General features: G+C 63.6%; 112 protein-coding genes, 1 tRNA gene, 1 other RNA gene, 1 pseudogene and 1 riboswitch (1 of these 116 running past the window's edge). Of the genes and pseudogenes, 36 read left to right on the top strand and 79 right to left on the bottom strand.

Annotation, left to right across the window (positions count from 1 at the left end):
• On the bottom strand, positions 1–757 hold the 5' portion of the coding sequence (locus FJW04_RS04525; protein WP_140616657.1) for an amino acid ABC transporter substrate-binding protein. 17 nt of this gene lie to the left of the window's left edge; the window shows 757 of its 774 coding nt (coding positions 1–757); its start codon is at positions 755–757; the stop codon falls past the left edge of the window.
• A gap of 301 nt (positions 758–1,058) precedes the next feature.
• Between FJW04_RS04525 and FJW04_RS04520 the strand changes: the two genes are divergently transcribed.
• On the top strand, positions 1,059–1,922 hold the full coding sequence (locus tag FJW04_RS04520) for an RNA polymerase factor sigma-32 (RefSeq protein ID WP_015315297.1): 864 nt from the start codon (positions 1,059–1,061) through the stop codon (positions 1,920–1,922).
• A 16-nt stretch (positions 1,923–1,938) separates the two neighbouring features.
• Here FJW04_RS04520 and FJW04_RS04515 read toward each other — a convergent pair whose 3' ends face one another.
• From FJW04_RS04515 to thiB, 4 genes are all read right to left on the bottom strand, one after another.
• Positions 1,939–3,408, bottom strand: a complete 1,470-nt coding sequence (locus tag FJW04_RS04515) for a M48 family metalloprotease (RefSeq protein WP_023784820.1) — start codon at positions 3,406–3,408, stop codon at positions 1,939–1,941.
• Between the two features lie 229 nt (positions 3,409–3,637).
• Positions 3,638–4,414, bottom strand: a complete 777-nt coding sequence (gene thiQ / locus FJW04_RS04510) for a thiamine ABC transporter ATP-binding protein (protein WP_140712623.1) — start codon at positions 4,412–4,414, stop codon at positions 3,638–3,640.
• Positions 4,407–6,035 carry a thiamine/thiamine pyrophosphate ABC transporter permease gene (gene thiP, locus FJW04_RS04505; RefSeq protein ID WP_140712621.1) on the bottom strand — a complete coding sequence of 543 codons (1,629 nt, stop codon included), beginning with the start codon at positions 6,033–6,035 and terminating at the stop codon, positions 4,407–4,409. Before thiP ends, thiQ begins: the two co-directional genes overlap by 8 nt.
• Before the next feature lie 68 nt (positions 6,036–6,103).
• A complete protein-coding gene (thiB, locus tag FJW04_RS04500; protein WP_140712619.1) occupies positions 6,104–7,102 on the bottom strand; it encodes a thiamine ABC transporter substrate binding subunit in 999 nt (332 codons plus the stop codon).
• A 43-nt stretch (positions 7,103–7,145) separates the two neighbouring features.
• Positions 7,146–7,260, bottom strand: a riboswitch (TPP riboswitch).
• An 86-nt stretch (positions 7,261–7,346) separates the two neighbouring features.
• Between thiB and FJW04_RS04495 the strand changes: the two genes are divergently transcribed.
• From FJW04_RS04495 to FJW04_RS04480, 4 genes are all read left to right on the top strand, one after another.
• Positions 7,347–8,006: a thiamine diphosphokinase gene (locus FJW04_RS04495; protein WP_140712617.1), complete on the top strand. Its 660-nt coding sequence runs from the start codon at positions 7,347–7,349 to the stop codon at positions 8,004–8,006.
• A gap of 1 nt (position 8,007) precedes the next feature.
• Positions 8,008–9,828, top strand: coding sequence for an ABC-F family ATP-binding cassette domain-containing protein (locus FJW04_RS04490; protein ID WP_140712615.1), 1,821 nt, complete (start codon positions 8,008–8,010; stop codon positions 9,826–9,828).
• Between the two features lie 151 nt (positions 9,829–9,979).
• Entirely contained in the window at positions 9,980–10,222 is a 243-nt protein-coding gene (locus FJW04_RS04485) for a type II toxin-antitoxin system CcdA family antitoxin (protein WP_140712613.1), read from the top strand.
• On the top strand, positions 10,222–10,521 hold the full coding sequence (locus tag FJW04_RS04480; RefSeq protein WP_140712611.1) for a CcdB family protein: 300 nt from the start codon (positions 10,222–10,224) through the stop codon (positions 10,519–10,521). The genes FJW04_RS04485 and FJW04_RS04480 overlap by 1 nt, the downstream gene beginning before the upstream one ends.
• Positions 10,522–10,548: 27 nt before the next feature.
• Here FJW04_RS04480 and FJW04_RS04475 read toward each other — a convergent pair whose 3' ends face one another.
• Positions 10,549–12,306 (bottom strand): hypothetical protein, encoded by a 1,758-nt coding sequence (locus FJW04_RS04475; protein WP_140712609.1) that lies wholly within the window; start codon positions 12,304–12,306, stop codon positions 10,549–10,551.
• Positions 12,307–12,383: 77 nt separating this feature from the next.
• Positions 12,384–13,682, bottom strand: coding sequence for an adenylosuccinate synthase (locus FJW04_RS04470; RefSeq protein ID WP_015315287.1), 1,299 nt, complete (start codon positions 13,680–13,682; stop codon positions 12,384–12,386).
• A gap of 211 nt (positions 13,683–13,893) precedes the next feature.
• Between FJW04_RS04470 and FJW04_RS04465 the strand changes: the two genes are divergently transcribed.
• On the top strand, positions 13,894–14,790 hold the full coding sequence (locus FJW04_RS04465; RefSeq protein ID WP_140712607.1) for a DMT family transporter: 897 nt from the start codon (positions 13,894–13,896) through the stop codon (positions 14,788–14,790).
• A 14-nt stretch (positions 14,791–14,804) separates the two neighbouring features.
• On the opposite strand, the gene FJW04_RS04460 is transcribed toward FJW04_RS04465, so the two are convergent.
• The 8 genes from FJW04_RS04460 to glmM all read right to left on the bottom strand — a co-directional run bounded on the left by FJW04_RS04460 (position 14,805) and on the right by glmM (position 25,454).
• Positions 14,805–16,016, bottom strand: coding sequence for a cytochrome c (locus tag FJW04_RS04460; protein ID WP_140712605.1), 1,212 nt, complete (start codon positions 16,014–16,016; stop codon positions 14,805–14,807).
• Positions 16,013–17,779 (bottom strand): GMC family oxidoreductase, encoded by a 1,767-nt coding sequence (locus FJW04_RS04455; protein WP_015315284.1) that lies wholly within the window; start codon positions 17,777–17,779, stop codon positions 16,013–16,015. The genes FJW04_RS04460 and FJW04_RS04455 overlap by 4 nt, the downstream gene beginning before the upstream one ends.
• A 2-nt stretch (positions 17,780–17,781) precedes the next feature.
• Complete coding sequence (locus tag FJW04_RS04450; protein ID WP_348641958.1) at positions 17,782–18,477, bottom strand: gluconate 2-dehydrogenase subunit 3 family protein; 696 nt, start codon at positions 18,475–18,477, stop codon at positions 17,782–17,784.
• A gap of 424 nt (positions 18,478–18,901) precedes the next feature.
• On the bottom strand, positions 18,902–20,503 hold the full coding sequence (gene serA, locus FJW04_RS04445) for a phosphoglycerate dehydrogenase (RefSeq protein WP_015315282.1): 1,602 nt from the start codon (positions 20,501–20,503) through the stop codon (positions 18,902–18,904).
• A 65-nt stretch (positions 20,504–20,568) separates the two neighbouring features.
• Positions 20,569–21,744: a phosphoserine transaminase gene (locus FJW04_RS04440; RefSeq protein WP_140712603.1), complete on the bottom strand. Its 1,176-nt coding sequence runs from the start codon at positions 21,742–21,744 to the stop codon at positions 20,569–20,571.
• A gap of 257 nt (positions 21,745–22,001) precedes the next feature.
• The gene (locus FJW04_RS04435; protein ID WP_140712601.1) at positions 22,002–22,778 is read right to left on the bottom strand and encodes an outer membrane beta-barrel protein; all 777 of its coding nucleotides are present in this window, start codon (positions 22,776–22,778) and stop codon (positions 22,002–22,004) included.
• A 208-nt stretch (positions 22,779–22,986) separates the two neighbouring features.
• Positions 22,987–23,847, bottom strand: a complete 861-nt coding sequence (locus FJW04_RS04430) for an outer membrane protein (protein WP_015315279.1) — start codon at positions 23,845–23,847, stop codon at positions 22,987–22,989.
• 251 nt (positions 23,848–24,098) lie between these two features.
• Positions 24,099–25,454, bottom strand: coding sequence for a phosphoglucosamine mutase (glmM, locus tag FJW04_RS04425; RefSeq protein WP_015315278.1), 1,356 nt, complete (start codon positions 25,452–25,454; stop codon positions 24,099–24,101).
• A 367-nt stretch (positions 25,455–25,821) separates the two neighbouring features.
• Here glmM and FJW04_RS04420 point away from each other — a divergent pair, with 367 nt between their 5' ends.
• Together FJW04_RS04420 and FJW04_RS04415 are read left to right on the top strand one after the other, a co-directional pair.
• Complete coding sequence (locus FJW04_RS04420; protein WP_015315277.1) at positions 25,822–26,679, top strand: hypothetical protein; 858 nt, start codon at positions 25,822–25,824, stop codon at positions 26,677–26,679.
• Between the two features lie 295 nt (positions 26,680–26,974).
• A complete protein-coding gene (locus tag FJW04_RS04415; RefSeq protein WP_140712599.1) occupies positions 26,975–27,433 on the top strand; it encodes a hypothetical protein in 459 nt (152 codons plus the stop codon).
• Between the two features lie 277 nt (positions 27,434–27,710).
• Here FJW04_RS04415 and ftsH read toward each other — a convergent pair whose 3' ends face one another.
• The 10 genes from ftsH to ybgC all read right to left on the bottom strand — a co-directional run bounded on the left by ftsH (position 27,711) and on the right by ybgC (position 38,110).
• On the bottom strand, positions 27,711–29,639 hold the full coding sequence (gene ftsH, locus FJW04_RS04410; protein ID WP_015315275.1) for an ATP-dependent zinc metalloprotease FtsH: 1,929 nt from the start codon (positions 29,637–29,639) through the stop codon (positions 27,711–27,713).
• Positions 29,640–29,761: 122 nt separating this feature from the next.
• The gene (gene tilS, locus FJW04_RS04405) at positions 29,762–31,129 is read right to left on the bottom strand and encodes a tRNA lysidine(34) synthetase TilS (RefSeq protein ID WP_140713263.1); all 1,368 of its coding nucleotides are present in this window, start codon (positions 31,127–31,129) and stop codon (positions 29,762–29,764) included.
• A 58-nt stretch (positions 31,130–31,187) separates the two neighbouring features.
• The gene (gene ybgF / locus FJW04_RS04400; protein ID WP_140712597.1) at positions 31,188–32,282 is read right to left on the bottom strand and encodes a tol-pal system protein YbgF; all 1,095 of its coding nucleotides are present in this window, start codon (positions 32,280–32,282) and stop codon (positions 31,188–31,190) included.
• A gap of 212 nt (positions 32,283–32,494) precedes the next feature.
• A complete protein-coding gene (pal, locus tag FJW04_RS04395) occupies positions 32,495–33,001 on the bottom strand; it encodes a peptidoglycan-associated lipoprotein Pal (protein WP_015315272.1) in 507 nt (168 codons plus the stop codon).
• Between the two features lie 258 nt (positions 33,002–33,259).
• A complete protein-coding gene (locus tag FJW04_RS04390) occupies positions 33,260–33,637 on the bottom strand; it encodes a four helix bundle protein (RefSeq protein ID WP_140712595.1) in 378 nt (125 codons plus the stop codon).
• Positions 33,638–33,669: 32 nt separating this feature from the next.
• Positions 33,670–34,980 carry a Tol-Pal system beta propeller repeat protein TolB gene (tolB, locus tag FJW04_RS04385; protein ID WP_140712593.1) on the bottom strand — a complete coding sequence of 437 codons (1,311 nt, stop codon included), beginning with the start codon at positions 34,978–34,980 and terminating at the stop codon, positions 33,670–33,672.
• A 39-nt stretch (positions 34,981–35,019) separates the two neighbouring features.
• Positions 35,020–36,177: a TonB family protein gene (locus FJW04_RS04380; RefSeq protein WP_140712591.1), complete on the bottom strand. Its 1,158-nt coding sequence runs from the start codon at positions 36,175–36,177 to the stop codon at positions 35,020–35,022.
• Between the two features lie 7 nt (positions 36,178–36,184).
• The gene (tolR, locus tag FJW04_RS04375) at positions 36,185–36,640 is read right to left on the bottom strand and encodes a protein TolR (protein ID WP_140712589.1); all 456 of its coding nucleotides are present in this window, start codon (positions 36,638–36,640) and stop codon (positions 36,185–36,187) included.
• A gap of 9 nt (positions 36,641–36,649) precedes the next feature.
• The gene (tolQ, locus tag FJW04_RS04370; protein WP_015315267.1) at positions 36,650–37,360 is read right to left on the bottom strand and encodes a protein TolQ; all 711 of its coding nucleotides are present in this window, start codon (positions 37,358–37,360) and stop codon (positions 36,650–36,652) included.
• 270 nt (positions 37,361–37,630) lie between these two features.
• On the bottom strand, positions 37,631–38,110 hold the full coding sequence (ybgC, locus tag FJW04_RS04365; RefSeq protein ID WP_140712587.1) for a tol-pal system-associated acyl-CoA thioesterase: 480 nt from the start codon (positions 38,108–38,110) through the stop codon (positions 37,631–37,633).
• 54 nt (positions 38,111–38,164) lie between these two features.
• Between ybgC and FJW04_RS04360 the strand changes: the two genes are divergently transcribed.
• Positions 38,165–39,415, top strand: a complete 1,251-nt coding sequence (locus FJW04_RS04360) for a cellulase family glycosylhydrolase (RefSeq protein ID WP_140712585.1) — start codon at positions 38,165–38,167, stop codon at positions 39,413–39,415.
• Between the two features lie 25 nt (positions 39,416–39,440).
• Here FJW04_RS04360 and FJW04_RS04355 read toward each other — a convergent pair whose 3' ends face one another.
• The 8 genes from FJW04_RS04355 to FJW04_RS04320 form a co-directional block, all read right to left on the bottom strand.
• Positions 39,441–40,337: a metallophosphoesterase gene (locus FJW04_RS04355; RefSeq protein ID WP_140616637.1), complete on the bottom strand. Its 897-nt coding sequence runs from the start codon at positions 40,335–40,337 to the stop codon at positions 39,441–39,443.
• A 212-nt stretch (positions 40,338–40,549) separates the two neighbouring features.
• Positions 40,550–41,587: a Holliday junction branch migration DNA helicase RuvB gene (gene ruvB / locus FJW04_RS04350; RefSeq protein ID WP_015315263.1), complete on the bottom strand. Its 1,038-nt coding sequence runs from the start codon at positions 41,585–41,587 to the stop codon at positions 40,550–40,552.
• A 43-nt stretch (positions 41,588–41,630) separates the two neighbouring features.
• On the bottom strand, positions 41,631–42,251 hold the full coding sequence (gene ruvA, locus FJW04_RS04345) for a Holliday junction branch migration protein RuvA (protein ID WP_015315262.1): 621 nt from the start codon (positions 42,249–42,251) through the stop codon (positions 41,631–41,633).
• A 28-nt stretch (positions 42,252–42,279) separates the two neighbouring features.
• Complete coding sequence (locus FJW04_RS04340; RefSeq protein ID WP_140616636.1) at positions 42,280–42,699, bottom strand: type II toxin-antitoxin system VapC family toxin; 420 nt, start codon at positions 42,697–42,699, stop codon at positions 42,280–42,282.
• A complete protein-coding gene (locus FJW04_RS04335; protein ID WP_015315260.1) occupies positions 42,677–42,946 on the bottom strand; it encodes an AbrB/MazE/SpoVT family DNA-binding domain-containing protein in 270 nt (89 codons plus the stop codon). The genes FJW04_RS04340 and FJW04_RS04335 overlap by 23 nt, the downstream gene beginning before the upstream one ends.
• Before the next feature lie 55 nt (positions 42,947–43,001).
• Positions 43,002–43,511, bottom strand: a complete 510-nt coding sequence (gene ruvC, locus FJW04_RS04330) for a crossover junction endodeoxyribonuclease RuvC (RefSeq protein ID WP_140662639.1) — start codon at positions 43,509–43,511, stop codon at positions 43,002–43,004.
• A gap of 88 nt (positions 43,512–43,599) precedes the next feature.
• Complete coding sequence (locus FJW04_RS04325) at positions 43,600–44,133, bottom strand: DUF1465 family protein (RefSeq protein WP_015315258.1); 534 nt, start codon at positions 44,131–44,133, stop codon at positions 43,600–43,602.
• Positions 44,134–44,517: 384 nt separating this feature from the next.
• Complete coding sequence (locus FJW04_RS04320) at positions 44,518–44,898, bottom strand: hypothetical protein (protein ID WP_023771684.1); 381 nt, start codon at positions 44,896–44,898, stop codon at positions 44,518–44,520.
• 325 nt (positions 44,899–45,223) lie between these two features.
• Here FJW04_RS04320 and FJW04_RS04315 point away from each other — a divergent pair, with 325 nt between their 5' ends.
• Entirely contained in the window at positions 45,224–45,775 is a 552-nt protein-coding gene (locus FJW04_RS04315; RefSeq protein ID WP_140712583.1) for a DUF2269 family protein, read from the top strand.
• A gap of 13 nt (positions 45,776–45,788) precedes the next feature.
• Here the strand turns inward: FJW04_RS04315 and FJW04_RS04310 are convergent, their stop codons facing one another.
• The 3 genes from FJW04_RS04310 to FJW04_RS04300 form a co-directional block, all read right to left on the bottom strand.
• A complete protein-coding gene (locus FJW04_RS04310; protein ID WP_015315255.1) occupies positions 45,789–46,559 on the bottom strand; it encodes a sulfite exporter TauE/SafE family protein in 771 nt (256 codons plus the stop codon).
• Between the two features lie 105 nt (positions 46,560–46,664).
• On the bottom strand, positions 46,665–47,393 hold the full coding sequence (locus FJW04_RS04305) for a class I SAM-dependent methyltransferase (RefSeq protein WP_140712581.1): 729 nt from the start codon (positions 47,391–47,393) through the stop codon (positions 46,665–46,667).
• A 91-nt stretch (positions 47,394–47,484) separates the two neighbouring features.
• Entirely contained in the window at positions 47,485–47,937 is a 453-nt protein-coding gene (locus FJW04_RS04300) for an Lrp/AsnC family transcriptional regulator (RefSeq protein ID WP_140712579.1), read from the bottom strand.
• A gap of 132 nt (positions 47,938–48,069) precedes the next feature.
• Between FJW04_RS04300 and FJW04_RS04295 the strand changes: the two genes are divergently transcribed.
• From FJW04_RS04295 to FJW04_RS04255, 9 genes and pseudogenes are all read left to right on the top strand, one after another.
• Complete coding sequence (locus FJW04_RS04295) at positions 48,070–48,975, top strand: DMT family transporter (RefSeq protein ID WP_140712577.1); 906 nt, start codon at positions 48,070–48,072, stop codon at positions 48,973–48,975.
• Positions 48,976–49,107: 132 nt separating this feature from the next.
• On the top strand, positions 49,108–49,755 hold the full coding sequence (locus tag FJW04_RS04290) for a thiamine phosphate synthase (protein WP_140712575.1): 648 nt from the start codon (positions 49,108–49,110) through the stop codon (positions 49,753–49,755).
• A 1-nt stretch (position 49,756) separates the two neighbouring features.
• Positions 49,757–50,797: a tetratricopeptide repeat protein gene (locus FJW04_RS04285; protein ID WP_181172881.1), complete on the top strand. Its 1,041-nt coding sequence runs from the start codon at positions 49,757–49,759 to the stop codon at positions 50,795–50,797.
• Positions 50,798–50,951: 154 nt separating this feature from the next.
• Positions 50,952–51,518 (top strand): elongation factor P, encoded by a 567-nt coding sequence (gene efp / locus FJW04_RS04280; RefSeq protein ID WP_015315249.1) that lies wholly within the window; start codon positions 50,952–50,954, stop codon positions 51,516–51,518.
• 89 nt (positions 51,519–51,607) lie between these two features.
• The gene (locus tag FJW04_RS04275; RefSeq protein WP_140616630.1) at positions 51,608–52,408 is read left to right on the top strand and encodes an inositol monophosphatase family protein; all 801 of its coding nucleotides are present in this window, start codon (positions 51,608–51,610) and stop codon (positions 52,406–52,408) included.
• 135 nt (positions 52,409–52,543) lie between these two features.
• Positions 52,544–53,229: pseudogene (locus FJW04_RS04270) on the top strand (hemolysin III family protein).
• A 120-nt stretch (positions 53,230–53,349) separates the two neighbouring features.
• Positions 53,350–54,375 (top strand): MotA/TolQ/ExbB proton channel family protein, encoded by a 1,026-nt coding sequence (locus tag FJW04_RS04265; RefSeq protein ID WP_041163650.1) that lies wholly within the window; start codon positions 53,350–53,352, stop codon positions 54,373–54,375.
• A gap of 1 nt (position 54,376) precedes the next feature.
• Entirely contained in the window at positions 54,377–55,408 is a 1,032-nt protein-coding gene (locus FJW04_RS04260; protein WP_109664719.1) for a peptidoglycan -binding protein, read from the top strand.
• 251 nt (positions 55,409–55,659) lie between these two features.
• On the top strand, positions 55,660–56,085 hold the full coding sequence (locus FJW04_RS04255; RefSeq protein WP_015315244.1) for a hypothetical protein: 426 nt from the start codon (positions 55,660–55,662) through the stop codon (positions 56,083–56,085).
• A 103-nt stretch (positions 56,086–56,188) separates the two neighbouring features.
• On the opposite strand, the gene FJW04_RS04250 is transcribed toward FJW04_RS04255, so the two are convergent.
• Positions 56,189–56,542 carry a DUF1304 domain-containing protein gene (locus FJW04_RS04250; protein WP_015315243.1) on the bottom strand — a complete coding sequence of 118 codons (354 nt, stop codon included), beginning with the start codon at positions 56,540–56,542 and terminating at the stop codon, positions 56,189–56,191.
• 142 nt (positions 56,543–56,684) lie between these two features.
• Between FJW04_RS04250 and FJW04_RS04245 the strand changes: the two genes are divergently transcribed.
• The gene (locus FJW04_RS04245; protein ID WP_140712573.1) at positions 56,685–58,169 is read left to right on the top strand and encodes a carboxypeptidase M32; all 1,485 of its coding nucleotides are present in this window, start codon (positions 56,685–56,687) and stop codon (positions 58,167–58,169) included.
• A gap of 50 nt (positions 58,170–58,219) precedes the next feature.
• Here FJW04_RS04245 and FJW04_RS04240 read toward each other — a convergent pair whose 3' ends face one another.
• Positions 58,220–60,019: an ABC transporter transmembrane domain-containing protein gene (locus FJW04_RS04240; RefSeq protein ID WP_140712571.1), complete on the bottom strand. Its 1,800-nt coding sequence runs from the start codon at positions 60,017–60,019 to the stop codon at positions 58,220–58,222.
• Between the two features lie 205 nt (positions 60,020–60,224).
• On the opposite strand from FJW04_RS04240, the gene rpmE reads away from it, so the two are divergent.
• Positions 60,225–60,446 (top strand): 50S ribosomal protein L31, encoded by a 222-nt coding sequence (rpmE, locus tag FJW04_RS04235; protein WP_010912060.1) that lies wholly within the window; start codon positions 60,225–60,227, stop codon positions 60,444–60,446.
• 82 nt (positions 60,447–60,528) lie between these two features.
• Here rpmE and FJW04_RS04230 read toward each other — a convergent pair whose 3' ends face one another.
• Positions 60,529–61,158: a TetR/AcrR family transcriptional regulator gene (locus FJW04_RS04230; protein ID WP_140712569.1), complete on the bottom strand. Its 630-nt coding sequence runs from the start codon at positions 61,156–61,158 to the stop codon at positions 60,529–60,531.
• 146 nt (positions 61,159–61,304) lie between these two features.
• Here FJW04_RS04230 and FJW04_RS04225 point away from each other — a divergent pair, with 146 nt between their 5' ends.
• Positions 61,305–61,781, top strand: a complete 477-nt coding sequence (locus FJW04_RS04225; RefSeq protein ID WP_015315239.1) for a DUF1772 domain-containing protein — start codon at positions 61,305–61,307, stop codon at positions 61,779–61,781.
• Positions 61,782–61,811: 30 nt separating this feature from the next.
• Here the strand turns inward: FJW04_RS04225 and FJW04_RS04220 are convergent, their stop codons facing one another.
• From FJW04_RS04220 to FJW04_RS04210, 3 genes are all read right to left on the bottom strand, one after another.
• Entirely contained in the window at positions 61,812–62,132 is a 321-nt protein-coding gene (locus FJW04_RS04220) for a SelT/SelW/SelH family protein (protein WP_015315238.1), read from the bottom strand.
• 16 nt (positions 62,133–62,148) lie between these two features.
• Positions 62,149–62,898, bottom strand: a complete 750-nt coding sequence (locus FJW04_RS04215; RefSeq protein ID WP_015315237.1) for a YebC/PmpR family DNA-binding transcriptional regulator — start codon at positions 62,896–62,898, stop codon at positions 62,149–62,151.
• A 220-nt stretch (positions 62,899–63,118) separates the two neighbouring features.
• A complete protein-coding gene (locus FJW04_RS04210; RefSeq protein ID WP_140712567.1) occupies positions 63,119–63,442 on the bottom strand; it encodes a helix-turn-helix domain-containing protein in 324 nt (107 codons plus the stop codon).
• Between the two features lie 51 nt (positions 63,443–63,493).
• Here FJW04_RS04210 and FJW04_RS04205 point away from each other — a divergent pair, with 51 nt between their 5' ends.
• From FJW04_RS04205 to FJW04_RS04195, 3 genes are read left to right on the top strand one after another with little or no spacing between them, the layout of a single operon-like run.
• The gene (locus FJW04_RS04205) at positions 63,494–63,976 is read left to right on the top strand and encodes an SRPBCC domain-containing protein (RefSeq protein ID WP_140712565.1); all 483 of its coding nucleotides are present in this window, start codon (positions 63,494–63,496) and stop codon (positions 63,974–63,976) included.
• A gap of 16 nt (positions 63,977–63,992) precedes the next feature.
• The gene (locus FJW04_RS04200) at positions 63,993–64,355 is read left to right on the top strand and encodes a glyoxalase/bleomycin resistance/dioxygenase family protein (protein WP_015315234.1); all 363 of its coding nucleotides are present in this window, start codon (positions 63,993–63,995) and stop codon (positions 64,353–64,355) included.
• A gap of 24 nt (positions 64,356–64,379) precedes the next feature.
• Positions 64,380–64,847 carry an SRPBCC family protein gene (locus FJW04_RS04195; RefSeq protein ID WP_140712563.1) on the top strand — a complete coding sequence of 156 codons (468 nt, stop codon included), beginning with the start codon at positions 64,380–64,382 and terminating at the stop codon, positions 64,845–64,847.
• A 21-nt stretch (positions 64,848–64,868) separates the two neighbouring features.
• Here the strand turns inward: FJW04_RS04195 and FJW04_RS04190 are convergent, their stop codons facing one another.
• The 4 genes from FJW04_RS04190 to ssrS form a co-directional block, all read right to left on the bottom strand.
• Positions 64,869–65,636, bottom strand: coding sequence for a TerC family protein (locus FJW04_RS04190; protein WP_140712561.1), 768 nt, complete (start codon positions 65,634–65,636; stop codon positions 64,869–64,871).
• 68 nt (positions 65,637–65,704) lie between these two features.
• Entirely contained in the window at positions 65,705–66,529 is an 825-nt protein-coding gene (locus FJW04_RS04185; protein ID WP_140712559.1) for a YmdB family metallophosphoesterase, read from the bottom strand.
• Positions 66,530–66,592: 63 nt separating this feature from the next.
• Positions 66,593–67,180: a 5-formyltetrahydrofolate cyclo-ligase gene (locus tag FJW04_RS04180; protein ID WP_140713261.1), complete on the bottom strand. Its 588-nt coding sequence runs from the start codon at positions 67,178–67,180 to the stop codon at positions 66,593–66,595.
• Positions 67,181–67,276: 96 nt separating this feature from the next.
• A non-coding RNA gene (gene ssrS / locus FJW04_RS04175) (6S RNA) lies at positions 67,277–67,432 on the bottom strand.
• 136 nt (positions 67,433–67,568) lie between these two features.
• Here ssrS and FJW04_RS04170 point away from each other — a divergent pair.
• The 4 genes from FJW04_RS04170 to msrB all read left to right on the top strand — a co-directional run bounded on the left by FJW04_RS04170 (position 67,569) and on the right by msrB (position 70,650).
• Positions 67,569–68,408, top strand: a complete 840-nt coding sequence (locus FJW04_RS04170; RefSeq protein WP_140712557.1) for a MoxR family ATPase — start codon at positions 67,569–67,571, stop codon at positions 68,406–68,408.
• A 90-nt stretch (positions 68,409–68,498) separates the two neighbouring features.
• Positions 68,499–68,945 carry a GNAT family N-acetyltransferase gene (locus FJW04_RS04165; protein ID WP_140712555.1) on the top strand — a complete coding sequence of 149 codons (447 nt, stop codon included), beginning with the start codon at positions 68,499–68,501 and terminating at the stop codon, positions 68,943–68,945.
• 6 nt (positions 68,946–68,951) lie between these two features.
• Complete coding sequence (locus tag FJW04_RS04160; RefSeq protein ID WP_140712553.1) at positions 68,952–70,142, top strand: VWA domain-containing protein; 1,191 nt, start codon at positions 68,952–68,954, stop codon at positions 70,140–70,142.
• Between the two features lie 103 nt (positions 70,143–70,245).
• Positions 70,246–70,650 carry a peptide-methionine (R)-S-oxide reductase MsrB gene (gene msrB / locus FJW04_RS04155; RefSeq protein ID WP_015315226.1) on the top strand — a complete coding sequence of 135 codons (405 nt, stop codon included), beginning with the start codon at positions 70,246–70,248 and terminating at the stop codon, positions 70,648–70,650.
• Positions 70,651–70,713: 63 nt separating this feature from the next.
• Here the strand turns inward: msrB and FJW04_RS04150 are convergent, their stop codons facing one another.
• From FJW04_RS04150 to FJW04_RS04090, 13 genes are all read right to left on the bottom strand, one after another.
• Positions 70,714–71,013 carry a hypothetical protein gene (locus tag FJW04_RS04150; RefSeq protein WP_140616614.1) on the bottom strand — a complete coding sequence of 100 codons (300 nt, stop codon included), beginning with the start codon at positions 71,011–71,013 and terminating at the stop codon, positions 70,714–70,716.
• Positions 71,014–71,454, bottom strand: a complete 441-nt coding sequence (locus FJW04_RS04145) for a hypothetical protein (protein WP_140616613.1) — start codon at positions 71,452–71,454, stop codon at positions 71,014–71,016. It abuts the gene before it with no gap.
• Positions 71,455–71,503: 49 nt separating this feature from the next.
• Entirely contained in the window at positions 71,504–71,764 is a 261-nt protein-coding gene (locus FJW04_RS04140; protein ID WP_015315223.1) for a DUF2312 domain-containing protein, read from the bottom strand.
• 159 nt (positions 71,765–71,923) lie between these two features.
• Positions 71,924–75,382 carry a pyruvate carboxylase gene (gene pyc / locus FJW04_RS04135; RefSeq protein WP_140712551.1) on the bottom strand — a complete coding sequence of 1,153 codons (3,459 nt, stop codon included), beginning with the start codon at positions 75,380–75,382 and terminating at the stop codon, positions 71,924–71,926.
• A 285-nt stretch (positions 75,383–75,667) separates the two neighbouring features.
• A complete protein-coding gene (locus FJW04_RS04130) occupies positions 75,668–76,786 on the bottom strand; it encodes a branched-chain amino acid ABC transporter substrate-binding protein (protein ID WP_015315221.1) in 1,119 nt (372 codons plus the stop codon).
• A 137-nt stretch (positions 76,787–76,923) separates the two neighbouring features.
• Positions 76,924–77,271 carry a DUF6867 family protein gene (locus tag FJW04_RS04125; protein WP_013892487.1) on the bottom strand — a complete coding sequence of 116 codons (348 nt, stop codon included), beginning with the start codon at positions 77,269–77,271 and terminating at the stop codon, positions 76,924–76,926.
• 16 nt (positions 77,272–77,287) lie between these two features.
• Complete coding sequence (locus tag FJW04_RS04120) at positions 77,288–78,016, bottom strand: ABC transporter ATP-binding protein (protein ID WP_015315220.1); 729 nt, start codon at positions 78,014–78,016, stop codon at positions 77,288–77,290.
• Positions 78,016–79,497 carry an ATP-binding cassette domain-containing protein gene (locus FJW04_RS04115; protein WP_140712549.1) on the bottom strand — a complete coding sequence of 494 codons (1,482 nt, stop codon included), beginning with the start codon at positions 79,495–79,497 and terminating at the stop codon, positions 78,016–78,018. The genes FJW04_RS04120 and FJW04_RS04115 overlap by 1 nt, the downstream gene beginning before the upstream one ends.
• Positions 79,497–81,092, bottom strand: a complete 1,596-nt coding sequence (livM, locus tag FJW04_RS04110; protein WP_140712547.1) for a high-affinity branched-chain amino acid ABC transporter permease LivM — start codon at positions 81,090–81,092, stop codon at positions 79,497–79,499. Before livM ends, FJW04_RS04115 begins: the two co-directional genes overlap by 1 nt.
• Positions 81,093–81,096: 4 nt before the next feature.
• Positions 81,097–81,999, bottom strand: a complete 903-nt coding sequence (locus tag FJW04_RS04105; protein ID WP_015315217.1) for a branched-chain amino acid ABC transporter permease — start codon at positions 81,997–81,999, stop codon at positions 81,097–81,099.
• A gap of 335 nt (positions 82,000–82,334) precedes the next feature.
• Positions 82,335–83,336 carry a 4-hydroxyproline epimerase gene (locus FJW04_RS04100; RefSeq protein WP_140712545.1) on the bottom strand — a complete coding sequence of 334 codons (1,002 nt, stop codon included), beginning with the start codon at positions 83,334–83,336 and terminating at the stop codon, positions 82,335–82,337.
• Positions 83,337–83,351: 15 nt separating this feature from the next.
• Positions 83,352–84,689 (bottom strand): FAD-dependent oxidoreductase, encoded by a 1,338-nt coding sequence (locus FJW04_RS04095; protein ID WP_181172880.1) that lies wholly within the window; start codon positions 84,687–84,689, stop codon positions 83,352–83,354.
• 19 nt (positions 84,690–84,708) lie between these two features.
• Complete coding sequence (locus FJW04_RS04090) at positions 84,709–85,602, bottom strand: dihydrodipicolinate synthase family protein (RefSeq protein WP_140712543.1); 894 nt, start codon at positions 85,600–85,602, stop codon at positions 84,709–84,711.
• A 69-nt stretch (positions 85,603–85,671) separates the two neighbouring features.
• On the opposite strand from FJW04_RS04090, the gene FJW04_RS04085 reads away from it, so the two are divergent.
• Entirely contained in the window at positions 85,672–86,364 is a 693-nt protein-coding gene (locus FJW04_RS04085) for a GntR family transcriptional regulator (RefSeq protein ID WP_051041241.1), read from the top strand.
• Positions 86,365–86,389: 25 nt separating this feature from the next.
• Here the strand turns inward: FJW04_RS04085 and FJW04_RS04080 are convergent, their stop codons facing one another.
• Positions 86,390–86,695 (bottom strand): hypothetical protein, encoded by a 306-nt coding sequence (locus tag FJW04_RS04080; RefSeq protein WP_015315212.1) that lies wholly within the window; start codon positions 86,693–86,695, stop codon positions 86,390–86,392.
• 236 nt (positions 86,696–86,931) lie between these two features.
• A complete protein-coding gene (locus FJW04_RS04075) occupies positions 86,932–88,428 on the bottom strand; it encodes a CoA-acylating methylmalonate-semialdehyde dehydrogenase (RefSeq protein WP_027141740.1) in 1,497 nt (498 codons plus the stop codon).
• Positions 88,429–88,586: 158 nt separating this feature from the next.
• On the opposite strand from FJW04_RS04075, the gene FJW04_RS04070 reads away from it, so the two are divergent.
• From FJW04_RS04070 to FJW04_RS04060, 3 genes are all read left to right on the top strand, one after another.
• On the top strand, positions 88,587–89,468 hold the full coding sequence (locus FJW04_RS04070; RefSeq protein ID WP_140712541.1) for a LysR family transcriptional regulator: 882 nt from the start codon (positions 88,587–88,589) through the stop codon (positions 89,466–89,468).
• Between the two features lie 190 nt (positions 89,469–89,658).
• Positions 89,659–90,102 carry a hypothetical protein gene (locus tag FJW04_RS04065; RefSeq protein WP_140712539.1) on the top strand — a complete coding sequence of 148 codons (444 nt, stop codon included), beginning with the start codon at positions 89,659–89,661 and terminating at the stop codon, positions 90,100–90,102.
• Positions 90,099–92,243, top strand: coding sequence for a phosphatidylserine/phosphatidylglycerophosphate/cardiolipin synthase family protein (locus FJW04_RS04060; RefSeq protein ID WP_140712537.1), 2,145 nt, complete (start codon positions 90,099–90,101; stop codon positions 92,241–92,243). Before FJW04_RS04065 ends, FJW04_RS04060 begins: the two co-directional genes overlap by 4 nt.
• A 60-nt stretch (positions 92,244–92,303) precedes the next feature.
• On the opposite strand, the gene FJW04_RS04055 is transcribed toward FJW04_RS04060, so the two are convergent.
• From FJW04_RS04055 to rsfS, 10 genes are all read right to left on the bottom strand, one after another.
• Positions 92,304–93,560 carry a D-amino acid dehydrogenase gene (locus FJW04_RS04055; RefSeq protein WP_140713257.1) on the bottom strand — a complete coding sequence of 419 codons (1,257 nt, stop codon included), beginning with the start codon at positions 93,558–93,560 and terminating at the stop codon, positions 92,304–92,306.
• 121 nt (positions 93,561–93,681) lie between these two features.
• A complete protein-coding gene (locus FJW04_RS04050) occupies positions 93,682–94,224 on the bottom strand; it encodes a nucleoside-diphosphate kinase (protein WP_140712535.1) in 543 nt (180 codons plus the stop codon).
• Between the two features lie 14 nt (positions 94,225–94,238).
• Positions 94,239–94,661 carry a nucleoside diphosphate kinase regulator gene (rnk, locus tag FJW04_RS04045; RefSeq protein WP_140616603.1) on the bottom strand — a complete coding sequence of 141 codons (423 nt, stop codon included), beginning with the start codon at positions 94,659–94,661 and terminating at the stop codon, positions 94,239–94,241.
• Positions 94,662–94,937: 276 nt separating this feature from the next.
• Entirely contained in the window at positions 94,938–96,077 is a 1,140-nt protein-coding gene (gene alr, locus FJW04_RS04040; protein ID WP_140712533.1) for an alanine racemase, read from the bottom strand.
• Between the two features lie 97 nt (positions 96,078–96,174).
• Positions 96,175–96,696 carry an RNA pyrophosphohydrolase gene (locus tag FJW04_RS04035; RefSeq protein WP_015315203.1) on the bottom strand — a complete coding sequence of 174 codons (522 nt, stop codon included), beginning with the start codon at positions 96,694–96,696 and terminating at the stop codon, positions 96,175–96,177.
• Between the two features lie 36 nt (positions 96,697–96,732).
• Positions 96,733–97,914: a divergent polysaccharide deacetylase family protein gene (locus FJW04_RS04030; RefSeq protein ID WP_140712531.1), complete on the bottom strand. Its 1,182-nt coding sequence runs from the start codon at positions 97,912–97,914 to the stop codon at positions 96,733–96,735.
• 182 nt (positions 97,915–98,096) lie between these two features.
• Entirely contained in the window at positions 98,097–99,428 is a 1,332-nt protein-coding gene (locus FJW04_RS04025; RefSeq protein ID WP_015315201.1) for a S41 family peptidase, read from the bottom strand.
• A 1-nt stretch (position 99,429) separates the two neighbouring features.
• Positions 99,430–100,779 (bottom strand): murein hydrolase activator EnvC, encoded by a 1,350-nt coding sequence (locus FJW04_RS04020; protein ID WP_140712529.1) that lies wholly within the window; start codon positions 100,777–100,779, stop codon positions 99,430–99,432.
• A 157-nt stretch (positions 100,780–100,936) separates the two neighbouring features.
• Complete coding sequence (gene rlmH, locus FJW04_RS04015; protein ID WP_140712527.1) at positions 100,937–101,419, bottom strand: 23S rRNA (pseudouridine(1915)-N(3))-methyltransferase RlmH; 483 nt, start codon at positions 101,417–101,419, stop codon at positions 100,937–100,939.
• A gap of 28 nt (positions 101,420–101,447) precedes the next feature.
• Entirely contained in the window at positions 101,448–101,825 is a 378-nt protein-coding gene (gene rsfS, locus FJW04_RS04010; protein ID WP_015315198.1) for a ribosome silencing factor, read from the bottom strand.
• Positions 101,826–102,067: 242 nt separating this feature from the next.
• On the opposite strand from rsfS, the gene FJW04_RS04005 reads away from it, so the two are divergent.
• Positions 102,068–102,919 carry a mechanosensitive ion channel domain-containing protein gene (locus FJW04_RS04005; RefSeq protein ID WP_140712525.1) on the top strand — a complete coding sequence of 284 codons (852 nt, stop codon included), beginning with the start codon at positions 102,068–102,070 and terminating at the stop codon, positions 102,917–102,919.
• A 2-nt stretch (positions 102,920–102,921) separates the two neighbouring features.
• Here the strand turns inward: FJW04_RS04005 and FJW04_RS04000 are convergent, their stop codons facing one another.
• The 5 genes from FJW04_RS04000 to obgE form a co-directional block, all read right to left on the bottom strand.
• Positions 102,922–104,220 (bottom strand): MFS transporter, encoded by a 1,299-nt coding sequence (locus tag FJW04_RS04000; protein ID WP_140712523.1) that lies wholly within the window; start codon positions 104,218–104,220, stop codon positions 102,922–102,924.
• 71 nt (positions 104,221–104,291) lie between these two features.
• Positions 104,292–104,924 (bottom strand): nicotinate-nucleotide adenylyltransferase, encoded by a 633-nt coding sequence (locus tag FJW04_RS03995; RefSeq protein WP_246673716.1) that lies wholly within the window; start codon positions 104,922–104,924, stop codon positions 104,292–104,294.
• Between the two features lie 27 nt (positions 104,925–104,951).
• A complete protein-coding gene (locus tag FJW04_RS03990) occupies positions 104,952–106,238 on the bottom strand; it encodes a glutamate-5-semialdehyde dehydrogenase (protein ID WP_140712521.1) in 1,287 nt (428 codons plus the stop codon).
• A 3-nt stretch (positions 106,239–106,241) separates the two neighbouring features.
• The gene (proB, locus tag FJW04_RS03985) at positions 106,242–107,378 is read right to left on the bottom strand and encodes a glutamate 5-kinase (protein ID WP_140712519.1); all 1,137 of its coding nucleotides are present in this window, start codon (positions 107,376–107,378) and stop codon (positions 106,242–106,244) included.
• A gap of 4 nt (positions 107,379–107,382) precedes the next feature.
• Entirely contained in the window at positions 107,383–108,414 is a 1,032-nt protein-coding gene (obgE, locus tag FJW04_RS03980; protein ID WP_140712517.1) for a GTPase ObgE, read from the bottom strand.
• Between the two features lie 132 nt (positions 108,415–108,546).
• On the opposite strand from obgE, the gene FJW04_RS03975 reads away from it, so the two are divergent.
• On the top strand, positions 108,547–109,416 hold the full coding sequence (locus FJW04_RS03975; protein ID WP_140712515.1) for an endonuclease/exonuclease/phosphatase family protein: 870 nt from the start codon (positions 108,547–108,549) through the stop codon (positions 109,414–109,416).
• A gap of 99 nt (positions 109,417–109,515) precedes the next feature.
• Here FJW04_RS03975 and FJW04_RS03970 read toward each other — a convergent pair whose 3' ends face one another.
• The 3 genes from FJW04_RS03970 to FJW04_RS03960 form a co-directional block, all read right to left on the bottom strand.
• Positions 109,516–110,103: a GNAT family protein gene (locus FJW04_RS03970; protein WP_140712513.1), complete on the bottom strand. Its 588-nt coding sequence runs from the start codon at positions 110,101–110,103 to the stop codon at positions 109,516–109,518.
• Positions 110,104–110,221: 118 nt separating this feature from the next.
• Complete coding sequence (gene rpmA / locus FJW04_RS03965) at positions 110,222–110,491, bottom strand: 50S ribosomal protein L27 (protein WP_015315190.1); 270 nt, start codon at positions 110,489–110,491, stop codon at positions 110,222–110,224.
• A gap of 100 nt (positions 110,492–110,591) precedes the next feature.
• Entirely contained in the window at positions 110,592–111,263 is a 672-nt protein-coding gene (locus tag FJW04_RS03960) for a 50S ribosomal protein L21 (RefSeq protein ID WP_015315189.1), read from the bottom strand.
• Positions 111,264–111,589: 326 nt separating this feature from the next.
• Between FJW04_RS03960 and FJW04_RS03955 the strand changes: the two genes are divergently transcribed.
• Positions 111,590–111,679 (top strand) — tRNA-Ser (locus FJW04_RS03955).
• Positions 111,680–111,764: the final 85 nt, after the last annotated feature.

Here is a 111,764-nt window from a genome sequence, read left to right as displayed (position 1 = left end):
GGCCGAAATAGGTGTTGGCGATCTTCTGGTAGGTGCCGTCCGCCTTGATGTCGGCCAGCGCCTTGTTGATGGCCGCGACCAGCTCCGGATCGCCCTTGCGCACGATGACGCCGGAGTAATCGGCATTCTCTTCCTGGGCGGCGATCTTCACATTGGCGTCGGGCTTGTGCTTCTTGAAGTCTAGGAACGACAGGCTGTCATTGATGGTAGCGTCCGCACGGCCGGTCAAAAGCAGCTGGATCGACTGGTCGAAGCCGTCGGTGCCGACCAGTTCGGCGCCATTGGACTCGGCCAGCTTGCCGAAATTGGATGTCAGCGACTGCGCCGACTTCTTGCCCTTGAGGTCGGCGAAGGTTTTGATGTCGGTGTTGTCGCCGCGCACGATCAGCACTGCCTTGGACGCGATATAGGGATCGGAAAAGTCGTACTTGGCCTTGCGGGCGTCGGTGATGCCGACTTCGTTGATGACGGCATCATAACGGTTGACATCGAGGCCGGCGATCAGCCCGTCCCACTTGCCTTCGAGGAACTCAGCCTTGACGCCGAGCTTATCGGCGATCGCCTTGGCGATCTCGACATCGAAGCCAACCAGCGCGCCGGAAGCGTCATGGTAGGTGAAGGGAGCGTAGGTGCCCTCCGTACCGACCTTGATGATTCCGGCCTGCTTGATCTGGTCGAGATTGGCGCCGGCGTGGCCCGATGCGACGGCCAGGGCCTGCAACGTTCCGGCGATGATGAGTGACTTGAGCCATTTCATTTTTCTGTGATCCCGTCCTTGGCCGGTAACCCGGCATGTTGTGAGGGCTGGAAAATGACAGATGCAGGTCGAAAAAATAAGGAATGAAATTTCAAAGAGAGCGTCTTCCAGAAATCAAATTCTCCGGAAGGAATTCATTCGCAGGCTCGGAAGTTGCAGGCAGCTGCGCGGACGCTAGCGCTCGCCCTGCCCGCACCGGCGGAACCTTTCTCGCGCATGACAGTTTTGGCTGTTGTAGGGCACGCCGCCGTCATTTCAAGCCGGTGTCTGCCATTTGCCTCGCCGAGCCACGGAGCGCCTTATGATGGAAGACACGGCAGGACGGATCATGGTCCGCGCGGCAATGAAGGCACCCTATCTCGAGCGCGAGGAGGAGCATCGGCTGGCATTGCTCTGGAAGGAAGACAACGACCAGAACGCGCTGCACAGCATCACCGTCGCCCACATGCGGCTGGTTATTTCCATGGCCTCGAAATTCCGCCATTACGGGCTGCCGCTCGGCGATCTGGTTCAGGAAGGCCATGTCGGACTGCTCGAGGCCGCCGCCCGTTTCGAACCGGAGCGCGAGGTGCGTTTCTCGACCTACGCGACGTGGTGGATCCGCGCCTCGATGCAGGACTACATCCTGCGCAACTGGTCGATCGTGCGTGGTGGCACCAGTTCGGCGCAAAAGGCCCTGTTCTTCAATCTCAGACGCTTGCGTGCGCGTCTCGCGAACGGCGCCGAGCCGCTCTCCAACACAAATCTCTACCGCGAGGTTTCGGTTGCGCTTGGTGTATCCGAGGCTGATGTGGCGATGATGGATTCACGGCTGTCGGCTCCGGATTCTTCGCTGAACGTGCCGCTGGCCGACGACGCGGGCGGCACCGAGCGGATGGATTTCCTGGTCTCCGACGATCCCTTGCCGGACGAAATTGTCGGCGACAAGATCGATGTCGCGCGCCGCTCGCTTTGGCTGAAGGAAGCGCTTCACGCGCTCAACGCGCGCGAACTCAGGATCATCGAGGAACGCCGGCTGAATGACGAGGGGGCCACGCTCGAGGCGCTCGGCGAGACTCTCGGCATCTCCAAGGAACGTGTCCGCCAGATCGAGGCGCGCGCCATGGAAAAGCTCAAGGTCGCGCTGGTGAAGCAGAATCCGGAATTCATGGCGACCGCCGCCTGATCTCCCGCTCGGGCTTTTATTTGTCGGTGACGATCTTGACCTTGTCGCCGGCCGAAACCGCGGCCCCCGGCGACAGCGCATTGAGCACGCGGAACAGGTCGAGCTTGCGGTCGACGCCAACCATCTGCGCGGCAAGCGACCCCATGGTCTGTCCCGGCTGCACGGTGAGCACACGAATATGCAGTGGCTTCAGTGCCGCCTTCTCGGCGGGGCTGAGGATGCGGAAGGAGCCGCTGACCGAGCGCGCCACCGTTTCAAGCGAGGTGCTGGCCGAGGGGGCCGCGGTCAGCAATCGGTAGACCTGGCCGCCGGCGCGGATCACAGCGATATCGAACTGCCAGCCTTCGGCGCCTGCATGGGCGGTCGCCGCCTCATTGCCGTTGATGGTTTCCTGCTTGACGGTGCTGTCGTCGAGCCCGGCCACCCAGCCGCTTCTGATATAGTCGGTCAGGGCGCGGTTCTTGTCGATCGAAACGCCGTCGAAGCGGATCGCTATGTCGCCGGGACCGGTCGCCGTCACGGCCGCCGCCGAATTGTCGATGATGAAACCGTCCGGCACCGTGAACGACACGCCCAAGCCTGGATGCAGGAAGGTTTCGCCGCGCACATAGCCTTCTTCCGGCGTGTCGCCGTAAAGCAGGCCGTCTATGCCGGCGAGGAAGGAATCGCGGTCGCGTGTACCGAAACCGGGCGCACCGAACTGGCGGGCGTGCCGCTGTGCCAAATCGATGCGTTGCGGCGTGTTCGGGTGCGTCGCCAGGAAGTCGAGGCTGGCGTCGGTGGCGCCGCTGATCGAGCGGAAATCGGTATAGGCCGACATCGATTGCAGGAAGCGGCCGGCGGCATAGGGATCGTAGCCGGCTTCGCCGATCGACTTGATACCGATGGCGTCAGCCTCAAGCTCCTGGTTGCGCGAGAACTGCGCCAGCCTGAGCTTGCCGCGGATAAGTGCAGCCTTGGCGGTCGGGCTGTCGCCAAGCACATCGGAGACGACCTTGGTCGCCAGACCTTCCTCGGCCTCCAACTGCTGGCGCTGCAGCCCATGATTGGCGGTGACGTGGCCCATCTCATGCGCGATGACGGCGGCGAGCTCGGACGAATCATTGGCCAGCGCCAAGAGGCCGCGCGTTATGTAGAGATAGCCGCCCGGCAGCGCGAAGGCGTTGACGTTGGGCGAATTGAGGATGGTGATGCGATAGGTCTGGGTTGGGTTCGCCGACACCACGGTCAGATTGCCGACCACCTTGGCGACCATGCGTTCGAGCTTGGGATCGGAATATTCGCCGCCATAGGTCGCCAGGATGCGCGGATGCTGCGCCTTGGCGAGCTCCGCGAGCTTGTTGTTGGCGGCGACATTGTCGACCGTGATCGGCTTGTCGGATGGCTGGAAGCCTGATTCCTGGACTTCCGGAGGCGTGAACATCTGGCAGCTTGCCAGCGCCACGGCAAAGCCGGCTAGCGCCAGAAAGCGCGCCAGCGGGTTCATTCGTAGCCTGTCAACGCCGATCGCCAGAACGGCTTCCTTTCAGGTCCCTGCGCATGACCACATGCGCAAAACAAACTGCTACAGTATCCGTCACGCGCCCCTCGGAGCATGCGGCGGAAGCTGTAGGCAAATCACGGCCTGTGCCGGACCGGTATCGAGCGGACCTAGCCACACTACTCCAGTCATGGCAAGCAAGCGCCACATCGCATCGGGCCGGTTTGAGCGTAAATTATGTCCGCTTCCGGGCAATATCTCGTGATAAGGAATCCCCGGCACCGGCTCCGATATAGCGCCGGAATGCCTCCGGACCAGCCCCGGCAAAGAAATCATCCGCCGTGCCGATAGCGGCGACCGCGCCGTTCTCGATAAACACCAGCCTCTGACCGATGCGGCGCGCATCTTGTGGCTGATGCGTGACGAAGAGCACCGTCATTCCACGCTCGGCATGCAGGCCGGCAACCAGGTCGAGCATATCGTCTCGCAAGGCGGGCCCAAGCGAAGCGAAGGGCTCGTCGAGCAGCAGCACCGGGCGATCACGCACCAGCACGCGAGCCAGGGCGACGCGCTGGCGCTCACCGCCGGAAAGTTCGCGCGGCAGCCGCTTCTCCTTGCCGGCAAGGCCGGTGCGCGCAAGCGCATCGGCGATCGCAGCGCGATCGGCTTCGGCCAGCCGCAACGATGGCGAACGGCCGAGCCCGACATTCTGCTCGACGGAAAGATGCGCGAAAAGGTTGTTTTCCTGAAAAACCATCGACACTGGCCGCGTCGCCGGTGGCGCGGTGCTGACATCGGCCCCGCCGATCAGCACACGACCGGATCGCGGCGGCTCGAACCCGGCCACCAGATTGAGCAGCGTCGACTTTCCGGAGCCGCTCGGCCCCATGATGGCGGTGATTTGCCCCGCCGTGAACTCGGCATCGAAGGCGAACAACGCCTCGCCATAGCTGAACGAAACCTTGTCCAGCCGCACCGAAACCCCTTTGCCGCCAGCCGCCCCGTCAGACATTGCGGGCCGTCTCCTTTCCCAGCCGGTCCGCTGCCAGCACCAATGCCATGCAGACAAGGCCGAGCAGCAGCGCCAAGCCAGCAGCGTCCTCGGTTCGGTAGCTGCCCATGCGCGCCAGGAGAAGGTAGGGCAAGGTCTGCACGGAATCACTGCCGAACAGGGCGATGACGCCGAGATCGCCGAGCGACAGTGCCATGGCGAAGGCAAAAGCGGTGGCGAGCGGGCGCCGCAACGTCGGCCAGTCAACCAGCCACAGTCTTGACCAGCCGGAAATTCCGAGCTGCGCGCAGAGCCGCTCGTGCCGCTCGCTTGCCGCGTCATAGGCGGGACGGATGGCGCGCAGCGCAAAAGGCATCGCCATGACAGCGTTGACGGTGACGACCATGAGCGGGGCGATGGCAAAGACATCGCCGACATGGCGCAGCAACAGGAACCAGCCGGCGCCGACGACGATCGGCGGCACGACCAGGACAAACCCGGCGCCCGTATCGGTGGCATGTTCGAGCAGTGTCCTTGACCCGAAGCGGCGGTTCGACGCCAGCGCCCTGCGCGCCATGGTCAATGCCAGCGAAAGCATCACCGAAAGCAAGGCCGAAAGGAAAGCGAGCACGGCACTGGTCAGCGTCGCCTGACGGACAGTGGCCTCGCCGGCAAGCCGGCCGAGGTCGGCGCCAAGTCCGGCCGCCACGGTCGCCACCATCGGACCGGCAACGAAGAGCAAGGCCAACACGATGAGCGTCGCGTTCAGCCAGGCTTCGGTCCTGTTGACGGAGAGGTAGCGGCGCGGCGCGACCGGCAGGTTGACGTCGCCGACGACGTCGGCTCCGAGTCGGGTCAACGCCAGCACCACGATGAAGGTCAAGGCGATCTGCAGCATTGTCAGCGCGACAGCCCTCGCGGGATCGAAATCGAAGCGCAATGCCTGATAGATGCCGACTTCGAGCGTCGTCGCGGCCGGCCCGCCGCCGAGCGTCAGCACGATGGTGAAGGATGTGATGCACAGCATGAAGACAAGTCCGGCGACACCGGGCAGCGCGGCACGCAGCGTCGGCCACTCGATCAGCCGGAATGCCGGCGGCGCCCCCATGCCGAGCTGGCTCGCCAGCCGCCACTGGTCGGAGGGAATGGTCTGCAGCGCCTCGAGGAGCAGACGTGTGGCCAGCGGCAGGTTGAAGAAGACATGGGCGACGAGAATGCCGGACAGGCCATAGATGCCCGGCCAACCCTGGCCGCCGACGACGCTGAGAAAGCCGGAGAAATAGCCGGCGCGGCCATAGAGCGCCAGGATGCCGAGCGCCGCGACGATCGCCGGCAGCGCCAGCGGCACGGCGAAGAGCTGCAGGATGAAGGCACGGCCGAAAAACCGTGGATGCCGCGACAGCGCCCGCGCCACGAGCAGGGCCGGCCCGACCGAGAGCAGCGTCGACAGGGCCGCCTGCCAGAGCGTGAAGCGCACGACCCGGAACAGGTAGGGACCGAACGCAGCCCAAGCGCCGGAAAAATCGCGAGCGCCTTCGACAAGCAGCCCCGCAAACGCGCCGCCGATCAAAATGGCGATGGCGGCGAGCCCTATCACGCCAGCTGTGATGCGGGGATCAGAGCGGGTTTGCACACCGCACATCAACGATTGGGTGAAGCTTAGGGAGCGTCGCCGTAGAGCGTTCATCTCACGAGATTAGCCCACAAAACCTACTTGCTCATAACCGCCAGCCATTCATCGACCCAGGCCTTGCGGTTGGCCGCCACCTCCTCCGGGCTGAACAGCAAGGTTTTGGTCGGCTTGACCAGTTTGTCGAAGGCGGGGTTGAGCGGCTTGTTGGTCTTGCCGGCCGGGAACATCCAGTTGGTCTCGGGGATGGCGTCCTGGAATTTCGGCCCGGTCATGAAGGCCATGAACTTTTCCGCCAGCGGATTCTTGGCGCCGGTTGTGGTGATGCCCGCGACCTCGATCTGCAGATATTCGCCTTCCTCGAACGAGGCCGCCTGATAGCGCTCGGTGTTCTCGGCGACCATGTGGTAGGCCGGCGAGGTGGTGTAGGACAGCACCATCGGTGCCTCGCCCTTGGTGAACAGGCCATAGGCTTCGCTCCAGCCCGGCGTCACGGTCAGCACCTTGGTCTTGAGCTTGGCCCAGGCCTCCGGCGCCTTGTCGCCATAGACCGACTTCATCCACAACAGCAGGCCAAGACCGGGCGTCGATGTGCGCGGGTCCTGGATGACGATCTTGTCGTCGGCGCTACCCTCGACCAAATCCTTCAGGCTTTTCGGCGGCGATTTCAGCTTCTGGGTATCGTAGACGACGGCGAAGTAGCCGTAATCGAACGGGACAAAAGTGTCGTCGGTCCAGCCGCCCGGCACGTTGACGTTCGTTATTGCGCCACGTGGCGCGAACAGGCCCGAGGCCTTGGCATCGGCGGTGAGATTTGTGTCCAGACCGAGCACGATGTCGGCCTTGGTCGAAGCGCCTTCCAGCTTGACGCGGTTGAGCAGCGCCACGCCATCGGCGACCGAGACGAACTCGAGATCGCAGCCGCATTCTGCCTCGAATTCCTTCTTCACCACGGGACCTGGACCCCAGTCGGCGGTGAAGCTCTCATAGGTGTAGACGGTCAGCTTGTCCTTGGCCAAGGCCGGCCCGGACAGGGTCACTGCCGTGGCGGCGACCAGAGAATATAAAAACGCGCGCATCGGCGCCTCCTTCGTTTGCGTTGAAAGGAATTGAGGCGTCGGAGTGTCCGAAACGTCTAATCCCTCCGCCGGTACAAACCGGATCAGGTTCAGCGGGTTGGCGAGACTGCCTCTCAGCCGGCCCGCGAAATTCGCGTCCGGCACCCCGTTAGAGCGTTTCGACACATAGGCCGGGCCGATGACCCGCGCAAGTGGGACTTTGCCGCCTTCCGTTTCCCGTGCCGGGCTGGTAAGGCGACGGGATATGAGCACCTTCACCATCCTGCTTGGCGGCGACCTCATCCGCACGCCTCGGCTCGACCGCCAGGTCGACGGCTCGCGCGTCATCGCCGCCGACGCCGGCATCGGCCATGCGCGGATGCTGGGCCTCGTGCCGGAACTGTGGGTGGGTGATTTCGACTCGGTCCCGGCTGATCTGCCCGCCGACCTCGCTGCCGTGCCGCGGCAAACCTTCCCGGCGGAAAAGGACAAGACCGACGGAGAACTGGCGATCGCGGCCGCACTGGAGCGCGGGGCGACCCGCCTTGTGCTGGCGGGCGCCTTCGGCGGCAAGCGCGCCGACCACGCCTTCCTGCATCTGGCGCTTGGCCTGCGGCTGGCCGAGGCCGGAATGGATGTGCTTCTGACCAGCGGCGCCCAGGAAGGTGTTCCCTTGCTGCCCGGCGGGGCCGGCTTCGATTATGCCGACGGCACGCTGTTCTCGATTCTCGGCTTCTCCGAACTCTCCGGCCTGACCGTCACCGGCGCCAAATGGCCGCTCGACAAGGTCGAGGTGGCGTTCGGTTCGTCGCTGACCATTTCCAACGAGGTCAAGTTCGGCAAGACCGGGGGCCGCCTCGACATCGCGCTCGGCCATGGCCGCGCGCTGCTGCTCGCCCATCCTTATCCATTGCCCGAAAGCTGACATGGCCCCGCCTCTTCTCAATCTCGACGGGATAAGACTGACCTTCGGCGGCGCGCCGCTGCTCGACGGCGCCGCCTTGACCGCTTCGGCCGGCGACAAGATCGCGCTGGTCGGCCGCAACGGGTCCGGCAAGTCGACGCTGCTCAAGATCGCCGCCGGCCTGATCGAACCACAGGACGGCGAGGTGTTCCGCCAGCCCTCGGCGACGGTGCGGTATCTGCCGCAAATGCCCGACATGGACGGCTTTGCCACCGTGCGCGCCTATGTCGAGGCCGGGCTCGGGCCCGCCGACGATCCCTACCGCGCCAGCTATCTGATGGAGCATCTCGGCCTGTCGGGCGAAGAACGGCCTGGCGACCTGTCCGGCGGAGAGGCCAGGCGCGCCGCGCTTGCCCGCGTCATGGCGCCGGAGCCCGACATCCTGCTTCTTGATGAGCCGACTAACCATCTTGATTTATCTGTCATCGAATGGCTGGAAGAAGAGCTCGTCCGGACCTCCTCGGCGCTCATCGTCATCTCGCATGACCGCCGCTTCCTCGAGCGCGTATCGCGCGCCACAGTCTGGCTCGATCGCGGCCGGACGCGCAGGCTGGACAAGGGCTTTGGCCATTTCGAGGAATGGCGCGACCTGGTGCTGGAAGAGGAAGAGCGCGAGCAGCACAAGCTCGGCCGCCAGATCGTGCGCGAGGAGCACTGGCTGCGCTACGGGGTGACGGCGCGGCGCAAGCGCAACATGCGGCGCCTGGGCGAGTTGCAGACCATGCGCCAGCGTTTTCGCGGCCATCGCGGCGCCGAAGGCACCGCGATAATGGTGGCAAGCGACGCCGCCGAATCCGGCAAGCTGGTGATCGAGGCCAAGAACATCGAGAAGAGCTTTGGCGACCTCACCGTCGTCAAGGGGTTCTCGACCCGCATCCAGCGCGGCGACCGCGTCGGCCTTGTCGGGCCGAACGGCGCCGGCAAGACGACACTTCTGAAGATGCTGACCGGCGAATTGGCGCCGGACGCGGGTTCGATACGGCTTGGCACCAATCTGGAGATCGCCACGCTCGACCAGAAGCGCGAGGCGGTCGACCCGCAAGAGACGCTGGCGCAATATCTGACCGACGGGCGCGGCGAGAACCTCGTCATCAATGGCGAGCAGCGCCATGTCGTGTCCTATATGAAGGATTTCCTGTTCAAGCCGGAACAGGCCCGCACGCCGGTGCGCGAGCTGTCCGGCGGCGAACGGGCGCGGCTGATCCTGGCGCGCGTGCTGGCACGGCCAGCAAACCTCCTGGTTCTCGATGAGCCGACCAATGATCTCGACATGGAGACGCTGGAACTGCTGCAGGAACTGGTCGCCGGTTTTGCCGGCACCGTCATCCTGGTCAGCCACGACCGCGATTTCCTCGACCGCACAGTCACCAGCATCATCGCGCCGGACGGCGGCGGCCGCTGGGTCGAATATGCCGGCGGCTATTCCGACATGCTGGCGCAGCGCGGCGGCACCAGGCTTGACGACCGCAAGGCGCGCGCCAAGGCGGAAGCCGGCGATGCGCCGGCACCGGGCAAGAGCGATCCGGCGGCGCCAAAAGGGCCGGCGAAGAAATTGTCGTTCAAGCAGAAGTTCGCGCTGGAGTCCCTACCCAAGAAGATCGAGGCAGTGACCGCGTCGATCTCGCGGCTGGAGAACAACATCGCCGACCCGGCCTATTACGAACGCGACCCGGCCTCGTTCCAGAAGACGATCGCCGCCCTCGACAAGGAGCGTGCGACGCTGGCCGCGCTCGAGGAAGAATGGCTGGAACTGGAGATGCTGCGCGAGGAGATGGAAGGGTGAAGAGCGGTCGGCCGTAGGCCGATCGATTGACAACGATTTGTCGACTGAAGCGACGAGCGCCCGGAGCCATAGTGGGGCGCTCCTTGCTGCGCCTGAGCATTGCCTCCACATCGCAATGCTCATACATTATGCGCATGTTGCGGAGGCCATTATGCGTAAGATTGCCTTGAATGCGATCCGTCAGCCAGCAACTCTGTCGATCGACTCGAACCTCATGCGGGAAGCCAAGGGGCTTAACGTGAATGTCTCGCGCGCTGCGGAAGCCGGCATCGCGGAGGCGGTGGCAGCTGAAAAGGCGCGGCTGTGGAAGCTTGAGAACCGTACCACGATGGATACGTGGAACGACTACATCGACAAGAACGGCATCCCGTTGGAACAGTATCGGCAGTTCTGATGCCCCGCTATGATGTCTTCGCCGGTCGCGTTGAAGACAACTATTTGCTCGACGTCCAATCCGACCTGCTCGACAATTTCAAGACGCGGATTGTCGTTCCGCTTCTGCCGGTCGCAACGGTGCCGCCGCCAATGCGAAAGCTTCATCCGATCTTCGAGATCAATGGACGGAAGCTGGTCATGGCGACACACCTGATCGCCACCGTTCCCGCAAGCGAATTGGTTGAAAGTCGGCTGAACCTGGCGAAGCATCACGATGACATCGTTGCCGCGCTCGACATGCTGTTCCAAGGATTCTGAACGGAGGCGACCGTCACGCCGCCCGTCTCAACCCGCCGTCTTGGCCTGCCAGGCCTTGATCGCCTCGTCGAACACCTTCTCGCCGGGAATGCCCTTTTCCATGGTCAGCAGTGCCCGCCGTCCGGTCTTGTAGACGACCGGCACGTCGATCCAGTCCTGGCCGCGCAACAGGGTCATGTTGGCGTCTTCGTCGGCCTTGGTGTCGTTGAGCGCGACGAGGAAGAAGCCGTCGGCGATCTTGGCCGGGATGCCGATCAGCGGGCTGCCGGCGTCCTGTTCCGAACTCTTCATGGCAACGCGCAATATATTGTCGACGCCGCCGCCCTCGAACCCGTCTGGGGTCAGGAAGATCATCTCGATGATATGGCTGGCCGGCAGGGTCTGGTCGGTATTGCGACGGATGGTCATGCGCAACTGGATGTCCTTGCCGGGAATGGTCGCCTCGGCACGGATCGCCGGCTCGGGCGGCAGGTCGCCGCCGGGCGATTCCTGCACCAGCGACCAAACGATGCTGCCGGGCTCGGCTGAACCCTGCGCGGTGCTGGTGCGCTCCTCATAGAAGATCGCCTTCTGGCCGACCGGAACCGAGGTTGGCGCCACGGCCGGAGCCGGTGCCGCCGGCGGCGTTGCGGCTGCCGGTGCGGGCGGCGGCGTGGCGGCGGCATCGGCCGGGGCCGCGGGCACGGTTCCGTTGGTGGGCGGTGTCGCGGGCGGGGTGCCCGCTGCGGGCGTGGGCGCGGCTGGCGCGCCTGCCGCGGGCGTACCGGCAGCAGGCGTATTGGCAGCCGGCGTATTGGCAGCCGGCGCGGGAACCGCCGGCGCTGCCGTGGCCGGCGCATTCGTTGCCGTTGGCGGTGTGGTCAGCGCGGCGACGGATTCGCCCTCGCCTACGCCGCTTTGCCCACCGGCTGGGCCGGGGTCGGTTTCGCCGCCTTCAGGCGTCAGCCGCTGCGTGAATTTCGTGCCTTCCGCGCCGGTCGCGGGCGCCGGCGGCGTGGCCGCGGCATCGCTCGCCGGCTTGGCCGGCGTCGTTTTCACCGGTTCGGTCTTGGCAACAACCTTGCTGCCGTCCAGGCCCAGCATGTTGCCGAAGGCAGCCTTGTTCAGCCAGATGCCGTAGCCGCCGCCGGCAACGACCAGCAGTGCGATGACGGCGGCGATCAGGCCGCCATAGCTGCGCTTGCGTTCGGCCGGGCGCAAACGCTCGAAAGTGTCGGTGGACGCCGGCGCTTCGTCATCGGCAAAGACGTCGTCCTGGTCGTCGTCCCGATCCGCGTCCATCCCCGGCAAGGTCTTCTCGGAAAAGTCCGGAGCGGGCTGCACCGGCGTCGGCCTTTGCCAGCCTGGCTCGACCTTGGCGGCCGGAGCAGGCCGGTAGGGCTCGGCATTGGCAACGGGCTGCGCCGGCTTGTACGGCTCCGGACTGGCCGCGGCAGGAGCGGGCCGATACGGAGACGGAGCGGGAGCCGGTTCGGCCTTGACCGGCTGCTTGACGTGGTTCGACTGGTTCTTGTTACGGTCGATGGAGGAAAAGATGTGCTCCAGTTCCGCAAGCGGATCGGTCTCCGGTACGCTCTTGACATAGTCCCGCTCGACGCCGGCGATGGCGTCGTCCAGCGCGCGTTTCTGTTTGTCTATGGCCTCGGAAGCCAGCGGCGGCGAATATTCCGCCAGCTTCTTCGCCAGCATGGCGCGCACGCTGTTATAGATGCGCGTACGCTTCTCAGGCGTCTCGTCGCCGTGCTTCTCGAACGCGTTTTTCAGAACAGCAACGAAATCTGCCATGCTTCAGTCGACCTGTATTTTTTGCCTCCGCGCCGGCCCCCGCAAATCAGCCGCGATGCCCGGAAAGGCTTCAGAAACTAGTCTTGAAACGGATCAGTCACAAGTATCGTGTCGTCCCGTTCCGGGCTGGTGGAGAGGAGCGCGACCGGCGCGCCGATCAACTCCTCTATGTATCGGACATATTTGACGGCCTGGGCCGGAAGGTCGTTCCAGCTGCGTGCGCCGGCGGTGGTGCCCTTCCAGCCTTCCAAGGTCTCGTAGATGGGTTCCACGCGAGCCTGGGCGCCCTGGCTTGCCGGCAGATAGTCGATCGTCTCGCCGTCCAGCCTGTAGCCGGTGCAGACCTTGATCTCATCCAACCCGTCGAGCACGTCGAGCTTGGTCAGCGCGATGCCTTTGATGCCGTTGACGGCAACCGCCTGGCGCACCAGCACCGCATCGAACCAGCCGCAGCGGCGCTTGCGCCCGGTGACGACACCGAATTCATGGCCGCGCGTGCCGAGGAATTCGCCGATCTCGTTCTTCTGCTCGGTCGGGAACGGACCTTCGCCGACACGCGTCGTGTAGGCCTTTGTGATGCCGAGAACATAGCCGATGGCGCCCGGGCCGACGCCGGAGCCGGCGGCGGCCTGGCCGGCGACCGTGTTGGACGAGGTGACGAACGGATAGGTGCCGTGGTCGATGTCGAGCAGCGTGCCTTGCGCGCCCTCGAACAGGATGCGCTCGCCGGCGCGGCGCTTGTCGTCGAGCACCTTCCAGACGCGGTCCATGTAGGGCAGGATGTCGTTCGCGACCGAGGTCAATTCCTGCATGATCGCATCATGCGTGACTTCGTCATGGCCGAGCCCGCGACGCAGCGCATTGTGGTGCGTCAGCAGCCTGTCGACCTTCAGGGGCAAAGTTTCCAAATCCGCCAGATCCATCACCCGCACCGCGCGCCGGCCCACCTTGTCCTCGTAGGCGGGGCCGATCCCGCGTCGGGTCGTGCCAATCTTTGTTCCGGAATTCGAAGCGGCATCCTCGCGAAACCCGTCCAGCTCCCGGTGTACGGACAGGATAAGCGCCGTGTTTTCGGCTATTTTCAGGCGATCCGGCGTCACGTCCACGCCCTGGCCTTTCAGTTTCTGCACCTCGGCGACGAAAGCATGCGGATCGAAGACCACGCCATTGCCGATGATGGACAGCTTGCCTTCCCGCACGACGCCCGAAGGCAGCAGCGACAGCTTGTAGACCTTGCCGTCGACGACCAGCGTGTGGCCGGCATTGTGGCCGCCCTGGAAACGCACCACGACATCGGCGCGCTCCGACAGCCAGTCGACGATCTTGCCCTTGCCTTCGTCGCCCCACTGCGAGCCGACGACCACCACATTGGCCATGTTTCTTTTCCCTTGAGACGCCGCCGCGCGGCTTGGATATGGTTCGAAACGACAGGCCTCTATAGCGTCAAGACCTCGCGAGTGCGACCTTTCTTTGCCGCCGAAAATGCCCTGAGGCACAACAATTTTCGGCTTTGACATCATTTACTTGGGCTGATCGGGGCAATAGGCCGGCAAACACCGCGGCCCATCCCGCGGCCGGAAGCCAGCGATGCATCGAAACGCCTACATGTTCCTGCTGCTCACCACCTTGCTGTGGGGCGGCAATTCGGTGGCCGGCAAGCTGGCGGTCGGCCACGTCTCGCCGATGACGCTGGTCTTCCTGCGCTGGATGCTGGCCGTGGCGATCCTGCTGCCGATCGGCTGGCGCACGATCCAGGAGGATTGGCCCGTCGTGCGCCGGCACTGGCTCGTGCTGGCGGCGCTTGGCGCCAGCGGCTTCACCCTGTTCAACACCATCTTCTACACCGCCCTCAACTACACCACGGCGATCAATGTCTCGATCGAACAGGCGGCGATGCCGATCCTGATCATGACAGCCAATTTCGTTTTCTTCCGCCTTCGCGTGAACTGGGCGCAGATCGCCGGCGTGGTGCTGACCATCTTGGGCGTCATCCTGACCGCCTGCCATGGTGATCCGCGCCGGCTGCTGACGCTGGAGCTCAATTTCGGCGACGCCATCATGCTCGTCGCGGTCGTTCTCTACAGCAGCTATTCGGTCGGGTTACGGCTGAAGCCGGCGATGCGCTGGCAAAGCCTGATGCTGGCCATGTCGTTCGCCGCGCTCATCACCTCACTGCCCTTCTTCCTGTGGGAAGCCGCCGTCGGCAAGGTGATCGTGCCCGACGCCCGCGGCTGGGCGGTCATCGTCTACACGGCGATCGGCGCTTCGGTCATCTCGCAGATAACCTATATCAGGGGCAACGAACTGATCGGCGCCAATCGCGCCGGCCTGTTCATCAATCTGGTGCCGATCTTCGGCACGCTGCTTTCGGTGCTGATCGTCGGCGAGACCTTCCAGCTCTATCAGGCGCTGGCGCTGGTCCTCGTTCTGGGCGGCATCGGGCTCGCCGAATACAGCGGCCGCAAGATGGCGTCTGGCTTCTGAGGTCGCGCCTAAAATTACTGCACCAATTCTTTGCGCACCGCCGCGATATCGTCCGACGAGACCGCCGGAGCGGAATTGCCCCAGCTGCCGCGCACATAGGTCAGCACGTCGGCGATTTCCTGGTCCTTCAGCCGCCATGCCAATGAGGGCATCGAAGGCGTCGTCGGCGCGCCGGCCGTGTGCACGGCCTGGCTTCCGGCGAGAACGATGCGGGCCAGGGTCTCGGGATTGCCCTGCGCGACGATCGAGTTGCCGACAAGCGCCGGGAAAAGCGCTCCGGCCCCGGCGCCATCGCCGCCATGGCAGGCCGAGCAATTGTCATGATAGATCGCCGCGCCCGCCACCATCCGCGCCTCGTCGGGCTTGGGCGCCTGCGCATTGCCGGTGTCCGGCCCCAGGCTCTTGAGATAGACGGCCACGGCCTTGAGGTCGGGTTCCGTCATTTTGGAGGTCGAGTTCTCGATCGCCTCGGCCATCGGACCGGATGCGATCGAATGCGCGTTGACGCCGGTCCTGAGGTAGGCGACCACATCTTCTTGCGACCATTTGCCCAGGCCGGATTGAGCATTGTTGGTGATGTCGGGGGCAAACCAGCCTTGCAGCGAGGCGCCTTGCAGGAAGCCGCTGTCTTGGTCCGCTCCAAGGAACGATTTGGGCGTGTGGCAGGTGCCGCAGTGCCCGGCGCCCTGGACGATATAGGCGCCGCGGTTCCATTCCGCCGATTTGGAGGGGTCGGCCTGGAAGCTTGCCTCGCTGAAGTTGAGGAGGTTCCAGCCCCACATCGCCAGCCGGATGTTCAGCGGGAACGGCAGCTGGTTGGCTTCGACCTTGTTCGAGACCGGGTCGACCGTGGTCATGTAGGCCCACAGGTCGGAAATGTCCTGCTCGTTCATCCTGGTATAGGCGGGGTAAGGCATGGCGGGATAGAGCCGCACGCCATTGTGGCCGACGCCGGTCTTCATCATGTTGCGGAAATCGCCCTCGGACCAATTGCCGATGCCCGTCTCGTGGTCGGGCGTGATGTTGGGCGGCACCAGTGCGCCGAAAGGCGTTTCGAGCGGCAGGCCGCCGGCCAGCGGCTTGCCGCCCGGCCTGGTATGACAGCCCGCGCAATCGCCGAGCACGGCCTGATACTGGCCATGGATGATCTGGTCGGCCTGGTCGGCGGCGAGCGCCGGCGTGATCGCCAGCACGGCGGCGCCGGCGGCGGCGGCGAGCGTCCTCATGCCTGCACCAAGGGGGCGCCGGGATTGCGCAAATAGTGATTGCGGATGCCGTCGGCGGCGCGGTAGGCGAGCGCGCCGACCGTTCCCGTCGGATTCTTGCCGGCATTCTGCGGAAAGGCCGAGGCGCCGATGACGAAGACGTTGGGCACATCCCAGCTTTGCAGGAAGCTGTTGACCGCACTCTTCCTAGGGTCCGTTCCCATGATGGCGCCGCCCGTATTATGGGTGCTTTGATAAGGGACGCTGTCCCAGCCCTTCTTGCGGCGGCCGACATTGTACTGCTTGCCCCCAAGCGTCTTGGCGATCTCCTCCATCCGGTCGCAGAGATAATTCGACATTCGGATATCATTGTCGGGAAAATCGAAGGTCATGCGCATGAGCGGCCGGCCGAAGCGATCCTTGTAGGTCGGATCGAGGTCGAGGTAGTTGGTGCGCGTCGCATAGCTGCTGCCCTGCGAGGAGAAGCCAAGCGTGCTTTTGTAGCCCGCGACGGTCGCCTTCTTCCAGGCGCTACCCCATTTCGGCGTGCCAGGCAGCGTCGGCCTCGTCCCGATCGGACGTCCATTGGTGGGAATGCAGTTGATGCCCGCGCCGCCGACGAAATCGAGGCCGCCATGGTCGAAGGCGTCGCCATTATAGTCGTCGATCGTCTGTCCGAGCGCGCCCGCGGCGATGAACGGGTTGAAGTTCTTGTCGTCGAAGAACACCTGCACGCCGGCATTGGTCTGGTAGCAATAATTGCGCCCGACGGTGCCCTCGCCGGTAGCGGGATCGTAGATCTTGCCGATGCCCGACAGCATCATCAGCCGGGCATTGTGCAGGCCGTAGGCGCACAGAAGCACGAGATCGGCCGGCTGGAAGAATTCCTGCCCCGACGTATCGACGTAAGTGACACCTCGCGCGGACTTGCCGCCGGCGGCGAGATCGACATGCAGCACCTCGCTGTCGGTCCGCACCTCGAAATTGGCCTTCTTCATCAGCACGGGAAGGATGGTGGTCTGGGCGCTGGATTTGGAGTAGTTGGCGCAGCCGAACCGCTCGCAGAATCCGCAGTAGGTGCACTGCCCCATGGTGATGCCGAGCGGATTGACATAGGTCCGCGACATGTTGGCGGACGGTGTCGGGAACGGGTGCAGTCCCATGGACCTGCCGGCATTGGCGAACAGGGTCGGCGCGTAGGTCATCTCCATTGGCGGATTTGGGTAATCCCGGGACCTCGGATCCTCGAACGGGTTGCCACCTTCCTGTATCTGCCCCTTGATATTGCCGGCCTTGCCCGAGATTCCCGCCAGATATTCGAACTGGTCGTAATACGGCTCCATCTCGGCGCCGGTCACGCCCCAGTCCTCGACCTGGAGATCGGCGATCCGCGCCGCGCCATACTTCTTGGTCAGGTTGGTCTTGATCTGGAAGTCGGAGTCCCAGAACCGCCAGGTGTGGCCGTTCCAATGGACGCCTGCGCCGCCGACGCCGTTGCCGGGCAGGAACGAGCCGAAATCGCGCATCGGCAGCGCCGTCTGCGAAGGGTCGTTGCGCATCGTCATGGTTTCGACGGCTGGCTGCAGGAACAGGTCGCGCCGCACGCTGTAGCGCAACTCGTCCTGCGCATAGCCGATGTTGAAATCGGTCGCCGTGTCGCGCCAGGGACCACGCTCGATGGCCAGCACGTCCAGGCCTTGATCGGTCAGTTCATGCGCAAGGATGGACCCCGTCCAGCCGAGGCCGACGATCACAACGTCCTTGCGGGGCAGTATCGTCGTCATGGTCAGCTCCTTTTCACGAGCCATTCCGGGCTGCCCTCGATCGAGACGGGCGGCCGCGGATAGGGCTGATTATGCTTGCTGACGTGATCCCGGTAGTCATAGCGCGCGCCGGGGAAACCAAGCATGCGCCACGACACCATGTCCTTGTTGCCGCCATAGACCGGATCGGCAAAGAACCCTTCCATCGTGTTCTGCAGCAGAAGTCCGAAGAAGCCGGCAGCCTTGACTCCATTGGGCAAGTCGACCTTTCCAGCTTCCATCGCGGCCAGGAACGTATCCTGATCGGCCGGCTGGAGTTCGGCGAATGTCTTGCCATCGCGCTGCTTCAGGAAAGCGTCGATGGCGGCGAGGCCGGAGCGGTAGCGCTGGGCAGGGTTTGCCTCGCCCTGGTAGCCCTGCGTGGGCAATCCCGGCAGAAACGGTCCTTTTGTGTAGAGCCGGCTCGACGTTCCGAACGCGCCCGTCAACTGACGGTCTATATAGACGGCGCAGCCGGCCTCCTTGCCGCCCATCGACAGATCGTCGGCGGGGATGATGCGGTCGACGATAGCCTCGACCAGCGCGGCCTCCTGCGGCGTGAAGAACTGCCAGCCGCCGGACACCACCTGCATTGGAGGATCGGAAGACAGCGGCGCCCAGGGCAGCGAGCCGGACAAGGATCGGGCAAAACCTGCCGATGTTGCCGTCACTGTAAACATCGCAGCCGAAGACAGAAAAAGACGCCGGCTCAGTCGGACAGTATTGCGATGATCCATCGAAGGCACCCCGACAGCAACAGAAGCGCGCCGGATGTTGCGCGCAAAATTATGACCAACTCAGTTAAGTTTAGATCGCATCCATCAATTGACCGCAGCGTGCGGAAAGAAACCGGGATCGTCAAGCAGATCACAAAATCGTTAGATTGGGCCAGACCTTATGCTTATCTACATCCGCTAATGTACTGACGGCTAAAAAGGATATCTTGCAGCAGCTTGACGCAAGGACGCCGTTGGCGCGACGCCTGCGGCGGCGCCCGCAACGACGCAAACCGTCGGGCGGCGCCAGCGGTCGTGGAAACGCCCCGCATGCATGCCGGCAAACGGGCGTCTGATGTATGGCTTGTCACCTCAGAGGGTGTGGGGGCTAGATCCCGCCCACGTCGAACCGCAGCCGCTTTGCCGAATCGATCGACTTGTGGCCGCGCACCTGCTCCAGCACCTTCTCGGGGAACGGGGCGTCGAGATAGAGCAGTGCGATAGCGTCACCGCCCGGCCGGTTGCGGCCAAGCTGGAAGTTGGCGATGTTGACGTCGTTCTCGCCGCAGACAGTGCCGAGCAGGCCAATAATGCCGGGCGCATCGGCATTGGTCGTATACAGCATGTGCTGGCCGACCTCGGCGTCGAGATTGATGCCCTTGATCTGAATGAAGCGCGGCTTGCCGTCCGAAAAGCAGGTACCGGCGATCGAGCGCGTCATGTGCTCGGTCTTGACGGTCAGCTTGATGTAACCGTCGAAGACGCCCGATTTGTCGCGCTTGACTTCGGCGACGATGATGCCGCGCTCCTTCACCATGATCGGCGCCGACACCATGTTGACGTCGGCGACCTGCGGCCGGATCAGTCCGGCCAGGGCGGCACTGATCAGCGCCCGCGTGTTCATCGTCGCGGTCGAGCCGTCGAACAGGATCTCGACCTCGCTGATCGGATCCTCGGTGACCTGGCCGACAAAGGCGCCCAACACTTCGGCGAGCTTGACGAACGGCTTCAGCCGCGGCGCCTCTTCCGCCGTGATCGAGGGCATGTTGATGGCGTTGGAGACCGCGCCCTTGATCAGGTAGTCGGCCATCTGCTCGGCGACCTGCAGCGCGACATTCTCCTGCGCTTCCGCCGTCGAGGCGCCAAGGTGTGGTGTCGCCACCACGTTCTCCATGCCGAACAGCGCATTCTGCTCCGCCGGTTCGACCTCGAACACATCGATGCCGGCGCCTGCCACCTTGCCGCTCTTCAGCGCCGCGACCAGGTCGGCCTCGACCACCAGCCCGCCGCGCGCGCAGTTGATGATGCGCACGCCATTCTTCATCTTGGCGATCGCCGCCGCATCGATGATGTTGCGGGTCTTGTCGGTCAACGGCGTGTGCAGCGTGATGAAGTCGGCGCGGGCGAAGAGTTCGTCCAGTTCCACCTTGTCGACGCCGAGCTCCTCGGCGCGCTTGTCCGACAGGAACGGATCAAAGGCGACGACGTGCATCTTCAGCCCGACGCCGCGTGTGGCGACGATCGAACCGATATTGCCGCAGCCGATGACGCCCAGCGTCTTGCCGGTGATCTCGACGCCCATGAAGCGGTTCTTCTCCCATTTGCCGGCATGGGTCGAAGCGTTGGCTTCCGGGATCTGGCGGGCGAGCGCGAAGATCATCGCCACGGCGTGTTCGGCCGTCGTGATCGAATTGCCGAAGGGCGTGTTCATCACGATGATACCCTTGCGGCTTGCCGCCGGGATATCGACATTGTCGACACCGATGCCGGCGCGACCGACAACCTTGAGATTGGTAGCCGCGTTGATCAGCTTCTCGGTGACCTTGGTCGCCGAACGGATGGCGAGACCGTCATACTTGCCGATCACTTCGAGCAGCTTTTCCTTGTCCTTGCCGAGGTCGGGCAGATAGTCGACCTCGACGCCGCGATCCTTGAAGATCTGCACGGCGGTGGGAGAGAGTTTGTCAGAGACGAGAACGCGGGGCGCCATGGCGGCCTCCTTGAAAATGAAATTGATCCGGGAACGGACGGCCCTCGGGGCCGCCACGGAAACTCTCAGGCGGCCGCTTTGAGCGACGCCTTCTGGCTGGCAAAGGCCCAGCCGAGCCAAGGCAGCAGCGCTTCGAGATCGGAGGTCTCGACGGTTGCGCCGCACCAGATGCGCAATCCCGGCGGGGCATCGCGATAAGAACCGATGTCGTAGGCGACGCCTTCGTTGTCGAGCGTCGAGACGAGGCCCTTGGCAAACGCCGCCTGTCCATCAGCGTCGAGCGCCGCGATATCGGCGTCGGTGAAGGACAGACAGACCGACGTGTTCGAGCGTGTCGCCGGGGCCACCGCAAGATGGCCGAGCCAGGATGATCTTTCCACGAACCGGTCGAGCACGGCGGCATTGGCATCCGCCCTGGCAATCAGCGCATCGAGGCCGCCGACCGACTTAGCCCAGTTCAACGCGTCGAGATAATCCTCGACGCAAAGCATCGACGGCGTGTTGATGGTTTCGCCCTTGAAAATGCCCTCGATCAGCTTGCCGCCCGAGGTCAGGCGGAAGATTTTCGGCAGCGGCCATGAAGGCTTGTAGCTCTCCAGCCGCGCTACGGCACGCGGCGACAGGATCAGCATGCCATGCGCACCCTCGCCGCCCAGCACCTTCTGCCAGGAGAAGGTCACGACATCGAGCTTCTCGAAGTCGAGCCTTTGCGCGAAGGCCGCTGAAGTAGCGTCGCAAATGGTCAGGCCCTTGCGATCGGCGGGAATGAAGTCACCGTCCGGCACGCGCACGCCCGAGGTCGTGCCGTTCCAAGTGAAGACCACGTCGCGATCGAAATCGATCTTGGTCAGATCAGGCAGCGCGCCATAACCGGCCTCGATCTTTCTGATATCGGCGAGTTTCAGCTGCTTGACCACGTCGGTGACCCAGCCGGAGCCGAAGCTTTCCCAGGCGACCATGTCGACGCCGCGCTCGCCGAGAAGAGACCACAGCGCCATCTCGACGGCACCTGTGTCGGAAGCCGGCACGATGCCGATGCGGTAATCGGCAGGAACCTGGAGGATTTCGCGGGTCAGCGCGATCGCCTGTTCGAGCTTGGTCTTGCCGATCTTGGCGCGGTGGGAACGGCCGAGCGCGGCAGCTTTCAGCGCCTCGACCGACCAGCCGGGACGTTTTGCGCAGGGACCAGAGGAAAAATTGGGATTTGCCGGACGGAGTCCGGGCTTCGTAAGCGTCGTCATCGTGGTCTATCCTTCCAGATAGTGGCCCCTCGTTGGGGAGGGGTGGCCCACGGACGGCGATATGCGTTCAGGCTTCGGGCGTCAAGAGGAAAGTTTTTGTCGCTGCCGGGATACCGGATGCATATCGCCCAAAAGTGCGCGGCGGTTTTGGGGCTACGACATGCATCAAACAGGAAAGCGCCGCGATCAGGATCGCGTGACTTCAAATGCAAACGGCGGACCCGAGAGATCCGCCGTCAAGAGCTGGTGTGCCCAGTCTACCAGAGATCGTAGCGCAGCCCGAGCTTGATCTGGTGATTGCTGATCCCTTTCTCGACCGGAAAGGAAGTCAGGCTCGCGGCGGTCGCGTATTCGACGCTAGGCGCGGAAAAATACTGATAGCCGAGATCTACGGAAACATTCTTGGACACTTGATACGCAAGACCGGCATTCAACGTATAGGCGAGGGAATACTGCGTCTTGCTGTCATCAAGCGTGAAATCGTTGGCGGGGGTGGCCTCGTCGGCATAGCTGGCGGAGAGGCTGCGTTTGCTCACGACGACGCCGACACCCGCACCGACATACGGTGTGATTCCAACATAGGTGCCAAGGTCAACATAGCCATTGAGTATGCCTGAGAACGCATAGTTCTTCAGGTTTCCCGATCCCACGATCGACGTTCCAGCCGGTGCGGCAGCAGTATCGTCATAGCCGAAGCTTGCCTTGTTACCCGGCAAATAGCCGAAGTTGAGATCGGCGCGGAGGTAATCGTTGAAATGATATCCGAAGCCGACGCTCGCAAAAATTGCATCTTCGCTCTCGCTAAAGTTTTCGTTGTTGATCGCCGACGGGAAGGTGAAGTCCCCATTCTTGAAACTCTTCTGCGCCAGGTAGGAAACATCGCCGCGCAGGTACCAGCCGGAGCCGACCTCGACCGGCACATAATCCGGCGCCTGGTCGACATAGATCGGCGGATCGTAGTCGGCGGCGATTGCAGGCGCCAGCGGCAACAGCAGTGCGGCAAGCGCCAGCGCCATACGCGATATTGATATCATGGTCCCCGGCTCCCGAATTCGGCGCCGTCAAACAAGCAACGGCGGCCAACGTTTCATGAGCCATTGTTAACCATAGTGGTTAAGTGCCGGTTAAGGCTAACAGAGGGTTAGCGAATTGATTTCGAACGGGCTGACCTCGGCTCATCTCAAACGAAAACCGCCCGGCTGATGCCGGGCGGTCGACGAATTCCTGGAAACTTCGAAGCGATTACTTGGTGTAGATCGGCTCGGGCTCCGGCTGATAGGCCACCACCGGCGCGGCGCAACCGTTGTTGCCGCCGAACTGGTAACGCAGACCGCCGCGCACCTCGTGGGTGTTGAAGCCGTGATCGAAGCCCGGCCCGGCGCCCGGCGTGGCGCCGGCTGGACCATACTCGAACATGCGACCGCCTTGAATATGGGAGAAACGGTAACCAGCATCGAGGATGACTTTGTCGGTCAAGCAGTAGGAGGCGCCGGCCATTACCGCGTACGCGAAGCGCCAGCTGGATGTTCCGGGGTTGGACTCGGTTGCGCCCGGGGTCGGGTCGTAGACAGTATCCCATTTGACGCGCGCTCCGCCGATACCGGCGCCGACATAGGGCGTGATGCCGTGCCAGGTGCCGATATCGACATAGGCATTTGCCAGAAGCAGCAAGGCGCTCATCTTCGACGACTCGACCGAGACCGTGGTGAGATCCGAGGTGCCGCCGTTGAAGTTCGACTTGAACCAGTAGTCGGCGGTCAGGTCGGTGCGGAAGTGTTCATTGATCTTGTAGCCGACGCCGCCGCCAAGCGAGAAGCCGCCCTTGAGCTTGCCATAGTCGAAGGACTTGCTCCCGGCGACCCCGACAGGAGGCCCGCACGGGCAAGGCGCGGCGCCGTAGGTGATGTAGTCGATGTCACCGACCTTCGACTTGTGATAGTCGAGGTCGCCACGGATATACCAGCCGCCGACATCGACCGGTTGCTCATAGACCGGCGGCGGCGCTTCTTCGACTTGCGGCTCGGGCAGGTCAGCTGCGAACACCGGCCAGGCCAAGCCCGCGAACAGCAGCGCGAACAGGGCCTTTCTTGCTGTATTGAACATGCTTGTCACCCCTAGAAACCTCGGAACGGCGATCGCGTCCGAATAAGATTGGCTTTCAGGCGTGGATAATGAATTGCAAAAGTTAAAAGGCGTTTAACCCTGTCGATTAACCACGAATCTCCAGAATCCCGGAGATCTGGCAAGGATTTCGACAGAAAGAGACCGATCCTTTGCGAACAAAAAAGCCCGCCGGAGGGGCGGGCTTCGATGCAATGAAGGCGGCGGCGTGACGCCTTCGAGGCTGGCGGGGATCAGGCGGCGCTGCTGCGGGTTTCCGAGATGACCCCGACGATGTCGTTGACGACGGCCTCGACCAGTTGCGGATCGTCGCCCTCGGCCATCACACGGATCAGCGGCTCGGTGCCGGATGGACGGATGACCAGCCGCCCGGCCTTGCCGAGACGATGGCGGGCGTCCTCGATCGCGGCCTTGACCGGGGCTTCCTCCAACGGTTTCCCGCCGGCGATGCGAACGTTCTTCAGCAATTGTGGCACCGGCTCGAACTTCTTCGACAGTTCGCTGACCGGGCGGCCTTGCCGCTTGATGCAGGCCAGCACCTGCAGTGCCGAGACCAGCCCGTCACCTGTGGTCGAGAAGTCGGACAGCACGATGTGGCCCGACTGCTCACCGCCGACATTGAGCCCATGCGCGCGCATATGCTCCACGACATAGCGGTCACCGACCTTGGTGCGGTGCAATTGCAGCTTCATGTCGCCGAGAAAGCGCTCGAGGCCGAGATTGGACATGACCGTCGAAACGACGCCACCGCCAGCCAGCCGCCCGCTCTGGTGCCAGGACTCGGCAATCAGCGCCATGATCTGGTCGCCGTCGACGATGGCGCCGTTCTCGTCGACGATGACGACCCGGTCTGCATCGCCATCAAGCGCGATGCCGATGTCGGCGCGCACTTCGTGCACCTTTTTCTGCAGATCGGCGGGATGGGTCGAGCCGCATTCCTTGTTGATGTTGAAGCCATTGGGTTCGACATTGATGGCCACGACTTCGGCGCCCAGTTCCCACAGCGCCTCGGGCGCCACCTTGTAGGCCGCGCCATTGGCACAGTCGACGACGATCCGCAGACCCGAAAGCGACATCGAGCGCGGCAAGGTGCGCTTGGCGAATTCGATGTAACGGTCATGCACGCCGTCGACGCGCTTGGCGCGGCCAAGCCCGTCGGAATCGGCGAGCGCCAGTTCGATATCCTTGTCGAGCATGCTCTCGATGCGCTCTTCGATCTCGTCGGACAGCTTGTAGCCGTCTGGGCCGAACAGCTTGATGCCGTTGTCGTAGTAGGGATTGTGAGAGGCCGAGATCATGACGCCAATGTCGGCGCGCAGCGAGCGCACCAGCATGGCAACCGCCGGGGTCGGGATCGGGCCGAGCAGAAACACGTCCATGCCGGCGGCGCAAAGGCCGGCCACCATCGCGTTTTCGATCATATAGCCGGACAGCCTGGTGTCCTTGCCGAGCACGACACGATGGCGATGGCTGCCGCGCTGGAACGAAAGGCCGGCGGCCATGCCGACCCGCATGGCGATTTCCGCGGTCATCGGAAACTTGTTGGCGCGCCCGCGAATGCCGTCCGTGCCGAAGTAATTCCCTGCCATGCCAGTCAGTTTCCTTGGTTGTCCTTAGCCGGCACGTCATGCCACAATTGGCCGTCGCGCCTCGATCACATTGTGTGATTATATGTTACCAATCCTTAGAAAATCATTGTTGTGCGTTGCACACAACATGGCCGCAGCCTAGCACGGAGACGCTGTGGCGTCACATATACCAGCTTTGCCAGCCATTCGGCGCGGATACATCCCGAGAATTCTTGCCTCGGCGGCAGTCAGGCCGAATGATTTCATCACCTTGTCGTTAGAAAGCGATTTCGGCGATATATAAGCCGCCTGGCATCTGGCGCAACCGACCGTTGAGCGTTATTGATTCGCTGGGACGTATAATGGGCTGCAGCCACGGAGAAACGCTATGCTCATCCACCGAATTGCTACTCTGACCGGCCTTGCGGTCGCGACGTTGTTCCTGGCCGCGCCAGCCAACGCGCTGACGATGGCCGAGTGCAGCACGAAGTACAACGCCGCCAAGGACGCTGGGACACTTGCCGGGGCGACCTGGAACCAGTTCCGCAAGGCACAGTGCGGCACTGACGCCGCCGCCACCACCGACACCAAGGCGGCCACGACCAAGGCTGCTGAAACCAAGCCGGCCGAAGCCAAGCCGGCCAAGACCACCAAGGCCGCCGCAGCGGCCAGCGACAGCACGGCCAAGGGCCTGACCGCCAAGGAATGCAGCACCAAGTACCAGGCGGCCAAGGCCGCCGGCACATTGAACGGCATGAAGTGGAACGACTTCCGCAAGGCCGAATGCGCCGCTGGCGCATCCGCCGCCGCCGACACCGTCAAGCCGGCGACCACCAAGGCTGCGACCACGACGGCCGCAGCTTCTGGCAAGGGCCTGAGCATGGCCGAATGCAGCACCAAGTACCAGGCTGCCAAGACGGCGAACACGCTGAAGGGCATGAAGTGGAACGACTTCCGCAAGGCCGAATGCGGCGCCAGTGCCTCGGATGACGACAGCGTGCCCGCTCCAAGCGAGGCGAGCTACACCAAGGAACCCGCAAAGCCGACGACGGTTGCCCCCAAGGGCGTCACCTTCCCGTCCGCGATCTCGGCGAAATATGCCAGCGAGACCCCCGGAAAAGGCCGCATGCATACCTGCCTTGACCAGTACTATGTCCTCAAGGACGCCAACGCACTCGGCGGTCTGAAGTGGATCCAGAAGGGCGGCGGCTTCTACAGCCTCTGCAATGCCAAGCTGAAGGGCTGAGCCGCGCATAGCATCCCCCCCGGGATCGATGGGGCATGACGGTGAATTGAATTAGATGAAATCTGGCAAGGCCAGGCAAAGGCCCGCGATGCATCTGCTTCGCGGGCCTTTTGTTGCGCACGAAGACGCCAGGGTCTTGCTCGCGTCTGCATATCGCGGAAGCTGCCTGCATCATCAATTCGCTTACACTCTCGCCGCGAGGCTGATTGGTAACTCATGAAAATTCTGATTGAACATATCAGGAACAAACAGTATACAAAAGACGTCTGAACTTGTCATCAACCAGGAGGATCTTATGCCCAGTTTAAAATTGGCGGTATTGGCTGTGACGGCATTGGTTGCTTGCGGCGTCGCCCCTGCAAGCGCATTGACGATGAAGGAATGTGGGGAGACCTATCGGACAGCCAAGGAGAGCGGCACTCTGAATGGCATGGACTGGGCCGCTTTCCGCAAGGAGAAATGCGCGACGTCGGCTGCGGAGAGTGTCAGCGCGGATAAGGTCGAAACCGCACCGCAGCCGAAAAAGGAAACCAGCGCGGCACTTGCCCCCACCGTAGCGCCAGCGGACGTAACATTCCCGACCACCCTCGCCGCCGAGTTCGAGACCGAAAAGCCCGCGAAGGCACGGATGAAGACCTGCCTGCAGGGTTACCATGGCAACAAGGAGGCAGGTACGTTGAACGGCCTTCGCTGGATCCAGAAGGGCGGTGGTTATTACAGCCTGTGCAATGCGCGGCTGAAAGCTGAATCATAAAAAGCGATAACGGCGGAAAGCGGTTCACCGTTTTTCCCGCAGACGTGGCCGTTATCCTCAGGCTGTCCCGAGGATCTGCTGTCGGGCGACATCTGGACCTCGGGCTAGCCCGAGGTTGACGTTCCAAATGTACGTCCGGCCAGCCTCCTGATGCGATGTCGCCCAAAGGTGGTTTGGGGGCGACGACATACTTAGAAGCAAAGACTTAAAGCGCGTCGGGGATAGCGTCAAAGAACAGAGCGGTTCTGCGTTCCGTGAAACGGTGAACCGCTCTGGTCTAGCTTGACGGCTGTGGCTCCATGCCGCCTTCGGGCTCGGGACCCTTCTTGCGGCGGCCGCCGGACTTCGGCACGGCCGAGCCACGGCTCGGCGGCGTGTCGTCGCCGAGGTCGCGCGAGGGCTTGTTGCCCGCGATCAGCTGCTTGATCTCCTCGCCCGACAGCGTCTCGTATTCGAGCAGGCCCTGCGCCAGCGCGATCCATTCCTTCTTCTTCTTGGTCAGCACCGACTTCGCCGTCGAATAGGCCTCGTCGATCAGGCGGCGCACTTCGCCGTCGATGATCTGCGCGGTCTCTTCCGAGATGTTCTGCGTGCGCGCCACCGAATGGCCGAGGAACACTTCCTCCTGGTTGTCGCCATAAGCGACATGGCCGAGCTTGTCGGAGAAGCCCCAGCGCGTGACCATGGCGCGCGCCAGCTTGGTCGCCTGCTCGATGTCGGAGGAAGCACCGGACGTGATGTTCTCCTTCCCGAACTTGAACTCCTCGGCAACGCGGCCGCCCATCATGATGGCGAGGCGCGAGACCATGTATTTGTAGCTCATGGAATAGCGGTCGCCTTCCGGCAACTGCATGACCATGCCGAGCGCGCGGCCGCGCGGGATGATGGTCGCCTTGTGCAGCGGATCGGCCGACGGCACGTTGAGCGCCAGGATGGCGTGTCCGGCCTCGTGATAGGCGGTCAGTTCCTTCTCGGCCTGGGTCATGGCCGACGAGCGGCGCTCGGCGCCCATCATGATCTTGTCCTTGGCGTCCTCGAACTCGGCCATGGTAACGAGGCGCTTGTTGCGCCGCGCCGCCATCAGCGCGGATTCGTTGACCAGGTTCATCAGGTCGGCGCCGGAGAAGCCGGGCGTACCACGAGCGACGACCTTGAGGTCGACATTGGGCGCCAGCGGCACGTTGCGCACATGCACCTTGAGGATCTTCTCGCGGCCGACGATGTCTGGGTTCGGCACCACCACCTGGCGGTCGAAACGGCCTGGACGCAGCAACGCCGGATCGAGCACGTCGGGCCGGTTGGTGGCGGCGATCAGGATGATGCTTTCGTTGGACTCGAAGCCGTCCATCTCGACCAGCAGCTGGTTCAGCGTCTGCTCGCGCTCGTCATTGCCACCACCGAGGCCGGCACCGCGATGGCGGCCGACGGCGTCGATTTCGTCGATGAAGATGATGCAGGGCGCATTCTTCTTGGCCTGGTCGAACATGTCGCGGACACGGGACGCGCCGACGCCGACGAACATCTCGACGAAATCCGAACCCGAAATGGTAAAGAACGGCACGTTGGCTTCACCGGCGACCGAACGGGCAAGCAGCGTCTTGCCGGTGCCGGGAGGGCCGACCAGCAGCACGCCGCGCGGAATCTTGCCGCCGAGGCGCTGGAACTTCTGCGGATCGCGCAGGAATTCGACGATCTCTTCGAGGTCTTCCTTGGCCTCGTCGACGCCGGCGACGTCCTGGAAGGTGACGCGGCCATGCGCCTCGGTAAGCAGCTTGGCCTTCGACTTGCCGAAGCCCATGGCGCGCCCGGAGCCGGACTGCATCTGGCGCATGAAGAATATCCACACGCCGAGGATCAGGATCATCGGCAGCCACGAGATCAGATAGCCGAACAGCGAATTGGAGCCGTCGGTCTCGGGCCGCGCATTGATGGTGACGTTCTTGTCCTGCAGCCGCGAGACCAGCTGGGGATCGCCGGGCGAATAGGTCTGGAAGCCGCTGGAATTGTCGGTGTAGTTGCCGGTGATGCGGGCGCCCGCGATGGTCACCGTCTTGACCCGGCCGGCCGCGACATCCTGCAGGAACTGCGAATAAGGCACATCGCTCGAAGCCCCGCGCGTCTGCGGCGTCTGGAACAGATTGAAGAGGGCGATGAGCAGGACCGCTATGATCGCCCAGAGCGCGAGGTTGCGATAGTTCGGATTCATCAATTGTCCCGTTGGCGTCCGCGAGCGGACAGCATCATGAGAGGAAACTTGGGCCTAACATAGGGAGAGCGTACCCCCTTGCCAAGCAGAACAGCATGTCTGGGTTAAGCTTTCGCCCAGCATCAACCGGCACCGTGGCCACGCAATGGCAAGGCGGGAAGCGGTGCCGCGCCGATCAACCCGGCGACGGCGCGCGCCGGGGCCAGGTCGAAAGACGGCAGGAAGCGGGCAAAGGGAGCAACGACCGGCGAGGCCGCGAACCCTTGCGATGCCGGCCAATCAGGCTCCGGACCCACCTTCTCGGCGGCTTGCAGCCAGCCTGGTTCCGTCGCCAATGCCGCACGCAGCAGGCTTGGCGGGGTTTCGTCCCGGCCTACAGCCAGCCGCTTCGCCGCCATTGCCCCGAATGGCGCGATCAACAATGCGCCGCCGGCGTCGTTCAATGTGATTTGGCGGCGCCCATCCCAGATGGCGCCGTCGATCGTTGCCGCCGCCGCCGGCAAATCGCGCATCTCCCGACGCAGGAAGATGCCGGCGCGCCGGAAGTCGACCACTGTCCGCGACAATGTGGCGCAAAGAAATCCGGCTTTCAGCCGGGCGAACAACGCCTCGCCGCGAGCCTGGTCCGGCAGGAAGGCAATCCCGCCCGACGTCGCCAGGAGAACGCGCAGTGCGTATACGGCCGCCCGATCGCCGCCGGCGCCGAGCAGGGCCGGATCGAGCCGGATGAGGCCCGCCGCCGGCTGGCTGGCAAAGCGCTCGATCAGACGGGCGGCCTCACCGCCAAGCCGCGTCCGGTCGCCGGCCTGCCGCGCGGCCAACGCCAGCGCGTCGTTCATGCGCTGCGCGCCGGCCTCCCCGGCAAGGGCTGCGCGCATGCGCGGCCGCTCGAAAGCTTCATCGGCATTGGTCGGGTCCTCGGCCCAACCGACCTGTTGGCGCCGCAGGAAATCGCGCAGCGCATGGCGCCGCACGCCGAGAAGCGGTCGCACGATCCAGTCGCGCCAGCCATGCAGGGTGGCGGGCGCCATGCCGGCGAGGCCCCGCCCCTCGTCGCGGATCGCATCGTTGCGATCGCGCCGCATCAGCACCGTCTCGGCCTGGTCGTCCGCTGTATGTCCGGTCACGATCAGGCCGACGCCTTCCGCCCGGGCGGCGCTGGCCAGCAGCCGGTAGCGCGCCTCGCGCGCCGCCGCCGGCAGGCCGGTCGACGGCTTGGCGCCGGACCAGGCCAGGATGCGGTGGGCGATGCCGCGTTCCGCGCAAAGCTTCGCCACGGTCCGCGCCTCATCGGCCGAACCCTGTCGCAACCCGTGGTCGATCGTGACCGCGAGCAGCTTCGCGGACGGTGCGGTTTTGTCGAGGTGCTGTTTGAGAAGGAGAAGGAGCGCAGTCGAATCGCTGCCCCCGGATACGGCCGCGACGGCGCCGTTGGAAAAATCGATATGCGAAAAGAGTCCGGTCGAAAGATCAGGCCCGGTATCGAGCATCAATCCATGTCGCCAAAAAGCGGTCCCGGTTTTGGGACTACGAGACCCCCAGAAAAAATCAGCACGCAGCCAGGGCCTTCTCCTGCTTGACGCGTTCCTTGAGTGTGCTGGAAATATCGGGATAGCGCTTGCCGACCTCGCTGAAGGTGGCGCAGGCAACATCGTGCTGCTTGAGACCGACCAGCGACACGCCCAGCTTCAACAGCATGTCGGGCGCCTTCTTGGCTTTGGGATAATCCTTGCTGGCGGCGAGGAAGACTTCCGCCGCATCGCGATATTTCTGCTGGCCAAGCAGCGATTCCCCCAGCCAGTAATGCGCGTCCGCCGCCTTGGCGTCCTTGGGGAAGCGCGAAATATGATCGCGGAAACCCTGTTCGGCGGTGCCGTAGTCACCCGACAGGATGAACTGGTAGGAGTTGCGATAGAGCTCTTCGGGATTGTTGGTCGCGGGCAGCGCGGCGACCACCGTGCCGCCGGACTTGCCGGCCTTGGCCGGCGCGCTGGCGGCTGGTGCCGTGTCCTGTGCCGGCGCGGTTGCCTGCGTGCTGCCGCCGGCATCGATCACATTGCCGTTCTTGTCGACAGTGATGGACCCAAAGGTCTTTTCGGGCGCTCCCTTGCCGGGGATCACCTTGCCGGGGTCACCGTCGGGTGACTCGACGATGACGTCCTCGACTGTCTTGCCGCCTGTGGATTGATCGCCGCCGGGCGCGGCGCCGGCATCGGCCGGCGCCTGGGTTGCCGGGGCCGAGGCCACGTCGGTGTTGGTCCCGGTGGTGGCATCTGATTTCTTCTGCGCCGGCGGTTGTCCACCTTGCGAGCCGCCTTCAAGCTGCTGGAAGCGGAACTCGTTGTCTTCCTGCTGTTTGCGGATCTGCTCCTGCATCTGCAGGATCTGGAAATTGAGTTCCTCGACCTTGCCGGTCAGCTGCCGCATTTGGTCCTCGAGCCCGGTCACGCCGGCGCCGCTCGACTGGGCAAGCTGGACCTGATCTTGCTTTTTCTTCTCGCCGAAAAGGCTGGGCAACTCGAGTGTCGGCAGATGGAAGGAAAAGCCGGTATCGGCTGATTGCCCTGTACCGCTCGCCGAAGCGGTTACGCCTGATAGGAGCAGCAGCGCCAGCGTGCCGCTCAGAACCGATCTCAAATGCATGTGTCTCTCGCCGTCCAATCGTTAGCTTGTTCGCGCCTTCCAATCGATGTGAGACCAGCCAAGCGCCCTCGGCTCATAGCAGGGCGCGAGACTTCGGCCAAATTTTGTTTCGGGTGTCAGGACATGAAAAAGGCGGCCCGAGGACCGCCTTTCGCAAAGAGGTGTTGTATTTTTGCCATCTGTGCCGTGCGCGCCTTTCGGCGCGCGACGCCTCAGGAACCAGCGCCGCTGAGCGTGGTGACGGCGCGGCGATTCTGCGACCAGCAGGAGATGTCGTCGCATACGGCGACCGGACGTTCCTTGCCGTAGGAAATCGTCTTGAGACGGCTCGCCGAAACGCCCTTGGAAACCAGGAAGTCGCGCGTGGCGGCGGCACGGCGGGCACCGAGCGCCAGATTGTATTCGCGCGTGCCGCGTTCGTCGGCATGGCCTTCGACGACGATGGCATACTGCTTGTACTGGTTCAGCCACTGTGCCTGGCGCGACAGCGTCGTCTGTGCGTCGGCGCGGATCGAGGTCGAGTCCGTATCGAAGAAGATACGGTCGCCGATGTTGACGGTGAAGTCCTGTGCCGAGCCGGGTGTTGCGGCACCCGCGCCATTGAGGCCAAGGTCAGCGGCGCTGTTCGGGGTCTTCTTCGAAGCGCAACCGGTGATGGCGAGCATCGCCACCAGCGCGATCATGGCCGGGTTTCTGGTCAGTGCTGCGATACGGCCCATGCCGCCTCTCCTTCGTATTCGAGTGATCATGTTCGAGTGATTTCGTTGATCACCCAGTAACCACGTTTGGGTTAACCGGCATTCAAGAAACACGGTTAAAATTTGGTTTAGGCTGCCCGTCCGCAGCTGTTTTGTCATAGGCCACAGTTGGCGCGGACCCTAGGCGGAAATGCGGCCAAAACGCGACGAAGGCATGGAAAAGGGGAATGTAAGAGGGGAATTGAAGAGTTGGAGAACTGAAGAATTGAAGAAGGATGGTCACCCTAGCTTCACTCTGAGGTTCACCAGCATTCCGTACACCTGGCCATACGATTGTAGCCACTCGTCCCGTTGCGCCTGCGAGATGTATTCGAGATCGAACGCGTATGAAATCCACGTCTCCACTTCACTGCACGATCCTATGGCCATCGAAATGAACCGGGCAAATTCGGCTTTGGAGTGGCTCTGTTTGGCAAATCCCTCGGCCAGATTGGCGCAAATCCCTTTGCTGGAACGCCGCAGCTGATCGGCCAGCGCGTATTGCTCTATCTTGGGAAAAGCGAGGGTGGCCTTGTGAACCGCCAGAGAGACCACGTAAGCGCGCTTGTAGACCTCTAGATCCTTTGCTCGCTTAACGTAGCCCTCTACTTTCTCCATCTCTTCAATTCTTCAATTCGCCAATTCCCGTTCTATTCCAGCAGCGGTGACCAAGCCGGATCCGAAGCAAAGTTCGTCGTCGGGATCGGCTGCTCGTTGCGGCCGGTGAGATCGACGGAAACCAGTTTCGGGCCGCCATTGGCGTCGCGGAAGAACATCAGCACGCGGCCGTTCGGCGCCCAGGTCGGGCCTTCCTGCTGGAAGCCGGACGACAGTATGCGCTCGCCCGAGCCGTCGGTCTTCATGACGCCGATCTGGAATTCGCCGCCGCTCTGCTTGGTGAAGGCGATGAGGTCGCCGCGCGGCGACCACACCGGCGTCGAATAGACGCCGTCGCCGAAGGAGATGCGGGTCTGGCCCGATCCGTCGGCGCCCATGACGTAGATCTGCGCGCGACCGCCACGGTCGGAGGTGAACACCACCTTGCTGCCGTCGGGCGAGTAGGAAGGCGAGGTGTCGATGGCGGTCGAGTTGGTCAGCCGCGTCGTCGAACGGCTGCGCAGGTCCATGGCGAAGATGTTGGAATTGCCGTCGTCGCGCAGCAGGCTCATGATCACCTTCTGGCCGTCGGGCGAGAAGCGCGGTGCAAAGGTCATGCCTGGAAAATTGCCTACCAGTTCACGCTGCCCGGTCTCGATCTGCAGGAGATAGACCCTGGGCTGGCCGCTCTCATAGGACATGTAGGTGATTTCCTGCCGGTTCGGCGAGAAGCGCGGCGTCAGCACGATCGACCTGCCGTCCGAAAGGTAGCGGACGTTGGCGCCGTCCTGGTCCATGATGGCGAGGCGCTTCTTGCGCGCGTTCTTGGCGCCGGACTCGTCGATGAAGACGACACGCGTGTCGAAATAGCCCTTCTCGCCGGTCAGCCGCTCATAGATGGCGTCGGCGATGATATGGGCGACGCGGCGCTGATTGGCGTCGTTGGCGAAGAACTGCTCACCGGCCATCTGCTGCCCCGCGAATGTGTCCCACAGCCGGTACTGGGCGCGGATGCGGCCGTCTGCTTCCTTGCTGACGCTGCCGGTGACCAGAGCCTGCGCATTGATCACCTTCCAGTCGTCGAAGCGGGGGGTTGCGTCCGGATTGGCGATCTTCTCGATGAAGGCGCTCTTGTCGATCGGCGCGAACAGGCCGGAGCGCTTCAAGTCGGCGGTGACGATCTGGGAAATCTGCGCGCCAAGTGCGTCGCCGCCCTGGAAATCGGTGATGGCGATCGGCAACGGCTCGACATTGCCCTTGTTGACGTTGAGTTCGACCAGCGCCCAGGCAGGCATCGAAACGATGGCCGTCATGCCCAGCGCCATGGCTGCAATCGTCAGGAGCGGCTTGAGGATTGATTTCATGTCTTCTCGCTTCTCATACTGATCTTCGGATATCAGGGCCTAGAGGCCGAGCATCTCCCTTGGGTCGAATGTGACCCGGATGTCGTTCCAGATGTCCTGCTTGCCGGCGGGAACCTGCAGGCCGGCCATGTCGCATTTCTGAACCGCGCGCACCGCGCTCTCGTCGAACTGCCTGTTGCCGCTCGACGTTTCAACGGAAGGACGGCCGTCGAGCTTGCCGGAGGTGTTCAGGTTGAAACGGACGACGACGACGAAATTCTCCGAACCTTCAAGCCCGGCTGGCAAGGTCCAGCAACCGCCGAGCTGGCTTTCCAGGGCGCCCTGCTCCGACTTCGACAGCTTCTGGCCCTGATCCTTGTCGCCGCCGAGCGACGCTTGCTGCGTCGAGCGCTTGGCGCCGCCGCCGGACGGCTTCTGCTTGTCGAGCAGCGCCGAAATCTCGTTGGCGTTGAACTGCTTGTCGTCCGACTTTGGCTTGGACGAGGCTTCCTTGACTGGCTTGTCGGCATCCTTGCGTTCAGGCGCCTTGGCGCTTTCGGCCTGTGCCGGCTGCGGCTTCGGTCGGGCCTCCGGCGCGGGCGCCGAATTCGGCAACTGCGTCTCCTCGGTGGGCGGGTCCTTGGCTATGGCCTCGGCGACGGCGTCGGGCTTGACCTCGGGTGTCGGATCAATGGCGGCGGTCTTGTCCTGCGGCGGCGGTGTCGGCGCGGGCTTTGCCGGAGTGGGCTTCGGCTCGGTCTGCTTGACCGGCTCAGGCTTGACCTCTTCCTTGGGCGTCGGCGCTGGCGCCACTTCCGTCGCCGGAATGGGCTTGGGCTTTTCCTGCGGCTTCGGCACGTCGTCGGTCTTCGGGATTTCCTTCGGGGTCGGCGCTGGCGCCGGAGCCGAGGTCGTGTCGACGGGTTTCGGCTTGGCTTCAGGCGTTATCGGCTTGTCGGTGTCGACGCTGTTTTCGCCGACCTTCTGCGCATTCGGCACGATATCGGGACGCTGCGTCGGCAATGGCGCCGGCTTTTCATGCATGACGGCCTTCTTGTCGCCCTGCAGGGTCTGCGCAATGGCTTCCATCGGCACGATGTCGACCGCGACGGACTCGACATCGGCGGACGGAAGCGCGGCCGGCGCCGACAGGGTGAACAGGCCGAAGGCCAGCACCGCCGTATGCAAGATCACCGATGTGGTGAGGCCGGTCCTCATCGTGCGTCTATTGATCCTGTTCCTGCAGTGAAACCAGGCCGATGTTCTTGTAGCCAGCGGCCGAAATGCGAGCCATCACCTTCATCGCCGTGCCGTAGTCGGTCGACTTGTCGCCGCGGATGAAGATGCGCTCTTCATAGCCGGTCTTCGAGATCGCCTGCAGCTTGGCCACCAGTTCCTCGATCGGAATCTCGGTTTCCTGCAGGAAGATCTTGCCGGTCGCATCGATCGAGACGGTGATCGGCTGGGTGTCGGCATTCATCGCCTTGGCCTGCGTGTCGGGCAGGTCGATCGGCACGCCGACCGTCAGCATTGGCGCCGCGACCATGAAGATGATCAGCAGCACCAGCATCACGTCGACCATCGGCGTGACGTTGATTTCCGACATCAACGCGTGATGGCGGCCGCGCCGCCTGTGGCCGCGCCCGCCGCGTCCTCCGCCCATGCCTACAGACATTCCCATGATCGTCCCTCAGGCCTTCGGCGCGACTTTTTCATCGATTTGGCGCGAGAGTATGGCGGAGAACTCGTCGGAGAACCCCTCCATGCGCACGGCGATCTTGCTCGCATCCGATGACAGCTTGTTATAGGCGATGACCGCCGGAATGGCGGCAAGCAGGCCGATGGCCGTTGCCAGCAGCGCCTCGGCGATGCCGGGCGCGACCACCGCGAGACTGGTGTTCTTTGAGCCGGCGATGGCCTGGAACGAGGTCATGATGCCGATGACAGTGCCGAACAGGCCGATGAAAGGTGCCGCCGAGCCGGTGGTGGCGAGAAAGCCGAGGCGGCCCTCCAGCTTTTCCATCTCACGGGTCAGCGCCAGGTCCATGGCCTTGTCGATGCGGGTCTGCAGGCCGAGCGGCGACTTGGCGCCTTTCTCGAAACTCTTCTTCCATTCGCGCATGGCGGCGACGAAGATGGCGCCCATGCCTGTCGTCTTGCGGTCGGCAAGAGTGCGGTAGAGTTCCTCCAGCGACTGCCCCGACCAGAAAACCTGCTCGAAGCGGTTCAGCGCCAAGCGCATGCGGCCGTAGGCAACCAGCTTGTCGACGATGATCGCCCAGGTCCACACCGAAGCGCAGAGCAGCCCGATCATGACCAGCTTGACCACCCAGCTGGCCTGCATGAACAAGGCCCAAATCGACAATTGCGCGCCCGGTTCGGCGAGTGCGATATTTTCCATCGTTACGTCCTTAAGATTTTCCGGGCGAAGCTGGCGGCTGGCCCATGGCATCCCTTGTGGTCGGTTCGCACGAAGCTACCGGACACCCCAAACCGTGCCGTTAGCGGCCTTTTCGGGGCAAATATTGGTGAAAGGAAGGCGCTCGATAACGCCAATCTTCCCCAATCTCTTCATGAACCGTTATGGTTAAGGATGGGTTAGTCCATAAGGCGCGGCGCATTGCCGCGCCCCCGGCACCGCGCCGGCGAAGTCAGCACGCTATCCGTCCAATCAGTCTTGGGGAAAGACCTTGGGCATGAACGCCGCCATCCATTCCCTGGGAAAACGCCTCGGCCGGCCATTCTCGCCGATGATCGCCGCCTCGACCTTGGCCTCGACCAGCACCTCGTCGCCGCGCTTGAGCTGCTGCGCCATGAAGATGCGCGCGCCGGAAATGGTCTCGGTGCGGGTATCGATGGTCAGGATGTCATCGATACGGGCGGGGATGCGGAAGTCGATCTCCATGCGGCGCACCACCCACACGATCTTCTCGCCGTGCTTGCCGTCGGCGAGTTCGGTGTGATGCACGCCGGTGAGCCTGAGATAGTCGGAGCGGCCGCGCTCGAGGAATTCCAGATAGCGCGCGTGATAGACGACGCCCGAGAAATCGGTATCGGCATAATAGACCCGCGCCATCAGCCGGTGGCCGAACTCGGTCAGCGCACCGGAAAGCCCTGCCTGCAATGCCGCGGATTCACCATGATCGCCCATTGCGCTTCCTTTTTGGATGCCGACGCGGCAGGTATTTTTCGGCGCATGAACCCGATGGCACTGTTGACGACGATGATCAAGAGCTTGATGGCGGTCGTGCTGGCGCTGGCCGCTTCTACACTGTCGGGTGGGGCGGCGACCTTCTCCATGAAGCGCGGTCTCAATCTCGACCAGTGGGTCACCTGGCCCGGCGAGGACCAGTGGGGTGATGGCAAGGCCATCCTGCCCTACCCGGAATGGCGCAAATTCCTCAACGAGGACGACCTCAAGGCGCTGAAGGATGCCGGCTTCGATTTCCTGCGCATGCCGGTCGATCCGTCGCCTTTTCTCTCGGACAAGACAACGGACCTTCGTGACCAACTCTATGCCAGCGTGCTGGACTCGGCGCGCATGATCAATCGCGCCGGACTGAAGGTCATCGTCGACATGCACCTGATCCCGGCCGGCGGCGGCCGCAAGATCGGCATGGGCGAGGTGATGGACGACCCCGCGACCTTCGACCGCTATGTCGAGGTGGCTCGCGGCATGGCGCGCAAGCTGGCCGCCGAAGATCCCGAAAAGGTCGCTTTCGAACCGATGAACGAGCCGATCGTCGATTGCGACAGCGACGGCACCAGCCTGTGGCCCGACCGCCAGCGCAAGCTGTTCGCGGCGGCGCGCGCCTCGGCGACGAAACTGACGCTGATCCTGACCGGAGCTTGCTATTCCGCTGCTTCGTCTCTGGAAAAGATCGACCCGAAGACGATCCCCGACGACAACGTCATCTGGACCTTCCACTCCTACGACCCGTTCCTGCTCACCCATCAGGGCGCGACCTGGGCCGGCGACTTCATTCCCTATGTGACCGGCCTGCCCTATCCTTTGACCGCGGTGCCGAAGGCGCAGCTTGATGTGACGCTGGACACCATCCGCGCCCGGATCAAGGCCGAGGCGCCGTGGACACGGCAGAATGGCCTGCTTGCCTATCTCGACGAGCAGGTCGCCAGCATGGACAGCGCCGACAAGCTGCTTGGCCTGATGGATGCGCCGTTCAAGGCTGTCGAGGCTTGGGCGAAGGCCAACGGCATCAAGCCGGAAGACATCACGCTGGGCGAGTTCGGCATGATCCGCCAGGAGTATGGCAATGCCTATGTGGTGCCGGCCGAATATCGGGCCGCCTATGTCAGGGACATGATCGCTCGGGCCGAAGCGCATGGCTTCTCATGGTCGGTGTGGAGCTATGGCGGGGCTTTCGGCATCGTCGACGCATTCAATGGCGACAAGGCCGAGCCTGACGTGCTGGACGCAATCCGAAGCCTGCCATGACCCGAAGCCTGCCATGACGCGCCGGTCAGCCGAGGTCTATCTGCAGGATTTCCGGGCGCATTCCGAAACGGATCGGCAAATTGCTGAAGCCAAGCCCGCCCGAGACGATGAGGTTGCGGTCGTTCTCGACGACATGGCCATAGGCGTAGCGATTGCCGAACTGGGATGGCACGATCGGCGAATAGCCGAACAGCCGCACCTGCCCGCCATGGGTGTGTCCCGATAGCGTCAGCGACACACGCCACGGCACTTTTGGAAAAATGTCCGGTTCGTGCGCCAGCAGGATGACGGGCGCGGCGTCGCTGATTTTGGCCAGCGTGCCGTCGAGATCGTCCAATCCCCTGGGAGGCTCGTGCTTCTTTTTCGGCAACAGCGCCAACTGATCGGCGAGGCCCGCGATCCAGACGCCATGTCCGTCCTTTTCCAGACGCACGGCGTCGTTCTCCAGCACCGGGATGCCGGCTTTCTCCAGAGCCTTGCGCGCGATCGTCGGGCCGACTTCGGCACGCTGCGCAAAGCCGTCGGCCCACCAGTCGTGATTGCCGAGGATCGACACCACGCCGAGCGGCGCCTTGAGGCCCGACAGGGCGCCAGCCCATTCCGGCGGCGTCACCCTTTGCGACACCAGGCGCATGCCGGCTATGTAGTCGCCGAGCAGCACGATCAGGTCCGGCTGCAAGGCATTCGCCTCTTCGGCAAGCGAAGCGATCCGCTCCGGCGTCATCCATGGCCGGCAGGCATGGATGTCGGCGAGCGCGACGACGCGCAGCTTCAATCCGGCCGGCCAATGCGGTGGCGTCAGCGCATAGCGCTTCACATGCGTCAGCAGCATCGGCTCGATACCGACGGCGTAGGCGCTGAAGGAGGCGACCGACAGGAACGACCCGCCGATAAAGCGCAGGAACCCGCGTCTGGTTATCATCAAGTGGCTCCGGCACCTCATTTCGGCATGCGCTGCTACATGTCGCCCAAAAGCGATCTCGGTTTTGGTTGGACGACATGCATGGATGCAGCGAACCCGACAAAATCCAGCAATACGCCGGTAAGCCGGCGAAGATGAGGAGAATTTGCGCAGGCCCGTTCACTGATGCTTGATCGCTAGTCCGCGAAAGCCGCGCCTGATCGCTTGCGTGGCTATTCTTCCTGGAACAGATTGATCTGCTGCTGTGCCAAATCCTTCGGCGCATCGAGGCCGAGATGGCGCCAGGCATTGGCGGTCAGCATGCGTCCGCGTGGTGTGCGCTGGATGAACCCCTGCTGGATCAGATAGGGCTCGATGATGTCCTCGATGGCATCGCGCGGCTCGGACAGGCCGGCGGCGATGGTCTCGATGCCGACCGGACCGCCGCCGAAATTACGGGCGATCATGCTGAGATAGCGGCGGTCGAGGGCGTCGAGGCCAAGCGCGTCGACTTCGAGCCGGGTCAAGGCCTCGTCGGCGATCAGGCGGTCGACATGGCCGTCGCCGGCCACCGAGGCGAAATCGCGCACGCGCCGCAGCAGCCGTCCGGCAATGCGTGGCGTGCCGCGCGCGCGCCGCGCGATTTCCAGCGCACCGTCGTCGCCGAGTGGCATCTGCAGGATGCGCGCGCCGCGCCGCACGATCTGCTCCAACTCCTCGACGGTGTAGAAGTTGAGCCGCACCGGGATGCCGAAGCGGTCGCGCAGCGGATTGGTGAGCAGGCCGAGCCGCGTGGTGGCGGCGACCAGCGTGAAGTGCGCTAGGTCGATCTTCACCGAACGCGCCGCCGGACCCTCGCCGATGATCAGGTCGAGCTGGAAATCCTCCATCGCCGGATAAAGGATTTCCTCCACCGCCGGGTTGAGCCTGTGGATCTCGTCGATGAACAGCACGTCGCCTTCTTCGAGATTGGTAAGCAATGCCGCGAGATCGCCGGCCTTGGCGATGACCGGCCCGGAGGTCGAGCGGAAATTGACACCGAGTTCGCGCGCCATGATCTGCGCCAGCGTCGTCTTGCCCAGCCCCGGCGGTCCGACGAACAGCACATGGTCGAGCGCTTCCTTGCGGCCCTTGGCGGCCTCTATGAAGACCTTGAGATTGGCCCGCACCGCCGCTTGGCCGACGAAATCGTCAAGCGTTTGCGGCCGCAGGGTCTGCTCGGCATCCTCGCCGCGCTTTTCCGGTGCAATGAGGCGGGGGGAAAGGCTCATGGGACCTTCCTTGCACAGGGCAGCGCCCCGGACAAGCGATGGCTCACCGTGCCAGTTCCTTCAACCCAAAACGGATCAGTTTGGACGCATCGGCGCCCTCGCCCGCCGTCTTCAGCGCTGCTGACACCGCATTGGCGGCGGTGTCGCGGGAATAGCCGAGATTGACCAGCGCCGAGACGGCGTCGGTGATCGGCGCCGGCGCTACGCCTTCGCCGAGTTCCTGCTTGAGCCCAATGGTGCCGGTGGCGGTGCCCGCATAGGCCGGCGCCTTGGCCTTCAATTCGGTGACGATGCGCTCGGCCACCTTCTTGCCGACGCCGGGCGCGCGGGAAACCATGGCGATGTCGCGCAGTGCAATGGCATTGGCAAGGTCAGCCGGCGCCAGCGTCGACAGGATGGCCAGCGCCACCTTGGCGCCGACACCCGGCACATTGTTCATCAGCAGCCGAAACCATTCGCGCTCGAGCTGCGACTGGAAACCATAGAGCCGGATCATGTCCTCTCGCACATAGGTCTCGATGAACAGCACCACCGCTTCGCCAGGCGAAGGCAGCGCGGCAAGCGTGCGGGTCGAGCAGTACGCGACGTAGCCGACGCCGTGGATATCGACGAGACAATGGTCTTCGTCGACCTCGTCGAGCGTACCCTTGAGCTTGCCTATCATGCCAGATCTTTCATGGGAGATAAGCCCCTCATGGGTGCGTTTCCGGAGAGATGATATCGAGATCGGGGAAATAACTGCGATAGCGCGCGGCGTCGCGGGTCAAAAGACGATGTCCGGCAACAGCCGCATGAGCACCAATAAAGAAATCAGGCAAGGTGCGTTCCCGAACGCCACCGGCCCGGCGATAGCGGGAATGCGTGACGCCCGCAAGGAATGCCGCGTCCCAAGGTACAAGTTCGCGATCCATTTCGAGCATGTCGACGGCTCTTCGAAGCGCCGTCTCCGTCGGGATCAGCGGCGCGAGCTCAGACCAGACGATTGTATTGACGACCAATGCGCCGTCGCTACGGCATGAAACGATTGCAGACGCTGACCATTCCGTCAGCGGCCCGGTTGGCCCCCAAACGTCGATGAGGACATTGGTGTCAATCAACGTCGAGATCTTCACGCGGGCCTCTCAACCACTCCATGTAAGCGTCGGCGGTCATGCCTCCCAGATCCAGTGTGCCCGCCATGCCGTGGAGAATATTCCTGAACCTGCGCGCGACTTCTTCATCGGACAGGTTTTCATTGACGGCAACGAGCCGAGCCCCTTCCTCGGTGGCCACGAACTCAACCTCGGAGCCCGGTCCGATGCCCAGATGGTCCCTTATCGGCTTGGGGATTGTGACTTGGCCCTTGGTGGTCACGCGCACGGTAATACCTCTAGGGTATTACTACGCGCGCAGCGTGAACAAGTCAAGAACATTGCTATTCGGCAAGCGCCATTCGGTAAGCGGCACTTTGCCGGTGATGCACGTGACAAATCGCGATGGCCAGCGCGTCGGCGGCATGTTCGGTGTCGAAGATCGCTTTCGGCAACAGCACCTTCACCATCATGTGGATCTGCTTCTTGTCGCCGTGACCGACGCCGATCACCGCTTTCTTCACCGCGTTCGGCGCATATTCGGCGACGACGAGGCCGGCGCGCGCCGGCACCAGCATGGCGATGCCGCGCGCCTGGCCGAGCTTCAGCGTCGCAACGGCATCCTTGTTGACGAAGGTCTGTTCGACCGCGGCTTCATGCGGCATCGCCTGGTGCAGGATGTCGGCAAGCCCGTCATGCAGCTGGCAGAGCCGCGTCGCCAGCGCCGCCTTGTCCTCCGAGCGCACGGTGCCCGCAGCAACAAAGCGCAAGGAATTGCCGAGGCTCTCGACGATGCCCCAGCCGGTGCGCCTGAGCCCCGGATCGATCCCGATGATGCGAATCGCGTCCCCCATGCCGTGAGTGTACCTCCGGCGGACAGCGATGCCAGCGAAAAGTGGACAAACCGGAAACGCTCAGCCAACCGGGAGGCCTCGACGTTTCTCAGTTGCGGGCGAAAGCCGTGTTGAGCAGGCTGATCTGGTCCGACACCGGATTGGGCCGGCGGGCCACGGGCTGCATGTCGACCACGGCGCCTGCGCCATAGATCTCTTCGTCCATTCGGCGCACCAATGCCTGCAGGCGCAACGACCGGTTGACGAGATCGAGAAAGTCGGTCGGCAGTTCGGCCCAGCCGGCCGCCTCGTCATGGGCGGAAGCGGTGTCGAGACGCACCTTGGATTTTTCCGAAGCGACCTGATCGCGCGTCATCTCGCCGGAATTCGCCGCACGCTGCAAAAGCAGCCACGAGGCAACCTGCATCAGCCTGGTGGTCAGCCGCATCGATTCGGCCGCGTAGAGCGTGGCCGCCAGCCGCGACAGTTTCTTGGCCTCTGCCCGGCCCTTGCCGTCGAGATACTCCGCCGCCTGTTCGACCAGGCCCATGCCTTCCTGGTAAAGCGGTTTGAAGGAGTGCGAAAACACCCGGCGTTCCGCCAGCTTGACGGTTTTCGCAATGCCCTTCGAAGGCTCGTTCATTGATACGCCCCTGCACTTGCGACCGGCCGATTCGGCTCTCTGCCGATACACCCGTGACCCTATAAAACTGAAGCTTGAAAATGCGCTTCGTCCGGGGTGAAGGCAAGCACATGTTTAACAGAAGGTTAACGGAGTTCGGCCGTGCGGAATGCCGCCTGGGTGCGGACAAAAAAAGAGCCGCGGATAAGGCGGCTCTCAGGAGTTTAACAGGGAGGCGTCAAACAAAGTGGCTCCAACCACTCGGTAAGAATCCAGATCACTGGATGGACATAGTAAACGCCTGTAAAGCTTAATGAACCCTTAACGGCTCTGATGTTTTTTTACCCAACACCGTGCTCCTGTGCCGTAACAACACAGCCGCACCGGCTGGGTTTCAGCCTTCACTCAGGCTTTTTTCCACACCACCGGCAAGGCGATGAAGGCAAACAGCAGCATGCCTGCGTAGAAGCCGATCGAAGATATCCCCAGCAACGGCTCGATCCCCGGATTTCCGGCAAGCAGTATATAAAGGCCGATCATCAGCCCGATGCCGCTGATTGCCGTCAGCCAGAAATGGACAAGGGCCAGCGTCTTTTGCCCGGCAGCCGGAAACAGGTGGTAAAAGAACGCGAAAACCGCCGACATCAGCCAACCGGCCACCATCGTGTGGGCGTGGGTCGGCATCTGGCCGTGGTCTTCACTGATTGCCATGTGGATGCCGAGCGCCATGCCGCACAGCGCGTAGATGATCGCCAGCGTGAAGAAATTCCGTGCTACCCCTTGCATATTAGTCCCCCGAATTGCCTTTTCCCAAGCTGGGAATGGATTGATCGTCAGGCGAACGCTGTCGCCGCCGGACTCCGGCTTCGGCACTAGCATCGGCAGTGTTTCCGGACGATGTCGCCCCCCGACGCTGCCGACGATAGCAGAAAACCGGGCGGTGGGTTCATCATATTAGTTTCTCCTTTCGTTAGCCGGCAGCCTGAAACACAGCCGGTTTTTCCACGACATCGTCCTGAAACAGCCGCGCCGCTAAACGCTGCGGCATCGAAGCGGCGGGCGGGCAATGGCGCGGCCTCGCCAGCAACCATTGGACATCGGGGAGAAAGCCATGGATTGGTATTCCATCATCAAATTGCTGCACATCCTTTCGGCGATGCTTTGGGTCGGCGGCGGCTTCACGCTGATGGTGCTGGCGACGCTGGCGGATCGCGCCGGCAACATCCAGGGAACGCTGCAGGCGATGCGCGCCACTGGCGAACTGGGCAACCGCTTCTTCGCTCCGATGTCGATGCTGACATTGGTCTTCGGATTGATCATGTGCTCGTTCTGGGTCGGCTTCTCCGATCTCTGGGTCCTGATCGGGCTTGCCGGCTACGCCACGACCTTCTGCATCGGCATGTTCGTCTTTAAGCCGACCGCCGACCGCATGGGCGCGATGATCGCCAGGGATGGCGTGACGCCTGCGGCACTTGGCTATGGACATCGCATCCTGCGGGCGGCGCGCTTCGACTATGCGGTCATGCTCATCATCATCACCGACATGGTTCTGAAGCCTACCCTGCACGACGTCGGGATTCTCGCCGGCATGGTGGTGGTCCTTGCCGCCGGTGCCACAATGGCGCTCAGCCGGCCAAGACGCATGGTGCCCAGCGCCGCCTGACGCGGCTGGAGCGCTACATGATGCCGGCGATCCCGTCCCACAGAAGCTTCACTGCCACGACCGCCACGGTCGCATAGGTGAAGGGATAAAAAATTTCTGGCCGCATCCGCCGCACCAGCCAGGCACCGGCGATGGTCGACAGTGGCGCCAGCGGCATCAGCACGGCGGACGCCGTCAGATTGGCGGTGTCGAACTGGCCGAGCGCGAAATACGGGATGAGTTTCAGCGCGTTGGTAGCGGCGAAGAAGATCGCTGCCGTGCCCGACAACACCTTGGGGTCGAGCCGGATCGGCAAGGCATAGACCTGGAAGGGCGGGCCGCCGACATGGGCGACGAAGCTGGTGAAGCCTGCGACCGTGCCCCATATGGCCGCGGCCACGCGATTAGGTGCGGCCGCATGGTCGGAACCATGACGAAATTGCAGGTAAAGCCAGCGCAGCACGAAGATGATGGCAACGGCGCCGACGATGAGCCGCACCGCTTCCTCGGTGACCAGTGCCGCCGTCAGCCAGCCAAGCCCGATGCCCACGATGGCGCCCGGCATCATGTCGACCAGCATCTTGCGGTCGTACACGCCCCACCATGTCCACACCGAGACGATGTCCATCAGGCACAGGATGGGCAGCAGGATGGCGGCCGCTTGAACCGGCGGCATGGTCAGCGCCATCAGCGGCACGCCGACGAAACCAACCGCGCCGCCGAAGCCGCCCTTGGACAGGCCGACCAGGATGACCGCCGGAATGGCGGCCGCGTAGAACCACGGATCGAGAAGCAGGCCTGACATGAGGAGGAACTGATCTGGAGGGAAAGCGCGTCGACGCCTGAATAGCCCACAATCTTGAGTCGAGCGACAGCAAAAGCAACCCGCGCGCCTCGCCATGCCCCTATTCTATCGGCACGCCGAAACCAGCAGGAACATCGGCCGCTCGAGTTCTTCCGCCAGGTCCGGTCTGGCCGCGATCTGCGCGTCGGTCGGATGGAATTCCTCGACATGCTCGATTGTGAAACCCGTGCGGATCAGGGTGTTGAGCGTGGTCCCGATGGTGCGGTGATGTTTCACCACCCCCTTGGCCAGCCAGTTGGTCTTGCGCGGCCCTTCCACCAGATACTGGTCGACAGGCCAGGTCCTTTTCCCCTCCCCATCGATCGACCAGCCCGGATTGGTCGGCGCCATGTAGATCGGATGCTCGGTCGAGAAGACGAAATGGCCGCCGGGCGACAGGGCTTCGTGCACGGTCCCGAACAGGCGCTGAATGTCTTCGACGTAATGCAAGGCGAGCGAACTGTAGGCGAGGTCGAAGCCGCCTTGCGGCAGGCTGAGCTGGTCGAGGTCGGCTCTCTCGTAGGTGATGCCGGTGTCCGGGCCGGCCGCTCTCGCACGGGCCAGCATCTTTTCCGACAGGTCCAGCCCAAGGACTTCCCTCGCCCCATTTTCATGTGCCCAGCGGCAGAACCAGCCAAAGCCGCAGCCGAGGTCGACGACCCTCAGGCCACCGACATCGGGCAGCATCGCGCGCAACGCCGGCCACTCGGCGGCACCATCCAGGCCTTCGACGGAGCGGCCAAGCTGGCTGTAGCCCGCGAAAAAATCGGGTTGATCGTAAATGTTCTGCGCCATCTTTTTCTGGCTCCTCGGACAATCATCCGGCGGAAGACTGATATTTGGTGGACTGGCTGCGCCTTTCCACCACTGCCATGCCCTGTCAAGCCTACGAGGCCGTCGGCAATCCTAGTGGCGGCGGTCGCCGCCGGATCGGCTGTGCCTTGATAATGGCGGTGCTGGTCTCGGCCTTGTCGGCGATGCGATCGAGAATGCCGTCGAGGTCGCCGATCGAGCGCACGAACAGCCGGGCGACGAAGCAGTCGTCGCCGGTCACCTTGTCGCATTCGCCAAACGCCTCAATCTCCTCGATCAATTTCTGAACGATGTGCAGCTTGCCCGGCAGAGGCTTGATCCGCACGATCGCCTGCAGCGTATAGCCGAGCGCCAGCGGATCGATCTCGACGGTGAACGCCCGGATGACGCCGCGCTCCTCGAGGCGCCGCAGCCGCTCCGAAACGCTCGGCGACGATAGCCCGACCTGGGCCGCCAGATCCTTCAGCGAGGTTCGCGCATCCCTGACCAGGATTTCCAGCAGATTTCGGTCCAAATCATCCAGCATCTTCTATTTCCCGCGGATTTCGGGCGGATACCTAATTTAATTAGGCAATCCCGTCATATCACCTTTTCTAGGACCTGGATAGCTCAGACCTCTCATGAGATTATGCCGCCTCAACGGGTTCAGAGGCTTATTATGAACGATACGGTACGAGGCACGGTCGAAATGTCGGCCGCAATGGCGATCCTGGGAACGATCGGCTGGTTCGTCATCATGTCCGGTCAGCCGATCATGGATGTCGTGTTCTGGCGCTGCGCGTTCGGCGCGCTGACGCTGCTCTTCATCTGCGCTTCGCTTGGATTACTGCGCAACAGGCTGTCGTTGCGCGTCATCGGCCTTGCCGCGCTTGGGGGTGCGGCGATCGTCATCAACTGGCTGCTCTTGTTCAGCGCCTTCTCGCGCGCGTCGATCTCGATCGCCACCGCCGTCTACAACACGCAGCCTTTCATGCTGGTCGGCTTCGGCGCGCTCTTGTTCGCCGAGCGGCTGACATTGACCAAGCTGACATGGCTGGCAATCGCCTTCGCCGGCATGCTGCTGATCGTCGCCGCTGCTCCCGATGCCGCTGATGTCGGCACGAACTATTTCGCCGGCATCCTGATGGCCCTGGCCGCCGCCTTTTTCTGGGCCGTCGCGGCAATCGTCACCAAGAAGCTCAAGGGCACGCCACCGCATCTGATCGCGCTGATTCAGGTCTGCGTCGGCGTCGTCATGCTCGCGCCCTTCGCCAATCTCGCGCATCTCCCCGGCGATCCATGGAGCTGGGCCATGCTGGCAACGCTCGGCATCGTCCACACCGGCCTGATGTACATCCTTATGTACGGCGCCATCCAGAAGCTGCCGACGCATCTGCAGGGGTCGCTGTCCTTCATTTATCCGGTCGTTGCCATCCTGGTCGATGTCACCGCCTTCGGCCACCGGCTGCACCTCAGTCAGGTCGCCGGCGCCGCCGCCATCCTGATCGCGGCCGCGGGCATGAACCTCGGCTGGACATTGTGGAAACCGAGACCGGCCGCCGCGAGCCCCGAGCCGATCAGGTAAGGCGACGCGCCGGCTGCCCGGCGGATCAAAAATCGCGATCCGGCTGCCCGCCTGTTCAAAGCGGGCAGTTTGCTCTATGCCGCAATCCAACCATCTTCGCCCGGCATAGGCGAAACCCGGGATCGAAGAACCATGAATGACGCAACGCCCCCCAACCGCTGCCGCATCGTGCTGATCGCGCCGTCCGGCGTACCGGCGGATCGGATCACGGCCGCTTTCGACGGCGGCGATGTCGCCTCGCTGATCCTGCCCGAGAACGGCATGGACGAGGCCTCCTTCCAGGCCTTCGCCGAGCGTATCGTGCCGGTCGCGCAGGCCGCCGGAGTGGCCGTCATTATCGCTGGCGACACCCGCATCGCGGGCCGCGTCCAGGCCGACGGCATCCATGTCGAGGTCTCCAAGGCCGAACTCGCCGAGACGATCGAACATTTCCAGGCGAAAATGACGGTCGGCGCCGGCGGCGCCAAGACGCGTGACGACGCGCTCGAACTTGGCGAAGCCCGGCCCGACTATATTTTCTTCGGCCGGTTCGGCTACGACAACAAGCCCGAGCCGCATCCGCGCAACCTGTCATTGGGGCAGTGGTGGGCGCAGATGATCCAGATCCCCTGCATCGTCGAGGCCGGTTCCGATCTTGCCTCTGTCGAAACCGTGGCCGCCACCGGCGCCGAATTCGTCGCGCTGTCGAGCGCCGTGTTCGCCGACGGCGTTGATCCGAAGGTGGCGATCGCCTGGGCCAATGCGCTGCTCGACGAAACAGCGCCGCGCCTCGAGGACTGACGTGTTCCTGGCAAGGCTTTCTCTTCAGGCCCTGCTCGCGGCGGTGATGATCCAGGCCGCCGCCGCCGAAACCATACCCTTGCCGCAGCCCAAGCCTGAAACCGGCGTGCACACCGACAAGCCTATCGAAAAGCAGCTGCCGCAGCCCGCCACTACATCGGAACCCGCGCCGTTGCCGTCGGCCGACAGCGTCAATCCCGACCGCTTTGGTGCCAAGCCGACGGACGCTGCCTATGGTGCCTTCCAGCGTGGTCTCTACAAGACCGCCTATAATCTGGCGCTCGTCCGTGCGCAGAATGGCGATCCGGCGGCGCAGACGCTGGTGGCCGAGATCCTGTCGCGTGGGTTGGGCGTGCCGTTGAACGCGGCCGAGGCCGCGAAATGGTACGCGCTTGCCGCCGAGCAGGGTGTGCCGGAATCGCAGTTCCAATATGCGTTGATGCTGCTCGACGGCCGCTACGTCAAGAAGGACGCGAAGGAAGCCTATGCCCTGATGCAGGCCGCCGCCGAGGCCGGCAACCAGCTTGCGCAGTTCAATTTCGCGCAGATGCTGGTCCAGCAGGATCCCGGCAACGCCGGCCTGGCCAAGGCGGTTTCCTACTATGAGCGCGCCGCCGCGACCGGTCTTGCCGACGCGCAGTACGCCATGTCGCAGATCTATGCCAACGGCGTCGGCGGCAAGCCGCGCGACGATGCACAGGCACGGCGGCTGCTGGCGCAGGCCGCCCGTCAGAACTACGACACCGCGCAGATCGATCTCGCCGCCTGGATGATCGAGGGCCGCGGCGGCGCGCGTGACCTGAAATCGGCCTTCGGCTGGACGAAGCAAGCCGCCGAAGGCGGCAATGTCGCGGCGCAGAACCGGCTGGCAAAACTCTATATGCAAGGCATCGGCACCGATCCCGACCTCGTGCTCGCCGGCGCCTGGTACATCGTCGCCCGCCGCGCCGGCCTCATCGATCAGCAGATGGACGATTTCCTGCAAGGGCTGAGCGACGACCAGACCAAGCAGGCCCTGCAGAAGGCCAACCGCCTGCCCTGATGGCGGTAGGCGGAACCGGCCCCGTTGCTCAGCCGCAACCCGCCCTCCCTTGCCTCTCCGGGCGATTTGTGGTCTTGGAGCCTTAAATCGCCTGTCACGGCGAACATCCCATACCAATGGCCCCGCCGTTGGCAGCATCCCGGATCCCATCATCATGGCCAAGATCAATGGCAACGAAATCCGCCCCGGCTACGTCATCGAACACGATGGCGGCCTCTGGGTGGCGGTCAGGACCAACACCGTCAAGCCCGGCAAGGGCGGCGCCTACAACCAGGTTGAGCTGAAGAACCTCATCAACGGCACCAAGCTCAACGAGCGCTTCCGTTCGGCCGAGACGGTCGAGCAGATCCGGCTAGACCTGAAGGACTTTTCCTTCCTCTACGAGCAGGACGACGCGCTGGTGTTCATGGACACCCAAAGCTATGAGCAGCTCGAACTGAACAAGGATTTCGTCGGCGACCGCGCCGCGTTCCTGCAGGACGGCATGATGGTGACGGTTCAGCTCTACGAGGAGCGGCCGATCGGCATTTCGCTGCCCGATTACGTGACGCTGACCATCACCGAGGCGGATCCCGTGGTGAGGGGCCAGACGGCGGCATCCTCCTACAAGCCGGCGGTGCTGGAAAATGGCATTCGCGTGCTGGTGCCGCCCTTCATCGGCGCCGGCGAACGCATCATCGTCGACACCAACGAAATCACTTACGTGCGCCGCGCCGACTGATGCATGCATGTCGCCCGGAAGTGGCCCCGGTTTGGGTCACCGGCATGCATCGAGACAGAATTTAAAGCGCCGGACCAGGAAGAAGCACTATGGCACGCTCAGCCCTCCTCAACGTCATGGTTCAGGCCGCAATGAAGGCCGGCCGCTCGCTGTCGCGCGACTTCGGCGAGGTCCAGAACCTGCAAGTCTCGATGAAGGGCCCCGGCGACTATGTCAGCCAGGCCGACCGCAAGGCCGAGGACATCGTTTTCGCCGAACTGTCGAAGGCACGTCCTGGCTACGGCTTCCTGATGGAAGAGCGCGGCGCCATCGCCGGCGATGACAGCCAGCACCGCTGGATCGTCGACCCGCTCGACGGCACCACCAATTTCCTGCACGGCATCCCGCTGTTCGCCGTCTCGATCGCGCTCGAGCGCCAGGGCCAGATCGTGGCTGGCGTGGTCTACAATCCCGCCATGGACGAGCTCTACACCACCGAGCGCGGCGGCGGCGCCTTCATGAATGATCGCCGCCTGCGCGTTGCCGGCCGTACCAAGCTTGTCGACACGGTGATCGGCTGCGGCGTGCCGCATCTCGGCCGGGGCCATCACGGCAATTTCCTGGTCGAACTGCGCAACGTCATGGCCGAGGTCTCCGGCGTCCGCCGCATGGGGTCCGCCTCGCTCGATCTTGCCTATGTCGCCGCCGGCCGCATGGACGGCTTCTGGGAAGTGGGCCTGTCGGCTTGGGACATGGCCGCCGGCCTGCTCTTGATCCGCGAAGCGGGCGGCTTCGCCTCCGACATGGATGGCGGACAGGACATGCTGGACACCGGCACGGTCGTCGCCGGCAACGAGATCATCCAGCGCGCATTGCTGAAGACGGTGAAAAAGCCGCTCCCGCCGCGCTGAAGCAATTCCGGGAAAAATGTTCGCGGTTTTGCATCTGGCATTGCGTCAAGGCAAAGCGCGCAGTCGTAAAACCGCAAACAAAGCTTGAAATACTGTCCGTCGGTTGCCCAGATATGGGGTGATGCAGGACGATAGATGACCAGTACCCCGCCAAAGATCGAGATCCCCTTCATCGGACGCTGGCACTATTCGCGCGCCGAGATGATCCCGACGGGATCGTCCATGCTGTCGGGATCGTGCTGGCGATCGCGGCCGGTTCGGCACTGCTGGCGCTCGCCGCCTTCCGGGTCGGGCCTGGCGAATATATCGCCGCCGCCTTCTATGTCGTGTCGCTGCTCACCGTGCTCTCGGTATCGCTGACCTACAATCTGTGGCCGGTGACCTCGCCCGCGAAATGGATCCTGCGGCGCTTCGATCATGCCGCGATCTATCTGTTGATCGCCGCCACCTACACACCCTTTCTCGCCCAGTTGGGAAACTCTGCGCTGGCGCGCTGGATGATCGTCCTGGTCTGGGCCGCGGCCGCAACGGGCATTGCCATCAAGGTGTTTTTCCCCGGCCGTTTTGACAGGCTGGCGATCGTCTTCTATCTCGCCATCGGCTGGAGCGGCATCGTTCTCGTCAAGCCGCTCGTCGAGACGCTGCCGACCACGTCGATCGTGCTCATCGTCGCCGGTGGCGTCGTCTATTCCTGCGGCGTGATTTTCTTCGCCTGGAAGGCGCTGCGCTTCCACAACGCACTGTGGCACGGCTTCGTCGTCACTGGCGCCGGCCTGCATTTGGCGGCCATGGTCGACTGCCTCGTCATCAACCGCCTCTGATGCGCCGGCTCCAAAGGGCGCCTGTGGCAATATTGCCAAGCGCCATTCAATTTGGTCATAATTCCGTTTAGAGTTGCCAACTACGTGATCGGCGGCAGCGGCATCGGAAACGGGGCACGGATGGCTTTTCTCAGATCCTTCGGCATGGGCAGGCGCTCCGACGTGCTGATCTACGACCCGCATAAACTGTCCAGTCCGCAGGTCTTCCTGCTGACCATGGTCATCTTCCTGGCCATCGTCGCTTTCATCGCCGCCATCCTGACCCGCCAGGTCACCACCGCTTTCGTCACCAACCCCGGCCTTAACGGCCTGATCGTCGGCGTGCTCGTCGTCGGTATCCTGCTGGCCTTCACGCAGGTCGGGCGGCTGTTTCGCGAGGTCCGCTGGGTCAACTCTTTCCGGGCCGGCTCCGAAACCACCGAACCGGTGCTGCTGGCGCCGATGAAGGCGATGATCGGCCGTTCCTCGTCGATGGCCTTTTCGACCTCATCGATGCGCACAATGCTCGATTCCATCGCCACCCGCCTCGACGAAAGCCGCGACACCTCGCGCTACCTTGTGGGCCTTTTGGTGTTCCTCGGCCTGCTTGGCACTTTCTGGGGTCTGCTGAATACGATCGGCTCGATCCGCGAGACCATCGAATCGCTCGATCCCGGCACGGGTGACGCCGCCGCGGTGCTCGATTCGCTGAAACAGGGCCTGTCGGCGCCGCTGGCCGGCATGGGCACAGCCTTCTCGTCCTCGCTGTTCGGCCTGTCCGGCTCGCTCGTGCTCGGCTTCCTCGACTTGCAGGCCGGCCGCGCCCAGACGCGCTTCTACACCGAGCTCGAGAACTGGCTGTCCTCGGTCACGGATCTGTCGTCCGACATCGTCGTTTCCGACCCGGCCAAGGCCGACTCTTCCGACGAGATCCGCGTCCTGTCGGAGCGGCTGCGCAGCATGCAGGAGAATGGCGGCGGCTCCAACCCGCGCGTCGCCACCGCCATGGCCAATCTCGCCGACGGCATTTCCGGCTTGGTCAAGAACATGCGCTCCGAACAGCAGATCATGCGCGACTGGGTCGAAGCCCAGTCGGACGAACAAAAAGCGATGCGCAACACGCTGGAAAAGATCGCCGACGCGCTGAAGAAGCCCGGGGTGCACTAGCATGGCGCTTGCCAGGGGCCGGCGTACCGATCGCCGCATCGACTATTGGCCGGGCTTCGTCGACGCGCTGTCGACGCTGCTGCTCGCCATCATGTTCCTGCTCACCGTCTTCGTGTTGGCGCAGTTCCTGCTCGGGCGCGAAATCTCCGGCAAGGACACGGCGCTGTCGCGCCTCAATTCGCAGATCAACGAACTGACCCAGCTTCTGGCGCTGGAGCGCTCGACGGCACAGGACAAGGACGATTCGCTGGCCAACCTGCAGGCGTCGCTGTCGGCGGCGGAGGCGGAGAAGAGCCGGCTCGAACAGTTGCTGGCGCAAGGTGCGGGTGCCGGCGACGCCGCCAACCAGCGAGCCGCGGCGCTGGGCGGCGAACTGGACAGCCAGCGCCAGATCAGCCAGCAGGCGCTGAGCCAGGTCGAGATCCTCAACCAGCAGATCGCGGCATTGCGCAAGCAGATCGGCGCGCTCGAGGATGCCCTCAACGTCTCCGAAACGCGCGACCGCGATTCTAACACCAAGATCGCCGATCTCGGCCGTCGCCTGAACGTGGCGCTGGCGCAGCGTGTGCAGGAGCTGAACCGCTACCGCTCCGATTTCTTCGGACGTCTGCGCGAAATCCTAGCCGATCGCGAGAACATCCGCATCGTCGGCGACCGCTTCGTGTTCCAGTCGGAAGTTCTGTTCCCGACCGGATCCGAAGTGATCAACGATGCCGGCAAGGTCGAGATGAAGAAGCTCGCCGACGCCATCATCGAACTGCAGAAAGAGATCCCGCCGGAGATCAACTGGGTGCTGCGCGTCGACGGCCACACCGACAACAAACCGCTGTCCGGCACCGGCCGTTATCGCGACAATTGGGAACTGTCGACGGCGCGCTCGACCTCGGTGGTCAAGTTCCTGATCGAGAATGGCGTGCCGGCCAACCGGCTCGTCGCCGCCGGCTTCGGGGAATTCCAGCCGCTCGATCCCGCCGACACCGAAGAGGCGCGCAACAAGAACCGCCGCATTGAACTGAAGCTCACCGAACGTTGATCCATCATCACGCGAACTCACGCGAAATTGTTCGCCGGCTCAACTCTAGGGCGCAGGCATCCGCCGGCAAGGCCTGAAAAGATTATCTTTTTTTAATTACACTTCGCGCCGAAGCGCTCCTAGCTTGCTGCGCAGGGCCGAGAACCGCCGGCGATGCCTCCCATCGCGACGCGACGGGACTGGACGACCCAAAATGGCCGGAAGGCGAGGCGGCGCGGCCGCTCTCCCTTCCCAGCAGGAGGAAGCGCACCATGCGCTCATCAGCATCTCTCAAGACTGCAACGCTTGCCGCAATTCTCATTGCCGTCCCGCTCGCCGGCGCCTATGCCGCGGGCCACCACAAGGGTGCTCTCGACGCGACCGCCCCCACCGACATGGCAGGCCCCCGTGTCGAGGCGCTCGTTCAGCAGGTCCAGGGTGTTCATCAGGGCATCGTCGACGCCAGGCAAGCCAACCACATCACTCCGGCCGTCGCGGAGCGCCTGGAAATGCGCACCGCCCGTATCAGTCAGGTCGCCGAGAGGATAGCCGCGTCGGATCACGGCAGGATCCCGGCCGCGCAATACCATGACCTGCTGCGCCGGCTCGACAATGTGGATCAACGCCTGATGATCGACACCGGCAGCGGTTTCCTGATGGGTGATGGCGCCGACGGCGGAAACTATCCGAACGGCTGAGGCTATTCCGGCCTGGAAACCTCCTCGGGGAAGGGACCCATTGACGCCTTCGGGACCCCAATCCCGCTGGCGTCCTTTTTCTTTCCTTACCAGCCCATCCTGCCTACCAACCGAGCCAGGCCGCGACCAGGGCGACCACCGCCGGCACGGTCTGGATGTACAGGATCTTGCGGCCGACCGTCGCCGCGCCATAGAGACCGGCAATGGTCACGCACAACAGGAAGAAGACCTCGACCTGGAAACCGGCGGCGCCGAGGTAAAGCCCCCAGATCAGGCCGGCGGCGAGAAAGCCGTTATAGAGACCCTGATTGGCGGCGAGCACTTTGGAGGCACCGGCGAATTCCGGCGTCAGGCGGAATGTCTTGTGCCCGCGCGGCGTGTCCCAAAGCACCATCTCGAGATAGACGATGTAGACATGGATCAAGGCCACCAGCCCGACCAGGATGTTGCCGATCATTCTGCTCCCCCTTCATCCGTCGCCGGCAGCATTTCATGCCCAACCTCGCTTGCGCAAGCTGCATCTGCCGGATGGCATCCGAGGGTTGCCAATGCTTTTGCGTTGGTGTCTTTTCGCCCCGTCCTCAATCACGGAAGCCGCTATGTCTTTTCACAAACTCGACGATCTCGGCCACAAGCTCGAAGCGCTTGAGCATGCGCTGGCCATCCTCGGCGCCGATGAGGCGACCCACATGGCCGTCGGTGGTGGCGAGAAGCGCGCCGAGGCGATGGCGGCCCTTGCCGGCATGTATCACACCAGGGCGACCGCGCCGGAAATATCGGACTGGATCGCCGCGGCCGAAGGCGAGGCATTGGACGATGAGCAGCGGGCGGCTCTCGCCGAGCTGCGGCGGCAATACACCAACCTGACCTGCCTGCCGGTCCAATTCGTCGAGCGCCAGACGACGGCGCGCATGCGCTGCGAGCAATTGTGGCGTGCCCTGCGCGCCAAGAACGATTGGGCGGGTTTTCAGCCGGCGCTCGAAGGCGTGGTGGCGCTGGTGCGCGACGAGGCGGCCCTGCGCTCCGATGTTCTCGGCCTCGCTCCCTATGACGCGCTGATGGAACAATACGATCCCGGCAATCGCACGGCCGACATTACGCCCGTCTTCGCCGACCTCAAGGCCTTCCTCAAGGGCTTCGTGCCGGAGGCGCTGGCGATCCAGGAAGCGCGGCTGCGCAAGCATCCGCTGAAACCGCTTTCGGGTACCTATGCCATCGACCGGCAGCGCGAACTCGGCCTTGCCATGATGGCGGCGGTCGGTTTCGACCTGACGCACGGCTCATTGTCGGTATCGCACCATCCGTTCTGCGGCGGCGTGCCCAGCGACGTGCGCATCACCACGCGCTACAAGACCTCGGATTTCCTGTCGGCGCTGATGGGCGTGCTGCACGAGACCGGTCATGCGCTCTACGAACAGAACTTGCCCAAGGCGTGGGCGCACTGGCCGCTCGGCAAGGCCCGCGGCATGGCCGTGCATGAGAGCCAGAGCCTGTTCGTCGAAAAGCAGATCGGCCGCAATCCTGCCTTCTGGCGCTGGGCGCTGCCGGTGGTGGAGAAGCATCTCGGCGAAGCCTGGTCGCTCGACGATATCCTGCCGCATGTGCATCGTGTCGAACGTGGCCTGATCCGCGTCGACGCCGACGAGGTGACCTATCCCTTGCACGTCATCCTTCGCTACGAACTGGAGCAGGAGCTTGTTTCGGCCAGCCTCGAAGTGGCTGATTTGCCCGAAGCCTGGGATGCCAGGATGCGCGACTATCTTGGTCTCTCGACCATCGACAACCCCGCCGACGGGCCGATGCAGGACGTCCATTGGCCGGGTGCCGCCTTCGGTTATTTCCCGTCCTATACGCTGGGCGCGATGATGGCGGCGCAGCAATGGGCCGCGCTGACGCGCGAGCATCCTTCAGCCGACGAAGATCTTGCAAAGGGGAATTTCGAGGCGATCAACGATTGGCGCCGCGAGAAAATCTGGTCGCAGGGGTCGCGCTGGTCGACGCCGGACCTGCTTGAGCGCGCCACCGGCGAGAAGCTCAACGCCACGTACTTCGTCAACCATTTGAGGCAGCGCTACGGCGGCTGAGATGCCGCCTGGGACGACAATTGTCCTTACGCCGAGGCGAACTGAACCTACTACTCCGCCGCGCCCCTGAAGGCGCTGGCGCCGGTCTCGAACTGCAGCTTGGCGAGCCTGGCATAGATGCCGCCCTTGGCGACCAGGCTCTGATGCGTGCCTTCCTCGACGATGCGGCCGCCATCCATCACCAGGATCCTGTTGGCCTTCAGCACCGTCGCCAGCCGGTGGGCGATGACGATGGTGGTGCGCCCCCGCATCAGCCGCTCGAGCGCGGTCTGCACCAGTGTCTCGCTTTCGGCGTCGAGGGCCGAGGTGGCCTCGTCGAGCAGCAGGATCGGCGCGTCGCGCAGGATGGCACGTGCAATCGCCACACGCTGGCGCTGGCCGCCGGACAGCGTCACGCCACGCTCGCCGACCTGGCTGTCATAGCCGTTCTCGAGCCTAAGGATAAACTCGTCGGCCAGTGCGTCCTTGGCCGCGGCCTCGATCTCGGCCTCGCTGGCGCCTGGCCGGCCGAAGCCGATATTGTCGCGCGCGCTCGCCGCGAAGATGGTGACGTCCTGCGGCACGATGGCGATGCGCTGCCTGACCGAAACGGGATCGGCTTCGCGCACGTCGACGCTATCGACCAGGATCTTGCCTGTCTCGGGATCGTAGAAGCGCAGGATCAGCGAGAACACCGTGCTCTTGCCGGCACCCGAGGGGCCGACGATGGCGACCGTCTCGCCGGGCATGACTTGAAAACTCAGGCCGTGGACGGCGGCGCGATCGGGCCTCGCCGGATAGGAGAAGGACACATTCTCGAAGATGATCGCGCCCTTGGCAACCGCCGGCAGCGGCTTCGGATCGACCGGCGCCTGGATCGCCGGCGTCTCGGCCAGAATCTCGGTCAGCCGTTCGGCGGCACCTGCGGCTTGCGCGAGTTCGCCCCAGACTTCCGACAGCGCGCCGAGCGCGCCAGCGGCGAACACCGAATAAAGGAGGAATTGGCCAAGCGTGCCAGGCGATATCGTGCCGTCGAGCACGTCGCGCGAGCCGAACCACAGCACCGCCACGACCGAGGAGAAAATGGTGAAGATGGCAAAGAAGGTGAGGAAGGAGCGCGCGAAGATCGAAGCGCGCGCTGCCTCGAAGGCCGCTTCCACCGCGCCCGAGAATCGTCCGGTGACCAGTCTCTCATTGGTGAAGGCCTGCAGCGTGCGCACCGCGCCGATCTGCTCGCTGGCATAGGCCGTCGCGTCGGCAAGCGTGTCCTGGGCCTGCCTTGACTTGCGCCGCACCGAGCGGCCGAAGGCGACCAGCGGCAGCACGATCACGGGTATCGCCGCAATGACCAGGCCGGAGAGTTTCGGGCTGGTGACGACCATCATGCCCACCGCGCCGAGGCCGAGGATGACGTTGCGCAGCGCCACCGAAGCCGTTGCGCCTACCGCCGACTTGACCTGCGTGGTGTCTGCGGCGAGCCGCGACACGATTTCCCCCGACTGGGCGGTGTCGAAGAAGGCCGGCGACAGCGTCGTCACATGGGCAAAGACATCGCGCCTGATATCGGCGACGACGCGCTCGCCGAGCGTGATGACGAAATAGTAACGGCCGGCCGACGCCGCGGCCAGCACGGCGGCCATCGCCACGAGGGCGCCGAAATATTCGGCGATGAAGGTGGTGCTGGCCGACGAGAAACCGTGGTCGATCATGCGCCGGACAGCCAGCGGCAGTGCCAATGTCGTTGCCGCCGCGATGGCCAGTGAGATAAGGGCGCCGATGACCAGCGTGCGATATCCGGCGATATACGGAAACAGGCGCCTGAGCGGCTTGAGCGAGCGTCGGCGCTCGTCTGCGCTGCTTGATTGCGCCATCTGGGTGTTTCCTCTAGCCACTTCAGCCTATGCGCCTCAATATGCGCTTGCCGCGGCCTTGTGATTCAATTCCGGCTGATGTATAGGCACGCCGACCGTTTTAGAAGCCGTGGCTCCTCAATAGCTGCGGCTTCGAGTTTTAAAAAGAGGCGCATCGACGCAGGCTTATGCCCGTCCGCCGCGCCGGCAAGCCAGGAACAGAGCCATGAAGAGCGCAATCCATCCCGACTACCACACCATCAAGGTCGTCATGACCGACGGCACCGAATACACGACCCGTTCGACCTGGGGCAAGGAAGGCGATACGATGAACCTCGATATCGACCCGACCACCCACCCGGCCTGGACCGGCGGCCAGCAGACCCTGCTCGACCGCGGCGGCCGCTTGTCGAAGTTCAAGAAGCGTTTCGAAGGTTTCGGCCTCTAAAGCGAAGAGCTTTTTCGCGGATCAAGAGCCCGCCCTTGTGGCGGGTTTTTTGTTGCTTGGCCGAAGGCTGGGTCTTCGGCCCTTATTCGTCCAGCAATTCCCTGAGTGCCATGCGCTTGTAGGCCGCGACCAGCCTGTCGCCCTCCTGCCTGTCGACCGAGATCGCCAGCCGCATGGCCGCCTCGCCCATCTGCCACACCAAGAATGCCGTCGTGTCGAGCGCCACCGGATCGGCATCGGGCCGCAGGCGCTTGAGTACCGCGATCAGAAATTCCGCGTTCGCGCGGCTGTCGGCGAGTTCGAGCTGGCGCAGCGCCTTGTCGGCCTGCGTGCCCGACCAGATGTCGCGCATCACCGGCTCGGCCAGGAACAGCTCGTAGTAAATATCGACCAGCTCCGAGAAAGCCTGCCGCAGGCCTTTGGCGTCGCTGACATCCCTGAGTGCCGCCGAGATACAAGCCTGGCTTTCCGCTGTGTAGCGTTCGGCCAGCGCCCAGACGATCGCCCTCTTGTCCGGAAAGAACTGGTAGAGCGAGCCGATCGACACCCCAGCCCGCTCCGCCACCTCGCCCATGCGCATGGCGTCGCTGCCTTGTTCGGCAATCAGCGCCGAGGCGGCGGCCAGCATGCGCTCGACCCGCTCGCGGCTGCGCTGCTGGCTTGGCGCCCGGCGCGGCGGACCGATCCGCTCATTGGTTTGCGTGCCTTCCATCACCGTCTCCAACAAACGCGCCCGGCAAAATCGCCGGGAACGACTTGACTTACAAAATACGAGGGTTTATCACGTTTTGCAAATGTGAGGCATGCTCATATTTTTTAGAGAGCAAACCGCCGCAACCGGCGTCCGGAGCAACTGAGATGATCAAGCTTCTTCCAACCCTCACCTTCATTGCCGCGATCGGCGCGGGCGTCGTCGGTGGCGTATTCTTCGCCTTTTCCAACTTCGTCATGGCGGCCCTTGCCCGGCTGCCCGTCCCGGCGGGCATCGCAGCGATGAATTCGATCAACGTCACGGTGATCACCCCGACCTTCATGACAGCGCTGTTTGGCACCGGCCTCATCTGCCTCGTTCTCATTGCCGCCGCTCTCTTGGGCTGGAGCCAGTCCGGCTCGTACTGGTTACTGGCCGGCGCGGTGATCTATCTGGTCGGCAACCCTATCGTGACCATGGTCTTCAACGTGCCGCTCAACGATGCTCTCGCCGCCGTCGACCCGGCCAGCAGCAACGGCGCTGCCGTGTGGGCGAACCATCTGAGCCAATGGGTGATGTGGAACCACGTCCGCACCGTCACCGCCATCGTGGCGATGGCGTGCTTTATCTTCGCATTGCTCTGAAGAGGTCTAACGAGACGCAAAAAACTCCGCTCAGGCGAGGTCTTTCTGCGTGTCACCCTTGTGGCCTTTGCGGTCGGCGTGACCGAGATCCCGATCCGGATCGATCACGTCGCGGACCAGCTGCTTGAGTTTGGCCGCGTCAGGAAAGCCGCCGTCGCGCTTGCGGTCCCAGACCAGCACATCGTTACAGGAGATGGTGAAGATGCCGCCGGTGCCCGGCACCAGCGTCACCTCGCCGAGATCGGTACCGAAGGTGGACAGCAGCTCCTGCGCCATCCAGCCGGCACGCAACAGCCACTGGCATTGGGTGCAGTAGGTAATGCGGATGGCCGGCAACTGAGCTTTGCTCATATCGGACGACCTTCGCTCACGCCGCGCTGAGCTTCGCCATCGTCTCGTCGTCGACTTCAAAGTTGGCGTAGACGCTTTGCACGTCGTCATCATCCTCGAGCGTGGCAACCAGCTTCATCAGCGATTGCGCCCGCTCTTCGTCGACGGGGACATTGTTCTGCGGCTTCCAGATCGCCTTGACCGATTCGGCCTCGCCGAGCGAGGTTTCAAGCGCCTTAGACACCTCGCCGAGAGTCTCGAAGGAGCAATAGATCGTGTGGCCTTCCTCGTCCGATTCGACATCGTCGGCGCCGGCTTCGATCGCCGCATCCATGATCTTGTCGGCGCTGCCGGCCGAGGCCGGATAGTAGATTTCGCCGGCGCGGTCCCACATGAACGACACCGATCCGGTTTCGCCGAGCGCGCCGCCGGCCTTGGTGAAGGCGGCGCGCACATTGGACGCCGAACGGTTGCGGTTGTCGGTCAGCGCCTCGACGATCACGGCGACGCCACCAGGCCCATACCCTTCGTAGCGCACCGCTTCGTAGTTTTCGGCGTCGCCCATCGAGGCCTTGTTGATGGCGCGCTGGATGTTGTCCTTGGGCATCGACACCGCCTTGGCGTTCTGGATCGCCAGGCGCAGGCGCGGGTTCATCGATGGGTCCGGCGTTCCGCTCTTGGCGGCGACGGTGATTTCGCGCGCCAGCTTGGAAAACATTTTCGACCGCACCGCGTCCTGACGGCCCTTGCGGTGCATGATGTTCTTGAACTGTGAATGGCCAGCCATGGCACCCCTGTCGTGTTCGGCTAGAGCGTCTTGCCGCGAGATGCGTCATCTCGCCTTTGCAAAAGGCTCGAACTCAATTTCAGAGCGTCCCGATGCGTCCGGGTGAACGTACGGCGCCCTGTGTCGGAATGGCCGGCTTATAGATAAATCGGCTCAATTCGTCCAGCCGCGCCGCGTTGCCGGGGCACTCGGCATGCGGCGGCCCGGCAAGCAGGCTGTCCTACCCTTCCAGATCGGACTTCAGCCGGTCAATGATGCTGAGCGCATGGCCGGCATACTGGCTGATCCAGCGGTCGTGAATCTGCTTGATTGGCAACGCATTGAGATGGTTCCAGCGCTCGCGTCCGTCGCGGCGCGCGACGATCAGGTCCGCCTCCTCCAGCACCTTGAGATGCAGCATGACCGTGCAGCGGTCGATGTCGGGAAAGGCTTCGCACAGCATGCCGGTGGTCTTTGGCTCGTCTTTCAACCGATCCAGCATTTCGCGCCGGCGCGGATGCGCCAGCGCCTTGAAAACATGGTCGTCCTGCGATCGGCTTGACATGTTATGTTTATATAACATATTGTTGGCTCGTTCAAGCAAGGAGCTGTGGATATGTCTCTTGGATTCAGCGTTTCAGGGCGCATCGGCAAACCGGTCTCCGAAGTCTTCGACGCGGTCGTCAACCCGAAGAAACTGAGCGGCTATTTCACCACCATCGGCGGTGCCAGCGCGCCATTGGTCGCCGGTTCGGGTGTCGTCTGGTGGGGCAAGGTGCCGGTCGAGGTCGACGAAGTGGTCAAGGACAGCCGCATCGTGCTGCGCTGGGATGCCACCGACGCCGACGGCAAGCCCGCCTACAAGACCCGCATCGAGATGAATTTCGAGCCGCTCGACGATGGCGGCACCTTCGTCACCATCGCCGAGAGCGGCTGGCAGGAAGGCGCGGTCGGTCTGAAGAAGTCCTACCTGAATTGCGAGGGCTGGTCGCAGATGCTGGCCTGCATGAAGGCCTATGTCGAATACGGCATCAATCTGCGCGACGGCTATTACCGCAGCGAGATGAAGGGCGAACCCGCCAGCGAAAACAACATTTGAAAAACGGAGCCCAGTCATGACCGCGAAGATCACCGGCGGCATCAACATCGCCATGAAGGTGCCATCGCACCAGTACGAAGCGACGATCGCCTTCTACCGCGATGTCGTCGGCCTCAAGCCTTTCACAGCCAAGGCGCCGGCCATCGGCTTCGAGCTCGGCCCCAACAGGCTTTGGATCGACGAGGCGCCGACGATGAGCCAGGCCGAGATCTGGCTGGAGCTTTTCACGCGGGATTTTCCGGGCGCCGCGGATCATCTGGCCAAGGCGGGAATTGTGCGTTGCGATGCCGTCGAGCCCTTGGACGCAGGTTTCCGAGGTGGTTGGATCACCAATCCGGCCGGCATCATCCATATGGTGCGCGAACCCGACGCCTGGTGAGGGCGTATTCGAAAGGAGATCGCCATGGAAATCCGTGAGACACCGACAGCCGAAGCCGCCATGCTGATCCGGCGGCCGGTCGCTGAGGTTTTCGAAGCCGTCGTCGATCCGGCGATCACGACCAAATTCTGGTTCACCCATGGCAGCGGCCGGCTTGATGGCGGCAAACCGGTTCAGTGGGAGTGGCGCATGCATGGGGTCTCGACGACAGTCGAGGTCAGCGAGATCGTCAGGGACAAGAAGATCGTCATGACGTGGAGCGATCCGCCGACCACGGTGGTCTGGACCTTCACCGAAATGCCTGGCGAAGCGACATTCCTCGAGGTCCACAATTTCGGCTTTGCCGGCAATGGCGACGAGCAGGTGAAACAAGCGGTCGGCTCAACCGACGGCTTTGCGCTTGTGCTCGCCGGCGCCAAGGCCTGGCTGGAACAGGGCCTGACGCTCGGCTTGATGGGTGACCGCCATCCGAAGGGTGTTCCGGGGCACTAGGCTCGCCCCGGCCGACCAGTATCAGTGGCCGTCGCCGGTTTTCGCTTTCTTGCGCCGCCGCGCCAGCATGTTGAGCCCCTCGACCAGCGCCGAAAAACCCATCGCCGCATAGATGTAGCCCTTGGGCACATGATAGCCCATGCCGTCGGCGATCAGCGTCATGCCGATCATCAGCAGGAAGCCCAGCGCCAGCATGACGATGCTCGGGTTCTTGGCGATGAAGTCCGCCAGCGGTCCGGCCGCCAGCATCATCACGGTCACGGCCGCGATGACCGCGATATACATGATGGCGATCTCGTCGGTCATGCCGACGGCGGTGATGATGGAATCGATGGAGAAGACGAGGTCGAGCAGCAGGATCTGGAAGATCGCGCCGGCAAGCGAGATCTTGAGCGTTTCGCCTAGCATCGTGTCCTGATGGTCGTCGGGATCGACCGTGTGATGGATCTCCTTGGTCGCCTTCCACACCAGGAACAGACCGCCGGCGATCAGGATCAGGTCGCGCCAGGAGAAGCCGTGGCCGAACGCCGTGAAGACCGGCGTCGTCAGTTGGACGATGACGGAAATGGTGGCGAGCAGCACCAGGCGCATGACCAGCGCCGCCGAGATGCCAAGACGCCGCGCGCGAGCTCTCTGCTCCACGGGCAGCTTGTTGGTGAGGATCGAGATGAAGATCAGGTTGTCGATGCCGAGCACGATCTCGAGCACCACCAGCGTCAGCAGCGCGACCCAGGCGGTCGGGTCGGAAACGAATTGAAAATGCGGCGCCAGGAATTCAATAAGCTGCATGGAGGTCGTCCCCTACGATCTAGAGCAGTGTCGCCGGCAATTAGGTACTGCGACCCCCTATATCAATGTCACGCCCAGAAGGTCGGAGCCGTTTCTTCCAGCCTTGGCCCGCGACGAAACGGCGCGATCTTTTCGGTCAGCCCCGTGCGGTCGGAAATATCGACGCCCACGCCGCACAATGTCGCCGGTCCCGTCGCTGCCTCGAAACGCCCTTTCGGCACTTTCGACAGGAACCGGTTGAGCGGTTCTTCCTTGTCCATGCCGAGCGAGGAATCATAGTCACCGCACATGCCGGCATCCGACAGGTACCCCGTGCCGCCATTGAGGATCTGGTGGTCGGCGGTGGGCTGGTGCGTGTGGGTGCCGACGACGAGACTGGCGCGGCCATCGACAAAATGCGCGAAGCACATTTTTTCCGAGGTTGCCTCGGCATGGAAGTCGATCACCACCGCATCCGCCTGCTCGCCGAGCGGACAGGCGGCAAGCTCGCGTTCGCCGGCCTGGAACGGGTCGTCGAGTTCCGGGTGCATGAACACCCGGCCCATAATGTTGGCGACCAGCACGCGCGCGCCGTTTTTGGCGATGTAGACACCGGAGCCGCGCCCGGGCGTGCCTTTGGGGAAATTGGAAGGCCGCAGGAACCGCTGCTCGCGCGGCGCGAAGGCCAGAGCGTCGCGTTGGTCCCAGACATGGTTGCCGGTGGTCACGACATCGCAGCCCGCCGCGATCGTCTCACGCAAGATCTCTTCGGTGATGCCGAAGCCGCCGGCCGCGTTCTCGCCGTTGACGATGACGAAATCGAGCTTGAAGTCGGAGATCAGGCCAGGCAGTTGTTCCCACACTGCGGTGCGGCCCGTCTTGCCGACCATGTCCCCGAGGAAAAGAAGTCGCATCTATGCCTGATCCCGAAAAGTTGCATGACTTTTCGGCAAAGATCATGCGTTTCAAAGAACTATCTACAATTTTGGCGCAAAGCGGCGCAACCCGCTCTCGGTGAGTATTTCCGGGATGACCACGTCATGGGGCTCGTCTGGAACTTGCGAAACTTCTTGGCAGTCGAAGGCGATGCCGATCAGCCGGGGCGCGAGCCCCTTGTCGATGAGCTTCGCGATCGCCCGGTCGTAATAGCCGGCGCCATAACCGATGCGGTGACCGCGCGCGTCGAAGGCGGCGAGCGGCACCAGCATGACCGAAGGATCGAGAACTTCGGCCTCGGCATGCGGCCCGACCGTGCCAAAGCCCATGTCGACGATCGGCGCGCCGCGAACCAGTTCGCGAAAGACGATGGTGGTCTTGTCGAGAATGGCAGGCAGGCAAAGCCGTGCGCCCTTCTCTCGCAAGGCGAACATCAGCGGCCTGACATCGACCTCCGAGCGCATCGGCCAGAAACCGGAGACGATCTGACCGGGCCCGATCTCCAGATGGTCGCGCGCCGTCTCCGCCATTTCGAGCGCAGCCTCCACCCGCCAGAATGCATCGAGGCCGTCGCGGCGGGCGAGTGCCTCGAGACGCAGCTTTTTCTTCAAGTCTTTGGGAGAGGTCATGCGGCCAAGGTAGAAAAGGTCAGAGCTGTGCGGGGTCTCAAGTGCGACGTTTTCCACCGCATCATCCACCAAGATGCGTGGACACGTTGCGACAAGTGACGATCCACACAACCGGTGGAGAGAGCGATCCCGGGAACCTACAAAGTAGGTGGGCGCCGTGTGAGAAAACCCACGGGTCTTCCCAGGGACAGCTCCCTAAGGATCGTTAAGGCCCCGGGGAAAATGTTCTCCTGCCGGGAAGCACAGACCGTCCTGCCCAATATAGGCCGCCGGTGGCTCAAGCGCCAGTGACACAGGCAGTCTCGGCGGCTTTATTCGCCCTCCGGCGCAACCCTTGCACAGCCGCGGCGGCATCCTTACGGTCGCGACTACCAACCGAGGAGCAAAAATGCGTTTCGAAGGCACGGCGGCCTATGTGGCCGACAAGGATCTGATGGTTGCGGTCAACGCGGCGATCGCGCTGGAGCGGCCCTTGCTGGTCAAGGGCGAGCCCGGCACCGGCAAGACGGAACTTGCCCGCCAGGTGGCGGCGGCACTCGGCCTCGAGCTGATCGAGTGGCACGTCAAATCGACGACGCGGGCGCAGCAAGGCCTCTACGAATACGATGCGGTGTCGCGGCTGCGCGACAGCCAGCTCGGCGATGTCAGGTTCAACGACATCAAGAACTACATCAAGCGCGGCAAGCTTTGGGAGGCATTCGCGGCCGACAAGAAGGTCGTGCTTCTGATCGACGAGATCGACAAGGCCGACATCGAATTCCCCAACGACCTGCTGCAGGAACTCGATCGGATGGAGTTCTTCGTCTACGAGACCGCAGAGACCATCCGTGCCGCCGTTCGCCCGATCGTCATCATCACTTCCAACAACGAGAAGGAGTTGCCGGACGCTTTCCTGCGCCGCTGCTTCTTCCACTACATCCGCTTTCCCGACGTCGACACGCTGCACAGAATCGTTGACGTGCACTATCCTGGCATCAAGCAGAACCTGGTGCGCGCGGCCCTCACCCAGTTCTATGAAATCCGCGACGTGCCAGGCTTGAAGAAGAAGCCATCGACCTCCGAGGCGCTCGACTGGATCCGCCTGCTGGTCGCCGACGACATTGCGCCGGAGGATTTGCGCGCCGACCCCAAGAACGCATTGCCCAGACTGCATGGCGCCCTGTTGAAGAACGAGCAGGACGTGCATCTGTTCGAGCGGCTGGCCTTCATGGCGAGAAGACAGCAATAGGGCAGCAGCAGCGCTTTCCCCGGCTGTGGACCGTTGCCGCGGGCCAAAGAGAAGGTCAGCTTCGGCCAGAACCCTTCGGAGGAGATAAAAATGTCTGAGATCGTTGTCCGCCCGCTCGCGCAATCCGACCACGCCGACTGGCACCGCCTGTGGACCGATTATCTGACCTTCTACGAAACCAAGCTGCCGGAAGAGGTCTATGCCATCACCTGGAAGCGGTTATTCACCGAAGGCGAGTTCGAGCCGAAGGGTTTTATCGCCACATCGGACGGCAAGGCCGTGGGCCTCACCCATTATCTCTACCACCGCTCCGGCTGGTCCGAGAAAAACAACTGCTACCTGCAGGATCTGTTCGCCGACCCGGATGTGCGCGGAAAGGGCATCGGCGCGGCCCTCATCGAGGCGGTGAAGCAGGAGGCCGGCAAAATCGGCGTGAAGAACGTCTACTGGATGACGCACGAAACCAATGCCACCGCCCGCAAGCTCTACGACCATGTCGCGCGCAGGACGGGCTTTATCGAGTATGATTTGCTGTAACCGGCCATGTTCATCCCCTTCTTCCTCGAGCTGAAGGCAGCGCGCGTTCCCGTCTCGCTCAGGGAATACCTCTCTCTGCTGGAGGGGCTGGACGCCGGGCTGGTCGATTACGACGTCGAGGGTTTTTATTATCTCGCCCGTGCCGCTTTGGTGAAGGACGAACGCCATATCGACCGCTTCGACCAGGTCTTCGCGCATGTCTTCAAGGGCGTCGAGGCACTGGGCGGGCCGGATGCGGTCGACGTCGCCAATATTCCCGAGGAATGGCTGCGCCGGCTCGCCGAAAAGCACCTGACCGAGGAAGAGAAAAAGCTGGTCGAGGCGCTGGGCGGTTTCGACAGGCTGATGGAGACGCTGAAGCAGCGGCTCGAGGAACAGAAGGGCCGCCACCAGGGCGGTTCGAAATGGATCGGCACCGGCGGCACCTCTCCCTTCGGCGCCTATGGCTACAACCCCGAAGGCGTGCGCATCGGCCAGAACGAAAGCCGCAACCGTCGCGCGGTGAAAGTCTGGGACAAGCGCGAGTTCCGGAATTTCGACGATGCCGTCGAACTCGGCACCCGCAACGTCAAGATCGCGCTGAAGCGCCTGCGCCGCTGGGTGCGTGAGGGCGCCGAGGAAGAGCTCGACCTGCCCGGCACCATCCACGCCACCGCCGAGCACGGCTATCTCGACGTCAAGACACGGCCCGAGCGCCGCAACGCGGTAAAGCTCCTGATGTTCTTCGATGTCGGCGGCTCGATGGACGATCATATCAAAAGCGTCGAGGAGCTATTTTCGGCCGCCCGCGCCGAATTCCGACAGCTCGAATATTTCTATTTCCACAACTGCCTCTACGAAGGCGTGTGGAAGGACAATCGCCGCCGCCATGCCGAGACGATTTCGACCCTCGACCTCATTCATAAATATGGCGCCGACTATAAGGTCATCGTCGTCGGCGACGCCTCGATGAGCCCATACGAGATTGCTCACCCAGGCGGCTCGGTGGAACACTGGAACCCCGAGGCCGGAGCCGTCTGGCTCGGCCGGCTGCTGCGGCAATGGCCGAACGCGGTGTGGCTTAACCCCGAGAACGAGAAGAACTGGGGCTTTACCCATTCGATCGCGATAATCCGTGACATCTTCGACGGCCGCATGTTCCCGTTGACTCTGGCCGGACTGGAAGGCGCCACGAGGCAATTGTCGCGCAAACATTGAGATATCCGGAGCGGTCGGACTGGGCAGGTCTGTAACAAACCCCTATCTTGTTGCGAATACCCGGTTGCAACCAAGAACGAGCCGCCAAGGCTGAGGAGATCAAATGGACACGCACACTTACCCCGTCACCCGCACCGACGCCGAATGGCGCGCCCGGCTGACGCCGGAGCAATACGCCGTCATGCGCAACCATGGCACCGAGCGGCCGGGAAGCTGTGCCCTGCTGTACGAGAAGCGCGCCGGTACTTTTTCCTGCGTCGGCTGCGACCAGCCGCTGTTCCAATCCACGCTGAAATTCGAGAGCGGCACCGGCTGGCCGAGCTTCAACGATCCCGTGCCGGGCTCGGTCGAGAACACCGTCGATCGCAGCTACGGCATGGTCCGCACCGAATGCCATTGTGCCCGTTGCGGCAGCCATCTCGGCCATGTCTTCGAGGACGGCCCGCCGCCGACCGGCCTGCGCTACTGCATCAATGGCGTGGCGCTGAAATTCGAGCCGGCCGGCTGAACAACGCGTCGTGAATGCTTGCCAAGGGCGGCTCCGGCCGCCTTTTTCGTGCGGGCAGCTTCGTCAGACGACGATCGTGGCGATCAGCCAGAGCGCTGATCCCAGCATGAAGAGGGAAGCCCTGGCACCACCGGCCTTCTCAGCCGTGCGCCAGACCGCCAAAGCCAGGAAGATGCTGTAGGGCACCGGTGCGAAATGCACCGCAAGGACAAGGCCGAGCGGCATCTTCAGCCCAAGCAAGATCAGCGCCCCGGCAGACGACGCAATATTGATCGCGGTTCCGACAAGCATCATGTCGCGCCAGAACAGCCGGTCGATCGGCACCTCGCCAAGCCAACGCGAGCGGAAGAAATCCGCGATCACTTACCCCTGCCTCAGCACTTCGGTCACGGCGCACTCGACCCGCGAGCATTCCGTCACCAGCCAGTCGGTCATGGCAGGCCAGTTGTCCTCGGCAAAGCAGTTGACGCGCCACATCGAATTGATGCCAAGGCCTTCGCAGCTTTGTTCCGGCCTGAGCTTCAGCCTGTCTTCGATCGCTGGTCGGAACGGCTTCAGCCGCGACCAGCTTTGCGTGGCGCCGAACTTCTCGTTGCGGCCGAAGAAGACACCGACATGGTTCTGCGCCGGCGCGACATACATGGAAAGTACCAGAGCGAAATCGGGCAGTCCGCGCTGCCAGAACCAGGGTCCGCGTCGCGCCAGCCGGGCTCTTTCCTCCGGATGCCGTTCGGCAAACAGCGACCAGAAGCCGCGATGGCGGAATTCCGAGGCGCGGCGGCCGCCGAAGTCGAATTCGCTCATGGTTCGAACCGTATCTCCGGCAACCGCGTCGGGCACCGGCCGGTTAGTCTTACACCATGCCGAGGGCGGCCATGTATAGATCGAGGATGGCGTCCTCCTCCTGGCGCTCGGCCTGGTCCTTCTTGCGCAGACGGATGATGGTGCGGATTGCCTTGGTGTCGAAGCCGGTGCCCTTGGCTTCGGCGAAGACTTCCTTGATGTCGTCGGAGATCGTCTTCTTTTCTTCCTCGAGCCGCTCGATGCGCTCGATCAAGGCACGCAGCTGGCCGGCGGCAACAGTCTGGCTGGTCTCGGTGATATCGTCGGCCATGTTTTCTCCAAATCGGTTCCGCGCCGCGACTCGGGGAACGTGCCGCGACGAATTTCAGCGGTTCGATGCCCGACCGGAGCCGGCGGGTCAAGCCGTTATCGAACAGCTCGCCAAGGCCTGCCGTCATGAGCCGACAGCCTGCCCGTTCCTTGCGAGCTCTCAGTTGAAGGCGATCAGGAGATCCTTCGCATCGATCTGGTCGCCAGCCTTCACCAGCACCTCGGCGACCGTCCCGTCGCGCTCGGCGTGCAGCGCCGTCTCCATCTTCATCGCTTCGATGGAGAGCAGCACGTCGCCGGCCTTGACCGCCTGGCCGGCGGCGACCGAAAGTGCGGAGACCACACCCGGCATCGGCGCCCCGACATGCGCCTCGTTGCCGGGCTCCGCCTTGCGACGCGCCTTGGCCGCCGACGCGCCATGTGCGCGATCGGGCACCTTCACGCGCCGCGGCTGGCCGTTGAGCTCGAAGAACACCGTGACCATGCCCTTGTCGTCGACATCGCCGAACGCCTGGCAGCGCACGACCAAGGTCTTGCCCCTTTCGATGTCGACGAAAATCTCGTCTTCAGATTTCATGCCGTAGAAATAGGTCGGCGTCGGCAGAACGCTGACCGGGCCGTAGGTCTCCTGCGCGGCGACGAAGTCGGAAAACACCTTCGGATACATCAGCCACGAGGCGAACTCGTATTCCGACAGCTTGCGCTCGAGCTTGTCCTCGATCTCCTTGCGGCTCTTCTCGAGGTCGGCCGGCTTGAGCAATGAGCCGGGCCGCGCCGTGATCGGCTTGTCGCCCTTGAGTGCCTTCCTCTGCAACGCCTGCGGCCAGCCGCCAGGGGATTGGCCAAGATCGCCGCGCAGCATCGAAACCACCGAGTCCGGGAAGGCGATGTCGCGGGCCGGGTTCTCGACATCGGCAACGGTCAGGTCCTGGCTCACCATCATCAGCGCCATGTCGCCCACGACCTTGGAGGACGGCGTCACCTTGACGATGTCGCCGAACATCAGGTTGACGTCGTGATAGGTCTGCGCCACCTCGTGCCAGCGTGTCTCCAGCCCCAGCGAACGCGCCTGTTCCTTCAAATTGGTGAACTGCCCCCCCGGCATTTCGTGCAGATAGACCTCGGAAGCCGGGCCTTTCAGGTCGCTCTCGAAAGCAGCGTACTGATTGCGAACGGCTTCCCAGTAGAACGAGATCTTTCGGATCCATTGCGGGTCGAGGCCTGGATCGCGCTCGGTGCCTTTCAGCGCTTCGACGATTGAACCCAGGCACGGCTGCGAGGTGTTGCCGGAGAAGGCGTCCATCGCCGCGTCGATGGCGTCGACACCGCTTTCCACGGCCGCCAGCACGGTTGCCGCCGACAGACCCGATGTGTCGTGGGTGTGAAAATGGATCGGCAGGTCGGTCGCCTCGCGCAGCGCCTTGAACAGCACGCGGGCAGCACTCGGCTTCAACAGGCCGGCCATGTCCTTGACGGCGATGATATGGGCGCCGGCGGCCTGCAATTCCCTGGCGAGCCCGACATAGTATTTCAGGTCGTACTTGGCCCTCGCCGGATCGAGGATGTCGCCGGTATAGCACATCGCCGCTTCGATCAGCTTGCCCTCGGCGCCGACCGCGTCCATGGCGACGCGCATGTTCTCGACCCAGTTCAGGCAGTCGAAGACGCGGAACAGGTCGACGCCGCCCGACGCAGCCTGCTTGACGAAATGCTGCACGACATTGTCGGGATAATTGGTATAGCCGACGCCGTTGGCGCCGCGCAGCAGCATCTGCAGCAACAGGTTGGGGGCGGCTTCCCGCACCAGCGACAGCCGCTCCCATGGATCCTCGGTGAGGAAGCGCATGGCGACGTCGAAAGTGGCCCCACCCCAGCATTCGAGCGACAGCAACTGCGGCAAGGCACGCGCATAGGTGCCGGCGATGCCCGCAATGTCGTGCGTGCGCATGCGAGTGGCGAGCAGCGACTGGTGGCCGTCGCGCATCGTCGTGTCGGTGACCAGCACTTCCTTCTGCTCGCGCATCCAGGCGGCGAACTTTTCCGGCCCGAGCACGTCGAGCTTCTGCTTGCTGCCGCTCGGCACATTGCCGTTTAGATAGGGCACCACGGGCGGCGCCGCGTCGGCCTTTGGCGTCGGCCGGCCGCGCGTCTCGGGATGGCCGTTGACGCTGACGTCGGCCAGGTAGTTGAGCAGCTTGGTGGCGCGGTCCTGACGTTTGACCTGCTGGAACAGCTCCGGCGTCGTGTCGATGAACCTGGTCGTATAGGAATTGTCGGCGAAGCTCGGGTGATTGATGATCGCTTCGAGGAAGGTGAGGTTGGTGGCGACGCCACGGATGCGGAACTCGCGCAGCGCGCGGTTCATGCGGGCGATCGTCTCGGCCGGCGTCGGCGCCCAGGCCGTGACCTTCTCCAGCAGCGGATCGTAGAAGCGGGTGATGACCGCGCCGGAATAGGCCGTGCCGCCATCGAGGCGGATGCCGAAGCCGGTGGCGCCGCGATAGGCGGTGATGCGGCCGTAGTCCGGAATGAAATTGTGTTCGGGATCTTCCGTGGTGATGCGGCACTGCAAGGCATGGCCGTTCAGCCGGATATCCCTCTGCGCCGGCACACCCGATTCCGGCGTGCCGATGGCGAAACCGTCGAGGATGTGGATCTGCGCCTTCACAATGTCGATGCCGGTCACCATTTCGGTGACGGTGTGCTCGACCTGGATGCGCGGATTGACCTCGATGAAGTAGAACTTGCCGGTATCCGCGTCCTGCAGGAATTCGACGGTGCCAGCGCCGATATAGCTGGTCTCGCGCGCGATCTTCAGCGCGTAGCCGCAAAGCTCCTGGCGCAGGTCCTCGCTAAGATAGGGCGCCGGCGCGCGCTCGACGACCTTCTGGTTGCGGCGCTGGATCGAGCAGTCGCGCTCGAACAGGTGCACTGCATTGCCGTGTGTGTCGCCAAGCACCTGCACCTCGACATGGCGGGCGCGCTCGATCAGCTTTTCGAGATAGACCTCGTCCTTTCCGAAGGCGGCCTTCGCCTCGCGCTTGCCTTCCATGACCTCGCGGGCGAGGTCGGCCTCGGAGCGGATGGCGCGCATGCCGCGGCCACCGCCACCCCACGAGGCTTTCAGCATGACCGGATAACCGACCGTCTTGGCGAGTTCCTTGACCGCCTCCATGTCGTCCGGCAACGGATCGGTCGCCGGCACCACGGGCACGCCGACCTCGATGGCCAGATTGCGCGCGGCGACCTTGTTGCCCAGCCGGCGCATCGTGTCGGGTTTCGGGCCAATGAAGGTGATGCCTGCTTGAGCGCAGGCTTCGGCGAATTCGGGGCTTTCCGACAGCAGCCCGTAGCCGGGGTGGATGGCATCGGCGCCTGAAAGTCTGGCGACGCGGATCACCTCCTCGATCGACAGATAGCTCTCGATCGGACCCATGTCCTTGCCGAGATGCGGGCCGCGCCCGACCTGGTAGCTCTCATCGGCCTTGAAGCGGTGCAGCGAGTATTTGTCTTCCTCGGCCCAGATCGCCACGGTTTTGAGGCCCAGCTCGTTGGCCGCGCGAAAGACGCGGATGGCGATTTCTGACCGGTTGGCGACGAGGATCTTCGTGATGGCCAAGGACTGGGCTCCAGCAGCGGAAGGAACGGGAAATCGGGGCAATGATTAGCGCGAAAATGCTGCAGTGCAAACAAAATCGACGCTGATTTAAACCGATTTAGATCGATTATCCGGCCAACACTCGCACGCATCGGTTCGAACGGACGGAACAATGGCGACAATTTCGATCCTGGATGCGATCTTCGTAAGGAAGGCTCGCCGTGACGTAACCCGGCTGCCGGGGCGCATCAAAAGAAAATGCCCGGCGCGAGACGCCGGGCATCGTTGGTTTCGGATCCGAATGAATTACGACTTCGGGAACCAGGAATACTTCCCGTCGTCCTTCTTCTTCCATTCGTACATGATGTAGCCCGGCAGCTTCGGATCGCCCTTGGCGTCATAGGCGAGATCGCCCAGAACGGTCGGGAACGGTCCGCTTTCATGCATCGCCTTGGCGACGGCCTGCGGATCGTTCGTCTTGGCGGCAGCGGCCGCCTCGGCGACCACCTGCACGGCGGCATAGGCGTAGAGCGTGTAGGCTTCCGGCTCGAAACCCTGCGCGCGGAACTTCTCGACGAGTTCCTTATTGGCCGGGATCAGACGCGGGTCGGGGCCGAACGTGTTGAGGGTGCCGGCGACAGCGTCGCCCGCGATGGCGGCGAGTTCGTCCGTCACGATGCCGTCACCCGACATCATCGGCGCCTTGAGGCCCTGGTCCGCCGATTGACGGATGATCAGGCCGGCTTCCGTGTGCAGGCCTCCCCAGTAGATCAGGGTGACGCCGGCTTCCTTCATCTTGGCGATCAGCGCCGAGAAGTCCTTGTCGCCGACATTGACGCCTTCATACATCACTTCCTTGATGCCGGCGGCGTTCATCGCCTTCTTGGTTTCGTCCGCGAGGCCCTGGCCATAAGGGGTCTTGTCATGGATCACGGCGACTTTGGCATCCTTGAAGTTCGCGGCGATATAGGCGCCAGCGATGCTGCCCTGCTGGTCGTCGCGTCCGCAGGTACGGAACACATTCCACAGGCCGCGCTCGGTAAACTTCGGGTTGGTTGCGGCCGGCGTGATTTCGACGATGTTGTTTTCGGCGTAGACTTCGGAGGCCGGGATCGACACGCCCGAGTTGAAGTGGCCGATCACGAACTTGACGCCGTCGCCGACGAACTTGTTGGCGACCGAGATGCCCTGCTTCGGATCGGAGACATCGTCGCCGACTTCGAGCTTGATCTGCTCGCCATTGATGCCACCCTTGGCATTGATCTCGGCGACCGCCGCTTCGGCGCCCTTCTGCAGCTGTGCGCCGAAGGCCGCGTTCGGACCGGTGATCGGCCCGGCGACGGCGAACATTACATCAGCCCACGCGTTGCCGCCGAACGCGACGAGCGCGGTCAGGGCCACGGCGGACAAAAGTGACTTTTTCATTTAAACGCTCCCATTAACGGAGTGGGCGTGGATGAAGCTTTCATGCGATGCCCACCCTTATCGCAGAAAGCATAGTTTGCCGATTTTCAGGCACTTGTCACGCCGATTCATCCCTGACGCGGCGTTAATGATGAACGTCAACCTTTCGGTTTCCAGCTCAAGATTGAAGCTCTTTCGTAGAGCCAATTATACTGTGTGACCATCTGGTTGGTTCGTGTGTATTGATAGCCGACGAAGCCCAGTATCATCAGCACGATGGTGTCGACGATATAGTAATGCAGCGAGAACATCGTGCCGTCGAACAGCGCGTGATGGATGAAGCGGATTCCTATGCCGAGCCCGAGCAGATAGGCAAACAGCTGGATGAAGCTGCGCCATGTCTGGGCACTGGCCTTGCCGGTCATCCAGGCCGCCCATCCGCCGAGCAGGCAGGTGACGAAGAAGAACTGCCAGATCGACGGTTCCTCGTAGAGAATGCCTTGCATGGGAAGTCTCCTGAACTCAGTGATGTCCGCCTTCGAGATAGGCGGCGCGCACTTCCGGATTGGCGAGCAGCTCCTTGCCGGTGCCGCTCATCGTCACATTGCCGTTGACCATGACATAACCGCGCGTGGCGAGCTTGAGCGCGCCGAACGCGTTCTGCTCGACCAGGAATACGGTCAGCCCTTGGGTGCGGTTCAACTCACGAATGGCATCGAAGATCTGCTTGACGATCAGCGGCGCCAGGCCCAGCGACGGCTCGTCGAGCAGAAGCAGTTTCGGCCGCGCCATCAGTGCGCGTCCGATCGACAGCATCTGCTGTTCGCCGCCCGACAGCGTGCCGCCACGCTGGGCGATGCGCTCCTTCAGCCTGGGAAACAGCGTGAACACCTTCTCGACGTCCTCGCCATAATATTTGAGGTTGTCGAGGCTGGCGCCCATCTGCAGGTTTTCCATCACCGTCATGCGCGGAAAGATGCGCCGGCCCTCGGGCGACTGGGCAATGCGCATGCGCGCGATTTCGTGTGTCGGCAACTGGGTGATATCGGTCCCGTTGAAGGTGATGGTGCCCGTGCGGGCGCGTGGAGCCCCGAAGATGGTCATCATCAGCGTCGACTTGCCGGCGCCGTTGGCGCCGATCAGCGCCACGATCTCACCTTGCTTGACGCTGACATTGACGCCGTTCAGCGCACGGATATTGCCGTAATAAGTCTCCACGCCCTTGATATCGAGCAGCGTTGTCGTGGCCATCACTTGCCCCCTCCACGCTTGCCCTGCACGGGCTTGGCTGTGCTCGCCTTGGCTTTGCCGGACACATGACTGGTCGCCACCTTGCCTGCATCGACGCGGCGCGAGAATTCCGTATCCTTGCCTTGGCCGAGCAGCTTGGCCTGCTTGACCCACTCCTCGCGCGCGATGCGTCCGTCAAAGGCCAGATAGGCCTCGACCGCCTCGACGTCAGCCTTCTTCCAGGCGCCGATCTGGTCGAAGTGGAAGATGCCGTGTTCGTTGAGCTTCTTCTCGTTGACCGTGCCGATGCCCTTGATGCGGGTCAGATTGTCGGCCTTGCCGCCACGGGGGGCAGCGAGGCGGTTCGAAACGCCTTCGGCCTTCGCGGCGGGCGCCTTGGCGGCCGTTTTCCTTGGTGCCGCTTTCTTCGCGGCGGGCTTGGCCGGCGTCGGTGTCGGGGCAACAGGCCTGCTTGCCACGCTGGCGGCGCGGGCATCGACCTGCGCTGCCTTCGAGGCGCCTTTCGACACGGTTACGCGTTCGCCTTGGCTATGGCCGACGGTGTCGCTCACCGGCCCGGCCAGATACGACGACGATGTCCCCGGGCCATGCGCGGAATCGGGGCCGATGTCGAGCTGTTCGATGACGTCCTCGTCGCCGACTTCGGTAAGTACGGTCTCGACCTCCTCGTCGTCGACGCCAAGATAGGCAGCGATGACGCGCGGGTCGGTGCGCACCGACTGCGGATTGCCGTCGGAGATCTTGCGGCCATATTCCAGCACCACGACATGGTCGGAGATCTGCATGACCACCGACATGTCGTGCTCGATCAGGAGGATCGAGGTGCCTGTCGTGTGCTTGATCCCCATCAGCAGTTCGTTGAGAGCCGCCGATTCCTTCGGGTTGAGACCGGCCGCCGGTTCGTCGAGGCACAGAAGCTCGGGACCGGTGCACATGGCGCGCGCGATCTCGAGCCGCCGCTGTGCGCCATAGGGCAAGTCGCCGGCCGGATCGTCGGCGCGATCGACGAGATCGGCCTTTTCCAGCCAGTGCTTGGCAAGCTCCACCGATTCGGCCGAGGCCTTGCGGTAGCCGCTGAAGCCGAACAGGCCCAGGATCGTATACCCGGAGGCCTTCATCAGCTTGTTGTGCTGGGCGACGAGCAGGTTCTCCAGCAGCGTCATGCCCGAGAACAGGCGGATGTTCTGGAAGGTGCGCGCCACCTTGGCGCGCGCCGGGATCTCATGGTTGGGCAGCCGTTCCAGCAGGTAGCTGGAGCCATCGGCCCGGTTGAGCGTGATCATGCCTTCCGACGGCTTGTAGAAGCCGGTGATGCAATTGAACACGGTGGTCTTGCCGGCGCCGTTGGGGCCGATCAGCGCGGTGATTTCGCCGCGCCTGGCGGTGAAGGACAGGTCGCCGATGGCGACCAGGCCGCCGAACTTCATCGACAGATGATCGACCTGCAGGATGGCGTCGTTCATTTGTGCGTTCGCATTCATCAGCCGTGACCCTCCTTGGTGAAGGAGCTTGAGACAGCCCTTCGCTCCTTGAGGAAGGCTGTCGGTTCACGACTGCCGACAAAGCCCCGCGGCTTCCACAGCATGACGATGACCATGGCCATGCCGAACAGAAGCATGCGGTAGAGTTCGGGGGTGAAATCTTGCCCGAAGACCTGTTTGAGGAAGTCGAGCTCGCGCAGCGCCTCGGTGCCGCCGATCATCACCATCGCGGCGACGGCGATGCCGACCAGCGACCCCATGCCGCCAAGGACGACGATGGCCAGGATGATGGCCGATTCCAGGAAGACGAAGGATTCCGGGCTGACGAAGCCTTGCCGCGCGGCGAAGAATGCCCCGGCAAAACCGCCGAACATGGCACCGGTGGCAAAGGCCGTCAGCTTGGTCGTGGTGGTGTTGATGCCGAGCGAGCGGCAGGCGATCTCGTCCTCGCGCAGCGCTTCCCAGGCACGCCCGACGGGCATGCGCCTCAGCCTGATGGTGACGAAGGCGGTGAGCATGCAAAGCGCCAGGATCAGGTAATAGAGGAAGATCTTGTAGTAGGCGCTCGAGGTCGCGAGGTGCAGGACCTTGGCGATGTAGTTGGGGTCCGAGACGTTGAAGGTCATCAAGCCGAAAAAGGTGACTTTCGGGATGCCGGAGATACCGGCCGAACCGTTGGTCACATCGCGCCAGTTGATCAGCACCAGGCGGATGATCTCCCCGAAGGCAAGGGTGACGATCGCCAGGTAATCGCCGCGCAGGCGCAGCACCGGAAAGCCGAGCAGCACGCCCCAGAACGCGGCCATGGCGCCGGCCGCCGGAAGCAGGATCCAGAACGACAGGCCGTAGGTTGTGCCAAGCAGCGCATAGGCGTAGGCCCCGACGGCGTAGAAGGCGACGTAGCCCAGATCGAGCAGGCCGGCGAGGCCGACGACGATGTTCAGCCCCCAGGCCAGCATCACGTAGATCAGGATCTGGATGCCGAAATTGTCGACCCATTTCAGCGAGCCCTGCAATCCGGTGGCGACCGACCACGACATCAGCGACAGCACGACGATGACAAGGATCGGATAGAGCACCAGCGCGGCAATGCCGAGCTTGGTGAAGTTGGCGTGGATGAAGCCGCGGTAATAGTAGATCACACAGGCCAGCGCATAGATGATTGCGAGCGCGCGCAGGAACTGCAGATAGCCGGCCGCCTCTGCTCCTATCCATCCGGGAAGCGAGCCGTTGAACACGAACAGCAGCACCACCGCGATGATCGCCACGATAAACGCCGGCAACAGGAAGAAGCGCGACGCCGCACTGGCCGGCAACAGGCCGGTGGCGACATCGGCGATCTTCTGGTTGGCCATGAAGGGTTGACCATAGGCGACATAAAGGAAACGGCCGATAGCCGTGGCGATCACCACGGAGGCCAAGAGGCCCCAGCGCTTCACCAAGACCAGTTCATTGGAGATGTTCTGGTCTGTCTTGAGGCCGATGAACAGCACGAACAGGCCAAGCGAGATGGCGCCGGCATAGAAGCCCTCGCGCAGCGCGCGCTGCATGGGGCTGGCGACAGTGTCGCGCTCTGGAGATACGGTCACGGCCATGGTCTCAGACCTTTTCGACTTCTGGCCGGCCCAATATGCCGGAAGGCAGGAAGATCAGCACGATTGCCAGGATCGAGAACGCGGCGACGTCCTTGTAGTCGATCGAGAAATAGGCCGACCACATGCTCTCGATGAAGCCGATCAGGAGGCCGCCCAGCACCGCACCTGGCAATGAGCCGATGCCGCCAAGAACCGCCGCCGTGAATGCTTTGACCCCGGGGGTAAAGCCGTCCGAGAAGGCGATGACGCCGTAGTACATCAGGAACAGCGTGCCGGCGACAGCGGCAAGAGCGGCGCCCATGATGAACGTGATCGAGATGGTGCGGTCGACGTCGATGCCCAGCAGTGCGGCCATCTTGCGGTCCTGCTCGCAGGCGCGTTGCGCCCGGCCAAGCGAGGTCTTGTTGACCAGGTACCAGAACAACGCCAACAGCAAAGCCGTGACGATGACGATGATGATCTGCTTCAGCGAAACGCTGACGCCGTTGATGTTGTAAACTTGGCTGACCATCGGCGGGATCGGCTTGTTGCGCGGGCCTTGCGTCACCTGGACGAAGTTCGACAGCGCGATCGACATGCCGATGGCGGTGATCAGCGGCGCCAGCCGGAACGAACCGCGCAGCGGCCGGTAGGCCACTTTCTCGATCGTCCAGTTGTAGAGGCTGGTGAGCAGCATCGCCACGATCATCATGACCAGCAGCGCGATGACCACGGGCACCGAATAAAACAGCGCGCCGAGGATGAGGAAGACGATCAGCGCCGTGAAAGCGCCCACCATGAAGATGTCGCCATGGGCGAAATTGATCATGCCGATGATGCCGTAGACCATCGTGTAGCCGATCGCGATCAGCCCATAGATCGATCCCAGCGTCAGCCCATTGATAAGCTGCTGGACAAAGTACTGCATGTGTACATGGCTCCCCTGGAATGTCGCCCATGCAGACGCATTCCTTTTCGTATTTCCCCTAGTCGTAAAGTTTCGAGCCCGGATTGCAACGTGATTTTTTTGACCGCTCCGCGTGTTTGCAAGTCACGTCTTCCCGATCGCCCGTTTTTCGCACCCAGCCCCTGGACTATCGCGGACCCTATCATTGGCATAACGCAATGTCTTTGACGATTGAGCCGCATCATGCGCTCCGTTTCGAAGAAATCACCGTCAAAATTAGGTGATGAGGGGAATCGTTGCGTTCCTGACACGGTTCGTTTTTTCGTCACACTTCTTTCCGCAGGGTCAGGATTCTCCTACTTGACCACGAAACCATGCGCGAACGGATCGCGGTCGTCGATGAAGATCGTGTTCAGTCCAGTCATGCGGGCCCAGCCGCCGATCGAAGGGATGATGGCCGGCTTGCCGGCGACGGTGACGTCCTTTTCAACCTTGCCCTTGAACAGCGAGCCGATGATCGATTCATGGACGAACGCATCCCCCGCCTTGAGCTTGCCCTTGGCATGGAGTTGCGCCATGCGCGCCGAGGTGCCGGTGCCGCATGGAGAGCGGTCGATCGCCTTGTCGCCGTAGAAGACGGCATTGCGGGCATCGGCTCCCTCGACCGTCGGCTTGCCGGTCCACAGCATGTGCGACAACCCGGTGATCCCGGGATTCTCCGGATGCACGAAGGAATACTTCTCGTTGAGCCGCTGCCGCACCACTGGGCTCCAGGCGATGAGGTCGCCGGCGGAATAGTCGGCCATATCGCGATAGTTCGCCTGCGGCTCCACGATGGCGTAGAAATTGCCGCCATAGGCGACATCGACGGTGATCTCGCCGAGCCCCGGACATTCAACCTTCAACCCTTCGGCATAAAGGAAGGACGGCACGTTGGTGATGCGCACCTCCTCGACATACTCGCCGACCTGCTTGTACTCGGCGACGACCAGGCCGGCGGGCGTGTCGAGCCGCAGCACACCCGGCGTCTTCGGCTTGATCAGCCCATGTTCGACCGCCATCGTCACCGTGCCGATGGTGCCGTGACCGCACATCGGCAGGCAGCCGGACGTCTCGATGAACAGGATGGCGATGTCGCAATCCTCACGGGTCGGCGGGTAGAGGATCGAGCCGGACATCACGTCATGGCCGCGCGGTTCGAACATCAGGCCGGTGCGGATCCAGTCGTATTCGGCCAGGAAATGCGCCCGCCGCTCCATCATCGTCGAGCCCTGCAGCAGCGGCCCGCCGCCGGCGACCAGCCGCACCGGGTTGCCGCAGGTGTGGCCGTCGATGCAGAAGAAGGATTTCTTGGCCATGTCGCTCCTCGATAATCAAAACCGTTGTGGACTGAAGGGGGCCAGATCAACGGACGAAGTCTGCCCCAGAACGAATTCCCTGATCAACCGCCCGGTTGCCGCGGCCTGCGTCAGGCCGAGATGGCCGTGGCCGAAAGCGTAGATCACGGACTGGCTTCGCGCCGCCTTGCCGATGACGGGCACCGAATCCGGCAGGGAGGGCCGGAACCCCATCCATTCGCGCCCGCCCGAGGGATCGAGCCCCGGCAGGAATTCCCGCGCCTTCCGCAAGAGCGCTTTCGACCTGTTGAAATTGGGCGGCCGCTCGATGCCGCCGAGTTCCACGGCACCGCCGACACGCAGGCCGGTTTCGAGCGGGGTGATGACGAAGCCATGGCCGGAAAAGATCAACTGTCGCCTCACGTCGAAGGCGCTCGTCGGCAGCGTCGTGTTGTAGCCGCGTTCGGTCTCCAGCGGAATGCGATCGCCGAGTTGCCGCGTCAGCAGATGCGACCAGGCGCCCGCCGCGATGACAAGGCGCCTGGCTTGCCTGCTCGTGCCGTCGGCCAGCGTCAGCGTCACGGCATCCTGATCCGCCGCGACGCGGTCGATGCGGGCCATCTCGAAGCGGGCGCCCTTGGACTGCGCGTACGCCCACACCGCCTTGCCGAGCAGTTTTGGATCGGCGACGGTCTTCCATCCAGGCACGAAAGTGCCTTTGACGAAGCGCGGTGACAGCCCCGGCTGCAGGTCCGTTAGGTTCTCGCCCTCGACATGGCGGAAGCCGATGCCGAAGCGCTCGCGCGCCGCCCAGCCCGACAGCGAGGCGCGGAACTCGGCCTCGCCTTCGTAGAGTTCGAGCGAACCGTCCTCGCGCAGCATCGGCCGGGTGCCGGAACGATCGAGCAGATCCATCCATTCGGCCTCGGCAAGCTTCATCATGCCGGCCTGCGCCGTCAGGCTCGCCTCATATTTTCCAGGCGCGCCGGCGCGCCAGAACCGGATCAGCCAGGGCAGCAGCTTCGGCAGGTAGGCGGGCGGAATGCTGAGCGGGCCGAGTGGATCGGCGAGCCATTTTGGCAGCTGCCGGATCATGCCCTTGTGCGCCAGCGGCAGCACGTCGGAGAAGGCAAAGGCGGCCGCGTTGCCGGAGCTCGTCTCCTCGCAGATGCCCGTGCGGTCGAAGAGCGTGACGTCCAGTCCCGCCTCGGCAAGGAAGGCAGCCGCGCAAATGCCGATGATGCCGCCACCGACGATGGCGATGTCTCTCCCTTCTCCCCGTTCACGGGGAGAAGGTGCCCGCAGGGCGGATGAGGAGCGCCGCCCCTTGTCTGTCGATTTGGACTTTCCTTGCACCTGGGCGCTGCCTCTCATCTGGCTGCCGCCACCCTCTTTAGAACTGCGGCAGTGTCGGCCGCGCCGCCAGCGCATCCTTGATGATCTTCTCGACAGCCTTGCGGCGTTCGCCCGACAGCGGCATGCGCGGCATGCGCACGCGGTCATTGGTGTTGATTGCGAACACTTCGGCAAGCTTGATGTTCTGCACCAGATAGGTCGAGACATCGAGGTCGAGCAGCGGCCGGAACCAGCGGTAGATGGCGAGCGCCTCTTCGCGGCGCCCCTGCTTCATAAGCTGGTAGATGGCGACGGTCTCGCGCGGGAAGGCGGTGACCAGACCGGCCACCCAGCCGATGGCACCCACGGAGAGCGCCTCGAAGGCCAGGTTGTCGACGCCGGTGAACAGGTCGTAGCGGCTGCCCAGGCGGTTGATGATCTCGGTCGAGCGGCGGATGTCGTCAGAGGATTCCTTGATGGCGACGAAGCGCTTGTCCGACGCCAGCTCCTCCATTTGGTCGACGCTTACATCGACGCGGTAGGCGAGTCGGTTGGAATAGATCATGACCGGCAAGTCGCCGGCTTCCGCCACTGCGCGCAGCGCCGCCACCGTCTCTTCCGCGTTGGTGTGGTAGATCGGGCTCGGCACCACCATCAGCCCATTGGCGCCTTCCTTGGCGGCGCGCTTGGCGATACTGGCGGCCTCGCGGGTGCCGGCCTCGTTGACCGTCAGCAGCACCGGCTTCTTGCCAGCGATCTTCTGCGCGGTCTTCAGCACCTCGATCTTCTCGTCAGGCGACAGCATCGGTCCCTCGCCCAGCGAGCCGCAGACGATGATGCCATCGCAGCCGGCATCCATTTGCAGGCCGAAGCAGCGCTCCATCTCGGCGTGATCGAGCCGGTCGTCGGCGGTGAATTTGGTCGTGACGGCGGGTAAAACTCCGGTCCACATAGCTATCTCTCCATCTGATATATCAGCCGTATATCTGTTAGGAAAGCTGCTGTCAATGCGGAATCTGTTATGATATATTCTAGATATATCAGGAGAGAGCCTTTGATATCCATGGAAGCAAGCATCGTGTCGGAGCCCGCGGCGACCAAGGCCTATCGCGTCCTCGAAAACATGATCGTCACGCTCGAACTGGCCCCGGCGAGTTTTGTTACCGAGGGGTCCCTGATCGAGCGGCTGGCGCTCGGCCGCACGCCGGTGCGCGAGGCGATCCAGCGGCTGGCCTGGGAGGGATTGCTAGACGTCAGGCCCCGCGCCGGCATCGCGATCGCGCCCCTGCACCCCGGCGACTGGCTGCGCGTGCTCGACGCAAGGCGCGGCGTCGAGGTGGTGCTCGCCCGTTCGGCCGCACGCTTCGTTACCCGCGAGGCCGCCGACCTGTTCCACGAGGCGGCGCTCGCCATGCAGAAAGCAGTGATATCAGGCAATGTGCTCGCCTTCATCCAGGCCGACAAGGCGCTTGACGAGGCGCTGGCGCTGGCCGCCGACAACCCGTTCGCCGCCCGGCTGGCCGCCCCCCTGCAGACCCACAGCCGCCGCTTCTGGTTCCGCTACAAGGCCGACACCGGGCTGGCGGAGTCCGCCGAGCACCATGTTGCATTGATCCGCTCGATCCTGGACGGCGATGAGGAAGGCGCCGCCAAGGACGCCAAGAAACTGATGGCACTGCTGCGCGGCCATGCCGAGGTCGCCGCCACGCGCTAGTTGCAAGAGCGCGAAGGCAAATCGCTCAGGCGCCCGGCAAGGCCGCCTTGAGTGTCGGGCTGTCCCAGCCTTCGCCAACCGACAGGATACAACTCTGGCCTTTCGTATCGGAAGCCAAGACCGTCCAGCTGCCTTGTTCCGAAACGAAGACCTCGAGGACCACATTGGGGTTGATCAGGCCGCGCCCGGCTTCGCTTTCGTGGAAGTTCTCGCCGAGCGCCTTCACGATATCGGCGCGTGGCGCGCATTGCCCAGCTGCATTTGCCTGAGCAGCGCACGAGCACATCGCCATCGCCGCAACGAACATTGTCGCCGTAAGACGTCGTGTCATTTGACACCTCCTTGCGCCGGACGATGCAATGCCACCGGCCCGCCGTCGGCGCCCTGGTTGTCTGCCGCGCCTCCTCCACGGCAGGATTGCAGCCCTAAGTCGCGCAATCCCCCACCGGTTCCATCACATTAGCGTTTGCAAAAACAAAAGGCCTAAGTCCGGGGACTTAGGCCTCAGGTTCAATCGATCTTCTCATCCGCCCTGCAGCGAGGAAGACCAGATAAAAAAGCGTCCGGTCAATTCATCGTCGGGATAACGAACTCGGCGCCGTCCTTGATGCCGGACGGCCAGCGCGAGGTAACCGTCTTGGTCTTGGTGTAGAAGCGGAACGCGTCCGGGCCATGCTGGTTGAGGTCGCCGAAGGAAGACGCCTTCCAGCCGCCGAAAGTGTAATAGGCGATCGGCACCGGGATCGGTACGTTGACGCCGACCATGCCGACCTGGACACGGCTGGCGAAGTCGCGCGCGGCGTCGCCATCGCGGGTGAAGATGGCGACGCCATTGCCCATCTCATGGTCGTTGGCGAGCTTGATGGCGTTCTCATAGGTCGGCGCGCGCACCACCGAGAGCACCGGCCCAAAGATCTCTTCCTTGTAGATGCGCATATCGGCCGTGACATTGTCGAAAAGGCAACCGCCCATATAGTAGCCGTCCTCATAGCCCTGCATCTTGAAGCCGCGGCCATCGACGACAAGCTTGGCGCCTTCCTTGACACCGGTGTCGACGTAGCCCTTGACGCGCTCCAGCGCCTGGGCGGTAACCAGCGGGCCGAAATCCGCTGCCGAATCCGTCGAGGGACCGACCTTCAGGCTTTCGACGCGCGGGATCAGCTTTTCCATCAGCCGGTTGGCGGTGTCGTTGCCGACCGGAACAGCCACCGAGATAGCCATGCAGCGCTCGCCGGCCGAGCCGTAGCCGGCGCCGATCAGTGCGTCGACGGTCTGGTCCATGTCGGCGTCGGGCATGATGATCATGTGGTTCTTGGCGCCGCCGAAGCACTGCACGCGCTTGCCGGCCGCCGTGCCGCGCGAATAGATGTAGTGCGCGATCGGCGTCGAGCCGACAAAACCGATGGCCTTGATGTCGGGATCGTCGAGGATGGCGTCGACGACATCCTTGTCGCCGTTGACGACATTGAGGATGCCGGCCGGCAGACCGGCCTCGATGAACAGTTCGGCAATGCGCATCGGCACACCCGGATCACGCTCCGAAGGCTTCAGGATGAAGGCGTTGCCGCAGGCGATCGCCGGCGCGATCTTCCAAAGCGGGATCATCGCCGGGAAATTGAACGGCGTGATGCCGGCGACGACGCCGAGCGGCTGGCGCATCGAATAGACATCGATGCCGGGGCCGGCGCCGTCGGTGAACTCGCCCTTCATCATGTGCGGAGCGCCGATGCAGACCTCGACCACTTCCAGGCCGCGCTGGATGTCGCCCTTGGCGTCGGCGATGGTCTTGCCATGTTCGCGCGCAAGGATCTCGGCCAGTTCGTCATAGTCGCGGGCAACCAGTTCGAGGAACTTCATCAGCACGCGCACGCGGCGCTGCGGATTGGTCGCGGCCCATTTGGGCTGTGCGGCCTTGGCGTTCTCGACCGCCGCGCGCAATTCCGCCTGCGAGGCCAGCGCCACCGTGCCGCGCACCGTGCCGTCCATCGGCTGCATGACGTCCTGCTTGCGGCCGCTGGTGCCGGCGACACGCTTGCCGCCGATGAAATGACCGTAGTCGATCATGATTTCTCTCCCTGGGTTGTGATGTCGCATTGTCCGCCTTTGGGCGGCCGATGGCAACGCGAGGGAGAACGCAACCGTTGTGCGCAAAATAGATATCGATTGACGCGCGAGCATCAATTCTCGCAATACTCGCCCGAGATCGCCATCAGGGGAACGCCATGAACTGGGATGACGTCCGCATCTTCCTCGCCGTGGCGCGGGCCGGCCAGATCCTTGGCGCCGCCAGGCGGTTGGAGCTGAACCACGCCACGGTCTCGCGCCGCATCGCGGCCCTTGAAGACGCGTTACGCACGAAACTCTTCCGCCGGCTGACCACCGGCAGCGAACTGACCCCGGCCGGCGAGCGCTTCCTCGACATCGCCGAGCGCATGGAGGGCGACATGATCGCCGCCCGCTCGACCATATCGGGCGAAGGCGACGACGTGTCCGGAACCGTGCGCATCGGCGCGCCTGACGGCTTCGGCGTCGCTTTCCTGGCCAAGCGGCTGGGCGAACTCACCGCCCAGCACCGCGAACTCACCATCCAGCTCGTCCCGGTGCCGCGCTCCTTCTCCCTGTCGCGACGCGAGGCCGACATTGCCATAACCGTCGAGCGGCCGACCGAAGGCCGGCTGGTGGCGGGAAAACTGGTCGACTACTCGCTCGGGCTGTTTGCCTCCCGCGGCTATGTCGACGCGCATGGCCTGCCCAAAACCGCCGCCGAGCTTGGCCAGCACACCCTCATCGGCTATGTGCCTGACCTGATCGTCAGCCCGTCGCTCGACTACGCCGCCGAATTCAGCGCCGATTGGCGGACCAGCTTTGCCATCTCCTCCGCACTCGGCCAGGCCGAAGCGGTGCGCTCGGGCGCCGGCATCGGCATCCTGCACACCTTCGTCGCCCGCTCGATGCCGGAGTTGGTGGCCGTCGATTTGGTCGCGCCCATCCGCCGCGCCTACTGGCTGGTCTATCACGAATCGGTGAGACCGCTGCGCCGCGTCCAGATCGTTGCCTCCTTCATCACCAAGGCGGTGGAACGGGAGCGGGGGCTGTTTACCTGACTTGCCCCCAAATGCCTGCGGGTTTCGCGCCCTTCAGGCAGGGTGCCGACATCACAATAGCGCGGGCCTGGATCACGCACGCCGCCTTTTCCTTGCCACAAAACCGACCAGTGTGGCATCAGGCGTGCGGTCGCCGGCCATGGGACAGGTCGGGGTGGGGAAATCTTTCAGAAAGCTGGCGCGGATAGACATGCGAGCCGTTCTTGCCATCCTGCCGCTGCTGTTCGTCTCCGCATGCGCCAACCCATGGACAAAAGTGCCGGAAGCCGAATTGCCGAAACCGATCCGCTATGCCATGGCGCGTCCCTCGCCTTTCGTCATCGGCAATTACTGCGGTCCCGGCACCCGCACCGGCGATCTGTCGGCCCGGCCTGTCGATCGCCTCGACGCCGTTTGCCGAACCCATGATGCTTGCTACATCGCCCGCCGCAACCATTGCGACTGCGACGGCGCCCTTATCGCCTCGGCGAGGGCGATCCGCGATGACATGACGGCGCCCCGCAAGATGCGCGGCGAGGCGGACCTGCTAATCGCCACCTTCGCCATCCCTGTCTGCAAGGTTTTCCCGCAAGGTTTCATGCCGCCCCGCGACCCGGCGCAGTTGAGCGTCATGAAGGCCGGGGCGACGGGGTGAACATCCGCACGGCCATCCTCGCCCTGTTCGGGCTGGCCGCCCTTGCCGGCTGCGGTGCGGGCCGCAATGCCTGCGAACTATCGGCCGGGCAGGAGGCTTGCGCACGGCCCTCGCTGTCGGCTGGCACGCCCGGGTCGCGGGTCGCGGCTGAGCAGTTCTTCGGCAATGACGGCGGCAGCGACTATGAAAGACGGTTCCTGGCACTGCTCGCCCACAACCAGCTCGGCGCCATGGACCGCGCCAACGGCACCGGCCCCTTCGGGCGCAACCGCCTCGATGTCCAGAACCGCGATTTCCAGGCGACCTATTCGACGCTCCAGCACCTGGCCGGACCGGTCGCCAACGCTCATCTGCCGCCGGTCGGTGGGGGCAGCGGTGACGGTCATTTCGACGGCCGCTGGCGGGTGTCGCGGCAGACGCTCTATATCGATGCGGCGGCGCGGCCCTCGGCCCCCAGGATTTTCGATTTCTCCGGCTTGCAGGCACGCAGCACCGAGATCGTCGTGCGACAGGCGGGCAAACAGCCGGCCGACATCGAAGGCAATTGCGACGGCGCGTTGGCGCTCCGCGCTGGCGGAGCCTCACGCACCATCGCCGCCGGCGCGGCATTCCGCTTTCACCTCTCCGGCGAGGACGACACGGTCAGCCTGTTCCCGGGCGACAGCCTGAACCGGTGCACGGCGAGGATCCGCTCCAGCCTTGCGCCCACCGGTACACCGCTCACCATCCGGCGCGAAGAAACCGCGGATCCGGCGCTTGCCAGCTTGGACAGCCGCTACCAGCGCTGCCCAGTCCCCGGCGGTGCCGGCCTCGATGCGCTCGAGCGCGCCTTCTATGCCAGCCGCTGGCTGTCGCAGACCTGCGCCATGCCGATCGGCGAGCCCAGGCTGCTGCGCAAGTCGCGCGACGGCTTCAACGCCAAGGTCGAGGCGCTGATGGGCGCGCCGCTGCCCGATGCGGCAATAGACAGGGGCGATCCGGAACTGCCGCTCGATTTCTCGAAGGCGCCAAGGCTGAAGCTGATCTATCTGTCCTCGCTGGAATTCAAGGCCGACTTTTCCGGGCGCGTCATCGAACGGCTGATCCGCCATCATGCAGCGCTTGGCGCCAAGGTGCGCATCATAGTCACCGACGTGCTGGAGCGCGAAAAGGACGACGCCATGCTGCACCGGCTGGCCGCCGAATTCCCCAATGTGGAGCTGCAGGAATATCGCTGGCGGGCGGACCACGGCGCGCCGATCGACGAGCAGATTTCACAACTGCACAAGGTCCATCATGTCAAGATGCTGGCCACGCTGGCGCAGGACCCCGCGCGCTCGCGCGTCATCATCGGCGGCCGCAACATCCATGACGGTTTCCTGTTCCACCAGCCGATCGATCTGTCGCGCTATCCGGACCTCGAGCAATACGGCAAGACCGACGGGTTTTCGCTGAATTACTACTCGAACTGGAGCGACTTCGACATCGAGTTCGCCGACCGGGCGACGGTCGAGACGCTCGCCGCGCAGCTGTCGACGATATGGCTGCGCGACGCCGACACCAACCTGGCGCGCCCCTTCTCCATCCCGGTCCGCGGAGATGGCCCCCGGGGCAATGCCCGGCATTTCATCTCGATGCCCTATGAGGATGACCATGCGCTGGAGGCCTATTTCGTCGAACTGGTCGATGCCGCCCGGCACCATATCCAGATCGTCAACCCCTACCTCAATCTGACGCCGAGCCTCGCCAAGGCTTTTGACCGGGCGCTCGCCCGCGGCGTCAGGATCGACGTTGTCGGCCGCATCGACCTCAAGGGCGATATCGGGGGCAGGTTTCTCACCGCGCTCAACAAGCTGTTCGTCGAGAAATATGGCGACCGTATCGATATCCGCGAGTTCAAGGCGCCTGACGTGGTGCTGCATTCCAAAATCATGATGATCGATGAAAGGCTGGTTGCCATCTCCTCGGTCAACCTCAACAACCGCAGCTTCTTCCACGATTCGGAGAACGGCATGATGGTGCTCGACCCCGCCTTCTACGCCAGGATGAAGCCGGTCTATGACGACTACCTCGTCCACTCGAACCCGGTCGCCACCAATGTGACGATCCCGTGGGCCTACCGGCTGCTGTTCGACGAGGCGTGGGTCAGGCAGGCGTTCTGATATCGCCCCGGTTCCGGGGCAACGACATAAGCAAAGAATAAAGCGCGAGACGCGCGGCGGCTATTTCAGGTAACGCTCCTGGGCCAAGGCACGCACGTCGATATCGGGCACCCGGTTGGAGATGATATCGGCCAGAACCTTGGCCGAGCCGCAGGCCATGGTCCAGCCGAGCGTGCCATGGCCGGTGTTGAGATAGAGGTTGGACAGCTCCGTGCGGCCGATCAACGGCGGTCCGTCAGGCGTCATCGGCCGCAGCCCGCACCAGAACGTCGCATCGCGCATCGCGCCGGCTCCCGGAAACAGGTCGCCGACCGAGTGTTCGAGCGTGCGCCGGCGCGATTCATGCAGCCTGAGGTCGAAGCCGGAAATCTCGGCCGTGCCGCCGACGCGAATGCGGTCGCCGAGCCGGGTGATCGCGACCTTGTAGGTTTCGTCCATCACGGTCGACACGGGCGCGGCGGCGGCGTCCTTGATCGGCACCGTGATCGAATAGCCCTTGACCGGATAGACCGGGATCGGTCGCTTCATCCGGCGCATGAAACCAGCCGAATAGCTGCCCAGCGCCATCACATAGGCGTCGGCGGTCAGCCAGCCCTTGCTGGTGCTCATATTGTTGACGCGGTTGCGGCTGCGGATGACGCGCCATATCGTCGTGTCGTATTCGAACTTGACGCCGCGCGCCACGCAGAGCTCGGCCAGCCTGTCGGTGAACATCTTGCAGTCGCCGGTCTCGTCGCCCGGCAGTCTCAGGCCGCCGACGAATTTTTCACGCACCCCCGCCAGCGCCGGTTCCGCCGCGATGCAGCCGTTGGGATCAAGGACCTCATAGGGCACGCCATATTTCTTCAGCACCTCGACATCGCCTCCGGTGCCGTCGAGCTGCTTTTGCGTCCGGAACAGCTGCAGCGTGCCCTGCATCCGCTCGTCATAGGCGATGCCGGTCGCCTCGCGCAGCGCCTTCAGCGTGTCGCGGCTGTATTCCGCCAGCGGCACCATGCGCGATTTGTTGATCGCGTAGCGCTCGGTGGTGCAGTTGCGCAGCATCTTGACCAGCCACGTCCACATGTGCGGATCGAAGGCTGGCCGCACCACCAGCGGACCATGCTTCATCAAGAGCCACTTGATCGCCTTGAGCGGGATGCCGGGGCCGGCCCAAGGCGAGGCATAGCCGGGCGAAATCTCGCCGGCATTGGCAAAGCTGGTTTCCAGCCCCGGCCCTTTCTGGCGGTCGATCACGGTCACCTCGTGGCCGGCCTCGGCGAGATAATAGGCCGTGGTCACCCCGATCACGCCACTGCCCAGCACCATGATTTTCATCATTCACTCCTTGCCGCCGAGCGTCCTCAGGACGCCCATGGACGCAGCCGTATTTTTCGATTTGCGCATGATCCCGAGCGAAAATCGATGCCGATCTTCGAGACCACGCGCTGTTGCCCATTCACGCCGCCGAGGGACCGGGGTCGTCGTCGTCTGTCTGCCGCATTCCGGCCGTCTCGCCAAGAGGCCTCCAATCGGCTGCGGCACTGTAGACAAGCCTGAGCCCGTGCGGTCGCTGCGCGTCAGCCTGGTGTTTCTGCCTGACCGTGCGCCGGGCAGCCTCCGGCTGGTAAAGCACGGCCCGGATCAGGATCGACTCCCGCCGGCCGTCGGCGTGTTCGACCATTGCAGTCTGGCCTTGCGCCATGCCAAGCATGCAGAGCCCGCGCCTCGTTGCGACCGACAGGCTGGAGCCGACCGGCCCGCGCACCTCGTGCTGCACCAGGGTTCGCGTCTCCGCGGGACCGGTATCGACGCCGAACACCACCCTGCTGTTCAGCGTGACGATGTCGGGGCCGACCGAATCGATCGGCACGACATCGGCGCGTGAAAGCTTGTGTTCGAGCATGCGCACGATCGGATCCGCGAATGCCCGCCGGCGCTCCAGCATGACTTCGAGAACGGCAAAGTCCTTCGTCGTCAGGCAGCAATTCGTGCTCGTCATCACCGCCTCCGCCATCAAGCTCGTTGCGGGCCGGAAGCCGGCGTATCGACGGCTTCGACGGTCACGGACAGTTCCCGACCACCACGACCGTTCCAGCAAACCGCCTGCCCAACGCTCGCGCCGATGAGCGCGGTTCCCATCGGCGTCAGCACCGAGATCCGATTCTTGGCTATGTCGGCCTCGCCCGGGTAGACCAGCATGATGCGCTGGATGTCCCCGCTTTCGCCACGCACCATAACCGTCGAACCCATTCGCACCACACCGGCCGGCATCGCCGCCGCGTTCGTGACGACGGCCCGGTCCATTTCCGAAAGCAGCTCCTCGGCCGTCTCGGGCGCGCGATCGAGCAACGCCCTCGCCAGGCCGGTCAGCCTGTCATGGTCGGCTTCGCTGATCAGAATATGGCTGTTTGGACGCAGTTCTTTTGCATGTTGCATGGCAAACCTCATGGGATCGGCGCATCGAACGGATGCGCGCCTGCCGCCGCACTGGCGGCGGCGTGATGAAAGGCCGGCAGCCGCGAAGGGCTGTTCGGCTTGATGGCGATTGTGGATGTATGGATGCCCCGGTACGGACGGACGCCGGAAGGCGGCCGCGCCGGGGCTACGATCCCGCGATCGGGCAGACCCTGAACAAGGTTGTGCTATAAGCGAGGTTGCTCATGCGCCGAACCTTGCCGACAGGCGTCCGCTTGTCAAGCGCGGCCAAACCGCTCAGCCGCCGACATAGCGCCGGTGAAACCGCGTTCCGAAGCTGGCCAGGATTTCGTAGCCGATGGTGCCGGCATGGCCGGCGGCATCGTCGACGCTCTGTGAAGGGCCGAGCAGTTCGACGAGATCCCCTTCGCGGAGCCTGCCGGGCGGCAAGGCCGAGATGTCGAGAATGATCGAATCCATCGACACGCGTCCGAGGAAGGGCAGGCGCGCGCCCTCGAACCAGGCGGCCGACGCGGACCGGCGCAGCCAGCCATCCGCGTAGCCGAACGAGATCGTCGCCAGGCTGAGCGGCCCTTCCGCATGGTAGGTGTGGCCATAGCCGATGCCGGTGCCCTTTTCGACGCTGCGCGTCTGCGCCACCTTGGCCTGCAGCCGCACCACGGGCAGCATCGGGTTGGGTTCGGCAGGCGTCGGATTGATGCCATAGAGCGCGGCGCCAGGGCGGGCGAGATCATAATGGTAGGACGGTCCCAGAAAGATGCCGGAGGAATTGGCGAGCGAGGCGGGTGCCCCGGGCAGCATGGCACGCAACCGCTCGAAGGCCCGCCGCTGCTGTTCGTTGGCGGGATGGTGCGGCTCGTCGGCGCAGGCCAGATGGCTCACTACATACCTGATGGCGATGCCATCGAACGCGGCGGTGTCGCCGGCCATGGCCTCGACTTCGGGCGGCGCCATGCCAAGTCGCGACATGCCGCTGTCGACCTGGATCGCGGCCGGAAGTCTTTGGCCAACGCGATGTGCCGCCGCGCGCCAGGCTCTCAACTGTGCGCCACTGTTAATGACCGCGCAGAGACCAGACGCGACCGCTTCCCCCTCGGAGCCTGGCGGCAGACCGTTCAGCACATAGATCTCGGGTCCTGCCCCGATCGCCTTGCGGAGCGCGATTCCTTCGGCCAGCAGAGCGACGAAGAAGATGTCGCAGCCTTCTTTCATCAGCGTCGATGCCACTTGGCTCGCACCCAGACCGTAGCCGTCGGCCTTGACCACGCCCGCGCAGCGCACGCCGCCCAGCCGCGCCTTCAGTCGCCGGTAATTTTCACGGATCGCGCCAAGATCGATGGTGAGGATAGCCCCGGCAGCAGCCTCGCTCGGGGCGTCGGCTTCCTCGGGCAGTGATCTTTTGGGGGCGTCGTACATGGCGGCCCTTCTTGTGACGGACAGACATCAAATCAATAAGGCGGTCGAACCGGCGCGGCAACCGCGGGCGTTTGAACCGCGGCCGGAGCCCGTCCAGCTATGGCACAAGGTGACGGAACGCCCCCACCACCTCTTCATAGACCTTGCGCTTGAACGGCACGATCAGGTCGGGCAGGTCTTGCATCGGCTGCCATGACCATTTGTCGAATTCGGCTGTGTGGCCGCCCGGCGGCGGATTGATCTGGATCTCGCTGGCATCGCCATGGAAGCGGAAGGCGTACCATTTCTGCGTCTGGCCGCGATACCGCCCCTTGAAGGCGATACCGACCAGATGGTCCGGCAGGTCATAGTTGATCCAGTCCGGCGCTTCTGCCAACAGCGAGACGCTGCGCATGCCGGTCTCCTCGTAGAGCTCGCGCTCGGCGGCCTGCAACGGCTCCTCGCCCTTGTCGATGCCGCCTTGCGGCATCTGCCAGAGCTGCGTCGTGCCGGCGAACTCGCTGTCGGGTTCGGCAATGCGATGCCCGACCCAGACCAGCCCCTCGCCATTGAGGATCATCAGCCCGACACAGGGTCGGTAGGGCAGCGTTTCGCGGTCGACTTTTTTCGTCTGCGGCATCACTTAGTCTCTCCAGTCGCCTTCCGAAGGCCTTGGCTAACCTTTTTGCGGATCGACGGCCACCGCTGAAATCGGCACGATCTCGATGCCGCGCTTCTTGGCCTCGGCCACCCATGACGAGACCGTGTCGACCGTCAGGTCGAAAGCCGAGCCGATGCCGACGGCCGTGCCTTTGGCACGCGCGGTCGCTTCGAGACTGTCGAGCTTCTTCAGGATGGCGCCGCGATCCTGCACCGCGTCGATCGCCGTGTCGCCGGCGACAAAAGGCACGCCGTCCCTCAGCGCCATGTCCGGCGCCAGGCTGCGCGCCGACGAGCCGTCGTCGATATAGGCGAGGCCCCTTTTGCCAAGTTCGGCCATGAACGGCTCCATCGCCGCGGAGTCGGCGGAAAACCGCGCGCCCATATAGTTCATGACACCGGTATAGTTCGTCGTCCGCGACAGCGCCCAGTGCAGGTTTTTCAGGTTTTCTTCCGCGCTCGCCGCAACCGTCAGCGTGTTGCGGCCGGGATTGACCTTGGGATAGTCGAACGGCTCGAGCGGCACCTGCATGACGATTTCGTGGCCGCTCTGCCTTGCAGCCTGCATCCAGCGGCCGATGCTGTTGCCCTGTGGCGCGAAGGCCAGCGTCACTTCCGCCGGCAGCTTGGCGATCGCCGCCTGGGTGCCGGTCTGTGAAACCGCGAGCCCGCCGATGATGATTGCCACACGTGCGCCACGCGTGCCGGACCATGGCCGCGCATAGACGTCAAACGGTCGCCTTCCGTCGGCGGAGCGCATCGGCAAGGGCCCGGTTTCACTGGTTTCGATCAGCGTCCTGTCGGGAATATGCGCGATCTTGAGGTTCTGGCCGACGGTCGATGGATCGCGAATGACGATTGCCGCCTTTGGCGGGCCATCGCCTTCTTCGGTCTGCACATGAATGATCTGCGGACCGCCCGTCTTGGCCGGCATCCCCACCTTTGGCGTCGCCGCCGGAGCCAATGCGGGAGGCGACGCGGCGGGCTCGGCCGCCGCAGTCACTTTCGGCGTCGAGACGGCGACTTCCTGCGGCTTTCGAAACGGCTTTTCCCTGAACGCGATCGCGGCCGAGACGCCGACCACGGCAAGCACGATCGCGCTCGCCGCGATCACACCGACGCTGATCTTGCCGGCGCCGCGAGGCGCCCGGACGGCCTGTCCAAGCGGGCGTTCGATGTCCTTGCCGATATCAGCCAAGCCCTGTCCCCGATGCAAGGTTCCGAAGGCGACCTCCTTCGGCAACACATGCACGAATTCATCAATCCTGGCGCCTGGGCGCCATATCTGGAGGCCTGGTCCTGCCCCCCGAATCAAACTGCCGGAACCTTTCGGTCCCGGCAGCATCGCATTGCTTCGTTCAACCGGCCAGACCGGTTGCCTTACTGGTTGAGCACGGCCTTTTCCGGATTGGGCGGGAAGGCCGGATCGGTCTTCTGGCCGCGCAGCAGCTGCTCGGCATAGATGAGCTGCAGGTCGTCCTTCGGATCCGGCGGCACATAGGCCGCGGAACCCGAGCCGGTCTTGCTCTCGTCGGCGCCCTTGATATGGCCCTTGAGATCGGATTCGCCGCGCGTCAGGTCCCTGCCCTGCAGTTCGGGCGGCAGGGGCTGGTCGACCTTGATGTCGGGCGTGATGCCCTTGCCCTGGATCGATTTGCCCGATGGCGTGTAATAGAGCGCCGTCGTCAGCCTGAGCGCGCCATTCTCGCCGAGCGGGATGATGGTCTGGACCGAGCCCTTGCCGAAGGACTGCGTGCCGACCACCGTGACGCGGCGCAGGTCCTGCAGCGCGCCGGCGACGATTTCCGAAGCGCTGGCCGAGCCGCCATTGACGAGCACGATCATCGGCTTGCCGTTGATATCGTCGGTCTGCTTGGGCTTGGCGTCGAAGCGGGTGACGTCCTTTGGATCGCGTCCGCGCGTCGAGACGATCTCGCCGCGCTTGAGGAAGGCGTCCGACACGCTCACCGCCTGGTCGAGCAGGCCACCCGGATTGAGGCGCAGGTCGAGCACATAGCCCTTCAGCTTGTCGTCCGGCACCTGCTTCTTGATGGTCTCGATAGCGTTCTCGAGGTCGTCATAGGTCTTTTCGGTAAAGGAGGTGATCTTCATGTAGCCGATATCGTTCTCGACCCGGAACTTGACCGCCTTGACCTTGATGATGTCGCGCACCACCGTCAGCTCGATCGGCTTGTCGGCGCCCTGGCGCAGGATGGTCAGCTTGATCGGCGTGTTGACCAGGCCTCGCATCTTGTCGACCGCGTCGTTGAGCGTCAGGCCGCGAACCTCCTCGCCGTCGATCTTGGCGATATAGTCGCCGGCCAGCACGCCAGCCTTGGCGGCCGGCGTGTCGTCGATCGGCGTGATCACCTTGACCAGGTCGTTCTCCATGGTGACCTCGATGCCGAGCCCGCCGAACTCGCCCTTGGTCTGCACGCGCATGTCCTGCGCCTGTTCGGCGTTCATGTAGGAGGAGTGCGGGTCGAGCGAGGAAAGCATGCCGTTAATGGCGTTCTCGACCAGCGACTTGTCGTCGGGCGGGGTCACATACTGCGCCCGCACCCGCTCGAAGATGTCGCCGAAGATCGCCAGTTGCTTGTAGGTCTCCGACCCCGCAGCGTTCGCCGCCGAGCCGGGTGCGCCATAGACAAGGCTCATGGCGGACGCGCCCATCAGCGCACCGGCAAACAGAAGCGACAGTTTCCGCATCATTTCACGTCCTTCCAGAAAAACGGTCCGCCCACCATGGGGCCGGATCGACGGGTTTTCCATCCTTGCGGAACTCGACATAGAGCTCCGGCGTGGCATTTCCATTCTTCGAAACCGAGGTGCTTGCCACCCGGGCTTCTCCCATCGCGCCGACCGGCTCTCCTGCAAGCACCGACTGGCCAGTCGCGACGCTGATTCTGCTCATCCCAGCCAAGACGACATGATAACCGTCGCCGGCATTGAGGATCAAGAGTTGACCGTAGGAGCGAAACGGCCCCGCATAAAGCACATTCCCATCCGCCGGCGCGGTAACGATGGCTCCCGATTGTGTCGCAACCATGTCCCCAAGCATCAAGGCGCCGTTACCGTCGTCGGCGCCAAACCTGAGTTTGATGCGGCCGGTGACCGGCAGGGCGACCTGTCCTTGCAGTGCCGAGAAAGGCGCCGCGGCGGTCAACCTGTTGCCTTCGGGAACCGGCAGCGATGCTGTCTGGTCGCCACCGGGCTCGGTGCCGCCGGCCTGGCCAGCGGCGGCTGCCTTTGCGGCATCCGCGGCCTTGCGGTTCTTGTCCGCCTGCGCTTCGAGCGAGGCGATCAGATCTTTCAGGCTGCTGGCTTTGGCCGCCAATTGCTCGGAACGCTGCTGTTCGGCCGCCATCTGCGCCTTCGTGTCGGTCTCGAGCTTCTGCTTGGCTTCGAGCAGCATGCCGAGCCGCTTCTTCTCCGCCGTCTGATCGCCGACCGCCGCCGTCAGCCGCGCCCGTTCGGCCTCGATCGAAGCCGTCACCCGGGTCTGCTCCTTGAGATCGGCCAGCAGGCTGTCGGTCTGCTGGCGCAATTCAGGCACCACGGCGCCGAGCAGGATGGCGCTGCGCACCGACGACAGCGCATCTTCCGGCTTGACCAGGATCGCCGGCGGCGGGTTGAGCCCCATGCGCTGCAGGGCGCCCAGCACTTCGGCCAGCACATCGCGCCGCGCCGCCAGCGAAGTACGGATCTTCTGTTGCTGGCCCTTCAGCCCTTCCAGCTTGGCGCCGATGTCCTCGATGTCCTGGCCGAGCTTCTGCTCGGTCATCGCCGACTGGATGAGTGCCGCGGTGATCGAGGCGTGGTCCTTCTTGACCGCGGCGATATCGGCGGCGAGCTTGGCCAGCCGTTCCGACGACAGCGTTATTTCCTTCGAAACCTGCTCGTATTCGGCACGGCTCTGGTCCGGATCGGGCGCCATGTCGAGCGTGTTTTCGGCCCGCACAGCATGCAGCGACAGAAGCACCGCCGCCGCGGCGATACCGCAGCGCACGCGCCAGGAGCCCCCCGTCGATGGGCCCGTCGTCGATTTCCAGCCTTCAGACATTCGCGATCGATTCTATCCGCGCCTTCGTTAACGAATCATCAACCATGTTAGCGCCTGTCGCCCAAAGGGTTCGCAATAACGCAATGCAACGGAAACACAGGCCCACGTCGAATCTTGCGCGGCATTTGGGGCCAAATTCGGTGCGATCCGGCGGCTTTCAGGACCTGTGGTAGGGATGACCCGACAGGATCGTCGCCACCCTGTAGAGTTGTTCACCCAGCATCACCCGCACCAGCTGATGCGGCCAGGTGAGCGCCCCGAACGACATCACCAGCTCGGCCTGGCCGCGCAGCGACGGATCGTGGCCGTCGGCGCCACCAATGGCGAGGACCAGCGCCTTGCGTCCGCCGTCGCGCAACTGTCCCAGACGGCCGGCGAAATCCTGTGAAGACAGGCTCTTGCCTCGCTCGTCGAGCAGGATGAGGGCCGTGCCTGGCTGCAGCTGTGCCTGCAGCCGCGAACCTTCGTCGCGCTGGCGCTCGGCGGCGCTCTGCGCGCGGCCCTCGACGATCTCGGTGATTCCGGCGAATTCGAGCCCCACGCCGGGTCCGCTCTTGGCGAACCGCTCGAAATAGCGGTCGGCCAACTCCCGCTCGGGGCCGGCTCTCATTCGGCCCACGGCATGAACTGAAATCTTCATCCTCGCCTCTATAAGCCCCGCGAAGGGCTTAGTGGAGGGTCTCTTCCTCGAGATCCGGCGCCTGCCACATCTTTTCGAGATTGTAGAATTCGCGGACTTCGGGGCGGAAGACATGGACGATGATATCGCCAGAATCGATCAGGACCCAGTCGGCGCCTGACAGTCCCTCGACGCGCGCGGTGCCGAGACCGGCATCCTTGAGCGCCTTGAGGAGATGGTCGGCGACAGCCGCGACATGACGGTGCGATCGGCCCGACGCAACGACCATGTAGTCGCCGAGGCTCGATTTCCCCTGAATGTCGATTGAGACAATGTTTTCGGCCTTGGAGTCTTCCAGACTGGCAAGGACTGTCTTGATGGCACGGGACACGGCGTCGTCTACGCTGATCCTGGCCGGCGAAGGCACGATGTCGGCCTTCTTCCGCAGTGCTGTTCTCAGTGTATTTCCTTTCGCAGCAAGAACAACCAAATCACCCCTTAAAGCAGGTGACACCACTTAGATAGGCAGAGTTCCGTTGCAGTTTCAAGACGGAGCCCCGATCGACGCGAACTCGCCGAGTGGAATGTTGTTCCACGGGTGACGCAAAAACATCGGAACCCACGCCTTCCACAGCGGTTACCGGCTGACCGACCAACCGGAATCCCGCCATGCCGATCGACCCGCAAAACACCCTTCTCACCGTCCAGACCGGCCTCGCGCAGCTGAGTACGCTGATCGTCTCCTATTCCTTTTCCGCCATCGGCGCCGTCATCCTCCTGGTGGTCGGCTACATCGTTGCCAACCTTGCCGAGCGCTCGATCTCGGCTGGCCTCGGCCATATCCATGGTTTCGACGCGACGCTGCGGCATTTCTTTTCCAAGATCGGGCGCTACGCCATTCTGATCCTCGTCGTCATCATGGTGCTCGGCCAGTTCGGCGTGCAGACTGCATCGATCATCGCCGCGATCGGCGCCATCGGCCTCGCCATCGGTCTCGCCCTGCAAGGCACGCTGCAGAACATCGCCGCAGGCATCATGCTGCTCGCGTTGCGGCCATTCCGCATTGGCGAATCTGTCGAGGTCGGTTCCATTGCCGGTTCGGTCGAGGAAATCGGCCTTTTCGCCACCAAGCTCAGGACCGCCGACGGCATCTACATATTGGCACCGAATTCGACGCTGTGGAATCAGCCGGTGCGCAATTTCACCCGCAACGGCGTGCGCCGCACCGACATCACGCTCAGCATCGGCTCCTGGAACGACATAGACGGCGCCCAGAAGACATTGCTTGCCATTGCCGGTGCCGAGAAGCGCATCCGCCGCGAACCGGCGCCGATCGCCTTCGTGGCCGGGCTCGGCGATACGACCGTTTCGCTCACCTTGCGCTACTGGACCGCGGCGGCGGACCATTTCGCCACCCAGATCGACATGACGAAACGCGCCAAGCAGGCCTTCGACAGCGAGGGCATCTCGATCCCGCAGCCGCCTCCGGAGGCACCGCCACCCGAGGCCCGCAAGCAGTAAAATCAGTCGCCCCTGTGGCGGACCACTTCGTCCGGCGCGAAGGCGAGTTCGACCGGCAAGGGCGCTTGCGCCGACATCGGCGCGAAACTGCCCGTGGCGGCCGCCGGAACGCGGCCCGCCGCGATCACCCGCCACAGCACGAAAAGGCAGAATACCGAGGCGATGACGATGCCGACATAGATGAAGGTTGCCGTGCCGAAGACGGCGGAAAGCGCCGTGACAATGCCCGGCACGATGAAGCCGGCGAGCGACCAGGCAAACAGCATCGAGCTCGACAGCGCCAGCAGTTCATCCTTCCTGGCGCGGTCGGCGGCATGCGCGCTGGAGAGCGCGTAGATCGATTCCGCCGCCCCGTCCCAGATCAGATAGATCACCACCAGCGCCATCAGCGCACCGCCGTCGAAGGCGATGGCGAGCACGCTGGCAACCACCGCCAGCGCCGCGGCGCCGGCAAGCACGTAGCGCCGATCAGTACGGTCGGAGAGCCAGCCGAGCGGTATCTGCAGGATCAGCGTGCCGACCGGCATTGCCGACAGCAGCAGCGCGACATCGGCCTGGCTGTAGCCCTTGGCCGTCGCGTGGATGGGCGCGAAGCCGGAAATGATCATCGACAGGCCGCCGACCGCCAGCATGCCGGCGACGCCGACCGGCGAAATCCGCCAGGCTTGGCGCAGAGCCACCGAAGCCGCCTGCGGCGCCGGCGGCTGGGCAAGGCGTGTCATGCCGACAGGCAGGATCGACAGAGCGGTAAAGGCGATGCCGATCAGCGACGCGGCGGCCGTGTGGATGTCGATCACGGCAAGCGTCGCATAACCAACGCCAAGACCGGCAATGTAGGCGACGTAGAACACAGCCATCACCCGGCCGCGTACGGCGTTCGGCAGCGCGTCGTTGAGCCAGCTTTGCGCGACGATGAACAGGCCGCATATGGCAAAGCCGTAAAGCGCGCGCGCCACGATCCACAGCAGCGGGTGCGGTCCGGCGCCGATGGCGGCATTGGACAGCGCGATCAGCGCCGACAGCACCATGAAGGCGCGGGCGTGGCCGACCCGGCGCACCAGCGGACCGGTCAGGATACAGCCGGCGAGGCCGCCGGCCGACAGGCCGGTGACGATCAGCCCTGCCCAGACCGGATCGAACCCTTCGACGCCGAGCCGGATGGGGATATAGGCGAACATCAGCCCGTTGCCGATGGCAATCAGCGCCATCGACACGATGACACTGGCAATCGCGATCAGCGGCGCAGGCGTGCTGCCCTGGTCGGGATCGATCGTGGGATGGGTTTTCTTGTGAATCGCCATGGCTGGTCAGCATCGCCCATGGGTCAGGCGGACGCCGCTGTAAAAACGACATGGCCGGACGGACGAGACGCTCAACCCTTCGCCATCTTCCGGATCGCGCTCGACGACAGCAAGGAACGCGGACCGTGGATGAAGGTCCAGGCCGGCGCCTTCATCCGCGCAAGCCTTGGCGCGTCGCCTTCGTCGATGCGGGCGTAATCGAAGGTCTTGGCGACAACCGACGACAGAAGGGACAGTGTCGCGCCGGGTCGGTCGATGACCGCGATCGGAAAGGTCATGACGATCTCGCGCCAGCGCTGCCAGCGATGGAAGTCCCGCAGGGAATCGGCGCCCATGATCCAGACGAAGTCGACGCCGGGATTGCGCGCCTTGACCAGCGCCAGCGTGTCGGCGGTGTAGCGCACATTGTGTGCCGCCTCGAAGGCGGTGACCTTGATCTTCGGGTTCTTGGCGATCTTCTCGGAAAGCACGATGCGCTCGCCCAGCGGCGCCAGTTCGCGCGTGCTCTTCAGCGGATTGCCTGGGGTCACCATCCACCAAAGCTGGTCCAGCGCCAGACGCCGCAAAGCGATTTCGGCGACCAATGCGTGGCCGGCATGCGGCGGGTTGAACGAACCGCCAAACAGTCCGACGGCCAGCCCCTTCTCGGCATGCGGCATCTTCAGATAGCTGGAGGGTGTCGCCGGTTCGGAAGAGGCCAGCATCGCTTCAGGCTCTGGCGATCAAAAGCTTCAAGGCCTCACCTGTCCCGACCCGCGCACGCGATATTTGAACGAGGTCAACTGCTCGACGCCGACCGGCCCGCGCGCGTGCATCTTGCCGGTGGCGATGCCGATCTCGGCGCCCATGCCGAACTCGCCGCCATCGGCGAACTGCGTCGAGGCGTTGTGCAGCAGGATCGCCGAATCGATCTCGTTGAAGAACCGTTCGACCGCCTTCGCGTCCTCGGCGACGATCGCCTCGGTATGATGCGAGGAGAAGGTTTCGATGTGATTGATCGCACCAGCGATCCCGTCGACCAGCTTCACCGCGATGATCGCGTCGAGATATTCGGTCACCCAGTCGGCGTCGGTCGCCGGCTTGGCGTCGAAGAACATTTTCATCACTTCTTGATCGGCATGGATCTCGCAGCCGGCGGCGCGCAGCGCGTCGAGGGTCGGCACCAGATGGGTGGCGGCGACCGCACGGTCGACCAGCAGCGTTTCGGCGGCACCGCAGACGCCGGTGCGCCGCATCTTGGCGTTGACGGCGATCCGCACCGCCATGTCGAGCTCGGCGGAGCGGTCGATATAAAGATGGCAGATGCCTTCGAGATGGGCGAAGACCGGCACCCGCGCCTCGCTCTGCACCCGCCCGACCAGGCTTTTGCCGCCGCGCGGGATGATGACGTCCAGATTGCCGCCAAGCCCCTTGAGCATCTCGCCGACCGCGGCGCGGTCGGTGGTCGGCACCAGCTGGATGGCGTCCTGCGGCAGGCCGGCCGCCTTCAAGCCGTCGACCAGGCAGGCGTGGATCACCGCCGACGAGTTCAGAGAATCCGAGCCGCCGCGCAGGATCACCGGATTGCCGGCCTTGAGGCAGAGAGCGCCGGCATCCGCCGTCACGTTCGGTCGGCTTTCATAGATGACGCCGACGACACCGAGCGGCGTACGCACGCGCTCTATGTGCAGACCGTTCGGCCGCTCCCACGCGGCGATGACATCACCGACTGGATCGGGCAGGGCAGCGATTTCGCGAATACCGTCCGCCATGGCGCGGATGCGTGCCGGATCGAGCTTCAGCCGATCCATGAAAGAGCCGGAAAGCCCGGATTCGTGGCCATTCGAAACATCGATGGCGTTGGCGTCGAGAATGTCCCGCGCGCGAGAAATGATCGCGTCGGCCATGGCGACAAGCGCGGCGTTCTTGGCGGCGGCGGTGGCGATGGCCAGCGGTCGGGCGGCAGCGCGGGCGCGGCGCCCGATATCGGCCATCAGCGCCACGGTGTCGTCCCCGGATTTTTCATGCAGCTTCAGCATGGCTCATCCTCCGCTTGTGTCGCTTCCGGCGTGACTTACGACGAGATCGTCGCGGTGGATCATCGCCGAACGCGCCTCGTAACCGAGCACCGTCTCGATCTCGGCCGTCTTCAGGCCTGCGATCCTTACGGCATCGGCGGCATCGTAGGCAACCAGCCCGCGTGCGATCTCGCGGCCCTCGGGCGACAGGATCGCCACCGTGTCGCCGCGGGAGAAATTGCCGCTGACCAGCTTGACGCCGGCCGGCAGCAGCGACTTGCCCGAAACGAGCGCGCCGATCGCGCCGGCATCGACGGTCAGCCGCCCCGCCGGTTCGAGCTGGCCGGCGATCCAGGTCTTGTAGCCTTTCACCGGATTGGCGCTGGGCTTGAAGAATGTCGCGCGCTCGCCGCGCTCGATAGCCATCAGCGGCGACAGCCTTGTGCCGGAGGTGATGATCATCGCCGTGCCCGCAGCATTGGCGATCTTGCCCGCGTCGAGTTTGGTACGCATGCCGCCGCGCGACAGCTCGGACGCGGCGGCTCCCGCCATTGCTTCGATGTCTGGTGTGATGCGGTCGACCACCGGAATGAACTTCGCACCGGGGTCCGACGCTGGCGGCGCGGTGTAGAGCCCGTCAATGTCGGAGAGCAGCACCAGAAGGTCCGCGCCCATCATGGTGGCGACGCGGGCCGCCAGCCGGTCATTGTCGCCATAGCGGATTTCGGAGGTCGCCACCGTGTCGTTCTCGTTGATGACGGGCACCGCCTTCATCTTGAGCAGCGTCGATATGGTGGCCCGCGCGTTGAGATAACGCCGGCGCTCCTCGGTATCGCCGAGCGTCAAAAGGATCTGGCCCGATTTCAAGGCACCCTTGCCGAGCGCGTCCGACCATGCGCCGGCGAGCGCGATCTGGCCGACGGCGGCGGCGGCCTGGCTCTCCTCTAGCTTCAGGGCGCGCTTGCCAAGGCCAAGGATGGTGCGGCCGAGCGCGATGGCGCCCGACGACACGACGAGGATTTCGGCTCCTCCCTGGGCAAGCACCGCGATGTCGTCGGCGAGCGAGGCCAGCCAGTCGCGCTTCAGGCCGCTCGTCCGGTCGACGAGCAATGCCGAGCCGATCTTGACGGTGATGCGCCGGTATTTTCTGAGCGGCTGCATGACTTTACTTTTCCCAGCGCGTCTCGACCGGCGCGGCGATCCGCGCGCGCGCCTCCGCGATGACAGCCATCAACGCCCGCTGCACCGCCTCGACGCCTTCGCCGGTGACCGCCGACAGCAGCATCGGCGCCCGGCCGGCGGCACGCTTCAGCGAGGCGACCTTCTTCTTGCGCGCGTCTGCGTCGAGCGTGTCGACCTGGCTCAGCGCCAGGATCTCGGCCTTGTCGGTCAAGCCGTGGCCATAGGCCTCGAGCTCGGCCCGCACGGTCTTGTAGGCCTTGCCCGGGTTCTCCTCCTGCGCGGAGACCAGGTGCAGCAGCACGCGCGTGCGCTCGACATGGCCGAGGAAGCGGTCGCCGATGCCGACGCCTTCGTGCGCGCCTTCGATCAGACCTGGAATGTCGGCGATGACGAATTCGCGCGCATCGATGCGGGCGACACCGAGGCCCGGATGCAGGGTCGTGAACGGATAGTCGGCGATCTTCGGCTTGGCCGCGGTGACGGCGGCAAGGAATGTCGACTTGCCGGCATTGGGCAGCCCGACCAGCCCGGCGTCGGCGATCAGCTTCAGCCTGAGCCAGATATTGAGTTCTTCGCCGGGAAGGCCGGGATTGGCGCGTCGCGGCGCCTGGTTGGTCGAGGTCTTGAAATGCTGGTTGCCGAAGCCGCCATTGCCGCCCTTGGCAAGGAGGAAGCGCTGGCCGACGACGGTCAGGTCGCAGATCAGCGTCTCATTGTCCTCTTCGAAGACCTGCGTTCCGGCCGGCACTTTCAGCGTCACATCGGCGCCCTTGGCGCCGGTCATGTTGCGGCCCATGCCGTGGACGCCGGTCTTGGCCTTGAAATGCTGCTGGTAGCGATAGTCGATCAGTGTGTTCAGCCCGTCGACCGCTTCCAGCCAGACATCGCCGCCGCGGCCGCCATCGCCGCCATCCGGGCCACCGAACTCGATGAACTTCTCGCGCCGGAACGACACCGAACCGGCGCCCCCGTCACCCGAGCGGACATAGACCTTGGCTTGATCGAGAAATTTCATGGGACTGCAGTTTCTTTTATTGGCCTTGCGGCATTGCTCTAAACCTTGGGCCTTGCTCTAAACCAAGGCGCGGCGAAGGGCGAGGCCGTTTTGTGACTATGGCCGCGCGGGGTTGGCCGGAGAGACGTCGGAATGAAGCTTGTAACCTACAACATCCAGTACGGCATCGGTCTCGATGGACGCTACGATCTCGGGCGCATCGCCGACGCGGTGCGCGGAGCCGACGTAATCGCGCTGCAGGAGGTCACCCGCAACAATCCCCGGAACGGCAGCCGCGACATGGTGGCCGAGATCGGCGAGGCGCTGCCCGATTATTTCGCCGTCTATGGCAGCAATTTCGAGGCCAATATCGGCTCGCGCATCGAGGACGGCCGCGCCATCACCACGACCTTCCAGCTCGGCAACATGGTCTTGTCGAAAACGCCCATTCATCTGTCGCGCAACCTGTTGTTGCCGCGCAGCCGCAGCTTCGAGATGATGAACTTCCAGCGCGGCGCGCTGGAAGCCCTGATCGAGACGCCGCTTGGTTTCATCCGCTTCTATTCCATCCATCTCGATCACCGCAGCCCGGTCGAACGCGCCAGCCAGATCCAGTTCCTGCGCCAGCGCCTGTTGAACTATGCGCTCGAAGGCGGTGCGCTGTCCGGCGTCGCCGAGATCGGCCTGCCGGAACTGCCGCATCCGGAAGCCTTTGTCGGCATGGGCGATTTCAACATGCTGGCCGGCTCGCCCGAATATGTCGAACTCGCCGGCCGGCCGGACCATGAATTCGGCATGCCGCTGACCGCCGACTTCGCCGTCGATGCCGCCCTGCGCCTCGATGTCGCCGGCGACGATCTCGTCTCCTTGGTCGATCCCAACGACCCCACCAACGCCAGCCGCCACAAGCGCATCGACTATATCTTCACCAGCGCCTCGCTTGCCCGGTCGCTGAAGCGCCTGTGGGTCGACAGACAATCAGTCGGTTCCGACCACCGGCCGGTCTGGGTCGAACTGGGCTAAGCCCAAGTCCGGTCCCGAGCTGATTTGTACTGTTTCGCCCCACGCGCCAAGGTTTGCCGATATTCAGGTCAGGCCGGCCTCACCTGAATATCGACGCACCTAGAAGTGGATCCAATTGCGCAGGCTCGTCCAGGTTTTCCTGTCGAGCCGATAACGTTCGACCGGCACCTGGCCGGCGACGATCGAATTCAGCATGCCCTGGCCGGCATATTGGAAGCCGCATTTGTGGATGACGCGGCGTGAAGCCGGATTGATGACCCTGGTCGAGGCCTGCAGCACCTGGATCGACGTCTTCTGGAAGGCGAGGTCGACCAGCGCGTGCGCGGCTTCCGTGGCGTAGCCCTTCTTCCAGTAGGGCTCGCCGATCCAGTAGCCGAGCTCAAGGCCGCGATCGGTGGTGTTCAGCCCGGCGCAGCCGACGAAAGTGTCGGTGCCGGCCAGCGTCAAGGCATAGGCGATGCCGGCGCGCCGCGCCTTGGTCATGGCGAGGAAAGCACGTCCCTCGGCCTCCCCATAGGGGTGCGGCATGCGCGCCAGCATCTCGGCAACGTGACGGTTGTCGGCAAGTTCGACCAGTTGCGCGATATCCCGCTCATCGGGAGCGCGCATCACCAGCCGCTCGGTGACCAGCACCGGGCAATCTATCGCGTAACTTTCGTCTTCTGAATCTTCCGCTTCGGCAACCATTTGAAGTCCTCCAGGCACAAGAAAAAGGGGAGATGGAAACCCATCTCCCCTGATCCTTTTCCTGGTTTTGCCAGACACCGGTCCCGAGATGGGCGCCGGTGTTCTAGTGCGGAACCGGCTACTCCGCGGCTTTGGTAATCGGGTTGACCGATACGTAGGTTCGGCCGTTGGCTTTTTTGTTGAACGTCACGGCGCCGGTTTCGAGCGCGAAAAGGGTGTGGTCCGTGCCCATGCCGACATTGACGCCGGGATGCCAGGTGGTGCCGCGTTGACGAATGATGATGTTGCCCGGGATGACGGCTTCGCCGCCGAACTTCTTCACGCCCAGACGCTTGGAATGCGAGTCGCGACCGTTGCGCGACGAGCCGCCAGCTTTCTTGTGTGCCATCTAACTAACTCCGATGCGCCCATGGGCGCTTGAATGGTCTTATGAACGCGTTCGCGTTCCGTTTCAAGTCCGATCCGGCGACGTTTCGCGCCGGTTCGCCTTACTTCTTGGCCAGCTCCTTGGCCTGCTCGCGCCAGTCCTTGATCTGGTCGGCGCTGAACGGCATGTTCTCGTCGATCTTGGCAACGTCCTTCTCGGTCAGCTTGGCGAGCTGCGCGAAGGTGATGATGCCCTGCTCGGCGAGATCCTTGGCGGCGACCGGGCCGATGCCCTTGATCACGGTCAGGTCGTCCGGCTCGCCCTTCGGCGCCTTGAACAGCGGCGCGGCGACGGCCTCGGCCCTCGCGTCTTCCTTGGGGGCGGCGTCCTTCTTGGCCTTGGCTTCCTTCGGCGCGGCCTCGGGAGCGACCTCAGCCTTGGCTTCCGCCTTGACGGCCGCCTTCTTGGCGGGCTTGGCGCCACCCAGCAGGATCTCGGAGATCCGCACGGTGGTCAAAAGCTGGCGATGGCCGATCTTGCGGCGCGAATTCTGGCGGCGACGCTTCTTGAAAGCGATGACCGTGCGGTTCTTGCCCTGCTCGACGACTTCGGCGGTCACCAGGGCGCCATCGACGAACGGCGCGCCGAACGTGACATTCTCGCCCTCGCCATGAGCGAGCACGTGGCCGATCTCGACGATGTCGCCGACATTGGCTTCGACTTTTTCGATCTTCAGGAGATCGTTGGCGGCAACGCGATACTGCTTACCGCCCGTTTTAATGACTGCGAACATTTTTTGCCTTTCGCTGTTCGGTCGGCCTTGATGAACCGCCTCTGGCGGTTCGGCCGTCTTTTTGTCAGTCTGCGGGTTCAAAAAACAAGCGGCGTGGAAGAACCCTCCACGCCGATTGCGCGCTGTCCCTAACCGAAGGTTGCGTGGGAGTCAAGGCAAACGGGCGGGGTTCCCTGCCATGCGGGCCAGACTCCTGCCGAGGACGGAGCGTGGCACTCCGAACGAGGCCCGTACAGGAAGCTGAATTTCCGGTGGATTTGGCCTTGTAACCTGCCCGTTCAGCCGTTATCTAGTGCGCCGCGCCGGCAACGGCCGACCATGACCGCGGAGAGGTGGCAGAGTGGTCGAATGCACCGCACTCGAAATGCGGCATGGGTGCAAGCCCATCGGGGGTTCGAATCCCTCCCTCTCCGCCATTCCCCCAAAGGTCCGTTCCGGACACATAGGTTACGGTTTATACCGGAGACATGGGTAACACTTTTGGCCCGAAGGGGTTTTGGA

Source organism: Mesorhizobium sp. B2-7-3, assembly GCF_006440715.1.
Lineage (GTDB): Bacteria > Pseudomonadota > Alphaproteobacteria > Rhizobiales > Rhizobiaceae > Mesorhizobium > Mesorhizobium australicum.
This window is presented reverse-complemented; position numbering and strand designations above follow the sequence as displayed.

Bases quoted from the DNA above. Each gene is read 5' to 3' on its own strand.
- FJW04_RS04390 (WP_140712595.1), bottom strand. From the start codon at position 33,637: ATGGAGAAAGTAGAGGGCTACGTTAAGCGAGCAAAGGATCTAGAGGTC.
- tolB (WP_140712593.1), bottom strand. From the start codon at position 34,980: ATGAAATCAATCCTCAAGCCGCTCCTGACGATTGCAGCCATGGCGCTG.
- FJW04_RS03990 (WP_140712521.1), bottom strand. From the start codon at position 106,238: ATGCTGAAGCTGCATGAAAAATCCGGGGACGACACCGTGGCGCTGATG.
- FJW04_RS04455 (WP_015315284.1), bottom strand. From the start codon at position 17,779: ATGACGACGATACTGCCCCGCAAGGACGTTGTGATCGTCGGCCTCGGC.
- ruvC (WP_140662639.1), bottom strand. From the start codon at position 43,511: ATGGGGGACGCGATTCGCATCATCGGGATCGATCCGGGGCTCAGGCGC.
- FJW04_RS04120 (WP_015315220.1), bottom strand. From the start codon at position 78,016: ATGGCCACGACAACGCTGCTCGATATCAAGGGCGTGGAGACTTATTAC.
- FJW04_RS04165 (WP_140712555.1), top strand. From the start codon at position 68,499: ATGTCTGAGATCGTTGTCCGCCCGCTCGCGCAATCCGACCACGCCGAC.
- tolR (WP_140712589.1), bottom strand. From the start codon at position 36,640: ATGGGAATGTCTGTAGGCATGGGCGGAGGACGCGGCGGGCGCGGCCAC.
- FJW04_RS04495 (WP_140712617.1), top strand. From the start codon at position 7,347: ATGAGCACCTTCACCATCCTGCTTGGCGGCGACCTCATCCGCACGCCT.
- FJW04_RS04185 (WP_140712559.1), bottom strand. From the start codon at position 66,529: ATGCGACTTCTTTTCCTCGGGGACATGGTCGGCAAGACGGGCCGCACC.
- FJW04_RS04205 (WP_140712565.1), top strand. From the start codon at position 63,494: ATGTCTCTTGGATTCAGCGTTTCAGGGCGCATCGGCAAACCGGTCTCC.
- FJW04_RS04055 (WP_140713257.1), bottom strand. From the start codon at position 93,560: ATGAAAATCATGGTGCTGGGCAGTGGCGTGATCGGGGTGACCACGGCC.
- ybgC (WP_140712587.1), bottom strand. From the start codon at position 38,110: ATGGGCGATCATGGTGAATCCGCGGCATTGCAGGCAGGGCTTTCCGGT.
- FJW04_RS04480 (WP_140712611.1), top strand. From the start codon at position 10,222: ATGCCCCGCTATGATGTCTTCGCCGGTCGCGTTGAAGACAACTATTTG.
- FJW04_RS04210 (WP_140712567.1), bottom strand. From the start codon at position 63,442: ATGTCAAGCCGATCGCAGGACGACCATGTTTTCAAGGCGCTGGCGCAT.
- FJW04_RS04490 (WP_140712615.1), top strand. From the start codon at position 8,008: ATGGCCCCGCCTCTTCTCAATCTCGACGGGATAAGACTGACCTTCGGC.
- proB (WP_140712519.1), bottom strand. From the start codon at position 107,378: ATGCAGCCGCTCAGAAAATACCGGCGCATCACCGTCAAGATCGGCTCG.
- FJW04_RS04450 (WP_348641958.1), bottom strand. From the start codon at position 18,477: ATGTTTACAGTGACGGCAACATCGGCAGGTTTTGCCCGATCCTTGTCC.
- FJW04_RS04440 (WP_140712603.1), bottom strand. From the start codon at position 21,744: ATGACGACGCTTACGAAGCCCGGACTCCGTCCGGCAAATCCCAATTTT.
- FJW04_RS04200 (WP_015315234.1), top strand. From the start codon at position 63,993: ATGACCGCGAAGATCACCGGCGGCATCAACATCGCCATGAAGGTGCCA.
- ruvB (WP_015315263.1), bottom strand. From the start codon at position 41,587: ATGAGCCTTTCCCCCCGCCTCATTGCACCGGAAAAGCGCGGCGAGGAT.
- ftsH (WP_015315275.1), bottom strand. From the start codon at position 29,639: ATGAATCCGAACTATCGCAACCTCGCGCTCTGGGCGATCATAGCGGTC.
- msrB (WP_015315226.1), top strand. From the start codon at position 70,246: ATGGACACGCACACTTACCCCGTCACCCGCACCGACGCCGAATGGCGC.
- FJW04_RS04250 (WP_015315243.1), bottom strand. From the start codon at position 56,542: ATGATCGGCAACATCCTGGTCGGGCTGGTGGCCTTGATCCATGTCTAC.
- rpmE (WP_010912060.1), top strand. From the start codon at position 60,225: ATGAAGAGCGCAATCCATCCCGACTACCACACCATCAAGGTCGTCATG.
- FJW04_RS04460 (WP_140712605.1), bottom strand. From the start codon at position 16,016: ATGAGGACGCTCGCCGCCGCCGCCGGCGCCGCCGTGCTGGCGATCACG.
- FJW04_RS04360 (WP_140712585.1), top strand. From the start codon at position 38,165: ATGGCACTGTTGACGACGATGATCAAGAGCTTGATGGCGGTCGTGCTG.
- FJW04_RS04435 (WP_140712601.1), bottom strand. From the start codon at position 22,778: ATGATATCAATATCGCGTATGGCGCTGGCGCTTGCCGCACTGCTGTTG.
- FJW04_RS04130 (WP_015315221.1), bottom strand. From the start codon at position 76,786: ATGAAAAAGTCACTTTTGTCCGCCGTGGCCCTGACCGCGCTCGTCGCG.
- FJW04_RS03970 (WP_140712513.1), bottom strand. From the start codon at position 110,103: ATGGTTGCCGAAGCGGAAGATTCAGAAGACGAAAGTTACGCGATAGAT.
- FJW04_RS04465 (WP_140712607.1), top strand. From the start codon at position 13,894: ATGCATCGAAACGCCTACATGTTCCTGCTGCTCACCACCTTGCTGTGG.
- FJW04_RS04315 (WP_140712583.1), top strand. From the start codon at position 45,224: ATGGATTGGTATTCCATCATCAAATTGCTGCACATCCTTTCGGCGATG.
- FJW04_RS04295 (WP_140712577.1), top strand. From the start codon at position 48,070: ATGAACGATACGGTACGAGGCACGGTCGAAATGTCGGCCGCAATGGCG.
- alr (WP_140712533.1), bottom strand. From the start codon at position 96,077: ATGTACGACGCCCCCAAAAGATCACTGCCCGAGGAAGCCGACGCCCCG.
- glmM (WP_015315278.1), bottom strand. From the start codon at position 25,454: ATGGCAGGGAATTACTTCGGCACGGACGGCATTCGCGGGCGCGCCAAC.
- FJW04_RS04095 (WP_181172880.1), bottom strand. From the start codon at position 84,689: ATGAGAGGCAGCGCCCAGGTGCAAGGAAAGTCCAAATCGACAGACAAG.
- obgE (WP_140712517.1), bottom strand. From the start codon at position 108,414: ATGAAATTTCTCGATCAAGCCAAGGTCTATGTCCGCTCGGGTGACGGG.
- FJW04_RS04230 (WP_140712569.1), bottom strand. From the start codon at position 61,158: ATGGAAGGCACGCAAACCAATGAGCGGATCGGTCCGCCGCGCCGGGCG.
- serA (WP_015315282.1), bottom strand. From the start codon at position 20,503: ATGGCGCCCCGCGTTCTCGTCTCTGACAAACTCTCTCCCACCGCCGTG.
- FJW04_RS04145 (WP_140616613.1), bottom strand. From the start codon at position 71,454: ATGAGCGAATTCGACTTCGGCGGCCGCCGCGCCTCGGAATTCCGCCAT.
- FJW04_RS04160 (WP_140712553.1), top strand. From the start codon at position 68,952: ATGTTCATCCCCTTCTTCCTCGAGCTGAAGGCAGCGCGCGTTCCCGTC.
- FJW04_RS04260 (WP_109664719.1), top strand. From the start codon at position 54,377: ATGGCGCTTGCCAGGGGCCGGCGTACCGATCGCCGCATCGACTATTGG.
- FJW04_RS03995 (WP_246673716.1), bottom strand. From the start codon at position 104,924: ATGCTGGCCTCTTCCGAACCGGCGACACCCTCCAGCTATCTGAAGATG.
- FJW04_RS04420 (WP_015315277.1), top strand. From the start codon at position 25,822: ATGCTCATCCACCGAATTGCTACTCTGACCGGCCTTGCGGTCGCGACG.
- FJW04_RS04305 (WP_140712581.1), bottom strand. From the start codon at position 47,393: ATGGCGCAGAACATTTACGATCAACCCGATTTTTTCGCGGGCTACAGC.
- tilS (WP_140713263.1), bottom strand. From the start codon at position 31,129: ATGCTCGATACCGGGCCTGATCTTTCGACCGGACTCTTTTCGCATATC.
- FJW04_RS04100 (WP_140712545.1), bottom strand. From the start codon at position 83,336: ATGGCCAAGAAATCCTTCTTCTGCATCGACGGCCACACCTGCGGCAAC.
- FJW04_RS04065 (WP_140712539.1), top strand. From the start codon at position 89,659: ATGCGAGCCGTTCTTGCCATCCTGCCGCTGCTGTTCGTCTCCGCATGC.
- FJW04_RS04300 (WP_140712579.1), bottom strand. From the start codon at position 47,937: ATGCTGGATGATTTGGACCGAAATCTGCTGGAAATCCTGGTCAGGGAT.
- FJW04_RS04245 (WP_140712573.1), top strand. From the start codon at position 56,685: ATGTCTTTTCACAAACTCGACGATCTCGGCCACAAGCTCGAAGCGCTT.
- FJW04_RS04520 (WP_015315297.1), top strand. From the start codon at position 1,059: ATGATGGAAGACACGGCAGGACGGATCATGGTCCGCGCGGCAATGAAG.
- FJW04_RS04225 (WP_015315239.1), top strand. From the start codon at position 61,305: ATGATCAAGCTTCTTCCAACCCTCACCTTCATTGCCGCGATCGGCGCG.
- thiB (WP_140712619.1), bottom strand. From the start codon at position 7,102: ATGCGCGCGTTTTTATATTCTCTGGTCGCCGCCACGGCAGTGACCCTG.
- FJW04_RS04430 (WP_015315279.1), bottom strand. From the start codon at position 23,847: ATGTTCAATACAGCAAGAAAGGCCCTGTTCGCGCTGCTGTTCGCGGGC.
- thiP (WP_140712621.1), bottom strand. From the start codon at position 6,035: ATGTGCGGTGTGCAAACCCGCTCTGATCCCCGCATCACAGCTGGCGTG.
- FJW04_RS04275 (WP_140616630.1), top strand. From the start codon at position 51,608: ATGGCACGCTCAGCCCTCCTCAACGTCATGGTTCAGGCCGCAATGAAG.
- livM (WP_140712547.1), bottom strand. From the start codon at position 81,092: ATGGCCGTGACCGTATCTCCAGAGCGCGACACTGTCGCCAGCCCCATG.
- rlmH (WP_140712527.1), bottom strand. From the start codon at position 101,419: ATGAAGATTTCAGTTCATGCCGTGGGCCGAATGAGAGCCGGCCCCGAG.
- ybgF (WP_140712597.1), bottom strand. From the start codon at position 32,282: ATGCATTTGAGATCGGTTCTGAGCGGCACGCTGGCGCTGCTGCTCCTA.
- FJW04_RS04265 (WP_041163650.1), top strand. From the start codon at position 53,350: ATGGCTTTTCTCAGATCCTTCGGCATGGGCAGGCGCTCCGACGTGCTG.
- FJW04_RS04310 (WP_015315255.1), bottom strand. From the start codon at position 46,559: ATGTCAGGCCTGCTTCTCGATCCGTGGTTCTACGCGGCCGCCATTCCG.
- FJW04_RS04320 (WP_023771684.1), bottom strand. From the start codon at position 44,898: ATGCAAGGGGTAGCACGGAATTTCTTCACGCTGGCGATCATCTACGCG.
- FJW04_RS04355 (WP_140616637.1), bottom strand. From the start codon at position 40,337: ATGATAACCAGACGCGGGTTCCTGCGCTTTATCGGCGGGTCGTTCCTG.
- rpmA (WP_015315190.1), bottom strand. From the start codon at position 110,491: ATGGCACACAAGAAAGCTGGCGGCTCGTCGCGCAACGGTCGCGACTCG.
- FJW04_RS04105 (WP_015315217.1), bottom strand. From the start codon at position 81,999: ATGCAGTACTTTGTCCAGCAGCTTATCAATGGGCTGACGCTGGGATCG.
- FJW04_RS04180 (WP_140713261.1), bottom strand. From the start codon at position 67,180: ATGACCTCTCCCAAAGACTTGAAGAAAAAGCTGCGTCTCGAGGCACTC.
- FJW04_RS04115 (WP_140712549.1), bottom strand. From the start codon at position 79,497: ATGAATGCGAACGCACAAATGAACGACGCCATCCTGCAGGTCGATCAT.
- FJW04_RS04025 (WP_015315201.1), bottom strand. From the start codon at position 99,428: ATGATGCGGAAACTGTCGCTTCTGTTTGCCGGTGCGCTGATGGGCGCG.
- ruvA (WP_015315262.1), bottom strand. From the start codon at position 42,251: ATGATAGGCAAGCTCAAGGGTACGCTCGACGAGGTCGACGAAGACCAT.
- FJW04_RS04415 (WP_140712599.1), top strand. From the start codon at position 26,975: ATGCCCAGTTTAAAATTGGCGGTATTGGCTGTGACGGCATTGGTTGCT.
- FJW04_RS03960 (WP_015315189.1), bottom strand. From the start codon at position 111,263: ATGTTCGCAGTCATTAAAACGGGCGGTAAGCAGTATCGCGTTGCCGCC.
- FJW04_RS04005 (WP_140712525.1), top strand. From the start codon at position 102,068: ATGCCGATCGACCCGCAAAACACCCTTCTCACCGTCCAGACCGGCCTC.
- FJW04_RS04485 (WP_140712613.1), top strand. From the start codon at position 9,980: ATGCGTAAGATTGCCTTGAATGCGATCCGTCAGCCAGCAACTCTGTCG.
- FJW04_RS04220 (WP_015315238.1), bottom strand. From the start codon at position 62,132: ATGAGCAAAGCTCAGTTGCCGGCCATCCGCATTACCTACTGCACCCAA.
- FJW04_RS04080 (WP_015315212.1), bottom strand. From the start codon at position 86,695: ATGACACGACGTCTTACGGCGACAATGTTCGTTGCGGCGATGGCGATG.
- rnk (WP_140616603.1), bottom strand. From the start codon at position 94,661: ATGCAACATGCAAAAGAACTGCGTCCAAACAGCCATATTCTGATCAGC.
- FJW04_RS04070 (WP_140712541.1), top strand. From the start codon at position 88,587: ATGAACTGGGATGACGTCCGCATCTTCCTCGCCGTGGCGCGGGCCGGC.
- tolQ (WP_015315267.1), bottom strand. From the start codon at position 37,360: ATGGAAAATATCGCACTCGCCGAACCGGGCGCGCAATTGTCGATTTGG.
- FJW04_RS04075 (WP_027141740.1), bottom strand. From the start codon at position 88,428: ATGATCGACTACGGTCATTTCATCGGCGGCAAGCGTGTCGCCGGCACC.
- FJW04_RS04515 (WP_023784820.1), bottom strand. From the start codon at position 3,408: ATGAACCCGCTGGCGCGCTTTCTGGCGCTAGCCGGCTTTGCCGTGGCG.
- FJW04_RS04240 (WP_140712571.1), bottom strand. From the start codon at position 60,019: ATGGCGCAATCAAGCAGCGCAGACGAGCGCCGACGCTCGCTCAAGCCG.
- FJW04_RS04325 (WP_015315258.1), bottom strand. From the start codon at position 44,133: ATGAACGAGCCTTCGAAGGGCATTGCGAAAACCGTCAAGCTGGCGGAA.
- FJW04_RS04470 (WP_015315287.1), bottom strand. From the start codon at position 13,682: ATGGCCAATGTGGTGGTCGTCGGCTCGCAGTGGGGCGACGAAGGCAAG.
- FJW04_RS04050 (WP_140712535.1), bottom strand. From the start codon at position 94,224: ATGACGAGCACGAATTGCTGCCTGACGACGAAGGACTTTGCCGTTCTC.
- FJW04_RS04190 (WP_140712561.1), bottom strand. From the start codon at position 65,636: ATGCAGCTTATTGAATTCCTGGCGCCGCATTTTCAATTCGTTTCCGAC.
- thiQ (WP_140712623.1), bottom strand. From the start codon at position 4,414: ATGTCTGACGGGGCGGCTGGCGGCAAAGGGGTTTCGGTGCGGCTGGAC.
- FJW04_RS04195 (WP_140712563.1), top strand. From the start codon at position 64,380: ATGGAAATCCGTGAGACACCGACAGCCGAAGCCGCCATGCTGATCCGG.
- FJW04_RS04000 (WP_140712523.1), bottom strand. From the start codon at position 104,220: ATGGCGATTCACAAGAAAACCCATCCCACGATCGATCCCGACCAGGGC.
- pal (WP_015315272.1), bottom strand. From the start codon at position 33,001: ATGGGCCGTATCGCAGCACTGACCAGAAACCCGGCCATGATCGCGCTG.
- FJW04_RS04090 (WP_140712543.1), bottom strand. From the start codon at position 85,602: ATGTGGACCGGAGTTTTACCCGCCGTCACGACCAAATTCACCGCCGAC.
- FJW04_RS04255 (WP_015315244.1), top strand. From the start codon at position 55,660: ATGCGCTCATCAGCATCTCTCAAGACTGCAACGCTTGCCGCAATTCTC.
- FJW04_RS04215 (WP_015315237.1), bottom strand. From the start codon at position 62,898: ATGGCTGGCCATTCACAGTTCAAGAACATCATGCACCGCAAGGGCCGT.
- efp (WP_015315249.1), top strand. From the start codon at position 50,952: ATGGCCAAGATCAATGGCAACGAAATCCGCCCCGGCTACGTCATCGAA.
- FJW04_RS04380 (WP_140712591.1), bottom strand. From the start codon at position 36,177: ATGAGGACCGGCCTCACCACATCGGTGATCTTGCATACGGCGGTGCTG.
- FJW04_RS04020 (WP_140712529.1), bottom strand. From the start codon at position 100,779: ATGTCTGAAGGCTGGAAATCGACGACGGGCCCATCGACGGGGGGCTCC.
- FJW04_RS04475 (WP_140712609.1), bottom strand. From the start codon at position 12,306: ATGGCAGATTTCGTTGCTGTTCTGAAAAACGCGTTCGAGAAGCACGGC.
- FJW04_RS04140 (WP_015315223.1), bottom strand. From the start codon at position 71,764: ATGGCCGACGATATCACCGAGACCAGCCAGACTGTTGCCGCCGGCCAG.
- FJW04_RS04170 (WP_140712557.1), top strand. From the start codon at position 67,569: ATGCGTTTCGAAGGCACGGCGGCCTATGTGGCCGACAAGGATCTGATG.
- FJW04_RS04085 (WP_051041241.1), top strand. From the start codon at position 85,672: ATGATATATTCTAGATATATCAGGAGAGAGCCTTTGATATCCATGGAA.
- FJW04_RS04125 (WP_013892487.1), bottom strand. From the start codon at position 77,271: ATGCAAGGCATTCTCTACGAGGAACCGTCGATCTGGCAGTTCTTCTTC.
- FJW04_RS04035 (WP_015315203.1), bottom strand. From the start codon at position 96,696: ATGCCGCAGACGAAAAAAGTCGACCGCGAAACGCTGCCCTACCGACCC.
- FJW04_RS03975 (WP_140712515.1), top strand. From the start codon at position 108,547: ATGAAGCTTGTAACCTACAACATCCAGTACGGCATCGGTCTCGATGGA.
- FJW04_RS04290 (WP_140712575.1), top strand. From the start codon at position 49,108: ATGAATGACGCAACGCCCCCCAACCGCTGCCGCATCGTGCTGATCGCG.